Annotated in this window: 87 protein-coding genes, 1 pseudogene and 1 riboswitch (1 of these 89 running past the window's edge); of the genes and pseudogenes, 45 read left to right on the top strand and 43 right to left on the bottom strand. The window is 71.7% G+C overall.

Annotated features, from left to right (window positions below; genetic code table 11):
• Positions 1–465: 465 nt before the first annotated feature.
• The 3 genes from sepH to JMF97_RS27460 form a co-directional block, all read right to left on the bottom strand.
• Complete coding sequence (sepH, locus tag JMF97_RS27470) at positions 466–1,545, bottom strand: septation protein SepH (protein ID WP_203224156.1); 1,080 nt, start codon at positions 1,543–1,545, stop codon at positions 466–468.
• Positions 1,546–1,833: 288 nt separating this feature from the next.
• Positions 1,834–2,961 (bottom strand): phosphoserine transaminase, encoded by a 1,128-nt coding sequence (serC, locus tag JMF97_RS27465; RefSeq protein ID WP_203224155.1) that lies wholly within the window; start codon positions 2,959–2,961, stop codon positions 1,834–1,836.
• 354 nt (positions 2,962–3,315) lie between these two features.
• Positions 3,316–4,422 carry a citrate synthase 2 gene (locus JMF97_RS27460; RefSeq protein ID WP_203224154.1) on the bottom strand — a complete coding sequence of 369 codons (1,107 nt, stop codon included), beginning with the start codon at positions 4,420–4,422 and terminating at the stop codon, positions 3,316–3,318.
• 277 nt (positions 4,423–4,699) lie between these two features.
• Between JMF97_RS27460 and pdxH the strand changes: the two genes are divergently transcribed.
• The 6 genes from pdxH to JMF97_RS27430 all read left to right on the top strand — a co-directional run bounded on the left by pdxH (position 4,700) and on the right by JMF97_RS27430 (position 9,646).
• A complete protein-coding gene (gene pdxH / locus JMF97_RS27455; protein WP_203224171.1) occupies positions 4,700–5,326 on the top strand; it encodes a pyridoxamine 5'-phosphate oxidase in 627 nt (208 codons plus the stop codon).
• The gene (locus JMF97_RS27450) at positions 5,323–6,621 is read left to right on the top strand and encodes an MFS transporter (protein WP_203224153.1); all 1,299 of its coding nucleotides are present in this window, start codon (positions 5,323–5,325) and stop codon (positions 6,619–6,621) included. The genes pdxH and JMF97_RS27450 overlap by 4 nt, the downstream gene beginning before the upstream one ends.
• A 35-nt stretch (positions 6,622–6,656) precedes the next feature.
• On the top strand, positions 6,657–7,583 hold the full coding sequence (locus JMF97_RS27445) for an aldose 1-epimerase family protein (protein ID WP_203224152.1): 927 nt from the start codon (positions 6,657–6,659) through the stop codon (positions 7,581–7,583).
• Between the two features lie 45 nt (positions 7,584–7,628).
• A complete protein-coding gene (locus tag JMF97_RS27440) occupies positions 7,629–8,231 on the top strand; it encodes a nitroreductase family protein (RefSeq protein ID WP_013731127.1) in 603 nt (200 codons plus the stop codon).
• A 189-nt stretch (positions 8,232–8,420) separates the two neighbouring features.
• Positions 8,421–8,726: a type II toxin-antitoxin system VapB family antitoxin gene (locus tag JMF97_RS27435; RefSeq protein ID WP_093404142.1), complete on the top strand. Its 306-nt coding sequence runs from the start codon at positions 8,421–8,423 to the stop codon at positions 8,724–8,726.
• Between the two features lie 176 nt (positions 8,727–8,902).
• A complete protein-coding gene (locus tag JMF97_RS27430) occupies positions 8,903–9,646 on the top strand; it encodes a DUF4230 domain-containing protein (protein ID WP_203224151.1) in 744 nt (247 codons plus the stop codon).
• Positions 9,647–9,902: 256 nt separating this feature from the next.
• Here the strand turns inward: JMF97_RS27430 and JMF97_RS27425 are convergent, their stop codons facing one another.
• Positions 9,903–10,109: a PspC domain-containing protein gene (locus JMF97_RS27425; protein WP_043719459.1), complete on the bottom strand. Its 207-nt coding sequence runs from the start codon at positions 10,107–10,109 to the stop codon at positions 9,903–9,905.
• A gap of 429 nt (positions 10,110–10,538) precedes the next feature.
• On the opposite strand from JMF97_RS27425, the pseudogene JMF97_RS32415 reads away from it, so the two are divergent.
• The 9 genes and pseudogenes from JMF97_RS32415 to JMF97_RS27385 all read left to right on the top strand — a co-directional run.
• Positions 10,539–10,994, top strand: a pseudogene (locus tag JMF97_RS32415) (serine dehydratase beta chain); the annotation flags it as partial.
• A 90-nt stretch (positions 10,995–11,084) separates the two neighbouring features.
• Entirely contained in the window at positions 11,085–12,086 is a 1,002-nt protein-coding gene (locus tag JMF97_RS32410) for an L-serine ammonia-lyase (RefSeq protein ID WP_438803781.1), read from the top strand.
• Between the two features lie 58 nt (positions 12,087–12,144).
• Positions 12,145–12,972: an ABC transporter permease gene (locus JMF97_RS27415; protein WP_203224149.1), complete on the top strand. Its 828-nt coding sequence runs from the start codon at positions 12,145–12,147 to the stop codon at positions 12,970–12,972.
• Positions 12,972–13,718, top strand: a complete 747-nt coding sequence (locus tag JMF97_RS27410) for an ABC transporter ATP-binding protein (protein WP_013731133.1) — start codon at positions 12,972–12,974, stop codon at positions 13,716–13,718. The genes JMF97_RS27415 and JMF97_RS27410 overlap by 1 nt, the downstream gene beginning before the upstream one ends.
• Entirely contained in the window at positions 13,715–15,718 is a 2,004-nt protein-coding gene (locus JMF97_RS27405; protein ID WP_438803779.1) for a DUF5941 domain-containing protein, read from the top strand. The genes JMF97_RS27410 and JMF97_RS27405 overlap by 4 nt, the downstream gene beginning before the upstream one ends.
• 14 nt (positions 15,719–15,732) lie before the next feature.
• Positions 15,733–17,922: a bifunctional glycosyltransferase/CDP-glycerol:glycerophosphate glycerophosphotransferase gene (locus JMF97_RS27400; protein WP_203224148.1), complete on the top strand. Its 2,190-nt coding sequence runs from the start codon at positions 15,733–15,735 to the stop codon at positions 17,920–17,922.
• A 147-nt stretch (positions 17,923–18,069) separates the two neighbouring features.
• Positions 18,070–19,371, top strand: a complete 1,302-nt coding sequence (locus tag JMF97_RS27395) for an ABC transporter ATP-binding protein (RefSeq protein ID WP_203224147.1) — start codon at positions 18,070–18,072, stop codon at positions 19,369–19,371.
• Between the two features lie 70 nt (positions 19,372–19,441).
• Positions 19,442–20,194: an HAD family hydrolase gene (locus JMF97_RS27390; RefSeq protein WP_203224146.1), complete on the top strand. Its 753-nt coding sequence runs from the start codon at positions 19,442–19,444 to the stop codon at positions 20,192–20,194.
• The gene (locus JMF97_RS27385) at positions 20,191–22,581 is read left to right on the top strand and encodes a glycoside hydrolase family 65 protein (RefSeq protein WP_203224145.1); all 2,391 of its coding nucleotides are present in this window, start codon (positions 20,191–20,193) and stop codon (positions 22,579–22,581) included. Before JMF97_RS27390 ends, JMF97_RS27385 begins: the two co-directional genes overlap by 4 nt.
• Positions 22,582–22,644: 63 nt before the next feature.
• Here the strand turns inward: JMF97_RS27385 and JMF97_RS31570 are convergent, their stop codons facing one another.
• Positions 22,645–22,824, bottom strand: coding sequence for a hypothetical protein (locus JMF97_RS31570; protein ID WP_013731139.1), 180 nt, complete (start codon positions 22,822–22,824; stop codon positions 22,645–22,647).
• Between the two features lie 235 nt (positions 22,825–23,059).
• Here JMF97_RS31570 and JMF97_RS27380 point away from each other — a divergent pair, with 235 nt between their 5' ends.
• Positions 23,060–23,728, top strand: a complete 669-nt coding sequence (locus JMF97_RS27380; protein WP_203224169.1) for a dienelactone hydrolase family protein — start codon at positions 23,060–23,062, stop codon at positions 23,726–23,728.
• 247 nt (positions 23,729–23,975) lie between these two features.
• Here the strand turns inward: JMF97_RS27380 and JMF97_RS27375 are convergent, their stop codons facing one another.
• From JMF97_RS27375 to JMF97_RS27360, 4 genes are all read right to left on the bottom strand, one after another.
• Positions 23,976–25,157: an AI-2E family transporter gene (locus JMF97_RS27375; RefSeq protein WP_203224144.1), complete on the bottom strand. Its 1,182-nt coding sequence runs from the start codon at positions 25,155–25,157 to the stop codon at positions 23,976–23,978.
• 228 nt (positions 25,158–25,385) lie between these two features.
• Positions 25,386–26,186 (bottom strand): hypothetical protein, encoded by an 801-nt coding sequence (locus JMF97_RS27370; protein WP_238360245.1) that lies wholly within the window; start codon positions 26,184–26,186, stop codon positions 25,386–25,388.
• A 299-nt stretch (positions 26,187–26,485) separates the two neighbouring features.
• Positions 26,486–27,037 carry a hypothetical protein gene (locus JMF97_RS27365; protein WP_203224142.1) on the bottom strand — a complete coding sequence of 184 codons (552 nt, stop codon included), beginning with the start codon at positions 27,035–27,037 and terminating at the stop codon, positions 26,486–26,488.
• A gap of 102 nt (positions 27,038–27,139) precedes the next feature.
• Positions 27,140–27,472: a helix-turn-helix transcriptional regulator gene (locus JMF97_RS27360; protein WP_013731144.1), complete on the bottom strand. Its 333-nt coding sequence runs from the start codon at positions 27,470–27,472 to the stop codon at positions 27,140–27,142.
• Positions 27,473–27,772: 300 nt separating this feature from the next.
• On the opposite strand from JMF97_RS27360, the gene JMF97_RS27355 reads away from it, so the two are divergent.
• A complete protein-coding gene (locus JMF97_RS27355) occupies positions 27,773–28,375 on the top strand; it encodes a carbonic anhydrase (RefSeq protein ID WP_238360278.1) in 603 nt (200 codons plus the stop codon).
• Between the two features lie 94 nt (positions 28,376–28,469).
• On the opposite strand, the gene JMF97_RS27350 is transcribed toward JMF97_RS27355, so the two are convergent.
• From JMF97_RS27350 to JMF97_RS27335, 4 genes are all read right to left on the bottom strand, one after another.
• Positions 28,470–29,483, bottom strand: a complete 1,014-nt coding sequence (locus JMF97_RS27350) for a coiled-coil domain-containing protein (protein ID WP_203224140.1) — start codon at positions 29,481–29,483, stop codon at positions 28,470–28,472.
• A 4-nt stretch (positions 29,484–29,487) separates the two neighbouring features.
• Positions 29,488–29,618: riboswitch (cyclic di-AMP (ydaO/yuaA leader) on the bottom strand.
• 166 nt (positions 29,619–29,784) lie between these two features.
• Positions 29,785–31,146 carry a YibE/F family protein gene (locus tag JMF97_RS27345; RefSeq protein WP_203224139.1) on the bottom strand — a complete coding sequence of 454 codons (1,362 nt, stop codon included), beginning with the start codon at positions 31,144–31,146 and terminating at the stop codon, positions 29,785–29,787.
• A 23-nt stretch (positions 31,147–31,169) separates the two neighbouring features.
• Positions 31,170–31,373: a hypothetical protein gene (locus tag JMF97_RS27340; RefSeq protein ID WP_203224138.1), complete on the bottom strand. Its 204-nt coding sequence runs from the start codon at positions 31,371–31,373 to the stop codon at positions 31,170–31,172.
• Between the two features lie 104 nt (positions 31,374–31,477).
• A complete protein-coding gene (locus tag JMF97_RS27335; protein WP_203224137.1) occupies positions 31,478–31,774 on the bottom strand; it encodes a metal-sensitive transcriptional regulator in 297 nt (98 codons plus the stop codon).
• Between the two features lie 120 nt (positions 31,775–31,894).
• On the opposite strand from JMF97_RS27335, the gene JMF97_RS27330 reads away from it, so the two are divergent.
• From JMF97_RS27330 to JMF97_RS27315, 4 genes are all read left to right on the top strand, one after another.
• A complete protein-coding gene (locus JMF97_RS27330) occupies positions 31,895–32,104 on the top strand; it encodes a heavy-metal-associated domain-containing protein (protein WP_203224136.1) in 210 nt (69 codons plus the stop codon).
• Positions 32,105–32,136: 32 nt separating this feature from the next.
• The gene (locus JMF97_RS27325) at positions 32,137–33,096 is read left to right on the top strand and encodes a DUF8832 domain-containing protein (protein WP_203224135.1); all 960 of its coding nucleotides are present in this window, start codon (positions 32,137–32,139) and stop codon (positions 33,094–33,096) included.
• An 11-nt stretch (positions 33,097–33,107) separates the two neighbouring features.
• Positions 33,108–35,354 (top strand): heavy metal translocating P-type ATPase, encoded by a 2,247-nt coding sequence (locus JMF97_RS27320; protein ID WP_203224134.1) that lies wholly within the window; start codon positions 33,108–33,110, stop codon positions 35,352–35,354.
• A gap of 71 nt (positions 35,355–35,425) precedes the next feature.
• Positions 35,426–35,599 carry a CsbD family protein gene (locus JMF97_RS27315; protein WP_013731152.1) on the top strand — a complete coding sequence of 58 codons (174 nt, stop codon included), beginning with the start codon at positions 35,426–35,428 and terminating at the stop codon, positions 35,597–35,599.
• Here JMF97_RS27315 and JMF97_RS27310 read toward each other — a convergent pair.
• Together JMF97_RS27310 and JMF97_RS27305 are read right to left on the bottom strand one after the other, a co-directional pair.
• Positions 35,577–36,623: an anti-sigma factor RsbA family regulatory protein gene (locus JMF97_RS27310; RefSeq protein WP_203224133.1), complete on the bottom strand. Its 1,047-nt coding sequence runs from the start codon at positions 36,621–36,623 to the stop codon at positions 35,577–35,579. The genes JMF97_RS27315 and JMF97_RS27310 overlap by 23 nt on opposite strands.
• Positions 36,620–37,444 carry an MEDS domain-containing protein gene (locus JMF97_RS27305; RefSeq protein ID WP_203224132.1) on the bottom strand — a complete coding sequence of 275 codons (825 nt, stop codon included), beginning with the start codon at positions 37,442–37,444 and terminating at the stop codon, positions 36,620–36,622. Before JMF97_RS27305 ends, JMF97_RS27310 begins: the two co-directional genes overlap by 4 nt.
• Positions 37,445–37,548: 104 nt before the next feature.
• Between JMF97_RS27305 and JMF97_RS27300 the strand changes: the two genes are divergently transcribed.
• Positions 37,549–38,127 carry a sigma-70 family RNA polymerase sigma factor gene (locus JMF97_RS27300; protein WP_203224131.1) on the top strand — a complete coding sequence of 193 codons (579 nt, stop codon included), beginning with the start codon at positions 37,549–37,551 and terminating at the stop codon, positions 38,125–38,127.
• 267 nt (positions 38,128–38,394) lie between these two features.
• On the opposite strand, the gene JMF97_RS27295 is transcribed toward JMF97_RS27300, so the two are convergent.
• Positions 38,395–39,213, bottom strand: a complete 819-nt coding sequence (locus tag JMF97_RS27295) for a zf-HC2 domain-containing protein (protein WP_203224130.1) — start codon at positions 39,211–39,213, stop codon at positions 38,395–38,397.
• 58 nt (positions 39,214–39,271) lie between these two features.
• Positions 39,272–41,071: a glycoside hydrolase family 15 protein gene (locus JMF97_RS27290; RefSeq protein ID WP_203224129.1), complete on the bottom strand. Its 1,800-nt coding sequence runs from the start codon at positions 41,069–41,071 to the stop codon at positions 39,272–39,274.
• Between the two features lie 90 nt (positions 41,072–41,161).
• Here JMF97_RS27290 and JMF97_RS32100 point away from each other — a divergent pair, with 90 nt between their 5' ends.
• Both JMF97_RS32100 and JMF97_RS27280 read left to right on the top strand, forming a co-directional pair.
• Complete coding sequence (locus JMF97_RS32100; RefSeq protein ID WP_203224128.1) at positions 41,162–42,379, top strand: D-arabinono-1,4-lactone oxidase; 1,218 nt, start codon at positions 41,162–41,164, stop codon at positions 42,377–42,379.
• On the top strand, positions 42,379–42,756 hold the full coding sequence (locus JMF97_RS27280) for a sensory rhodopsin transducer (RefSeq protein WP_203224127.1): 378 nt from the start codon (positions 42,379–42,381) through the stop codon (positions 42,754–42,756). The genes JMF97_RS32100 and JMF97_RS27280 overlap by 1 nt, the downstream gene beginning before the upstream one ends.
• Here the strand turns inward: JMF97_RS27280 and JMF97_RS27275 are convergent.
• The 3 genes from JMF97_RS27275 to crcB (JMF97_RS27265) form a co-directional block, all read right to left on the bottom strand.
• A complete protein-coding gene (locus JMF97_RS27275; protein WP_203224126.1) occupies positions 42,753–45,443 on the bottom strand; it encodes a cation-translocating P-type ATPase in 2,691 nt (896 codons plus the stop codon). The genes JMF97_RS27280 and JMF97_RS27275 overlap by 4 nt on opposite strands.
• A gap of 66 nt (positions 45,444–45,509) precedes the next feature.
• Positions 45,510–45,884, bottom strand: coding sequence for a fluoride efflux transporter CrcB (gene crcB, locus JMF97_RS27270; RefSeq protein ID WP_203224125.1), 375 nt, complete (start codon positions 45,882–45,884; stop codon positions 45,510–45,512).
• A complete protein-coding gene (gene crcB / locus JMF97_RS27265) occupies positions 45,881–46,369 on the bottom strand; it encodes a fluoride efflux transporter CrcB (protein WP_203224124.1) in 489 nt (162 codons plus the stop codon). The genes crcB (JMF97_RS27270) and crcB (JMF97_RS27265) overlap by 4 nt, the downstream gene beginning before the upstream one ends.
• Before the next feature lie 74 nt (positions 46,370–46,443).
• On the opposite strand from crcB (JMF97_RS27265), the gene JMF97_RS27260 reads away from it, so the two are divergent.
• The 4 genes from JMF97_RS27260 (at position 46,444) to JMF97_RS27245 (ending at position 49,328) form a co-directional block, all read left to right on the top strand.
• On the top strand, positions 46,444–46,779 hold the full coding sequence (locus JMF97_RS27260; RefSeq protein WP_203224123.1) for a YnfA family protein: 336 nt from the start codon (positions 46,444–46,446) through the stop codon (positions 46,777–46,779).
• A gap of 120 nt (positions 46,780–46,899) precedes the next feature.
• Positions 46,900–47,628 carry a DUF998 domain-containing protein gene (locus tag JMF97_RS27255; RefSeq protein ID WP_238360241.1) on the top strand — a complete coding sequence of 243 codons (729 nt, stop codon included), beginning with the start codon at positions 46,900–46,902 and terminating at the stop codon, positions 47,626–47,628.
• A gap of 23 nt (positions 47,629–47,651) precedes the next feature.
• Positions 47,652–48,023: a YciI family protein gene (locus tag JMF97_RS27250; RefSeq protein WP_043722716.1), complete on the top strand. Its 372-nt coding sequence runs from the start codon at positions 47,652–47,654 to the stop codon at positions 48,021–48,023.
• A 21-nt stretch (positions 48,024–48,044) separates the two neighbouring features.
• Positions 48,045–49,328: an RNA polymerase sigma factor gene (locus JMF97_RS27245; RefSeq protein WP_203224122.1), complete on the top strand. Its 1,284-nt coding sequence runs from the start codon at positions 48,045–48,047 to the stop codon at positions 49,326–49,328.
• A 51-nt stretch (positions 49,329–49,379) separates the two neighbouring features.
• On the opposite strand, the gene JMF97_RS27240 is transcribed toward JMF97_RS27245, so the two are convergent.
• The 4 genes from JMF97_RS27240 to JMF97_RS27225 all read right to left on the bottom strand — a co-directional run bounded on the left by JMF97_RS27240 (position 49,380) and on the right by JMF97_RS27225 (position 52,290).
• Positions 49,380–50,015, bottom strand: coding sequence for a copper resistance CopC family protein (locus JMF97_RS27240; protein ID WP_203224121.1), 636 nt, complete (start codon positions 50,013–50,015; stop codon positions 49,380–49,382).
• Positions 50,016–50,032: 17 nt separating this feature from the next.
• Complete coding sequence (locus tag JMF97_RS27235) at positions 50,033–51,253, bottom strand: Dyp-type peroxidase (RefSeq protein ID WP_203224120.1); 1,221 nt, start codon at positions 51,251–51,253, stop codon at positions 50,033–50,035.
• Entirely contained in the window at positions 51,250–51,873 is a 624-nt protein-coding gene (locus JMF97_RS27230; RefSeq protein ID WP_203224119.1) for a copper chaperone PCu(A)C, read from the bottom strand. The genes JMF97_RS27235 and JMF97_RS27230 overlap by 4 nt, the downstream gene beginning before the upstream one ends.
• Before the next feature lie 141 nt (positions 51,874–52,014).
• The gene (locus tag JMF97_RS27225) at positions 52,015–52,290 is read right to left on the bottom strand and encodes a hypothetical protein (RefSeq protein WP_203224118.1); all 276 of its coding nucleotides are present in this window, start codon (positions 52,288–52,290) and stop codon (positions 52,015–52,017) included.
• 498 nt (positions 52,291–52,788) lie between these two features.
• Here JMF97_RS27225 and JMF97_RS27220 point away from each other — a divergent pair, with 498 nt between their 5' ends.
• From JMF97_RS27220 to JMF97_RS27200, 5 genes are all read left to right on the top strand, one after another.
• Positions 52,789–52,977 (top strand): hypothetical protein, encoded by a 189-nt coding sequence (locus tag JMF97_RS27220; RefSeq protein ID WP_203224117.1) that lies wholly within the window; start codon positions 52,789–52,791, stop codon positions 52,975–52,977.
• A 187-nt stretch (positions 52,978–53,164) separates the two neighbouring features.
• On the top strand, positions 53,165–53,926 hold the full coding sequence (gene modA, locus JMF97_RS27215; RefSeq protein WP_438803780.1) for a molybdate ABC transporter substrate-binding protein: 762 nt from the start codon (positions 53,165–53,167) through the stop codon (positions 53,924–53,926).
• 3 nt (positions 53,927–53,929) lie between these two features.
• Positions 53,930–54,730 (top strand): ABC transporter permease, encoded by an 801-nt coding sequence (locus JMF97_RS27210; protein WP_203224115.1) that lies wholly within the window; start codon positions 53,930–53,932, stop codon positions 54,728–54,730.
• Entirely contained in the window at positions 54,727–55,812 is a 1,086-nt protein-coding gene (locus JMF97_RS27205; RefSeq protein WP_203224167.1) for an ABC transporter ATP-binding protein, read from the top strand. Before JMF97_RS27210 ends, JMF97_RS27205 begins: the two co-directional genes overlap by 4 nt.
• Positions 55,812–56,627 (top strand): helix-turn-helix transcriptional regulator, encoded by an 816-nt coding sequence (locus JMF97_RS27200; RefSeq protein WP_203224114.1) that lies wholly within the window; start codon positions 55,812–55,814, stop codon positions 56,625–56,627. Before JMF97_RS27205 ends, JMF97_RS27200 begins: the two co-directional genes overlap by 1 nt.
• On the opposite strand, the gene JMF97_RS27195 is transcribed toward JMF97_RS27200, so the two are convergent.
• The 4 genes from JMF97_RS27195 to JMF97_RS27180 form a co-directional block, all read right to left on the bottom strand.
• Positions 56,602–57,033 (bottom strand): DUF2000 domain-containing protein, encoded by a 432-nt coding sequence (locus JMF97_RS27195; RefSeq protein ID WP_203224113.1) that lies wholly within the window; start codon positions 57,031–57,033, stop codon positions 56,602–56,604. The genes JMF97_RS27200 and JMF97_RS27195 overlap by 26 nt on opposite strands.
• A gap of 88 nt (positions 57,034–57,121) precedes the next feature.
• Positions 57,122–59,482 carry an HAD-IC family P-type ATPase gene (locus JMF97_RS27190; RefSeq protein WP_238360240.1) on the bottom strand — a complete coding sequence of 787 codons (2,361 nt, stop codon included), beginning with the start codon at positions 59,480–59,482 and terminating at the stop codon, positions 57,122–57,124.
• Between the two features lie 117 nt (positions 59,483–59,599).
• Positions 59,600–60,409 (bottom strand): hypothetical protein, encoded by an 810-nt coding sequence (locus JMF97_RS27185; RefSeq protein ID WP_203224112.1) that lies wholly within the window; start codon positions 60,407–60,409, stop codon positions 59,600–59,602.
• Positions 60,410–60,411: 2 nt separating this feature from the next.
• Entirely contained in the window at positions 60,412–60,915 is a 504-nt protein-coding gene (locus JMF97_RS27180; RefSeq protein ID WP_203224111.1) for a SigE family RNA polymerase sigma factor, read from the bottom strand.
• A gap of 294 nt (positions 60,916–61,209) precedes the next feature.
• Between JMF97_RS27180 and JMF97_RS27175 the strand changes: the two genes are divergently transcribed.
• A complete protein-coding gene (locus JMF97_RS27175; RefSeq protein ID WP_203224110.1) occupies positions 61,210–61,785 on the top strand; it encodes a DUF6596 domain-containing protein in 576 nt (191 codons plus the stop codon).
• Between the two features lie 23 nt (positions 61,786–61,808).
• Here the strand turns inward: JMF97_RS27175 and JMF97_RS27170 are convergent, their stop codons facing one another.
• A complete protein-coding gene (locus JMF97_RS27170; protein WP_203224109.1) occupies positions 61,809–62,165 on the bottom strand; it encodes a YciI family protein in 357 nt (118 codons plus the stop codon).
• Between the two features lie 111 nt (positions 62,166–62,276).
• Entirely contained in the window at positions 62,277–63,059 is a 783-nt protein-coding gene (locus tag JMF97_RS27165; protein WP_203224108.1) for a DUF427 domain-containing protein, read from the bottom strand.
• 164 nt (positions 63,060–63,223) lie between these two features.
• Here JMF97_RS27165 and JMF97_RS27160 point away from each other — a divergent pair, with 164 nt between their 5' ends.
• Positions 63,224–63,757, top strand: coding sequence for a DUF4188 domain-containing protein (locus tag JMF97_RS27160; protein WP_203224107.1), 534 nt, complete (start codon positions 63,224–63,226; stop codon positions 63,755–63,757).
• A 123-nt stretch (positions 63,758–63,880) separates the two neighbouring features.
• Here the strand turns inward: JMF97_RS27160 and JMF97_RS27155 are convergent, their stop codons facing one another.
• On the bottom strand, positions 63,881–65,575 hold the full coding sequence (locus JMF97_RS27155) for an MFS transporter (RefSeq protein WP_203224106.1): 1,695 nt from the start codon (positions 65,573–65,575) through the stop codon (positions 63,881–63,883).
• Positions 65,576–65,791: 216 nt separating this feature from the next.
• On the opposite strand from JMF97_RS27155, the gene JMF97_RS27150 reads away from it, so the two are divergent.
• Both JMF97_RS27150 and JMF97_RS27145 read left to right on the top strand, forming a co-directional pair.
• On the top strand, positions 65,792–67,255 hold the full coding sequence (locus JMF97_RS27150; RefSeq protein ID WP_203224105.1) for an aldehyde dehydrogenase family protein: 1,464 nt from the start codon (positions 65,792–65,794) through the stop codon (positions 67,253–67,255).
• 297 nt (positions 67,256–67,552) lie between these two features.
• The gene (locus tag JMF97_RS27145) at positions 67,553–67,984 is read left to right on the top strand and encodes a hypothetical protein (RefSeq protein WP_307817122.1); all 432 of its coding nucleotides are present in this window, start codon (positions 67,553–67,555) and stop codon (positions 67,982–67,984) included.
• Positions 67,985–68,000: 16 nt separating this feature from the next.
• Here JMF97_RS27145 and JMF97_RS27140 read toward each other — a convergent pair whose 3' ends face one another.
• Complete coding sequence (locus JMF97_RS27140; RefSeq protein WP_203224103.1) at positions 68,001–69,137, bottom strand: acyl-CoA dehydrogenase family protein; 1,137 nt, start codon at positions 69,135–69,137, stop codon at positions 68,001–68,003.
• A gap of 185 nt (positions 69,138–69,322) precedes the next feature.
• On the opposite strand from JMF97_RS27140, the gene JMF97_RS27135 reads away from it, so the two are divergent.
• Positions 69,323–70,411 (top strand): class I SAM-dependent methyltransferase, encoded by a 1,089-nt coding sequence (locus tag JMF97_RS27135; RefSeq protein WP_203224102.1) that lies wholly within the window; start codon positions 69,323–69,325, stop codon positions 70,409–70,411.
• Between the two features lie 100 nt (positions 70,412–70,511).
• On the opposite strand, the gene JMF97_RS27130 is transcribed toward JMF97_RS27135, so the two are convergent.
• The 4 genes from JMF97_RS27130 to JMF97_RS27115 all read right to left on the bottom strand — a co-directional run bounded on the left by JMF97_RS27130 (position 70,512) and on the right by JMF97_RS27115 (position 74,069).
• Positions 70,512–70,799: a phosphopantetheine-binding protein gene (locus tag JMF97_RS27130; protein ID WP_203224101.1), complete on the bottom strand. Its 288-nt coding sequence runs from the start codon at positions 70,797–70,799 to the stop codon at positions 70,512–70,514.
• A 45-nt stretch (positions 70,800–70,844) separates the two neighbouring features.
• Positions 70,845–71,459, bottom strand: a complete 615-nt coding sequence (locus tag JMF97_RS27125) for an NADPH-dependent FMN reductase (protein WP_203224100.1) — start codon at positions 71,457–71,459, stop codon at positions 70,845–70,847.
• Positions 71,456–72,556 carry an LLM class flavin-dependent oxidoreductase gene (locus tag JMF97_RS27120; RefSeq protein WP_203224099.1) on the bottom strand — a complete coding sequence of 367 codons (1,101 nt, stop codon included), beginning with the start codon at positions 72,554–72,556 and terminating at the stop codon, positions 71,456–71,458. The genes JMF97_RS27125 and JMF97_RS27120 overlap by 4 nt, the downstream gene beginning before the upstream one ends.
• A 157-nt stretch (positions 72,557–72,713) precedes the next feature.
• Positions 72,714–74,069, bottom strand: a complete 1,356-nt coding sequence (locus tag JMF97_RS27115; protein WP_307817121.1) for a condensation domain-containing protein — start codon at positions 74,067–74,069, stop codon at positions 72,714–72,716.
• A gap of 60 nt (positions 74,070–74,129) precedes the next feature.
• Between JMF97_RS27115 and JMF97_RS27110 the strand changes: the two genes are divergently transcribed.
• Together JMF97_RS27110 and JMF97_RS27105 are read left to right on the top strand one after the other, a co-directional pair.
• Positions 74,130–75,086 (top strand): ferritin-like domain-containing protein, encoded by a 957-nt coding sequence (locus JMF97_RS27110; RefSeq protein WP_203224098.1) that lies wholly within the window; start codon positions 74,130–74,132, stop codon positions 75,084–75,086.
• Positions 75,087–75,114: 28 nt separating this feature from the next.
• Entirely contained in the window at positions 75,115–76,110 is a 996-nt protein-coding gene (locus tag JMF97_RS27105) for a methyltransferase (protein ID WP_203224164.1), read from the top strand.
• Between the two features lie 83 nt (positions 76,111–76,193).
• On the opposite strand, the gene JMF97_RS27100 is transcribed toward JMF97_RS27105, so the two are convergent.
• From JMF97_RS27100 to JMF97_RS27090, 3 genes are all read right to left on the bottom strand, one after another.
• Positions 76,194–77,399, bottom strand: a complete 1,206-nt coding sequence (locus JMF97_RS27100; RefSeq protein ID WP_203224097.1) for a cytochrome P450 — start codon at positions 77,397–77,399, stop codon at positions 76,194–76,196.
• Between the two features lie 63 nt (positions 77,400–77,462).
• Positions 77,463–77,888, bottom strand: a complete 426-nt coding sequence (locus tag JMF97_RS27095) for a VOC family protein (protein WP_013731197.1) — start codon at positions 77,886–77,888, stop codon at positions 77,463–77,465.
• A 45-nt stretch (positions 77,889–77,933) separates the two neighbouring features.
• Positions 77,934–78,662, bottom strand: coding sequence for a 4'-phosphopantetheinyl transferase family protein (locus JMF97_RS27090; RefSeq protein ID WP_203224096.1), 729 nt, complete (start codon positions 78,660–78,662; stop codon positions 77,934–77,936).
• Positions 78,663–78,815: 153 nt separating this feature from the next.
• Between JMF97_RS27090 and JMF97_RS27085 the strand changes: the two genes are divergently transcribed.
• From JMF97_RS27085 to JMF97_RS27065, 5 genes are all read left to right on the top strand, one after another.
• Positions 78,816–85,304 carry a non-ribosomal peptide synthetase gene (locus tag JMF97_RS27085; RefSeq protein ID WP_438803778.1) on the top strand — a complete coding sequence of 2,163 codons (6,489 nt, stop codon included), beginning with the start codon at positions 78,816–78,818 and terminating at the stop codon, positions 85,302–85,304.
• The gene (locus JMF97_RS27080) at positions 85,301–90,406 is read left to right on the top strand and encodes a non-ribosomal peptide synthetase (protein WP_203224095.1); all 5,106 of its coding nucleotides are present in this window, start codon (positions 85,301–85,303) and stop codon (positions 90,404–90,406) included. The genes JMF97_RS27085 and JMF97_RS27080 overlap by 4 nt, the downstream gene beginning before the upstream one ends.
• A 61-nt stretch (positions 90,407–90,467) precedes the next feature.
• Entirely contained in the window at positions 90,468–91,595 is a 1,128-nt protein-coding gene (locus JMF97_RS27075) for a saccharopine dehydrogenase NADP-binding domain-containing protein (RefSeq protein ID WP_307817120.1), read from the top strand.
• A complete protein-coding gene (locus tag JMF97_RS27070) occupies positions 91,592–92,725 on the top strand; it encodes a Gfo/Idh/MocA family oxidoreductase (RefSeq protein WP_203224094.1) in 1,134 nt (377 codons plus the stop codon). The genes JMF97_RS27075 and JMF97_RS27070 overlap by 4 nt, the downstream gene beginning before the upstream one ends.
• Complete coding sequence (locus tag JMF97_RS27065) at positions 92,722–93,489, top strand: thioesterase II family protein (protein ID WP_307817119.1); 768 nt, start codon at positions 92,722–92,724, stop codon at positions 93,487–93,489. The genes JMF97_RS27070 and JMF97_RS27065 overlap by 4 nt, the downstream gene beginning before the upstream one ends.
• 58 nt (positions 93,490–93,547) lie before the next feature.
• Here the strand turns inward: JMF97_RS27065 and JMF97_RS27060 are convergent, their stop codons facing one another.
• The 4 genes from JMF97_RS27060 to JMF97_RS27045 form a co-directional block, all read right to left on the bottom strand.
• A complete protein-coding gene (locus JMF97_RS27060) occupies positions 93,548–95,161 on the bottom strand; it encodes an AMP-binding protein (RefSeq protein ID WP_203224093.1) in 1,614 nt (537 codons plus the stop codon).
• Positions 95,158–96,174 carry a methyltransferase gene (locus JMF97_RS27055; RefSeq protein WP_203224092.1) on the bottom strand — a complete coding sequence of 339 codons (1,017 nt, stop codon included), beginning with the start codon at positions 96,172–96,174 and terminating at the stop codon, positions 95,158–95,160. Before JMF97_RS27055 ends, JMF97_RS27060 begins: the two co-directional genes overlap by 4 nt.
• A gap of 66 nt (positions 96,175–96,240) precedes the next feature.
• Positions 96,241–96,585: an MmcQ/YjbR family DNA-binding protein gene (locus JMF97_RS27050; protein WP_013731206.1), complete on the bottom strand. Its 345-nt coding sequence runs from the start codon at positions 96,583–96,585 to the stop codon at positions 96,241–96,243.
• Between the two features lie 35 nt (positions 96,586–96,620).
• Positions 96,621–97,282, bottom strand: partial view of an acyl-CoA dehydrogenase family protein gene (locus JMF97_RS27045; RefSeq protein WP_203224091.1) — the 3' portion only. The gene runs 406 nt beyond the window's last position; 662 of the gene's 1,068 nt are visible here — the last part of the coding sequence; its start codon lies beyond the right edge, outside the window — the gene reads right to left on this strand; it ends in the stop codon at positions 96,621–96,623.

The raw sequence follows: 97,282 nt of genomic DNA, 5'->3' as shown, positions 1-97,282 counted from the left end.
TCCAGGTGGCCCTGCTCCAGGTGGCCCTGGTCGCCGCGATCGGCTGGTACGGGCTGCGCGCCGCCACGGACCGCGAGGCGCGGGACACCGCCCCGCCGGCGGCCGACGATCGCTCCACCGCCGCCCCACACCCCAAAACCCCGCACCCCCGCGCCCTCACACCCCACCCCCACACCCCGCGCCGATCTTGCACTTCTGGTCGCAGAAATGCCCGAGATTGCCGTGTTTGCCCCGACAGGAAGTGCAAGATCGTGCAGAAAGGGCGAGGCGCGCGGGACGGCGTGGGGTAGGGCAGGGCGCGCCAGGCCGGGGCGCGCAGGGCAGGGCGTGGCGCGCGTGGCAGGGCGGGGCGCGCAGGGCAGGGCGGGGCGCGCAGGGCAGGGTGCGCGGGCGGGGCGGCCAAGGCGTGGCGCGGGGCAGGGTGGGGCGCGGGGTGTGGTGGGTGCGGGGTGACGCGCGCGGGGGTTAGGAGGATTCGCGGGCGGCGGGGCCGGTGCCGAAGAGGACGTCGTCCCAGCTGGGCAGGCGCTTGCGGGGCTTGCTGCCAGGCTCGGTGGAGTCGGCGGCTGCGGCCGGCGTGTTGGTGCGGCGAGGGCGTAGCACCGCCAGCGACGGTACGGCCGGCACCTCCTTCGGCGCGTCCGCGTCGTCGTCAAAGGCCGAGCCCTGACCACCGCCGAGCAGCGCCGCAGCGCCGCCGGAGACCGCCCGCTGCCGGGGTGAATCCGGCGGTCCGGCGAGTGCGGCCGGGGTCCGCGGTTCGAGACCACGGCCCGACGTCGAGCCGAGCGGCCGATCGAGCGAGGCGAGCAGGGCGTCCCGGCCGGCCCGGATCGGGTCACGGCCAGTACGGCCCGACTCGGCCGGCGTCGGCAGCCCGTGGCCACCCCGACTCGGCTCGCCGCGCGACGGACCGGGCAGCGCGTGGCCGCCCCGCTCCGGTGCCGGCTCCTGGCCGAGGATCGGCGTGGGGCGTTCGGCGCAGAGGTACTGCGCCATGTCGTCGTGCGGCGTCACCGACTGACGGGTCTTGTCCAGATCCCAGACCGCCTGCGCGGTGGCCTTGCCGGACGGCCAGGTGGCGACGATCCGCCAGGTGCCGTCGTCGCGACGCCACGCGTCCCAGGAGATCTTCTCGGTGTCGATGCCGTGCTGGGCGAGTCGCCCGTTGACCACCTCGGCCAGCGGGGTCGGCTTCTCGGCACCCTTGAGCCGGGTACGCCGAGCGTGCTGGGCGAGCATCGCCCGCTCCTGCAGCACCGGGCCGGCGTAGCGGAGCACCCGGTCGACCGGAACTCCGGCGATGCGGGCGACGTCTTCAGCGGACTCACCGGAACGGATCCGGGCCTGAATGTCCCGAGGGGACAGCGACGGCACCGGGTCGGCGGTGGTCGGTGCCACCGCGAGCGTCGGTGCACCCGGCTCGGCGTGCAGCACTCCGGCGACGCGCTCGTCGATGGGCAGGGCGAGCAGCCGCCCGACCTCGTCGGCGAGCACCAGGGCCTGGCCGTCCTCGGAGAGGGCGACGAAGCGTACTGGGCGCATCGCGTTGCCTCCGTCCCGCTTCGCTGGCCGTACGCCACGAGCCGGCCACCCGGGGCGTTGAGGACCACGGTACGCCCATCCGGGTCCAGGTGGGAGACGCCACGCCCGGACAACTCGTGCTGAGCAGCCTTCTTCGGTGCTGGTGAGAGCTGTGTGGCCGGTCAGTCGCCGGCCGCCGACCGCAACGGTACGACAGTGCACGGCACTGCCGCAGCCCGGCCGGTCCGCTCAGCGTAATGGGCCCGGCGACCCCACGGGGTCGACCGGGCCCATTGGCCCAACGTTAGGTCAGAGCCGCTCGACCACGTAGTCGATGGACGCGGTCAGCGCCTCCACGTCGGCCGGCTCGACGGCCGGGAAGAGCGCGATGCGCAGCTGGTTGCGGCCCAGCTTGCGGTACGGCTCGGTGTCCACGATGCCGTTGGCGCGCAGCGCCTTGGCGATCGCGGTGGCGTCCACCCCGTCGGCGAAGTCGATGGTGGCGACCACGTTGGAGCGCAGCGCCGGGTCGGCGACGAACGGGGTGGCGACGGCGGAACGCTCGGCCCAGCCGTACACGATGCCGGCGCTCTCGGCCGTGCGCTTGGCCGCCCAGGCCAGCCCACCCTGGGAGTTCATCCAGTCGGTCTGCTCGGCGGCCAGGAAGATGGTGGCCAGCGCCGGGGTGTTGTAGGTCTGCTCCAGCCGCGAGTTGTCGATCGCGGTGACCAGGTCCAAAAAGGCGGGGATGTACCGGCCGGAGGCCTTGACCTCGGCGGCCCGCTCCAGCGCGGCCGGCGACATCAGGGCCAGCCACAGGCCACCGTCGGAGCCGAAGCACTTCTGCGGCGCGAAGTAGTAGACGTCGGTCTCGCCGACGTTGACCTCCAGGCCACCGGCGCCGGAGGTGGCGTCGACCAGCAGCAGCGAGCCCGGGTCGGCACCGGCCACCCGGCTGATCGGCACCGCGACACCGGTCGAGGTCTCGTTGTGCGGGGTGGCGTAGACGTCCACGCCGGCCTCGGCGACCAGGGTCGGCGCGCTGCCCGCGTCCGACTTGCGGATCGTGGGCTCACCGAGGAACGGGGCGTCCTTGACGGCCTTGGCGAACTTCGCGCCGAACTCGCCGAAGTTGGCGAACTGCGCCCTGTCGCGGATCAGGCCGAAGGTCGCCACCTCCCAGAACGCGGTGGTGCCACCGTTGCCGATGATCACCTCGTAGCCCTCGGGCAGGGAGAAGAACTCGGCGATGCCGGAGCGCAGCCGGGCCACCTGGTCGCGGACGGTCTTCTGCCGGTGCGAGGTGCCCAGGTAGCTGGTGGCCACCTCGGCGAGCGCGGAGACCGCCGCCGGACGGACCTTGGACGGCCCGCAGCCGAATCGGCCGTCGGCGGGCTTGATCTCGTCGGGAATCCGGATGGTCGGAGCGTCAGCCACGGTTTTCAAGATCCTTCCGCATGGGTCGGGGCCCGGTTGAGCAGGTGGGAGTGGACCGATCGGCGTGCGCGTGGGGGTGCGTGATCGCACCCTCCGGCGGCACTGCCGCCTTCATCCTCGCACCCGTCGGTACCCCTCCGGGTGCTCGTCCCACCCCGAACCGTGAGTCGTCCGCCACAGCCCGTGGCCTGGCCCACACGGTGTCGGCCACGGGCGTACGCCGACTATCCGCCCGCCCACGACCCGCCCGCCCACGACCCGGACGGCCTCTGCGGCGCCACAAGCCGGGAACGGGGTGTTAAGAGGGGGCCCCTCCTCTACCGAAGACGTTAAGAAGGGGCCCTTCCTTACACCTCAGACGCCGTGCGGGACGGCGTCCCAGCCGTCGACCTCGTGCGGCTTGCGCGGGCCTGGCCCGACGTAGCGGGCGGAGGGGCGGACCAGGCGCTGGAGCTTCTTCTGCTCCAGGATGTGCGCGCTCCAACCGCCCATCCGGGCGCAGGTGAACATGGAGGTGAACATGTGGGCCGGTACCTCGGCGAAGTCGAGGACGACCGCGGACCAGAACTCGACGTTGGTGGCGAGCACCCGGTCCGGCCGGCGGGCCTGCAACTCGGTCAACGCCGCCTTCTCCAGCGCCTCGGCGACCTCGAACCGGGGAGCACCCAGCTCCTTGGCGGTACGCCGCAGCACCCGGGCGCGCGGGTCCTCGGCCCGGTACACCCGGTGGCCGAAGCCCATCAGCCGCTCGCCCCGGTCGAGGACGCCCTTGACGTAGCTCTCGGCGTCACCGCTGCGCTCGACCGCCTCCAGCATGCTGAGCACCCGCGACGGCGCGCCGCCGTGCAGCGGGCCGGAGAGCGCGCCGATGCCCGAGGAGATGCAGGCGGCGGCGTCCGCGCCGGTGGAGGCGACGATCCGGGCGGTGAAGGTGGAGGCGTTCAGGCCGTGCTCGGCGGCCGAGATGAAGTACGCGTCGACGGCCTTGACGTGCCGGGGGTCGGGCTCGCCACGCCACCGCTTCATGAAGCGCTCGACCACCGTCGAGGCCTTGTCGATCTCCTTCTGCGGCACCGCGGGCAGGCCGAGACCCCGGGCGGACTGGGCGACGAAGGACAGCGCGGTGACCGAGACCCGGGCGAGGTCCTCACGGGCCTGCTCGTCGGAGATGTCGAGCATCTGCTGCAGACCCCAGTACGGGGCGAGCATCGCCACGGCGGACTGCACGTCGACCCGGATGTCGCCGGAGTGCACCGGCACCGGGAACGGCTCGGCCGGCGGCAGGCCGGGCCCGAACCGGCCGTCGACCAGCAGGGCCCAGACGTTGCCGAAGGAGACCTGGCCGATCAGATCCTCGATGTCGACCCCGCGATAGCGCAGCGCACCGCCCTCACGGTCAGGTTCGGCGATCTGGGTTTCGAACGCTACGACGCCTTCGAGTCCGGGTTTGAAATCGGCCATCTCACTACTCCTGGTGTGTGGTCGGTGCGCCCGCCCAGGCTCGGTGCCCGGCCTGGCCGGGTGAGCGCCCTAGGCGACCCTCTCCGGATGTGTTCGTGACATCTTGCCTGCTGGTAACCGGGTGTGCGACCCACTGTCGATGTGCTGCACACGACATCCCCGGATGAGCCGCCCGTCGTCGATTCGGCGAGACTTGACCGTACGGGCTGGTCGGGGGCGGATCCGCCGGACGGACAGGGGAGGACACGTGACGGGGGACACACCACCGCCATCGGGTATGCGCCACGAGTACGACGCCGGATCGGGGCTGGTCGAAGCCGACCTGGCCGGTGACTGGTGCAGCCAGTTCGATCGCTGGTTCGCCGAGGCGGTGGCCGCCGGGCTGCCGGAGCCGAACGCCATGGTGGTGGGCACCGCCGACGCCGCCGGTCGGCCGAGCGCCCGCACCGTGCTGCTGAAGGGGTACGACCAGCAGGGCTTCGTCTTCTTCACCAACTACCGGTCCCGCAAGGGCACCGAGGTGGCTGTGAACGCGTACGCCAGTCTGGTGTTTCCCTGGTTTCCGATGCAGCGGCAGGTGATCGTGACCGGGTCGGTGGAGCGGATCGACCGGGCCACGACCGAGGAGTACTTCGCCAGCCGACCGCGCGGCTCGCAGCTCGGCGCGTGGGCCAGCACCCAGTCGTCGGTGCTGCCGGACCGGGCCGCGCTCGACGACTCCTACCGGTCGGCGGCGCAGCGCTTCGCCGAGGTGGCGCCGATCCCCGCCCCGGAACACTGGGGTGGCCTGCGGGTACGCCCCGACGCGGTGGAGTTCTGGCAGGGGCGGGCCAGCCGGCTGCACGACCGGCTGCGGTTCCGCCGTACCGACAGCGACTGGGTTGTGGAGCGGCTGGCCCCGTGACCTCGAAAGACACCTCCCGGCCGCGTGAGCAGCGCCGCTGGGCGATCGACCTGCGCCCGTTGCGGGTGCTGGCGTACCGGCGGCTGTGGGTCGGCAACGCCATCGCGATGTTCGGGTTCCAGTTCACCGCGGTCGCCGTACCGGTGGAGATGTACGCGCTGACCGAGGACTCGCTCTGGGTCGGGCTGCTCGGCGTGGCTGCCTTCGTACCGTTGCTGGTCTTCGGGTTGTGGGGCGGCGCGGTGGCCGACGCCCTCGACCGACGCCGGGTGCTGCTGGGCGGGTCGGTGCTGCTCTGGGTGTCCGTCCTGGGGTTGTTGGCGCAGGCCCTGCTGGATGTCGGCAGCCCGGTGCTGCTGCTGGCGTTGGTGGCACTGAGTTCGGTGTCGTTCGCGATCGCCGGGCCGGCCCGCGCCGCGCTGGTTGGCCGGCTGGTACCGGTCGAGTTGGTGCCCGCCGCCACCACGCTGAACTTCACCACGGCGATGGCCACCTCGGTACTCGGCCCGCTGGCCGCGGGTCTGATCCTCGCCGTCTTCGAGCTCGGGATCGCGCTGCCCGTCGCGTACGGCCTGGATGCCACGCTGCTCGTCGCGCTGGTCTGGGCGGCGCTGCGGCTGCCCGCGATGCCGCCCGAACCGGACCCGGACGGCGGTCCCCGGCAGGCCGGGCTGCGCAGCATCGTCGACGGCGTCCGTTACCTGGCCGGCGCACCGGTGCTGCTGCTCTCCTTTGCGATCGACCTGATCGCGATGGTGTTCGCCTTTCCCCGGGCGCTCTTTCCCGAGGTGGCGACCGAGCGGTTCGGTGGCGGCGCGGCGGTGGGCTGGCTGTACAGCTCGATCGCCATCGGGTCGCTGCTCGCCGGCCTGCTCTCCGGCTGGATCGGTCGGGTCCGCCGGCAGGGGCTGGTGCTGGTGCTGGCGGTTGTCGGCTGGGGCGTCGCGGTGGCGATGGCCGGGCTGGCCCGCCAGCTCTGGCTGGTCGTCGCGCTGCTGGTGCTGGCCGGCGCGGCCGACCTGGTCAGTTCGGTGGTACGACAGTCGATGCTGATCGTGTACGCCCCGGACCGCATGCGTGGGCGCCTGCAAGGGGTCAACACCGTCGTGGTGGCCGGCGGGCCGCGCCTGGGTGACCTGCGGGCGGGAGCCATGGCGGCCGGTTTCGGCAGCGGTGTGGCCTGGGTGGGCGGTGGTCTGGCGGCGGCGGTGCTGGCGGTACTGCTCGCCGTGGCGTTCCCGGCGCTCACCCGCTACCGGGCGGCGATCCAGACCGGTGACCGCCGACCGCAGTGAGCGCAGAGCCGACCTGGAAGCTAGGGTCTGGCGACATGGATAGCCCTGAGCCGCGTCCCCTCTCCGGGGCACAGTGGACCATTGCCGCCGCCGGTCACGAGGCGGTCATCGTCGAGGTGGGTGGCGGGCTGCGCACCTACCGCCAGGACGGCGTCGAGCACGTCGACGGGTACGCCACCGACGAGATCTGCCCCGGTTCGGCCGGTCAGGTGCTCGCGCCCTGGCCCAACCGGATCCGGGACGGGGTCTACACCTTCGACGGGCAGTCGTTGCAGCTCAACATCACCGAGCCGGAGCGGAACACCGCCATCCACGGCCTGGTCAACTGGTCGTCCTGGCACCTGATCGAGCAGCGGCCGGACGAGGTCACGATCGGCTTCGACCTGCCGCCGCAGCCGGGATACCCGTGGCCGCTGCGACTGCGTACCCGCTGGAGCGTCGGGGCCGACGGGCTGCGCGGCGAGCACGAGGTGACCAACACCGGGGTCGAGCCGGTGCCGTTCGGCTTCTCGGTGCATCCGTACCTACGCCTGCCCGGCGTACCGGTGGAGGAGATCGCGTTGCAGGTGCCCGGACGGAGCCGGATGCTGGTGGACGGGCGGTTGCTGCCGGTCGGCGTGACCCCGGTGGCCGGCACCGAGTACGACTACACCGAGCCGCGGCGCATCGGCGATGCGGTGCTGGACCTCGCCTTCGGGGAGGTGACCCGCGACGACGACGGTTCGGCGGTGACGCTGCGCGGCCCGGACGGGTCCAGCGGGCTGAGCATCTGGGCGGACGCCCAGTTCGGCTGGTGGCAGGTCTACACGGGCGACACACTGACCGGTGAGCGGTTCCGGCGGTCGGTGGCGGTGGAGCCGATGACCTGCCCGCCGGACGCGTTCCGGTCCGGTCGGGATCTGATCGTCCTGGCACCCGGCGAGACCTGGCAAGGTGCCTGGGGAATCCGGCCCGGAGTCTGATCGGACGTCGACCGGCCGCCCCGGCCCAGCATCGAGGAGAGACAGGTGGAGTTCGCGGACGTCGTCCGGCGACGCCGAATGGTGCGTAACTACGACCCGGACCGTCCGGTCCCGCCGGAAGTCGTGGAACGGTTGCTGGACCACGCGGTGCGGGCCCCGTCCGCCGGGTTCTCCCAGGGCTGGGGGTTCCTGGTGCTGGAGGAACCGGCGGACCGGGAGCGGTTCTGGGCCGCCACCACCCCGGAAGGCGGCGGTACGGGCCGGTGGCTGGCCGGGATGCGCCGCGCTCCGCTGATCGTGGTGCCGCACGCCAACCGCTCGGTCTACCTCGATCGGTACGCCGAAGCGGACAAGGGCTGGGCGGACCGCTCGACGGACCGTTGGCCGGTGCCGTACTGGTACATCGACACCGGTTTCGCCGCTCTGCTGATGATGCTGACGGCGGTCGACGAGGGACTGGGTTCCTGCTTCTTCGGGATTCCGCCGCAGCGGCTGGAGCCCTACCGGGAGGCGTTCGGTGTGCCGGAGGAGTACCACCCGATCGGGGCTGTCACTGTCGGTTATCGCGCACCCGACCATCGGTCACCCTCACTGCGTCGAGGGCGTCGTCCGGTGGACGAAGTGGTCCGCCGAGGACGGTGGAGCTGACCCGAACGGGTGGTTTCGTCCTGTTGAGAACCGGACTACCGGTAGCGAAACTGGCACCAGGGAGCAGAACGTGAGGTGCGGGGGGCCGCTACGCTGGCACCGACATCGGTGCCGCGGGGCGCGGCACCGTGCCGCGACCCGCGTCGGCGTCGTGGTACGACCCGGACAGGGGGAGGGGAGCGTGCCGTCGTGATCTTCAGAGCGGTCCGGGACGGGCGGCCCTACCCGGAACACAACCTGACACTCAAGCAATGGGCCGAGATCCCGCCCCGCCCGCTGCGCCTCGACCAGCTCATCACCACCAAGCGCGAGTTGGCGCTGGACAAGCTCCTCGCCGAGGACTCGACCTTCTACGGTGACCTGTTCCCGCACGTGGTGCAGTGGAACGGTGGTCTCTACCTGGAGGACGGCCTGCACCGCGCGCTGCGCGCCGCGTTGCAACAGCGCAACCAGATCCACGCCCGGGTGTTCGTACTCGCCGAAGCGGTCGAGTGACTTCCGTCGGGCGCTGAGTGCGTCGCTCCGGGCGGCGCTGAGCGTGTCGCTCCGGTTCGGTGACAACATGCGGTTTGAACTGCTGAAACACGCGATCGGGTGACTCGGCGAGCGGCTGTCGTACAGGGGGCTTACCGTCATCACAGACAACGCGTCTGACAAGGACGGTGAGGGCGATGGCACGCGACGGCGACATCAACGAGCCCACCAGCAGGTTCCCCGACACTGACCTGCACCCGGACGACCGGTCCGATGTTCCGCCCCCGCCGCCATCGGGCGGCGGTGCCGCACGGGCCCTGCTCTGGGTGCTCGGCGCGGCGGCGCTCGCCGTGGTGGTGCTGCTCGGCGTGCAGACCACCGGGATCCTGCCCGAGTTCCGCAATCCCTTCAGCAAGGAGCAGACCGACCGCAGTCAGCCGGCGCTGCTGGAGTCGATGCAGGATCTCAGCCGTTACGTGGCCGCCGAGGGCAACTTTCAGGTCGTCGTCGACCTGCAGAACGACCGCCGGAACGTGCCGGACTGGCTGCTCAACCAGCGCACGCTCTTCGTCGGATCAGGCAGCGTCGAGGCGTACGTCGACTTCGGCACCCTCACCGAGGGGGCGATCGTGCAGTCGGCCGACGGCAAGTCCGTCGAGATCAAGCTGCCGGCCCCGCAGCTCGCCGAGACCAACCTCGACCTGGACAAGAGCTACGTCTTCGCGGAGGAGCGGGGCCTGCTCAACCGGGTCGGTGACCTGGTCAACGGTGACCCGAACCGGCAGCAGCAGGTCTACCAGCTCGCCGAGGACCGGATCACCGCCGCAGCGCGGGACAGCGGGCTGATTGCCCGCGCCGAGGAAAACACCCGCAAGATGCTGGTCGGCCTGCTCGCCTCCCTCGGCTTCGAGCACGTCACCGTCACCTACATAGCCCCCTGACCCGCCGCCCCACCGCCGGACCCATCCGGTAGGTGGGGCAACTTCGGGGAAGTTGCTGCCTCCGGCCCCCGTTTGGCAGCACTTTCCCCGAAGTTGCCTGCGCCCCACGGGTGGGTGCCCAGCGGGTGGGCGTCTCGCGTGCGGGCACCTCGCGGGCAGGTGCCCTGCGGGTGAGCGCCTCGTGTGCGGGTGTCTCGTGTGCGGGTGCCTCGCGGGGTGGGCGCCCTGCCGGTGAGAGCCCGGCGTGGGGGGAGGGTCAGCGGGCGGTTGCCAGGTAGCGGTCCTCGTTGGGCATGATGATCCACAGTGCCAGGTAGATGATGACCTGGGTGCCGGGCAGCAGCAGCGACAGCAGGAACAGCAGCCGGACCATCCCGGCCGACATGCCGAAACGCTGGGCCAGGCCGGCGCAGACACCGGCGAACATGCGCCCCTGCCGGGGCCGTACAAGCTTGCGACTCATCGTGGTAGTTCCCCTCTGCGGCGATCCGCCGCTCTTGACATCAACGCTAGGGCCAGGACCTGCCCCCGCCCTCCGTCCCGAGAACGAACCTTCCCCAGCCCACCCGTAGGTACATACCCGCGCCCTCCTCCCTATCCACACCCCATGCCCGCGCGCCCGCGGCCGCCCGCCCCTGCGCGCGCCCCGCTCCCTGCCTCGTCGATCATGGAGTTTTGGTCGGGGCATAACGGGCGTATCAGGTGCAATAGGCGACCGTAAGTGCAAGATCGGCGGGGGAAGTGGGGTGGGGGGAGGGAGGGTGGGTGGGGGTTAGGCTCGGAGGGTTGGGCGTCCGTATCGGGGCGCTGGTGCCGGCCTTGGTGACGGGGGCGGTGGCGATCTTCATCGTCTGTTGACCGGTGATCCCGGCGCAGGGCGAGGGGTGTGGGCATGATCAGTGTGTTCGACCTGTTCAGTGTGGGCATCGGGCCGTCCAGCTCGCACACGGTGGGGCCGATGCGGGCGGCGCGTACGTTCGTTCACGGGCTCAAGGCCGATGGTCGGCTCAGCGAGGTGAGTCGGGTACGGGCCGAGTTGTTCGGGTCGCTCGGCGCCACCGGGCACGGCCACGGCAGTGACCGTGCGGTGCTGCTCGGCCTGGCCGGTGAGGTGCCCGAGACGGTGGAGACCGACGCTGTCGACGCTCGGGTGACGGAGATTCGGTCGCGGCGGCGGCTGGCGCTGCTCGGCACGCACGAGATCGACTTCGACCCGGATCGGGATCTGCTGCTGCATCGTCGCCGGTCACTGCCGTACCACCCGAACGGGATGATCTTTTCGGCGTACGACGGCAGCGGGGCCGAGGTCAGGACGCGCACCTACTACTCGGTTGGTGGTGGGTTCGTCGTCGACGAGGCGGCGGCGGGTGCCGACCGGATCAAGCCGGACAGCACCGAGGTCCGCCATCCCTTCTTCACCGGGGCGCAACTGCTGGATGTGACCGCCTCGACCGGGCTGTCCATCAGCGAGGTGATGCTCGCCAACGAGTTGTCCTGGCGGTCCGAGGCGGATGTGCGGGCCGGGCTGTTGGACATCTGGCGGGTGATGCAGGAGTGCGTCGAGCGCGGCTGCTCCCGCGACGGCACGCTGCCGGGCGGATTGAAGGTCCGCCGCCGCGCCGCCGAACTACGCCGCAGCCTGGAAGCAGACGTCGCCACCCCGCACCCAGGCACCCCGCACCAAGCCGCCGCGCACCTAGCGACCCCGCAGCCAGCCGCCGCGGACCCAGCGAACCCGCACCCGGCCACGCCGCACCCGGCCGCCGTGCAACCAGCCACCGGGCAGCCAGTCGCCGATTGTCCAGCCAACCCGCAGGCGGGGGCGGCAGCGCGGGTGGTGGATCCGCTGCACGTGATGGACTGGGTGACCCTGTTCGCCTTGGCGGTCAACGAGGAGAACGCGGCTGGTGGGCGGGTGGTGACCGCGCCGACCAATGGTGCGGCGGGGATCATTCCGGCGGTGCTGCACTACTACACGCGGTTCGTGCCGGGGGCCAGCGCCGACGGGGTGGTGCGGTTCCTGCTCGCGGCCGGCGCGATCGGGGTGTTGTTCAAGGAGAATGCCTCGATCTCCGGCGCGGAGGTGGGCTGCCAGGGCGAGGTCGGCTCGGCCTGCTCGATGGCTGCCGCCGGGTTGGCCGAGGCGTTGGGTGGCACGCCGGCGCAGGTGGAGAACGCCGCGGAGATCGGCATGGAACACAATCTCGGGTTGACCTGCGACCCGGTGGGCGGCCTGGTGCAGATACCGTGCATCGAACGTAATGCGGTGGCTAGCATCAAGGCGATCACCGCCGCCCGGCTGGCTCTGCGCGGTGACGGGGTGCACGCCGTATCGCTCGACAAGGTCATCAAGACCATGCGGGAGACCGGCGCCGACATGAAGGTCAAGTACAAGGAGACGGCGCGCGGCGGTCTCGCGGTCAACGTGATCGAGTGCTGAACGGACGAAGTTCACCGACTGCTAACCTGTCGTCCGTTCAGTAGGCGGGAGAACGACGGTGACCTCTGGCGTGGGGGCGTTGTGGTCGCACCGCAACTCGCTGCGCATCCTGGTCCGGCGTGATCTCGCGGTCAAGTACCAGCAGTCGGTGCTGGGCTACTTCTGGTCGTTGATCGAGCCCCTGGGAATGGGCGCGATCTACTGGTTCGTTTTCGGCGTGCTGTACTCCCGGGACACCAACCGACACCTGGGCGAGGCCGCCGGGTCGTACCCGCTGTTCTTGATCACCGGGATCTTCGCCTGGATGTGGACCAGCTCGGCGTTGAGCGAGGCGACCAACGCGCTGACCGGCCAGTCCCGGCTGATCACCACGATGAACGTGCCCCGGCAGGTGTTTCCGATCGGCCGGGTGGTCGGTCGGTTCGCCGAGTACGCCGCCGGCCTGCCGATCCTGGCCGGCATCGCGATCTGGTACGCCGCCGAGGGCAAGATCGATCCGGGTTGGTCGCTGCTGGCCCTGCCACTGGCCGTGCTGGTGCAGGCCACCCTGCTGATCGGGGTGGCGCTGCTGCTGTCCGCGTGGAACGTGCTGATGCGTGACGTGGAGCGGTTCATGCGGCTGGTCATCCGGGTGCTGTTCTACGCCACCCCGATCATCTATCCGCTGAGCCTGGTCCAGGGCTCCGGCCTCCCCGGCTGGCTCAAGCTGGGCTACGAACTCAACCCGCTGGTCGGCATCTTCCAACTGCACCACTCGGTGTGGTACCCGGACGAGTTCCCGTCAGCCCGCATGCTCGCCACCACCGTCGGCATCAGTCTGCTGCTGCTCGTCGCCGGCTGGTGGTCGTTCCGCCGGCTCGAACCCGCCGTGCTCAAGGAACTCTGATGGGCGAATCGATCATCGAGGCGGAGGGTCTCGGCATCCGGTTCGTCCGCAACCGTCGGCGGCAGCTGCGGCTGCGCGAACTGCTCATCCACCGGGGGCGGCGCAGCGCGAGCGACGGCCAGTTCTGGCCGCTGCGCGACCTGACCTTCTCGATCGCGCCCGGCGAGACCGTCGGCGTGATCGGCCGCAACGGCACCGGCAAGAGCACCCTGTTGCGCCTGATCGCCGGGGTGCTCATTCCCGACGAGGGGCGGATCAGGGTTTCCGGCGACGTCGCGCCGCTGCTGGAACTCTCCGCCGGCTTCTCCAACGACCTCACCGGGCGGGAGAACCTGTATCTGGTGGGCGGGCTGCACGGGCTGTCTTCGGGCTACCTGAAACGGCACTTCGACGAGATCGTCTCGTTCGCCGGTGAGCAGGTGGAACGGGCTATCGACACCTCGGTGCGGCACTACTCGTCCGGAATGAAGGTCCGGCTGGGTTTCGCCATCATCTCCCACCTGCCGCACCCGATCCTGCTGATGGACGAGGTGACGGCGGTCGGGGACGCCGAGTTCCGCGCGAAGTGCTACACGACCATCGATCGTCTGCTCGGGGAGGGGCGCACTCTGGTGCTGGTGTCACACAACGAAAAGGACCTGACCCGGTTCTGCCGTCGAGGATTGTTCCTCGACGCGGGCCGGCTGAGCGTCGACGGCACGATCGCCGAGGCGCTGGCCGCGTACCACGACGCGGTTCCCCGGTGACGCTCGCGATCGTGCTCGCCGCCGGTTCGCCGGCCGCGAGCCTGCCGGCGGGCGATGGTACGGCGCTGGCGGATCGGCTGGCCGCGCAGTGGCGGTCGGCCGGCGTCACCGACGTGCGGTTCGCGGCCGACCTGGACGAGTTGGCCGACCTGGTCGGCGGGTCGACCGGCCCGGTGGTGGTCAGCGGTGCCGACCTGGTCGCGCACACCGCCGTACTGCGGCATCTGGTGACCAGCCCGGTCGGGCCGACGGTGGCGTTGGTGCTCACCGACCCGCCCGCCGGTGGTCGCACGACGGTCCGCGAGGAGCGCGGCCAGGTGGTCGACGCGGGGCCGGCGCACCGGCTCGACGGCGAGGCCACCGGGATCTTCGGTGGCGCGGTGCGGGTCGGCCGGGACGACCTGCCGGCGCTGGTGGCCGCGGCCCGGGCCGCCGCCACCGGTCGGCTGGCCGACGTGGCCGCCGGGCACGGGGACGGTGGTCCGCGCGTCGAGCCGCCGGGGCCCGCCGTGGACCAGGTCTTCACCGGGCTCACCGCCCAGGGTGTGCTGGTCTTCGCCCAGCGGGTACGCCTGCTGGTGGCGCACCGGGTCGACGACGAGAGCGGGCTGTCCGGGGCGCGGGCCGCGGTTGCCGAGGTGGACGAGGACCGGGCCGAGTTGCGGCTGTCGGTCAAGGAGAAGGACGACTTCTTCACCACGTACTTCGTCAGCACCTGGTCCCCGTACGTCACCAAGGCGGCGGCCCGGTTGGGGTTGAGCCCGACCGGGGTGACGATGCTGTCGGTGGCGTTCGCGGTGGCCGCGGCGGCGTTGTTCGCCAGCGGCGGCCGGCTCGCCCTGGTCACCGGCGGGGTGCTGCTCTACCTGGGGTTCGTGCTGGACTGCGTGGACGGCCAGTTGGCCCGCTACACCCGCAACTTCAGCGCCTGGGGCGGCTGGCTGGACACCATGGCCGACCGGGCCAAGGAGTACGTGGTCTACGCCGGCCTCGGCTGGGGCGCCACGGCGGCCGGGGTCCGGTACGGCTGGGCCCTGGCGATCGCCGCGATGACGTTGCAGACCGTACGACACATGACCGACGCGTGGTACGGCGTCCTGCACGACGAGGCGGCCCGGCGGCCGAAGGCGGTCGGCACCGGCGGTGGTGGTGGCATCGGTGACCGGCTCAACGCCGCGTCCACGAAGGTGCAGGCCGACACCGGGTCGCTGTCGTACTGGCTCAAGCGCACGGTGGTCTTCCCGATCGGGGAACGGTGGGCGCTGATCGCGGTGGCCGCCGCGCTGTTCAACCAGCGGATCGCGCTGCTGGCCGTACTGACCTGGGGTGTGCTGGCGTTCGCGTACACCGGGGCGCTGCGTACGCTGCGGGCCCGGTGGATGTGGGTGCCGGTGCTGGACACGCTCGACGCGACCCTGCACCGTGACGACGGCCCGCTGGCCGCCCGGCTGCCGGTGTTGCGTCGTCCGGGTCCGTTGGTGCTCGCGGTGCTCGCCGCGTTCGGCGCGGGTGCGCTGCTGGTCACGGCGCTGCTGGTGGGTGCCGACGCGGGTTGGTTGCGCTGGGCGGTGCCGGTGGCGTTGCTGATGCTGCTGCTCGGTGCGGCCGGTGCCGGCGCGGCGCACAACGGGCCGCTGGACTGGCTGGTGCCGGCGGCGCTGCGGGCTGCGGAGTACGTGTTCGCCATCGCCGTCGGGGTGATCGGTCAGGCGCCCGCCTGGCTGATCTTCGGGTACGTCTTCGTGCTGACCCTGCACCACTACGACTTGGTGGCCCGGCTGGAGAAGCGGCAACCGGCACCGCCGCTGCACGCGGCGACCCTCGGTTGGGAGGGGCGGTCGGTGCTACTCGCGGTGGTGGCGATAGCCGGAATTGTGAGTATTGGTCTGGCTACACTCGGTATCTACCTGTTGGTGCTCTTCGTGGCAAGTGTGGTGCTGGCCTGGTTCGTCCGGCCGGCACGGGTGCCGGCGGGTGCCGGGAGGAGCACGACAATCTGACGGAGGCCGGGACGATGACGCTTATCAGCTTCGTCGTCCCGGCCTACCGCGTCCAGGGCTACCTGCGGGAATGCTTGGACTCGATCCTCGCCCAGCCGGTCACCGACATCGAGGTGATCGGCGTCGACGACTGCTCGCCCGACGCCAGCGGCGACATCCTCGACGAGTACGCGGCTCGCGACGACCGGGTACGCGCCGTCCGGCTGGACCGCAACCTCGGGCTCGGCCCGGCCCGCAACGCCGGGCTGGACCGGGCCGTCGGCGAGTACGTCTGGTTCGTCGACGGCGACGACTGGCTGGTGCCCGACTGCCTGGTCGAGGTGGCCGAGCGGCTGCACACCACCCGGCCCGACGTGCTGCTGGTCGACCACGTTCGCGCGCACTGGGACGACATGGTCACCGGCAGCGCGATGGCCGAGGTGTTCCCGGAGCCGACCGGGCCGGTCACCTTCCGGCTGCGGGAACGACCGGAGACCCTGGAACTGCTGCACACCGCCTGGAACCGGCTGGTCCGGCGGCAGTTCCTGGCCGAGGTCGGGCTGCGCTTCGCCCCCGGCTGGTACGAGGACGTCTCGTTCAGCTATCCGGTGCTGCTGGCCGCCGACCGGATCGGCGTGCTCGACACGGTCTGTGTGAACTACCGGCAGCGGCGGGCGGGGGCGATCACGAAGACCCAGGGCGAGCGGCATTTCGAGGTCTTCGAGCAGTGGCACCGGGTGTTCCGGGAGGCCGACCGGTTCGACGCCGGGCAACTGCGGGCGGCGCTGTTCGAACGGATGATGTGGCACTACCTGACGGTGCTCGGCAACGAGGACCGCATCCCGGCGGAACTGCGGCCGACCTTCTTCGCCCGGGTGACGATCGACCACGCCCGCTTCCGGCCGCCGGGCGGCCACCGGATTCCCGCCGGGGTGGAAGGGCTCAAGCACCGGCTGGTGGCGGCCGGGCAGTGGCGGACGTACTCGGCGTTGCGCGCCACCAGCCGGACCGGGGAGAAGGCCCGCCGGACCGCCGGGCGGGTCAGACGCCGGGTGGTGCCGCCGGCCAAGGCCACCGTACGGGCCGCTCGGGACGTCGCGCTGTACGGCTACCACCGCGCCGAACTGCGTCGCCCGTTGGACGAGAACCTCGCCGTCTATGCGGCCTACTGGTACCGCGGCTACGCGTGCAACCCGGCGGCGATCTACGAGGCGGCCCGGCAGTCGGCACCGGAGATCCGAGGTGTGTGGATCGTCCGGCGGGACCGGGTGCACACGTTGCCCGAGGGCATCGAGTACGTGGTGGCCGGGACCCCCGCGTACCACCGGGTGCTGGCCCGGGCGAAGTGGCTGATCAACAACGTCAACTTCCCGGACTCGGTGCGTAAACGGCCGGGTTCGGTGCACGTACAGACGCACCACGGCACGCCGGTCAAGGTGATGGGCCTGGACCAGCAGCGTTACCCGTTGGGCGCGGTCGGGATGGACTTCGCCGGCCTGCTGCGCCGGGTGGACCGCTGGGACTACAGCATCACCGCGAACAGCTTCTCCACCCAGATGTGGGAGCGGGCCTATCCGGCCGCGTACACCACATTGGAGGTGGGTTATCCGCGCAACGACCGGTTGGTCACCGCGACCACCGAGGAGGTGCTGCGGCTGCGCGCGGCACTCGGCGCGGGCCTGGGCGAGCAGGTCGTGCTGTACGCCCCGACGCACCGGGAGCACCTGCCCGGCTATCGGCCGCCGTTCGACCCGGAACGGGTGCTCGACGCGATCGGCCCGTCCGGGCTGCTGCTGATGCGCAGCCACTACTTCCACGACCGCAATCGTCGAGCGTGGCCGCCGGCGGGCCGGGACCGCATCATCGACGTCAGCGCCCACCCCCAGGTCGAGGAGCTTTATCTGGCGGCCGACGTGCTGGTCACCGACTATTCCTCGGCGATGTTCGACTACGCGGTGCTGGACCGGCCGATCGTCATCTACGCGCCGGACTGGGACGCGTACCGGCTGACCCGTGGGGTCTACTTCGACCTGCTCGCCGAGCCGCCCGGCCCGGTGGCACGCACCTTCCCGGAGTTGCTGGACGTGTTGCGCGCAGGGCTGTCGGACTCCGTCGCGGCCGACCACACCCGGGCGCGGTTCCGGGAGCGTTTCTGTGCGTTGGAGGACGGGCAGGCCGCACAGCGGGTGGTTCGTCGGGTTTTTCTCGGTGACATCTCCGGCTGAGTCCGGAGGATTCAGCCGATAGTCGCCACTCGATGGAACGTAATACGTCTGTCACGACCGGAACATGACACGTTTACCCGATGTGCGACCGCCATGATCCTGGTCACAGTCATTGCCGGGTTCGGCAGACGAGGTGGGGGGGAGACGGTGAGCACCGTCGCGCTCAAGGATGTCACGAAGGTCTTCCGAGACGGCACGGTCGCGGTGGACAGCATCAATCTCGACGTCAACGACGGCGAGTTCATGGTGCTGCTCGGGCCGTCCGGCTGTGGCAAATCGACGGTGCTGCGCATGGTCGCCGGGTTGGAGGAGCCGACCTCGGGGGCGGTGATGCTCGACGGGGAGGTGGCCAACGACCTGCCGCCCCGGGAGCGCGGGATCGCGATGGTCTTCCAGGACTTCGCGCTCTACCCGCACATGAGCGTCGGTGACAACATCGCCTTCCCGCTCAAGCTGGCCGGCGTCGAACCGGCCCCGCGTGGCGAGCGGGTCACCGACGTGGCAAGCGCCCTCGGCATCGGTGACGTGCTGGCACGACGCCCGAGCCAACTCTCCGGCGGGCAGCGGCAGCGGGTCGCGATGGGCCGGGCCATCGTGCGCCGTCCGAAGCTGTTCCTGATGGACGAACCACTGTCCAACCTCGACAGCGGGCTGCGAGCGGAGTTGCGGGCCGAGATCTCCGGCCTGACCCGCGAGCTGGGGGTCACCACCATCTATGTGACGCACGACCAGGCCGAGGCGCTGACCATGGCCGACCGGGTCGCCATCATGCGCAAGGGCGTCCTCCAGGACGTGGGCACACCGACCCAGGTGTACGGCCGCCCGGCCACCCTCTACGTCGCCGCCTTCTTGGGCAGCCCGCGGATGAACCTGCTGGAGGCGTCGGTCTACGTCCACCTCGACCGGTACGTCACCCTCACCCTCGGCGAGCAGGCGCTCTACCTGCCGTGGGACGACATCCGCAGCCGTGCGGTGGCGCACTACCACGGTGAGCGGATCGTGGTCGGGATGCGGGCCGAGGCGCTCACCCCGGTCGCCCCGGACGCACCGGGCGACGTCCTGCAGGGCCGGATCCGCTACCTGGAACACCACGGGCACGAGTCGTTGGCCTTCCTCGACATCGGCGCCACCGCGATCGTGGTGGACGAGGTCGGCGCGGCACCGGACAGCGACACCCCGCTCGGCCAGCGCGGCCTGCGCCGCTTCGGTCAGGTGATGCAGCGGTTCACCGGCCGGGCCGCGGTGCCGCAGGCGAACCCGAACAGCGGCAGCCAGGCCAGCGTGCTGGCCGACCCCGGCCGTCATCACCGCCGTCCGGCCGAACTGGCGGTCCGGCTCGCGCCGTACCCCGCCGTCTCCGCCGGTCACCCGCTGGCCATCAAGGTACGCATGGATGCCCTGCACTTCTTCGACGAACGCGGCGACCGCATCGACGTCGGCTGGCGCTGACGCCCCGGTCCGGCGCGCCGGGTTGGGCGAAGTGCGTTTGCCGGACGGCGACCGTGGATAGATTGGTGCGGTGCTCGGCCTGCCGGATCACGTGACCGCGTGTCTCTTCGACCTGGACGGTGTGCTCACGCAGACCGCCCGGGTGCACAACGCCGCGTGGACCGAGACGTTCGACGACTTCCTCCGCCGACACGCGGATGCCGGCGGTACGGCGTACCAGCCCTTCGATCCGGGCGCGGACTACCACCGCTACGTGGACGGACGACCCCGGCTCGACGGCGTCCGCACCTTTCTCGCCTCGCGGAACATCACTCTGCCCGAGGGGACGGCCGAGGACCCGCCGGGAACGCAGACCGTGCACGGGATCGGCAACCAGAAGAACGCCCTGGTGTTGGAGCGGATCCGCAGTATCGGTGTGGACGTCTACCCCGGTTCGGTGGCGTACCTGAAGGCGGTGGCCGCGGCCGGGCTGCGTCGCGCGGTCGTCACGGCCAGCGCCAACGGCCGGGAGGTCATCGCCGCCGCCGGGCTCGAACCGCTGCTGGAGGAACGGGTGGACGGACTCACCGCACGCGCCGAGGGGTTGCGCGGCAAGCCGCATCCGGACACCTTCCTCGCCGGGGCGAAGCTGCTCGGCGTCCAGCCGGAGCAGGCGGCCGTCTTCGAGGACGCGCTCGCCGGAGTCGAGGCCGGGCGGGCCGGCGGCTTCGGGTACGTCATCGGGGTCGACCGGGCCGGGCAGGCCGACGCGCTGCGCGCCCACGGCGCCGACGTGGTCGTCACCGACCTGGCCGAACTGCTCGAAGCCGGACGGCCCGAGTGATCCGGGAGCGGGCCTACCCGGTCGAGCCGTGGCACGTCCGGGAGACCCAGCTCGACGTGGACGTGCTCGCCCAGTCCGAGTCGGTCTTCGCGCTCTCCAACGGGCACGTCGGGCTGCGCGGCAACCTTGACGAGGGAGAGCCGCACGGACTGCCCGGCACGTACCTCAACTCGTTCTACGAGCTGCGTCCCCTGCCGTACGCGGAGGCGGGTTTCGGTTTTCCCGAGTCCGGTCAGACCATCGTCAACGTGACCAACGGCAAGCTGATCCGGCTGCTGGTCGACGACGAGCCGCTGGACGTGCGCTACGGCGAGCTGCTCGCCCACGAACGGGTCCTCGACCTGCGGGCCGGCACCTTGCACCGGACCCTGCACTGGCGTTCGCCGGCCGGCCGGGAGGTGCGGGTGCACAGCACCCGACTGGTCTCCTTCCGGCAGCGGTCAGTGGCCGCCATGCGCTACGAGGTGGAGGTCGCCGACGACAAGCCGCTGCGGCTGATCGTCCAATCGGAACTGGTGGCCAACGAGGCCCTGCCGCCGCAGAGCCGAGACCCCCGGGTCGCCGCCGTGCTGGAGTCGCCCCTGCAGGCCGAGGAGGAACTGACCACCTCCGACGGCGGGCTGCTGCTGCACCGCACCAAGGTCTCCGGGCTACGGGTCGCCGCGGCGATGGGGCACGAGGTCGACTCACCGTCGCGCACCACCATCGAGTCCGAGGGGTACGAGGACTGGGTGCGGACCACCGTCGGCTGCGTACTGGAGCCGGGCCAGCGGCTGCGCGTGGTGAAGTACCTGACCTACGGCTGGTCCAGCCGGCGCTCGCTGCCCGCCCTGCGCGACCAGGTGGGTGCCGCCCTGGCCGCCGCGAAACTCGACGGCTGGGACGGGCTGGTCCGCGAGCAGCGGGAGTACCTGGACGAGTTCTGGGACGCCTCCGACGTGGAGATCGACGGCGATCCGGAGGTCCAGCAGGCCGTCCGGTTCGGGCTGTTCCACGTGCTCCAGGCCGGTGCCCGCGCGGAACGCCGGCCCATCGCCGCCAAGGGTCTCACCGGCCCGGGGTACGACGGACACGCGTTCTGGGACACCGAGATGTTCGTGCTGCCGGTGCTGACGTACACCCATCCGGCGGCGGTACGCGACGCGCTGTACTGGCGATTCTCGACCCTGGAACAGGCGCACGAGCGGGCCCGCACACTCAACCTGGCCGGGGCCGCCTTTCCCTGGCGGACCATCGAAGGTCCCGAGTCGTCGGGCTACTGGCCGGCCGGCACGGCTGCCTTCCACGTCGCGTCCGGCATCGCCGACGCGCTGCGGCGCTACGTGCTGATCAGCGGCGACCAGCAGCTGGAACGCGAGATCGGGTTGACCCTGCTGGTGGAGACCGCCCGGTTGTGGCGCTCCCTCGGGCACCACGACCGCAACGGCCAGTTCCACATCGACGGGGTGACCGGCCCCGACGAGTACACGGCGGTCAAGAACGACAACATCTACACCAACCTGATGGCGCAGCGGAATCTGCGCGCCGCCGCAGAGGTGGCGATGCGCTACCGCGACGAGGCCTTCCACCTCGGGGTCACCGACGAGGAGGCCGCCGCGTGGCGGGACGCCGCCGCGGCCATGCACATCCCGTACGACGACGAGATCGACGTGCACCAGCAGGTCGAGGGCTTCACCCGGTTGCAGGAATGGGACTTCGCGCACACCCCGCAGGACAAGTACCCGTTGCTGCTGCACTACCCGTACTTCGACCTGTACCGCAAGCAGGTGGTCAAGCAGGCCGACCTGGTGCTGGCCATGCACTGGCGGGGTGACGCGTTCACCGACGAGGAGAAGCTGCGCAACTTCCTCTACTACGAGCGGCGTACGGTGCGGGATTCGTCGCTGTCGGCCTGCACCCAGTCAGTGCTGGCGGCCGAGGTCGGCTACCTGGAGCTGGCGCACAGTTATCTGCGCGAGGCAGCGCTGATGGACCTGCACGACCTGAACGAGAACACCCGCGACGGCGTGCACATGGCATCGCTGGCCGGCGCGTGGATCGCGTTGGTCGCCGGCTTCGGTGGGCTACGGGATCACGACGGCGTACCCTCGTTCGCCCCGCGCCTGCCCAGCCGGATCGGTCGGTTGGCGTTCTCGCTCCAGTGCCGGGGAATCCGGCTGCGAGTGACCGTACGACCGCACGAGACGACGTACGTCCTGCACCACCACACCGACCCGGACGCCACCATGGAGGTACGCCACCACGGCGAATCGGTGCAGGTCACCGCTGCGGAGCCGGTGACCCTACCGATTCCCCCACCGCCGGAGAACCTGCCCCCGGTGGAGCAGCCCCCCGGCCGCGCCCCGCTGCTCCGCCTGCCCGAGCACCTGCCTGAGCGCGTGCCCTGAGCCCCTGCCCCGAGCCCTTGCCCGGAGCGTGTGCTCTGAGCAGAGGGCCGTGGGTGCGGCCGGTCAGATCGGTTCGCCCTGTGAAGGGCGTCCGGTGGGGTCGTGGGGTGTTCGGGCCCGAGGATCGTCGGCCGACCGTGCCTGGGCAGCCTCGTCCGCCCAGTCCCGACCACGCGGGGCGTCCTGCTTCTGCCGCTCACGTTCGGCGGCCTGGTCGACGGGCTCACGGTGATGATGCGGCATGACGGTCCTCGCGATCTGGTCGCCGGTACCCGATGGCACCGGTCCGTCTGCGGTCCCGCGACGGCTACCCGACCCGATCCCCGGCAAACGCTCGCGAGCGTCGGCGTGGTGACCGCCGGGCGGGGTATGCCTGTCGTACGCGACATCGGCGCCTGCGGGGTGGGCCGGTCCCGGCGACGCCTGCGGGGATCGGCTCGGCGGTGGGGGCGGCTGGCCCGTGATCGGGAGGATGACGATGGACGTTCGGGGCAATGCGGTGACGATCCCCGCCGGTGGGGCTGATCTGCCGGCGGACCTGCTGATTCCGGCCCAGCCGGTGGGAGCGGTGCTGTTCGCGCACGGTAGCGGCAGTTCGCGGCACAGTCCGCGCAACCTCGCCGTGGCCAGGTCGCTGAGTGCGGGCGGGCTCGGCACCGTACTGGTCGACCTGCTCACCCCGGCGGAGGCCGAGGCGGACGCCGTCACCGCCGAACTACGCTTCGACATCGACCTGCTGTCCCGCCGCCTGGCCACGATCGTGGACTGGCTGGTCTCGGAGCAGCCCTTCGACACGGCCCGGATCGGCATCTTCGGCGCCAGTACGGGTGCCGCCGCCGCCCTCGTCGCGGCAGCCCGACGGCCCGAGCAGGTGTACGCCGTGGTGTCCCGAGGCGGTCGCCCCGACCTGGCCGGCACCGCCCTCGGCCAGGTGCGCGCCCCCACCCTGCTGCTCGTCGGCGGCCTCGACGAGCCGGTGATCTCGCTCAACCGGCACGCCCTGGACCAACTGACGGCCCCGGCCGACCTGCGGGTGATCCCCGGTGCGACACACCTCTTCGAGGAGCCCGGCACCCTGGAACAGGTAGCCGAGGCTGCGGCCGACTGGTTCCACGATCACCTGCACCCCCAGCTCACCCGGGCCTGACACCATCGCGCCCTCCCCCGTGCCCGTCGTCGACAGGCACCAGGTCCCACCTTGGCCCCTTTGCTCTGCTTCAACCCACGCACAGTTCCCGACCAGGATCCGTTGCGTGGGTTGAAGCAGAGCAAAGGGGTTGAGGCGGGGTAGATGGTCGGTCAGCGACGGGCGGGGTTACCAGGCCGGCGTCGTCGAGGGCGGACAGCGTGTAGCCCCACTTGACGCTTGCGCGGCGGGCCGGAGTGCCTGTACCTCAGCCGGGTGCGGGATTTGCGGTGGCCGGGGGTTCCTCGGGTGCCGCAGGTGCCGGTCGGGGTGCTGCGGCAGCCTGGCGTTGGCGCAGCACGCTGTCGATGACCCGCCAGGCGACGGCGGCGATCGGCACCGCGACAAAGGCACCGGCGATGCCGGCGATGAGGGTGCCGGCGGTGACCGCCAACAGGATCACTACCGGATGCAGCCGTACCTGTCGCTTCATCACCAGTGGTTCCAGCAGGTTCCCCTCGATCTGCTGCACGGCGATCACCGCAGCCAGGGTGAGTAGCGCCGTGGTGGGACCGTTGGCGGCCAGCGCCACCAGCACCGCGACCGCGCCGGCCACGGTCGCCCCGATGATCGGCACGAACCCGCCGATGAACGTGATCAAGGCCAGTGGGAAGGCCAACGGCACGCCGAGAAGCACCAGTGCCAGGCCGATGCCGATCGCGTCGATGGCCGCGATCAGCATGGTGCCTCGGGTGTACGACCCGAGCGTGCGCCAACCGACCCGCCCCGCCTCGGCGGCGACCTCCCGGTTCGGCCCGGTCATCCGGCGCAACGTCCAGTGCCACATCGCCCGGCCGTCCTTGAGCAGGAAGAACAGCAGCACCAGGGCGAGCAGGGCGGAGCCGAACACCTCGGTCACGGTGCGGGCGCTGGCGACCGGGTCGACCTCCTGCTCGGTGGCCGCCTTGCGTAGCTGGTCGATCAGACCGTCGAGCTGTTGGTCGGTCACGGGCAGAGTGGAGGTGATGAAATCCCGGGTGCGCCCGAGGCCCTGCTGTAGTTCGTCACCCAGTTCGCTGAACTGGTTGGCGGTCAGGTTCCACACCAGCACCCCGAGGCCACCCAGGATGCCGAGCAGCAGCAGGACGGTGAGCAGCGCGGCCAGCGAGGCAGGCAGCCGCAGCCGGCGGAGCGCGAGTTGTACCGGGTCGAGCAGCGCGGCAAGGAAGAAGGTGGCGGCCAGCGCGATGGCCAGCGGTGTGACCAGCAGCGTGATCCGCGCCAACAGGTAGAGCCCAGCGGCGATCACCACCAGGCAGGCGCTCCACACCACAGCGGTGCGCACCAGCCAGGGCAGGGCCGTCCACGTCTGCCGTGGCCCGGCTTCTGCCGCTGCCGCCCGGTGCGCCGCCTCATCGGGCTCGCGCCCGGCACCCCCCGCTGCGACCACGTCGCCCTCCTCGCGTCGGCGAGGTCCTACCCACCCACCCTCCCCCCGACACCCCCATCCCATCCCGCCCTCCGGCCTTGGTTTCGGCTCGCGGCACCGGTCCCTCGCGTTGATCAAGAGGTTTTGGTCGGAAATCGGGCTGAGGCAGACCAAAACGTCTTGATCAACGCGGGCTGGGGGTGGGTGGGGAGGGGGTTGGGTGTGTGGGAGGGGTGGGGAGGGGGTGGGTTAGTAGGCGGGGGCTGGGGGGCGGGCTATGGGGGTGGGGGGGATTTCGCGGGTCTGTTCGGGGTTGGCGTGTTCGGTGGTGGGTGGGGTGGGGTCGGTGAGGAGAGGGAGGAGGGAGTCTTGTTGGTCGGCGGCCAGGAGGGCGGTGGTGGTTTCGGCTCGCAGGTTGCGGGCGGCTGCGGCGGCGACCTCGGCGGCGTGCCAGGCTTCCTGCTCCCGCTCCCGGGCGACCCGCTGTCGGGCGAACAGGTGGTCACGTATCGCCCGGCGCAGCACCAACTCCTGCTGGACCGGGTGCAGGCGGGGATCCCAGCCGCGGTGCGCGAAGACATCGCTGAGCTGCTCCACCGACAGTTCCCGCCGCCAGTACGCGTCCAGCACCGCCCGGTGCAGCCAGCGCTCCCGGTCGGCGTACTCGGCGGGGGTGCGTGGGGTGTGCGGCAGCGGCATGCTCGCGGCTTCGGCCAACCGGCGTACGTCCGCCTCCGCAGTCTGGTACGCCTCCCACGCCTGCTCGGCCTCGTCCTGTGCGGCGAGCCATTCGTCGCGTCGGCGGCGAGCCGTTGCCTCGGCGCGGTCGGCGGCCACCATGACCTCTTCCGCCCAGCGATCTTCTTCCCGCTGCTCCGGCGGGGTCGGCAGGGCGGCTTCCCGGATCCGGGCACCCGCGTCGAACCGGAGTCGCCGGGGACGCAGCAGCAGGCCGGAGACGGCGAGTACGACGATGCCCAACAGGCTCAGCCAGATCACGGCGGCCCGGGACACGTCGGGCAGGACGGCGGAGAGAGCGATCTGCATCATCAGCACCTCGTAGCGGATGGGGTTCGTCGACTGTGCTGGAAAGGGAGGAACAGGGCTGGGCGGCGTCTCGCCGCGGCAGACTCCGACTGCGGCCCGGTGGCCGTGGCCTGCAACCCGTGCCGTGGTCCGCGACCGCGACTCGTGGCCGTCGGCTGCAACCTGTGACCGTGACTCGTGGTCGGGCGGGTCCTCACCGGCGGGTGGCGTGTGGGTGCCGATGCCGGTCAGGTGGTGCGAGCCCGACCCGACTCGGCCAGGTGAGGTTGCAAAGCCAGCCAGTGGTCGTGAGCCTGCCGAGGTCAGGCGGTCGGAGGGCCGCGCCGGGTCGGTTCACCGGGGCCGGCGGCGAGGCGTACGGCGGCAGGCCGGGCGCTGGCGCGGACGGCTCCGGCATCGGTGTGCTCGGAGTGCGGCACCACGGCTGCGGCATGCACAACGCTCACGGGCGAGACGAGCGCCGACTCGTCCCGGGAGAACAGCGCTGACGTGTTCCAGGACGAGAACAGCGCTGACGCGTTCCAGGACGAGGTGAGCGCTGACGCGTTCCAGGACGAGGTGAGCGTCGACTCGTCGTTGCGGGGCCGGGTGCGCGTTGACGCCAGGGTGAGTGTCGACTCGTTGTTGCCGGGCCAGAGGGCTCGGGCGGTCGCGGGGGCGTCCCCGGGGCGGTTGGGCAGTGCGGCGGCGGGCGGGGCGGCCGGGAGGTCTGCGGTGCCGTCGGGTAGGCCGGTGGCTGTGATGCCGCCGAGGCCGACGGCCAGGATGAGTGCCGTCAGCGCCAGGCGGGTCAGATCCGCCAGCGGGCAGCGCGTCACCGACCACAGTGGACGGGTGAACGCGAGACTCGGCACGCGGTCAAACCTATCGCCCTTGCGGGACAACCGCAGCGGCCCGTTCGTTCAGGGGTGGCGAAGGCCACCACGCGCGGGACGGATGTGCGGCAGGGATCCGGGCTACGACGTGGTGCCGGCCACTGGCTCCTCGGTGAATAGCGCCAGCAGGTCGCCGACCTGGCGATCGGCCTCGGCGGGGTGCCGGAATCGACCGGACGGGTTGAGGGTGTACTCGTTGCGTCGCCCGACGCGGGTGCGCTGGAGGTAACCCTCGGCCTCCAGGTCGGCGACGATGGCCTGAGCGGCCCGTTCGGTCACGCCCACCTCGTCGGCGACGTCGCGGAGCCGGGCGGTGGGGTTGCGTGCGATGGCGAGCAGTACGTGCCCGTGGTTGGTGAGAAAAGTCCAGTTACGGGCGTTCTCCCGCTCGCCTGTCGTTGCCATGTCGCCCATCGTATGGGCCTTTCAGCTTTTTCGGGCTATGCCGTCGGGCCCTGCACCCGCTCGGCCCGGAGCGCAAGCGTCCGGGGATACCTGAAATCCATATCACGCATTCCTTGACGCGGCTTGCGCTGCGTGTGACCGTTGGACCAGCCCGTGACCAGTGTCGGCCCGGGATGACCAGGCATCGCATGAGTAGCGAGGGGGCGCCGGATGAGTCGACCCGGACCGATCGGAACAGAGCTGCGGCCGGAGCGGGAACTGCTCACCGCGGATCTTCCGGGCGCGCCACAGCTGGCGCTTGCCGAACTGATGGCCGGTAATCGGCGGTTCGTCACCGATACGGCGTGGCATCCCAATCAGAACGCCGGACGTCGCGCTGCCGTCGCCGGCGAGCAGCATCCGTTCGCGGTGATCGTGGGCTGCTCCGACTCCCGGCTGGCCGCCGAGATCATCTTCGATCGCGGGCTGGGTGACCTCTTCGTGGTCCGTACCGCCGGGCACACCGTCGGCCCGGAGGTGCTGGGCAGCGTCGAGTACGCGGTGTCGGTGCTGCGTACGCCGCTGGTGGTGGTGCTCGGGCACGACTCCTGCGGTGCCGTGCAGGCGGCCCGGGCGGCGCTGGCCACCGGCACTGCCCCCACGGGTCACCTGGGTGCGGTGGTGGACGCCGTGGTGCCCAGCCTGCGCCAGGCGCAGGCCGCCGGGGTGAACGACCTGAACGAGATCGTCGACATTCACATCGCGCAGACCGTGACGGCGATGCTGGGATCGTCGGCGACGCTGGCCGCCGAGGTCTCCGCCGGGCGTTGCGCGGTGGTCGGCATGTCGTACCGGCTGGCCGCCGGCGAGGTCCGGGCGGTGGCTGCGGAACCGGCGGAGCTGGTCGCCGAGGTCGCGGCGCCCGTCGCCTGACGGCGAGCGCCGGGCCGCCGAGGGCGTCAGCAGACGAGCTGAGGGCCGCCCCACCGGACGGCGGGACGGCCCTCGAAGCGATGCTGGACGTGCGCTAGTACATCGAGACGTGCACGTGGTCTGTGTGGTTCGACGGGCCGCTGTAGGAACTCCAACCGGTCGCCGGGAACCAGATCTGCCGGTTCCAGATCACGTAGTAGACACCCAACCGGTCGGCGTTACGGACCAGGAACGCGGCCAGGTTGTTGCCGTAGATCCGGGTGTCGTCGTTGTACCAGGGGCGGAAACCGCTGTTCTGCAACGACCAGTCACATGCTCGGCCCTTGGGGTGTTCCCACTTGTCACCCGGTCGGTAGCAGCCGACGAACCGGTTGAAACCGGCGCGCTTGACCTCCTTGTACATGTGCAGGGTGCGTGCCGTGATGCAGCCGGACGTGGTCGGGTCGTTCTGGTTGCACGACTCGGACTTCCAGCCGCCGTCGGCTGCCCGGTTGGGGCCGGGTCGGGCGACCGGAGAGGTGGCGGCCACCAGGCCGCCGGTGAGACCGACGCCACCGACCAGGCGGAGCGACTTCTCCGCGTCGCTCTTCTTGCGGGCCATGTCGTTGGTCAGCTTCTGCTGCTCGCGTACCTCGGCGTCGAGCGCCAGCTTGGCCGTCTCGGCGCGGCGCTTGACCGCGTTGACCTCACCCAGCTTCTTGCTGTTGACCAGGTTCAACTCGTCGAGCGCGGCGGCGCGGTGGATGAACGAGTCGGGGGCGTTGCTCTGCAACAGCATGGCGATCGCGCCCACCCGGCCGGTCCGGTACGACTGGGTGGCGATCTCGGCGACCTGTGGGGCGAGGGCGTCCAGGTCGGCCTCGGCGCGGCGGACCTCGACGGCGAGCTTGAGCTGCTTCTTCTTGGACTTTTCCAGCTTGGACTTGGCCTTGGTGTAGTCCCGGTTCGTCGCCTCGATCAGCTCGTTGAGCATCGGCGGGTCGTCGTCATGGCCGGCCGGTTTGGGGGGCTTCGGCGCAGCCGTCGCCGGCAGCGGGCCGGCGAAGACGGCGAACGCGGCGAACACGGCCACCACGGGCGTCAACCAGCGGCGTAGGGGTGCCGTCACTGTCTTCCCTTCCATCGACCGCCGACCGGGTTAGCTGACGGGTTCGGGACGGAAGTGGCCCCTACCGCTGGTGCGGATTCACCCCACGTACCTGGGTTCCCGGCTCGCCTGGTGGCGATTGGGCGGTGGCACCGCAGGCGCCGGTGCGCGCCTTCGGCGGTGACCGGCAGTGAGGTTACCCGACGGTCGGTCTGGTCCTCTACGCGCCGAACCCGGCAAGATGTGTCATTTCGTAATCGCACTGGGTGACGAGTGACACGCTTGTCGATCCTTTCGGTCGGCGTGCTCACGTTGAGGAGTGTCACCATGGGGTGTCGGTGCTCCTGTCCGGTTCGGGCCACTCCGAACGGGTGGCGGGGGGCGTGTGACGGGGACGCGGTGTGCTGAGGGCCTGGAGCGTCTCGGCCCGGTCCGTCGCCGGTCGCGGCTGGGCGACGGCCACGTCGTCGGGTGCTCCGGGCGCGGCGTTCGCGCCGGTGCGGCGCCGTCCGGCGGTGGTCACCACCGTGGCCAGGGCGGTGGTCAGCGGTACGGCGGCGATCAGCCCGAGCGTGGCCACCACGCTGCGGACGATCTCCTGGGCGAGGAACTCGCTGGTCACGATCTGACCCAGCGCGCGGGAGTCGGCGGTGAGCAGGAGCAGCAGCGGCAGCGACGCGCCGGCGTACGCCAGGACGATGGTGTTCACCACCGAGGCGATGTGCGCGCGGCCCACCCGTGTCGCCGAGCGGTACAACTCGCGGCGGGACAGGTTCGGGTTGGCGTGCGCCAACTCGGTGACCGCCGCGGCCTGGGTGACCGTGACGTCGTCCAGGACGCCCAGTGACCCGATGATGATGCCGGCCAGCAGCAGGCCGTGCAGGTCGACGTCGCCCCGGAACATCGACAGGGTGGTGGCGTCCTCGCTGCCGAAGCCGGTCAGGTGGGTCGCGTTGGTGGCGGCTAGGCCGAGCAACCCGGTGAGTACGAGCGCGCCGAGGGTGCCGAGTACGGCGACCGAGGTCTGCGCGGACACCCCGTGCGTCAGGTACAGCACCACGAACATGATCAACGCGGCGCCGACGATGGCGACGATCAGCGGCGGCTGGCCGGCGCTGATGCCCGGCAGCACGAAGGTGAGCAGGATGGCGAAGCTGGCCGCGAGGCCGGCCAGGGCGGCCAGCCCACGCAGGCGTCCGAAGGCGACGATGGCGGCGGCGAAGAGCACCCCCAGCCAGATCAGTGGCATACCGCGCTGGTGCTCGGCGATGTTGTAGGTGCTGATCGCCGGGTCCTCCGGGTCGATCAACGAGACCAGGATGACGTCGTCGTCGACGCTGACCGAGGGTGCGCCCGGCCCGGCCGGGATGGGGGCGTCCACGTGCTGGCCGGCGTCCGGGCCGTCCTGCACCCGTACCGTGACGGTGCCGCACGGGCCACCGGCCGTCGTCGGGGTGCCCTCCGGCACCGCGGGGTTGGGCGGACAGGGTTCGGTCACCACCCGGGTGACCGTGCCGTGGTACCGGGGCAGGTCGTCGCCGGCCTCCGGGCGGGGGGCGTCGCGCGGCCAGAGCACCAGCGCGGCGACCAGCGTGGCGAGGAAGAGGGGGACCACCGTCACGATGAGGATCCGCCGCACCCCGGGTGGGGTGGGCGGAGCGGCACGGCTGTGATCGGCGCCCATTCGATAGTCTCCCAACGATTTCTTCAGCGGAGTACGTGTCGGCGGGCGAGTCGGTTCAGCCCGACCGTACGACTCTCGCGGTGGGCGGCCGAGGCGGCCGGAACGTGGCGGAACCGCTGCGTACGGTGAGTGTCGGGGCGGCCGTCGTCGTCGCCGGGCAGCGGCGGCGGTGCGGGTGCGCGTCCGGCGGCGCGGTGGGCCGGAAGGCGCGGATGTCGGCAGGCCATCGTGTGCGAATGGTAGCCAGCCCAGGAACGGATCGCAGGACGCGTGGGGTCCGTCGGCGGTTCGTGAGCCCGGGCGGTGGTCGACGGGTGGGCCGGAGAGTGGGTCAGCCGCGCTTCATCAGACGGCCGACGGCGGCCATCATCTCGGTGGCCATCTCGTCGGCGCGGCCCTCGGCGGCCCCGGTGTGCATGCAGTGCCGGGCGTGCCCGTCGAGCAGGCCGAGGGCGACCTTGTCGAGTGCGGCCTGGATGGCGGAGATCTGGGTGAGCACGTCGATGCAGTAGCGATCCTCGTCGACCATCTTCTCGACGCCGCGCACCTGGCCCTCGACGCGGCGCAGCCGGGCGAGCAGTTGGTCCTTGCTGGCGGTGTAGCCGCGGATCGGCGTCGGTGTGGTCATGAGCACGAGGATAGCCTACCCCCAGGGGGTATGCTACGGTCGCGTTGGGGATACCCCCCTCGGGTATGTTCGTGGCACCGGCCGCCCCTCGGCCGGGCCAGGCGGAAAAGGAGAAGCCCCATGGTCACCACGACCTACCAGGTGCAGGGCATGACCTGCGGACACTGCGTCAGCGCGGTCAGCGGCCAGGTCGGTGCGCTGCCCGGCGTGACCGACGTGACGGTCGACCTGCCCGCCGGTCGGGTCACCGTCACCAGCGAGCAGCCGCTCGACGAGAACGCGGTACGCGCGGCCGTCGACGAGGCCGGATACGAACTGCTCGGCGCCTGAGGCGACCGGCGGCGGAAAACCGAGGTGCAACGATGAACACAGCGACGAAGCTCACCGGCTTCGCGCTCGGCCTCGCGGCGATGTTCGGCGCGGCGTACGGGGTCGGCCAGGTGACCGGCTCCGCCGCCCCGGTCGTCGCCGACGGCCATGACACGGGCCCGCACGGCACCGCCGCACCCGGGCAGGAGGCGGGCGGGCACGACGCATCGGGAGCCGCCGGGCATCTGCCCGGCGGGCTGCTCGTCTCCGACCGGGGCTACACCCTGGTCCCGGTCGCCGCCGCCGAGGGAGAGTTCGCCTTCCGGGTCACCGGCCCCGACGGCAAGCCGGTGACCCGGTACGAGGTGACGCACGACAAGCCGATGCACCTGATCGTCGCCCGGCGTGACCTCTCCGGCTTTCAGCACGTACACCCGGAGATGGCCGCCGACGGCACCTGGCGGGTCGCCTCACCGGTGAGTTCGCCCGGGGTGTGGCGGGCCTTCGCCGACTTCACCCCGACCGGCGGCGAGCCGCTGACCCTCGGGGTCGACGTGACCGTGCCCGGCGAGTTGACCGAGCAGCCTCTGCCCGCCCCGGCCAGCAGCAGCACGGTCCACGGCTACACCGTCGACTTCCACGGGACACCCCAGCCGGGCGGCAACACCACCCTGACCTTCACCGTCAGCCGCGACGGGGTGCCGGTCCGCGATCTCGAACCGTACCTGGGGGCGTACGGCCACCTGGTCGCACTACGCCAGGGGGACCTGGCCTACCTGCACGTGCACCCCGAGGGCAGGCCGGGCGACGGGTCGACGGCACCCGGGCCACAGGTGCGCTTCGGCGCCGAGTTCCCCTCGGCCGGGGCGTACCGGCTCTATCTCGACTTCCGCCACGACGGGGTGGTACGCACCGCCGAGTTCACCGTGCACGTCGGTGACCCGGGCGCCATCCCCAGCCCGGAGGGCGTCATCGCCGACGAGCACGGCACCCCCGGACACGAGCACAACTGACGGGACCAGCGATGAACACCAGCAGACCGCTGCCCACCGCGACCGGCCGGATCGAACTGTCGATCAGCGGGATGACCTGTGCGTCCTGCGCCGCGCGCATCGAGAAGAAGTTGAACCGGCTGGACGGCGTGCAGGCCAGTGTCAACTACGCCACCGAGAAGGCGACCATCTCCTACGACGCGCCGGTCACCCCGGACGACCTGATCGCCACGGTGGAGCAGACCGGCTACCGGGCCAGCCTGCCCGCGCCGGCCACCGCACCGGCGACCACCGACGAGCCGGTGGACGAGTTGCGCAGCCTGCGGACCCGACTGTGGGTATCCGTGGCGCTGACCGTGCCGGTGATCGCGTTGGCCATGGTGCCGGCCTGGCAGTTCACCTACTGGCAGTGGCTGTCGCTGGTGCTGGCCGCCCCGGTCGTGGTCTACGGCGGGCTGCCGTTCCACCGGGCCGCCCTGGTGAACCTGCGGCACGGGGCCGCGACCATGGACACCCTGGTCTCGGTGGGCACCCTGGCCGCCTTCGGCTGGTCGGTGTGGGCGCTGTTCCTCGGCACCGCCGGCACGCCCGGCATGACCCACCCGTTCAGCTTCGACATCGGCCGCACCGACGGCGCCGGCAACATCTACCTGGAGGCGGCGGCCGGGGTGACCGCGTTCATCCTCGCCGGCCGGTACTTCGAGGCCCGGTCCAAGCGCACCGCCGGGGCGGCCCTACGTGCCCTGCTCGAACTCGGTGCCAAGGACGTCTCCGTGCTCCGCAACGGCGTGGAGACCCGCATCCCGGTCGAGCAACTCGCGGTGGGGGACCGGTTCGTGGTGCGGCCCGGCGAGAAGATCGCCACCGACGGGACGGTGGACGAGGGCTCCTCGGCGGTCGACGCCAGCCTGGTCACCGGTGAGTCGGTGCCGGTCGAGGTCGGGGTGGGTGACGCGGTGGTCGGCGGGTGCGTCAACGCTGGCGGCCGGCTGGTGGTCACCGCCACCCGGGTCGGTGCCGACACCCAACTGGCCCAGATGGCCCGACTGGTCGAGCAGGCGCAGTCCGGTAAGGCCGCCGCCCAGCGGCTCGCCGACCGCATCTCCGGGATCTTCGTACCGATCGTGCTGCTGCTGGCGGCCGGCACGCTGGGCTGGTGGCTGGGCTCCGGCGCCGGGCCGACCGCCGCGTTCACCGCCGCGGTGGCGGTGCTGATCATCGCCTGCCCGTGCGCCCTCGGCCTGGCCACGCCGACCGCGCTGCTGGTCGGTACGGGGCGCGGCGCGCAACTCGGCGTGCTGATCAAGGGGCCGGAGATGCTGGAGTCCACCAGGCGGGTGGACACCGTGGTGCTGGACAAGACCGGCACCGTCACCACCGGCCGGATGACCCTGCTGGAGGTGATCCCGGGCGCGGGCGAGCGGCGCGACGAGACCCTCCGGATGGCCGCTGCGTTGGAGGCCGGCTCGGAGCACCCGGTGGCCCGGGCGGTGGTGGCCGGTGCCGCCGAGGTCGGCGAGTTGCCGCCGGTCACCGGCTTCGCGAACGTCGCCGGGCTGGGCGTCAGCGGCACCGTCGACGGTCGTGACGTGCTGCTCGGCCGGCCTCGGCTGTTGCGTGAGCGCGGACTGGTCGTACCGGACGATCTGGCGCGGGCGGCGACCGACGCGCAGGCGGCGGGCCGTACGGCGGTGCTTGTCGGTTGGGCGGGCCGGGCCCGTGCCGTGCTCGCGGTGGCCGACCAGGTCAAACCGACCAGCCGGGAGGCGGTACGTCGACTGCGGGATCTCGGCCTGACCCCGGTGCTGCTCACCGGCGACAACGCCACCGTCGCCGCGGCGGTGGCCGCCGAGGTGGGCATCGACGAGGTGATCGCGGAGGTACTGCCGGCGGAGAAGGTCGACGTGGTCTCCCGGCTCCAGGCCGAGGGCCGGGTGGTGGCGATGGTCGGTGACGGCGTCAACGACGCGGCAGCGCTCGCCCAGGCCGACCTCGGACTGGCCATGGGCACCGGCACGGACGCGGCGATCGAGGCGTCCGACCTGACCCTGGTCCGGGACGACCTGCTGGCCGCCGTGGACGCCATCCGGCTCGCCCGTCGCACCCTGGGCACCATCAAGGGCAACCTGTTCTGGGCCTTCGCGTACAACGTGGCGGCGCTGCCGCTGGCCGCCGCCGGCCTGCTCAACCCGATGATCGCCGGAGCGGCGATGGCCTTCTCGTCGGTCTTCGTGGTGGCCAACAGTCTGCGGCTACGACGGTTTCGTCCGGTTACCTGACTCGGTGATTCGCCGGGGCTCGGCTGGGTACTTGATGGACGTAGCTACCGAAACGAGCCACGGAGGCTGACATGGGTGTCGAGGACAAGTTCAACAACAGCGCCGAGAACACCACCGGCAAGGTCAAGGAGGGTGTCGGCCGGGCCACCGACAACGAGCAGTTGGAGGCCGAGGGCCGCGCCGATCAGACCCGCGCCAACATCAAGCAGGCCGGCGAGAAGATCAAGGACGCGTTCCGGAGCTGAGCTGCGGATCCCCCGAACCGCCGGGCCGGCGCTCGCCGCCCGGCGGTTCGCTCTGTGCAACGGCGGTCAGGCCAGGTGGCTGACCAGCGGTGAGCCGGAGGGTGAAGCCGTCGGCGTCACGGTGGTAGGTGACGTGGTTGCACGACTGGTAGGTGATCCACAGGCCCAACCCACCCGGCCTGCCGTCGGCGGGGGGCAGCAGACCCGCGTAGGGGTCGTCCGGCCCCTTGCCGGTGTCGCTGACGGTGGCCACGATGCGGTCCGGTGCCGTCCACAGGCGCAGCCGGACGGGAGGAGAGCCGTGCCGAAGCCCGTTGGTCACGGTTTCGCTGACCGCGATGACGAAGTCGTCGAAATCCTCCGCCGACAGCTGCCCCGGACCGGCCTGGTGCACCGCCGAGCGGGCCTGCGCGGCGGTCGGGTCGGTCAGTTCGAGCAACGGCGGGTACGCCTGGATCGGGTCGGGCGGCGCCGGCCGGTTCTGCCGCAGGAAGGACTCCGGGGCGAGGTAGTCCGGGCTGGGCAGATGCCGCTGCCCGGCGGTGGCGATGTGCGGGTGGGTGGCGGCGACATCGGCCAGCACGTCGGCCGGCGTGATCCGGGTGTCGTACGCACACATGCTCCACAACGGCCAGTCGTCGTACGCGCGGTTGATCGCCGCTTCGTACCGGGCCCACCAGTCCCAGGTCGACCCGAGTGAGGGCGGCGGCACCTCGCCGATGATCCGGATCTGATCCGCGCCGCCGGCCGTCAGGTCGGCGAGGAGTTTGCGGTACATCCGGATGGCCGAGGTCGGTCGGGCGTACACCCCGGCACCGGTGAGGAACTCCACCCCGCTGTCGGCCGGCAACGCCGAGCGGACCAGGCCGCCGGTGCGCTCGCCGAGCGCCACGAAGGTCGGTTCGCCGGCCGTGACCCCGTCGAGCAGGAACGGCACCGCGACCGCGAGCAGCTCCTCGTCGGAGGCGTAGTACAGGGCCTCGTGGAAGTAACCGGGTTCGGCGGCGGCGGGACCCGTCCTCACCGGGTCACCTCCACACTCAGGCCGGGCAGATCCAGCAGGGCGGCGAGCCGGACGGTGCCGGCGGAGCAGCCGCGCAACACCAGCCTCGCCTCCCGTTGCTGGGCGTACTCACTCAGGTGGACCAGCGTACGGTGATCGAGAAAGCGAAGCCCACTTGCATCCAGTATCAACTCATCGTCGACCGGCCGCAGCTCGGAATGTTCCAGCGCGGTGCGGAACAGATCATGGTTGGCCGGGTCGAGTTCCCCGACGAGCACGGCATGACCCGGGTGGGCTGTCGGCGCGTACAACCGGAACAGCAGGTCGGTGACGTTGTGCTCCGGGTGCAGGCAGGCCAGCTCGGCGACCGCCCGATCACCCAACGTCGGCCGGTGGTACCCGCACATGGCCCGGAACGCCTCGCCCCGCATCATCCGGTTGATCTGCTGCTCGTAGCGGGCGAACACCGCCCGCTGAGCGGGCGTACGGACCAGATCCGTGCAGGCCGCGGCCACCCGCAGGCCGCTGTACCCGGCGGCGAGCGCCGCCCGGATGGCCATCTGGTACGCCGACACCTGGCCGGCCGGGTCGATCACCTGCCCGCCGGAGTAGGCCGCGTCGAGGGTGAGCACCTCGGCGGCACCGGAGGACAACGCGTCGGCGAACAGATCCAGATCACGCCACCGGTCCCGGACCGGTCCGGGCGAGCCGGCGACGACGTACCAGACGCGCTCGCCGGCAGCGAGGCCGGAGCGCAGGAAGTCCTCCGCCCGGGTGGTGAAGCCGTCGGGATCGTCGTAGGCCCAGCACAGATGTCCGTACGGTAGGGCCTGCCCACTCACGTCACGCGCCTCATCGTCGCAGTGTACGGCTGCTCCGCCCAATCGACTGCGTCAATGTCGAACGGCCGGGAACCAACCCGCCGCGTCGAGCGACCAATACGGCGATGACAGCCGCGACCGACGAGATAACCGGGTACGCGTTCGCCGCGGGCCGGGGCGACCAAGCCGCCGCCGCGGCGTTCGTCCGCGCCACGCAACACGACGTACACCGGTTTCTGGCGCACCTGCCCGGGGTGCGCGACGTCGACGACCTGGTCCAGGAGACGTACCTGCGGGCCTGGCGCGCCCTGCCGTCGTTCGCCGGCCGGTCCACGGCACGGACCTGGCTGCTCGCCATCGCCCGCCGGGTCGCCGTCGACCAGGTGCGGGCCGCCGCCGCCCGCCCCCGCACCGCCAACCTCGCCGACTGGCAGGCCGCCGCCGAGGCGACCTCGGCCGGGGTACGGGCCGGAGTGGACGACGAGGTGGTGCTCTACCGAATGCTCGACGGCCTCACCTCCGACCGCCGGGAGGCGTTCGTCGCCACCCAACTGCTCGGACTGTCGTACGCCGAAGCCGCGCAGGTGTGCGACGTGCCGGTCGGCACCATCCGGTCGCGGGTGGCGCGGGCCCGGGAAGACCTGGTCGTGGCCATGCGCCCGGCCACCCGCCGGCGCGGCGCCCGCCCCGACGCCGTCGGCTGAGCCGCCGCCTGCCGGCCGCTGCCACACTTCCCGCACCGCACCGCACGGTCCTCAGCCGGGGAGCAGGTATGTGTCGTGGCCCCTTTGCTCTGCTTCAACCCACGCAACAACATCCGCTTGGATCCGTTGCGTGGGTTGAAGCAGAGCAAAGGGCGTCGGGTGAAGTGTCTGGCAGCGGCGCGAGCAGCTTGCGAGCGAAGCGGGCGCACGTTCGGCGACCGATGTGCCGGCGGGTCTCGACCGACTCGGTCCCCGTGGGCGGGCTGGTCAGGCGGCGTGGCGGGAGGCTTGCTGGGGGGCGTGGTGGGCCTGGGTCGGGTAGTGGGCCTGGGCTGAGTAGGGCGGCAGGAGGCGGAGGGTGGCGGGCTCGTCGGTCTCGTCGAGGCGGAGTCGCCAGCGGGACCGCTCCGGGCGCTGCCGGTCGTTCGGGTCGCCTGGTTGCCGCATGCTGCGCGCCAGGAGCACGGTGATCAGATAGCCGACCACCAGGAAGCCGTGGCTGACCAGGCGTTCCACGGCGACCTGGGAGGCGACGAGGTCGTTGATCGACAATAGGACGAGCGTCGCCACGAAGGCGCTGAGCATCGGCAGCAGGCCGGAGGGTCGGGTTCGGCGCAGTGCGACGAAGAGGAAGCCCGCCCCGACGGCCACGTTCCAGGCGGCGGACTCGTGCCACAGGTGTTGACCGTTGGCGTGCACGTGCTGGGCCACCTCGGCCCGGCCGACCTGGGCCAGTCCGAGGACCAGCTGCACCGCGCCGAGCAGGCCGAGTGCGGCCCGCAACGCGGTGACCGTGGTGATCCGTCCGGCGAGTGCGGCGAACCAGCGCTGACGCCGCAGGGCGGCGATCGGCGTACGGGCACGGCGGCGAGGCGGCGGCGCGGCGCTGAGTATGGCCTCGGTCAGATCCGGCAGCGCGGGCACCACCTGGGTACGCGCCCGCCGGGTCACGGTGGCGGCCCGGCTGTACCAGCCCTGGCAGGCCGTGCAGGTCTCCAGGTGTCCGTCGGCCGCACGCTCCTCGTCCGGCGTCGCCTCACCGTCCAACTGTGCCGACAGAATCTCCCGCCACTGCTCGCACCCCATGTACCGATAGTCGCTCGTCAGGTCGGCGTGGTTCCCGGCGGGGCGGCCCGGTGCCTGGTCAGCGGCCACCTCGGTCGGCCCACTCGTGCAGCGCGTCCCGGTCGCCCGCCGCGTCGAGGTTGAGCGCCGCCTCGATCAGGGCGAGATGCGTGAACGCCTGCGGGTAGTTGCCCAGGGCGGTGCCGTCGGCGGCGAGCTGCTCGGCGTACAGGCCCAGCGGGCCGGCGTACGCGCTGAGCTGGTCGAAGAGCTTGCGAGCCGCGTCCCGCTGACCGGCCAGGACCAGCGCCGAGACCAGCTCGAACGAGCAGAGCAGGAAGGCGCCCTCCTCCCCGGGCAGCCCGTCGTCGGCCCGGTAACGCCGCAGCAGCGCAGGGCCGATCTCCAACTCCTGCCGTACCCGGTCGATGGTGGCGAGCATCCGGGGGTCGTCGCCGGGCAGGAAACCGACAAGCGGAATCCGCAGCAACGAGGCGTCCAGCTCGGTCGACCCGTACGTCATCACGAAGCTGCCGACCTGCGGGTTGAAACCGCGTTCCAGGACCTCGGCGTGCACCGCGTCGCGGGCCGTGCGCCACCGCTGCACGTCGGCGGTCCGGTCGTCGAGCAATTCGGCCAGACGGATGCCCCGGTCCAGGCAGACCCAGGTCATCACCTTCGCGTTGACGTAGTGCCGGCGCGGGCCGCGTACTTCCCAGATGCCGTGATCGGGTTCGTGCCAGCGGTCGGCCATCACGTCGACGTGCTTGCGCAGCAACGCCCACTGCTCGCCGGTCAGGTCGCCGGTGAGCTGCTGGTACACCAGCGCGGCGTCCAGAATGTGACCGTACGTGTCGAACTGCACCTGTTCGGCGGCCTCGTTGCCGATCCGCACCGGCCGGGAGCCGGCGTACCCCTCCAGGTGGGGCAGCTCCTGCTCCTCCGCGGTGCTGCCGAGAATGTCGACGAGCGGGGTGAGCAGATCACCGGTGCAGACGGAGATCAGGAAGTGCAGGTACCGCTGGCCCTCCTCGGCGTGCCCGAGCCGGAACAGGGCGAGCAGCAGCAGTGCGGCGTCCCGATGCCAGGCGTACCGGTAGTCCCAGTTGCGGACCCCGCCGATCTCCTCCGGCAGGCTGGTGGTGGGCGCGGCGATCAGTGCCCCGGTCTCGTCGAAGGAGAGCCCCCGCAGCACCAGCGCACTGTGCCGGACGGCGTCGGAGCCGAAGCCGGTGTAGTCACTGCGCGCCGACCACGCCTGCCAGGTCCGGGAGGTACGCGCCAGCAACTCGTCCGGGTCGGCGACGTCGGTGGCATCGTCGTCGTAGCCGACCAGCAACGCCACAGTCGTACCGGCGGACAGCTCCGCCTCGATCCGCAGTTCCCCGCCGGCCGCCTCGGCGGGCAGGTCACCGCCGACCCACAGATCGGTGCCGACGGCCCGCCAGCGGCGGCCCACCCGCTCCCAGGCGACGTCGCGGGCGCCGTACCCGACCCGGGGCGCCACCCGCATGGCCAGCTGGATCGTGCCGTGCTCGACGGTCACCCGGCGCACCAGCACCTTGTCGGCGCGCAGCGGCTGGGCGCCCTCGCCGGGCGCCACCGCCAGGAAGTCCTGCACCACCGCCGACCCCTGCGGGGTCGACCAGCGACTCTCCAGCACGAGGGTGTCCGGCAGATATCGCCGGGTCGGCTCGGCGCAGCCGGCCACGGTCAGTTCGAGGACACCGCCGCGGTTGCGGTCCAGCAGGCGGGCGAAGACCGCGTCACCGGCGAAGTGCGGCACGCAGAACCATTCGACCGCGCCGTCGGCGGCGACCAGCGCGGCGGTGTGGGTGTCGGAGAGAAAGGCGTACGAGTCGATGGGGGGATAGGTCATCGCAGCTCCGGTGGGGACGTAGGTGCCTCTACGACTACCCCGCGAGGTGCGGGGTAAGCGCCTGCGCGCGTAGGTGAAGGGAGAGGTGAGGTGTCCCGTCCGTTCGTGAACTGGTCCGGCAGCCTCTCCTTCACCCCCGCCGAGCGCGTCGAACCGGCCGACGAGGACGAGGTGCGCGAGGTGATCCTGCGCGCCCGTGAGTCGGGCCGCACCGTGCGGCCGGTGGGTTCCGGACACTCGTCGAGCCCGCTGGTGCGTACCGACGGCATCCTGCTCAGCCTGGACGAGATGGTGGGGGTGGTCGACCAGGCCGGCGAGCGGGCCACCGTCCGGGGCGGTACCCGGCTCAAGGCGCTCGGCGAGGGTCTCTACGAGGCCGGGCTGGCGATGGACAACCTCGGCGACGTCGACTACCAGTCGATCGCCGGTGCCACCGCGACCGGCACCCACGGCACCGGTCTCGGCTTCGGCAACCTGTCCACCCAGGTGACCGAGGTCCGGCTGGTCACCGGCACCGGCGAGACGCTCGACATCTCGGCGAAGTCCAACCCCGACCTGCTGCCCGCCGCCCGGCTGTCGCTGGGCGCGCTGGGTGTGGTCACCCAGTTGACGCTCGACGTGCAGTCCCGCTACGAGTTGCACCGACGGGCCTGGTGCGCGCCGGTCGACTGGACCCTGGACCACCTGGCCGAGTTGCAGCACACCAACCGCAACATGGACTTCTACTGGTATCCGCGCAGCGACCTTACCCAGGTCCGGACCATGAACCGGGCCGACGAGGCGCCGGACGATCAGCGGTGGGCGACGCGGCAGATGTTGGAGGCCGGCCCGGAGGGTCAGCTGCGGGAGGTCGACGTGGGGCCGACCTACCAGACCATCCCGCAGAACCGGGAACTGCGCTTCGAGGAGATCGAGTACATGCTGCCCTCGGAGGCGTTCCCGGCCTGCTTCGCCGAGGTCCGGCGATGCATCCTGACCCGGCACCGCCGCTACGTGGGCTGGCGGGTGCTGGTCCGTACGATCGCCGCCGACGACATCTGGCTGAGCAACGCGTACGGCCGTCCCACCACCACCATCGCCTGCCTGCAGAACACCACCCTGCCGTACGAGGACTACTTCCGGGACATGGAATCGGTCTTCCGGCACTACGGTGGCCGGCCACACTGGGGCAAGAAGCACTGGATGACCGCGCGGGACCTGCGCCCGCTGCTGCCCCGGTGGGACGACTTCCAGGCGGTACGTCGTCGCCTCGACCCGGACGGCGTGTTCCTCACCCCCGATCTGGCCCGGCTGCTGGAGGAGACCTGATGACGCAGCTCGGGGCGCGGGTGTGGGTGGTGCCGGGCGGTCGCATCCCGTTCGGCGGCACCGGCCCGGAGCCCGAGTACACCAGCTTCGACCAGTTGTGCGTGCTCAACACCGGCGACGCCGAGGCGGACCTGCGGCTGGACTTCTACTACGAGGACACCGAGCCGGTCGGGCCGTACCGGCTGGTCGTCGGCGCGCGGCGGATCCGGCACGTACGGGTCAACGACCTGATCGACCCGGAGGCCGTCCGCCTCGACCGCCCGTACGGCTGTGTGCTCCGCTCCCCGGTGCCGGTGGTGGCGCAGTTCCTGCGGCAGGACACCCGCCGGCCCGGTGCGGTGGCACTCGCCACCACGATTGCCTACCCCGTCGACTAGCCCACCGCCGGGTGCGTCCGCCCCCGGATCAACCTGCGCCGCAGTTCGTCGGCCCCCCACACGACGACGGGGAAGACCAGTAGCAGCGCCAGGGCCGGTGCCGGTGGTGGCCGCGTACCGAAGACCTCCGGCAACGGCGGCAGGGCCACGATGACGGCGGCGACGGCGAGTTCGAAGGCGATGCCCCACAGCAGCAGGCGGTTGGAGAGCACACCGACGGCCCGCAACGGGGCGCGTTCGGTACGGGCCGCGAACGCGGTGCCGATCTGACAGGCCACGATGCCGAGGAAGGTCATCGTGGTGGCCTGGAGATAGGTCTCGTGCAGCGCGGTACCCGGCCCGGTCGGCGCGCCCGGGGTCCAGCCGCCGGCGAGCAGGACGGCGAAGAAGCCTGCCATCACCAGTACGGCGGAGACGAGCCCGAGGAACGCCCAGGCCCGCAGCAGCATCCGCCGGTCGATGACCCGTTCGGTACGCCGTCGGGGCGGGCGGTTCATCAATCCCGGCTCGGCCGGCTCCCGACCCAGCGCCAGGGCGGGCAGCGTCTCCGTGCCCAGGTCGATGGCGAGGATCTGGAGCACGGTCAACGGCAGCGGCACCGCCCCGGCGGAGAGCGCGAAGATCAGGAACGGAACGACCTCGGGCGTGGTGTGGGCGAGGATGTAGAGGATGAACTTGCGAACGTTGGCGTAGACCCGGCGACCGGCCCCGACGGCGGCCACGATGGTGGCGAAGTTGTCGTCGGTGAGCACCATCGTCGCGGCTTCCCGGGTCACGTCCGTTCCGGAACGTCCCATCGCCACACCGATGTCGGCTCGGCGCAGGGCCGGCGCGTCGTTGACCCCGTCGCCGGTCATCGCCACGATCTGGCCGTCGGCGCGCAGTGCCTCGGCGATGTGCAGCTTGGCCTCGGGCGACACCCGGGCGAAGATCACTTCGCGTTGCTCGGCGAGCAGGTCCCGCAGCGCCTGGGGAGTCATCCGGTCGAGATCCGCGCCGGTCAGCACGGTCGGATCGCCCCGGGTGATCCCGACCTGCCGGGCCACGGCGGTCGCGGTCAACCCGTGGTCGCCGGTGACCATGATGATCCGGATACCCGCGGTGTGGCACTTGGCCACCGCGTCCGGCACCGCCGCCCGGGGTGGATCCACCATGGCGACGAAGCCGAGGAAGGTCAGCTCCCGCTCGGTCGTGTCCCGATCCCCGGGCGGCCCGGTCAACCGGCGTCGTGCCAGGGCGAGGACGCGGCGGCCCTGCCGAGCCTGCCCGGTCACCGCTTCGGCCAGCTCGGCCCGCGCCTGCTCGGTCAGTGGCCGGTCGTCGCCGTCGGCACCGATGATCCGGGTGCAGCGGCGCAGCACCTCCTCCGGCGCACCCTTGGTGTGCAGCCACAGATCCGTCCCGACGGTGTCGACGGTGGACATCAGCCGCAGTCTCGGGTCGAAGTGGAACTGGCTCTGCCGCCTACTGCCGGCCGGCTGCTGGATCTTCGCGGCGAAGTGCAGCAGCGCGGTCTCGGTCGGGTCGCCCACGTCGGCGTCCGGGCGCAGTTCGGCGTTGTTGCAGGCGGCTGCCGTGGCGGCCAGAGCGGACAGCGCGGGACCGGGCGACGGCACCGGGTCGGGCAGCGGGTCCAGCAACTCGTCGGCGGCGCGTACGGCGGTCACCCGCATCCGGTTCTCGGTGATGGTGCCGGTCTTGTCAGTGCAGATGACGGTGGTGGAGCCGAGGGTCTCCACGGCGCTGAGCCGCTTGACCACCGCACCCAGCCGGGCGAGTCCGCGTACGCCGACGGCCAGCGCCAACGTGATGGTGGGCAGCAGCCCCTCGGGCACGTTTGCGACCAGCAACCCGATCGCGAAGGTGAACGCGTCGGAGATCGGCATACCGGCGGCCAGCACCCCGATCGGGAAGAAGACCACACCGGCACCGATCGCCACCGCTGCGATCAGCCAGGCCACCCGACGTACCTGCCGTTCGAGCGGGCTCTCCTCCCGACCGACCCGCTGGGACAGAGCGGCGATCCGGCCCAGCTCGGTACGCATCCCGGTCGCGTAGATCATCCCGCGTGCCTCGTCCGACAGGCAGGACGTACCGCTGAACACCAGGTTGCCGGCCTCGGTCAGGCTCTCGGCCGGACCTGTCGCGTCGGCGCTGCGGTAGGCGGGCTGCGACTCGCCGGTCAGGGCGGACAGGTCGACCTCGACACCGCCGTCGAGCAGCCGGGCGTCGGCGCTGATCCGATCTCCCTCGCCGATGGCGATGACGTCACCAGGAACCAGTTCCCCGGCGGGAACCTCCTGCCAGTTGCCGTCCCGCAAGGCCCGCGCCTGCTGGGGGAGGTACCGGGTCAGTGCCTCGACCGCCCGCTCGGCCTGCCGTTCCTGCACCGAGGCGAACACCGCGTTGACCGCGATGACCGCGAGGATCGCCGCGCCCAGCACGGCGGTACCGGCCACCCAGGCGAGGATCGCGGCCACCCACAACAGCAGGGCGAGGGGATGGATCAGCTGCCGCCCGAGTTCCCGCCACCAACGTCGTCTGCTGGTTCGGCGCAGCTCGTTGCGGCCGTACTCGGCGAGCCGTTGGCGGGCCTGGTCGGTGGTCAGCCCGTGTTCGCTCGCGTCGAGCCGGTGCAGCAGGTCGGGCAGCGGCGACTGAGGGTCCACGGCCAGCTCACCCCGCACCGGAGCCTCCTCGCCCAGCTCAGCGGGCCGCCGTCTACCCGCCTCCGGCCGGGGCAAACCAGGCGGTCAGGCCCAGAGCGCCTCGGCCAGGGTGACGCCGAGGAACGCGGCACCGAGCGCGGCGGCGACACTGACCACGGCGTTGGCCAGGGCGTACCGGCGGGCGCCCGTCTCGACGAGGCGGATCGTCTCGTAACCGAAGGTCGAGTAGGTGGTCAGCGCCCCGCACAGGCCGGTACCGAGCAGGGCGACCAGGGAACCGGGCACCGCACCGGCTCCCGCGCCACCGATCAGCACCCCGAGGATCAACGAGCCCAGCACGTTGACGGTGAGGGTGCCCCACGGGAACGCCGAGTCGTGCCGGGCCTGCACCGCCCGGTCGAGCAGGTAGCGCAGCGGTGCGCCGACGGCCGCGCCGAGCGCCACGAGCAGCACTGTCACCCCGTACTCCGCAGGCGTCGCATGCCGGTCGCCAGCCGGGTGAGCGTGAGGCCGACCCGGACGGCGGTGAGCGCGGCGACCAGGGTGCCGGCCAGGTACAGCAGCGCGGTGCGTGCCGCGCCGGCCGCCACCGCCTGCTGCACCTCCACCGCGTACGTGGAGAAGGTGGTGTATCCGCCGAGCACCCCGACGCCGAGGAAGGGTCGGACCAGTCGAGGCGCGGCCCGCACCTCGGTGATCAACACCATCAGTACGCCGATGAGCAGGCAGCCCGAGACGTTTACCGCGAAGGTGGCCCACGGAAAGCCGGTGGGGGAGTGTGGAAACGCCACTGTCAAGCCGTGCCGCAGGACGGCACCGATCATGCCGCCGAGGGCGATCGCCGCCAGCAGGCTGGCGGTGCCGCCGCGCAACTCGGCACGCTGGCGGGCAACGTGGAGGTCGACGTCCGGATCGACGGGTGGCTGCTCGGGCGGCACGGTCACCACCTCCTCAACGGGGGACGAGAATAGCTCCGGCAACTCATCGCCGCCCGGGCGACGCGCAGTAGGGTGCGCGGGTGACCGTGCTGCGTTCCGTCGTGCTGTTCGTGCTGGCCGCCATCGCCGAGATCGGTGGGGCGTGGCTGGTGTGGCAGGGCTGGCGTGAGCATCGCGGGTTGTGGTTCGTGGCTGCCGGGGTGCTCGCGCTCGGCGCGTACGGGTTCGTCGCCACCTTTCAGCCGGATCCCAACTTCGGGCGCATCCTGGCCGCGTACGGCGGGGTTTTCGTCGCCGGTTCGCTGGCCTGGGGGATGATCTTCGACGGCTTCCGCCCGGACCGATGGGACCTGACCGGAGCGGCGATCTGCCTGCTCGGCGTGGCCGTCATCATGTACGCCCCACGCGGCGCCTGACTCCCGCCGAGAAAATTCTCGAGAAAAGTTGGGCCGTGGTGTCGAATCCCGGTCTTCCCGTTCGAGCTTCCTGGTAGCGGGGCCGAACGGCGCGCCCCGGACAGCGAAGGGAGCCGGGAGATGTCCCGCACCAGCAACCCGGTCAGCACCGGACAGGCGACCGCAGCACCCCGCGAATCCGTCACCGGGACGGGCCCGCGACACCTTCCAGGAGCCGACCCGAGGGCACGGCTGCTGCTGATGCTCGGCCTGCTCGCCGGCCCCGGCTACGTGGTGGTGTCGCTGACCCAGGCGCTGACCCGGGAGGGGTTCGATCTCACCCGGCATGCCTGGAGCCTGCTCGCCAACGGTGACCTGGGCTGGATCCAGATGACCAACCTGATCATCACCGGCCTGCTCGTGATCGCGGGTGCGCTCGGCCTGCGGCGGATACTGCGACCCGGCATCGGCAGCACCTGGCCGCCCCGGCTCCTGGCCGGCTACGGCCTCAGCATGATCGCCGCAGGGATCTTCCGCGCCGATCCGGCCCTCGGTTTCCCCGTCGGCACACCGGCTGACGCCGCCACCATGAGCTGGCACGGACTGTTGCACTTCGGGGCGGGAGCGATCGGCTTCAGCTGCCTGGCCGCCGCCTGCTTCGGCCTGGCTCGCCGCTTCACCGCTGACCGGCGGCGCGGTTGGGCGGCCTTCTCGCGTACCACCGGGGTGTTGTTCCTGGCCGGGTTCGTCGCGATGGCCGCCGGCGGCGGGCACGTCGCCGCGAACCTGGCGTTCACCGCCGCCATGCTGCTGGCCTGGGCCTGGCTGTCGTCGACGATGTGGCACCACCGCAGCAGCACGACCCACTGAAGTCCGTCAAAGAGGAGATCGACATGCGGTACCTGGCACTGCTCAAGGCCATCCAGCCCGACACCCCGGCCCCACCGGAGCTGATGGCAGCGATCATGAAGCTCGGCGAGGAGGCCACCAGCGCCGGCGTCCTCCTCGACCAGGGCGGGCTGCTGCCGAGCGCAGCCGGCTGGCGGGTCGACGTCTCGGGCGGGAAGCTGGCCGTCACCGACGGGCCGTTCACCGAGGCCAAGGAGATCATCAGCTACGCGGTCTACGAGGTACGCGATCGGGAGGAGGCAGTGGAGTGGACGTCGCGGTTCATGAAGCTGCACCGGGACATGTGGCCCGGCTGGTCGGGTGAGACCGAGGTGCGCAAGGTGTTCGGGCCGGAGGACTTCCCGCCGGCAGCCTGACGGGATGGTGGAATCGGTACCGTGACGGCTACCGATTCCGCCATCGACGATGCGAGGCGAGCCACCCACCGGGCGGTCGAGGCGGTCTGGCGGATCGAGTCGGCCCGGCTGATCGCCCGCCTGGCCCGGCTCGTCTCCGACGTCGGGCTGGCCGAGGAGTTGGCCCAGGACGCGCTGGTCGTGGCCCTGGAACGCTGGCCGCAGACCGGGGTGCCGGAGAATCCCGGACCCTGGCTGCTGGCCACCGCCAAGCATCGGGCCATCGACCGGCTGCGCCGCCAGGAACGGTACGCGCGCAAGCTCGCCCTGATCACCCGGGACGTACAGATCCGGCAGGAGTACGCGGAGGCCGAGCGGGACGCCGAGTTGGACGACCACATCGGCGACGACCTGCTGCGGCTGGTCTTCACCGCCGCCCATCCGGTGCTCTCCGGCGAGACCAAGGTCGCGTTGACGTTGCGGCTGCTCGGCGGCCTGACCACCACGGAGATCGCCCGGGCGTTCCTGATCCCCGAATCCACCGCCGCCCAACGCATCGTCCGGGCGAAACGGACCCTGGCCGCGGCGAACGTGCAGTTCGAACTGCCCACCCGCGCCGAGCTGCCGGAGCGGCTCGCGGCGGTGCTGGAGGTCATCTACCTGATCTTCAACGAGGGGTACGCGGCGACCAGCGGCCCGGACTGGGCGCGTCCGGAGCTGTGCCACGAAGCGCTGCGGCTGGGGCGGCTGCTCGCCGGGCTGCTTCCCGCCGAGCCCGAGGTGCACGGCCTGCTGGCCCTGATGGAACTCCAGGCTTCCCGGCTGCGCGCCCGGGTCGACGCCGCCGGCCAGCCGGTGCCCCTGCTCGACCAGGACCGCCGGTCGTGGGACCGGCTGCTGATCCGGCGCGGACTGGACGGGCTGGCCTGCGCCGAGGCGCTGGGCATCGGCAGCTACACCCTCCAGGCCGCGATCGCGGCCTGCCATGCCCGGGCGACCCGCGCCGAGCAGACCGACTGGCCCCGCATCGTGGCCCTGTACGAGGTCCTCGCCCACCTCCAGCCGACCCCGGTGGTACTGCTCAACCGGGCCGCCGCGGTGGGTCTGGCGGGTGATCCGAAGCGGGGCCTGTCACTTGTCGACGAGTTGGCGCAGGAACGGTCCCTGCGTGACTACCCGCAACTGCCGGCGGTGCGCGGCGAACTGCTGGCCCGGCTGGGCCACGCCGGACCGGCCCGCGACGAGTTCCTCCGGGCCGCCGAACTCACCCGCAACGACGGCGAACGGGCGCTGTTCCGACGCCGCGCCGACGGGCTGGCCGGCTGATCGGTGCGCGGCACGCTCGGTGTGCTGGCACCGGTCACGCCGGTGTGCGCACTACGCCGCGCTGTCACCGGAGCGGCGGCGGCGCAGCAGGACGACCACCGCGCCGATCGCCAGGGCGGCCAGTACGGCGGCGCCGGTCAGCAGCGCGGCCGTACCCGCACCGCCACCGGAGGAGTCGCTCGCGGCGGGGCTGGCGGGCGCGACCGAGGTCTGCTCGGCGGTCGGGCTGGGGCTCTCCGTCGGCTCGGTCGCCTCCGGGCTGGGGCTCGGGCTGGGGCTCGGCTCGGCGGTGGCGCTCGGGTCGGCCACGGTGAACTTGTAGGAGCCCTGCACCGGGTGCCCGTCGTTGGAGACCACCCGGTACGCCACCGTGTAGACGCCGTTGGGCAGGGTCGAGTCGATGGTCACGGTGGCCTTCGTGCCGTCCACCTCCGGCTCGCTGGTGGCCACCGGCTGCTTGTCGGCATCGCTGAGCGTGACCGTGGTGAACGACGGGTTCAGCTTCTGGAGGAAGTCCAGGGTGACCTTGGTCGGTGCCTTGGTCAGCTCGGCGTCCTGCGCCGGCGTCGCCTTACGCAGCACGTTGTGCGCGTAGGCCGGGGAAGCCGGCGCGGCCAGCAGAGCGGTGGCGGCCAGCAGGGCGGCGGCCAGGCCCAGGGCGGACAGGTGGCGGAGTCGGGTGCGCATGATGACGATTCTCCTCCTCAGCCGAGCAGCTGCTGGCCGACCCAGCCGCCCTCGGGACAACCGGGCGGAATGGCGAAGACGGCGGAGCCGATCGGAGTGGTCCATTCGTTGAGCAGGTCCCGCTCGGCGAGCCGCTGCTGGATGGGCAGGAACTGTCGGGCGATGTCGGCCTGGTACGAGGCGAAGATCAACCCGCTGTCGGCGGTGCCGTCTGCCGCCGGCACCCCGTCGTAGTTGTAGGGACGGCGCAGGATCCGGAACCGGTCGTCGCTGACGTGGGCCCGGGTCAGGTGGGAGAAGTCCGGAATCACGGTCAGCCCGTCCGGGCCGACAGCGGCGAAGTCCGGCTCGTCGTGTTCGGCCGCGCCGGTCAGCGGGGCACCGGTGTCCAACCGCCGGCCGACACTGAACTCCCGGTCGGTGCGGCCGAGCAGGTCCCAGGTCTCCAGGTTCATGCTGATCCGCCGGAGAACCAGCGTGGTGCCGTCGCGCAGCCAGTCCGGCCCGTCGGGGATCCACACGGCCGTCTCCAGCGGCCCACCCGGCTTGGGGTTGGCGGTGCCGTCGAGTTGGCCGAAGAGGTTGCGCTGGGTCCGGCCCGGCTCCGCCCCGGCGGCTCGCCGGAAGCCCTGCTGCACCCACCGCACGGTGGCGAAGGGCCGGCTGTCCTTGACCAGGACCCGCTGGGCGTGGGCGACCGTGATCGGGTCGTCGGCACAGATCTGCACCAGCAGGTCCCCGCCGGACCAGCGCGGCTGCAACCGGTCGATCGAGAACGACGGCAGGTCGACCACCGACGGTGGCCGGCGCTCGTCGAGGCCGGCTGCGGCGAACAGGCCGGGACCGAAGCCGAACGTGACGGTCAGCCGGGCCGGCAGCAGGCCCAGCTCCGGTTCGGTGTCGGCGAGCGCCGGCCGCCCCTGGGTGAGGCGGGCGGCGTCGTCGGAGAGCAGGCGCATCATCCGGCCGAGCGCGGCGCGGTCGGTGCCGGGACGCAGGGTGAAGGCGACGAACGCCGCGTGCGCCTGCGGTTCGGTGGCGACACCGGACTGGCGTACGCCGTGGAACGGCTCAATCGCCTCGCCGACGGTCGCCACCGGCACCTGCGCGGGCGTTGCGGCGGTGTCCTCGCTGCGGTCGGCGGCGACCGCGACGGCACCGACAAGCGTGCCACCGGCGGCCAACGCGCCGCCGGTGAGCAGACCGCGCCGGCTCACCGGCGATTTCGCCGAGGTCATGGTGTCGGGCTGTGGCTGGCCGACGGGGCGTGCGACGGCTCACCGTGCGGTGCGTGCGAGGGCTCACCGTGACCGGGGGCGTAGCTCTCCTGAGCGCCGGTGAACGGCTTCGCCACGGCGATGAACGTCTGGGTCCGGCCGTCGGCGAAGGTGAGGGTGAGGGTGACCTCGTCACCGGCCCGTACCGGCTGGGCGAGGTTCATCAGCATCAGGTGGTCGCCGCCGGGCTCAAGGCGGTACTCGCTGCGCGCCTTGACCACCACGCCACCCTCCTTGGCCTGCATGACCATCTGCCCGTCGCGCATGGTCATCTCGTGCACCTCCATCGGCGAGACGGAGGAGGTGGCACCGGTGATGGTGACGTCGGCGTCGGTGCTGTTGACCAGGGTGACGAACGCCCCGGTCATCCCCGAGTCGGCCGCCTTGACCCACGGATCCTGGACGGTCAGCACGCCCTCCGCCGCTGCCGGGGTGGCGGAGGGGGCGGTGGTGGCCGACGGGGTGGGGGCCGTGGTCGAGTCGTCGTCGGAGGAGCTGCAGCCGGCGAACAGGCCGGCGAGAAGAACCCCGGTGAGGAGTACGGCCGGGCGGGTGGACCGACCCGAGGTGGCGCTGAACATAGGTTTCCTCTCAACGGGCGACGTCGTGAAGTTGGTCGCCCGCGATCAGCCAGTAGTTCCAGCGACTCCGCAACTGTGTTGATCGACGGTCCGAGGCGTTCTAAGCCGGTCCAGGGTGATTCGCACGCCCGTCGATACGACTCAGGTCGTCGCGCGCCGGCTGGGAACCTTCTTCCGCCTCGGTTGCCCGACCACCATGGGTGCCGGGGCGGTCCGCAGTCCGGCCTTCATCACGAAGATGGACCGCCGGTCCACCGCATCACCCCGGGAATCGAGCTGGTAACCGTCCAGCCATACCCACCCGTCGTAGGTGGTCCAGTCCAGCACCCGGATCACCCGGAACAAGATCGGTCGGAGGAACTGCACGCTGGCCTCGGGCCCCACCAGGAGTAGGTCACCGGCGCGGGGTGCGGTCATGGCAGCCAGCCGAGGAATCTCCGGTGCAGCAACGCCGCTGGCGCCCATCCCATGTCCTGGCTGGCAGCCACCATGCATGAGCCCATGTACAGCGCCAGGGAGACAGGGGCTTTGTCGTACTCGGCTTGCAACTCCTGACGACGGGTACGGCAAGGCCAGGGAGCGCCACACCCCGCGCACGTCCAGACCGGCAGAACAGGGCTGTGCGTCGTCATGACGCCTCCCCCGGCCAGTGGCCCCGGCTGATCGGCACCCGGTGCTGTACCCGACACGGGAGATCCCGTCCGCATCGGCAGGTCACCCGTTTGAGGATGTGGTTCCACGCCGGTCGGTGCCGTCGCCCGAGGGCCAGAGCAACGCCAGCCAGATACTCCCCGTACGAGACGAATCGCGTCACGTACCCATGGCATCACGAAGAGTTGCATGAAGGCAACCCCCATAGGCGTTGTCCCACGCAGTTCCCCCAGAGGCAATCCCCAGGGGTCATAGCGTCAGGTCGTGGATCTGCTCGGACTGGATGAGATCCGTGATCTGCTAGGCGGGATCAGCAAGCAGCGCGCCACGATCATCGTGGGCCGCAAAGGATTCCCTGACCCGGTCGTCACGTTGAAGATGGGCCGCGTCTGGGATGGCAAGGCCGTCCGGGCCTGGATCGCCGAGAACCGCCCCAACCCAACTGAGGACTGACCTGCAGGTACCACGCTGCCCCTTGACGCCCCTGGAGATGGCTCCCGAGGTCGGGTGGGGCGGGTAGGCCCCGGACAGGGCCCGTCAAGATAGCGGGGTGACCGCGCTCGTGGACTGGATCGCCCGCCGACCGACCCTCCGGCTCCCGAGCGCGACCGTCGTCAGCACCGCAAGGACCGGCACCCGGCTGCGTACCACCCTGGCCGCCGTCGGCGTGCTCGCGGTACTGCTCGTGACCGGCTGCGCCGACGACCGGGCCGAACCACCCGGCGACGGGATCGGTGGCGAGTTGACCGTGTTCGCGGCCGCCTCGCTGACGGAGTCGTTCACCCGGATCGGGGAGGACTTCGAGGCAGCCCAGGGGGTGAAGGTGGTTTTCAGCTTCGCCGGTAGCTCCGCCCTGGCCGCCCAGATCAACCAGGGTGCCCCGGCCGATGTCTTCGCCGCCGCCGCGCCGGCCCCCATGGCCACCGTCGTCGAGGCCGGCAACGCCGCTGATGAGCCGGTCACCTTCGTACGCAATCAGCTTGTCATCGCCGTACCCAAGGGCAACCCGGACGGGGTGACCAGCCTGCGCGATCTCACCGGGCCGGACCGGAAGGTGGCCCTCTGCGCCGAGCAGGTGCCCTGCGGGGCGGCGGCCCGCGCGGCGCTGGAGGCCGCCGGGGTCGCCCTGACCCCGGTCACCCTGACCCAGGACGTCAAGGCGGCCATGGCCCAGGTACGACTGGGTGAGGTCGACGCCGCCCTGGTCTACCGCACGGACGCCCGGGCCGCTGCTGAGGTCGAGGGGGTCGAGTTCCCGGAGTCGGCCGGGGCGATCAACGACTACCCGGTCGTGGTGTTGACCGACGCGGCCAACCCGGCCGCCGCCCGCGCCTTTGTCGAGCACCTCCGCTCCGAGGCGGGTCGCGCGGTGTTCACCGCCGCCGGATTCCAGGTGCCGTAGCCGGTGCGTCGACCCGAGAGCCGCCCCCGCCGGGTTCCGGTCGCACTGCTGCTGCCCGCCGCGATCGGCCTGCTGTTCCTCCTGCTGCCGCTGGTCGGGTTGCTGGCCCGTACGCCCTGGGCCACCCTGCCGCAGCGGCTCACCGAGCCGGGCGTACTCACCGCGTTGCGGCTGTCGGTGCAGACCGCCACCCTCGCCACCCTGCTCTGCCTGGTCCTCGGCGTGCCCCTGGCCTGGCTGCTGGCCCGGGTGCCGTTCCCCGGCCGCCGGTTGGTGCGCGCCCTGGTCACCGTCCCGCTGGTGCTGCCACCCGTGGTCGGCGGCGTGGCGCTGCTGCTGGTCTTCGGCCGTCGTGGACTCGTCGGTGCCTGGCTGGACGAGACGTTCGGGATCACCGTGCCGTTCAGCACCACCGCGGTCGTGCTGGCGCAGACGTTCGTCGCCATGCCGTTCCTGATCCTCGCGGTGGAGGGGGCGCTGCGCGGTGCCGACACCCGGTACGAGGAGGCCGCAGCCACCCTGGGTGCCGGCCGCTGGGTCACCTTCACGCACGTCACGCTGCCGATGGTTGCGCCCGGGGTGGCCGCCGGGGCGGTGCTGGGCTGGGCCCGTGCGCTCGGCGAGTTCGGCGCGACCATCACCTTCGCCGGCAACTATCCCGGCCGTACGCAGACCATGCCGGTGGCCGTCTACCTCGCCCTGGAGACCGACCTGGAGGCGGCCATCGTGCTGAGCCTCGTCCTGCTCACCGTCTCCGTGGTGATCCTGGCCAGCCTGCGGGACCGGTGGGTGAGCGCACCATGACCCGGCTGCTGGACGCGCATCTGGTGGTCGACCGGGGTGGCTTCCGGCTCGACCTGCCGCTGACCATCGCCCCCGGGGAGGTGGTGGCCCTGCTCGGGCCCAACGGCGCCGGCAAGACCACCGCCCTGCGGGCCCTCGCCGGTCTGCACCCGCTGCACGCCGGGCACCTCACCCTCGCCGGCCGCGACCTGGACCGCCCCGGACACCGGGCCTGGGTGCCCACCGAACGGCGACCGATCGGTGTGGTCTTCCAGGACTACCTGCTCTTTCCCCACCTCAGCGCGCTGGACAACGTCGCCTTCGGGCCGCGTCGGCACGGCCTGGACCGGCAGCACGCCCGGCAGCGGGCGGCCGGTTGGCTGGCCCGGATGGGCCTGACCGAACAGGCCCGCCGCAAGCCCCGCGAACTCTCCGGTGGGCAGGCCCAACGGGTCGCGCTGGCCCGCGCCCTGGCCGTCGACCCGGCGCTGCTGCTGCTCGACGAGCCGCTGGCCGCCCTCGACGCCCGTACCCGACTCGACACCCGAGCCCAGCTGCACCAGCATCTTGCCGCCCACCCGGGAGCCACCCTGCTGGTCACCCACGATCCGTTGGACGCCCTGGTGCTCGCCGACCGGCTGGTGATCATCGAGGACGGCCGGGTGGTCCAGGAAGGCGATGCCGCCACCATCACGGCCGAACCCCGTACCGACTATGTGGCCCGCCTGGTGGGGCTGAACCTCTACCGGGGACACGCCACCGGTCACCAGGTGCGGCTCGCCGACGGGCACGTGCTGACCATCGGCGACCGGTACGACGGGGAGGTTTTCGTGGCCTTCGCACCGGCGGCCGTGGCGCTGTACCCGCACCGGCCGGACGGCAGCCCTCGCAACACCTGGCCGGCGACCATCACCGGCATTCAGCGGCACGGCGACAATCTGCGGATCCAACTGACCGGCCCGATCGAGGTCGCCGCCGACGTCACTCCGGCCGCCGCCGCCCACCTCAAGCTGGTTCCGGGCCAACCGGTCTGGGCCGCTGTCAAGGCCACCGAGACCCGCGCCTACCCTGCCGCGGCCGGAGCGGGCGTTACCGTCGACTGATGTCCACCGGGCAGCAGATACGGGTCTGGTCGCCGCCGGTCAGCGGGATAACCGAGGTGCTGCACGCCCGGTTCACCGAGCACGCGTACCCCATGCACACCCACGGCAGCTGGACGTTGCTGGTGGTCGACGACGGGATCGTCCGCTACGACCTCGACCGTCACGAACACGGCGCGTTCCGGCAGGTGGTCACCCTGCTGCCGCCGGGGGTAGCCCACAACGGCAGCCCGGCCACCCCGGGCGGATTCCGTAAACGGGTCCTCTACCTCGACCCCGAGCAGCTCGGCGACCGGCTGGTGGGCCGCGCCGTGGACCAGCCCTCGTTCGACGACACGGCGCTGCGGCGGCGGATCGACCTGCTGCATGCGCTGGTGGCGGCACCCGGTGACGAGTTCGCCGCCGAGGTGCAACTCGCCGTCGTCCGCGAACGGCTCCGGGCCCACCTCACCCGACGTACGCCGCAGGCACCGGCGGTGCGTGACACGCGGATCGCGCGTCGGCTGCGCGAACTGCTCGACGAACACGTCGTCACCGGGCTGAGCCTGCGGGACGCCGCCGGGGCCCTGCACGCCCACCCCACCTATCTGGTGCGCGCCTTCTCCACCGCGTACGGACTCGGACCACACCAGTACGTGATCTCACGTCGGGTGGACCTGGCCCGACAGTTGCTCCGGGAGGGTCGGCCCGCCGTCGAGGTCGCGGTCGCGGCCGGCTTCTACGACCAGGCACACCTGAGTCGGCACTTCAAACGGATCCTCGGTTACCCGCCCGGCCGGTACCGCTCCTGTGCTACGGGTGCATCCGGGCACCCTTGATGACCTTGTCCACCCCGTTGCGGGGGCCGTACACCGCCAGGCCGGTCAGGTCCAGGTCGGCGCGGCCGACCGCGCGTACCGCCGCCCGGTTGTCCCGGTCGTTCCCGGTGCCGAACAGGTCCGAGGTGAAGACCGCCAGCGGCAGGTTCCGCCCGACGGCACGCTGGTGGGCGGTGGTCAGCACCTCCTTCGACCCGGCGAAGACCAGCACCGGCTGCCGGAACATCGGCAGGTAGGGCGTGTCGTCGGCGTCGGCGTACGGCTCGCCGATCACCTCGGGCGCTGCCCGGGAGATGCCGCTGACCAGGAACGCCGTCATGTTCAGCCGCTGCCAGACCGGCAGGTCGTCGCGGAGCAGCACCGCGATCTTGGTGTCGAAGCGTACGGGCTCGGTGCCGGTTTCCATGGCGTCGAGTGTGCTCGCCGTATCCGGGCCGGGTCTTGTACGAATCTTCCCTCTGCGGTGGCGGCAGCACGGGCTCCGCGACGTGGCGTCAGTCCGGTGGGCGTAGCCGGACCCGGCGCAGCAACTGGGCGTTGAGCGCCACCACGATCGTCGAGGCGGACATCAACACCGCCGCGACCGCCGGGCTGAGCGCCACCCCGGCCCAGGCCAGACCCCCGGCGGCCAGCGGCAGCGCGACCACGTTGTAGCCCGCCGCCCAGGCCAGATTCTGGACCATCTTCCGGTACGCGGCCCGCGACAGCCGGATCACTCCGGTCACCCCACGCGGGTCGGAGGAGGCGAGCACCACCCCGGCCGACTCGATCGCCACGTCGGTGCCGGCCCCGATCGCGATGCCGACGTTCGCGCGGGCCAGCGCCGGGGCGTCGTTGACCCCGTCCCCCACCATCGCCACCCGCAGACCCCGGCGTTGCAGGTCGACCACCGCGTCGTCCTTGTCCGCCGGCAGCACCTCCGCGAACACCTCGTCCTCACCGGCCCGGAACCCGAGGTCGGCGGCGACGGCCTCGGCGACCGGACGAGCATCCCCGGTGATCATGACGATCTTCCGGATGCCCTGCCCGCGCAGGTCGGCGATGGCCTGCCGCGCCTCCGGCCGCACCTCATCCTCCAGGGCAAGCGCACCGAGCACCTCCGCCCGCCCGCCCGTCGCCCGGCTGTCGGATGCCCGGCCCTCGGATGCCTGACTGTCGGGTGCCTGGCTGTCGGAGGTCTGGCCGTCGGACAGGCGCAGCAGGTGCAGTACGGCCGCGCCCCGGTGGGACCACTGCTCCTGCCGTCGGGCCAGTCCTTCGGGGACGGTGACGCCGAACTCCCGCAGCAGCGCCGGCCCGCCCACGGCGTAGCTGACCCCGTCGACCACGGCGCGTACGCCCCGACCGGTCAGCGCCTGGAAGCCCGTCGCCGTCCGCCGGAGCCCCTGCGCCTCGGCGGCTGCCACGATCGCCCGGGCCAGCGGATGCTCGCTGTCGGCCTCCACCGCCGCCGCGATCGCCAGCACCTCCCGCTGCCCGGCCGTCTCCTGCCCGTTGTCGTCCTGGGCTGGTGGGTCACCGGTGTCGTTCCGGCGCGGTACGGCGGCGGCGCCGGTGTCGGCCTGGCCGGGTGTGCCCTCGGTGGCACCGGTGTCGTTCCGGGCCGGTGGGTCGGTGGTGGCGGCGATGGCGGTGACGGTGTGCGCGCCTCGGGTCAACGTTCCGGTCTTGTCGAACAGCACCGTGTCGACGGTGCGCATCCGCTCCAACGCCAGCCGGTCCTTGACCAGGATTCCGCCCTTCGCGGCAACCGCCGTGGACAGGGCGATCACCAGGGGGATGGCCAGGCCGAGCGCGTGCGGGCAGGCGATGACCAGCACGGTGACCGTACGCACCACCGCTTCGCCGAGGTTGCCGAGCACGGTCCACACCAGCAGGGTGACCAGGGCGGTGGCGGTGGCGATGTAGAACAACCAGGCGGCGAAACGGTCGGCCAGCACCTGCGCCCGACCACTGGACTGTTGTGCCTGCGCCACCAGTCGTTGGATGCCGGCGAGCGCGGTGTCGTCGCCGAGCGCGTCGACGCGTACCCGAAGGGATGCGTCGGTGGCGACGGTGCCGGCCACCACCCGATCACCGGACGCCCGCGCCACCGGCCGGGACTCGCCGGTGATCATCGACTCGTCCATCTCGGCCTGGCCGTCGAGGACCTGACCGTCCGCCGGCACCCGTGCGCCGGGCCGTACCAGCACGGTGTCGCCCACGCGTAGGTCGGCCACCGACACCCGCTCGGTCCGACCGTCGTGGATGAGCCGTTCCGCGTCGTCGGGCAGCAACGCGGCAAGCGCCGACAGGGCACCCTGCGCCTGGCCGATCGCCTTCATCTCCTGCCAGTGGCCGAGCAGCATGATGGTGACCAGCGCCGCCAGTTCCCACCAGAAGTCCAGGTCGAACGCGCCGAGCGCGGTGGCCAGCGACGCCAGGTAGGCGACGGAGATCGCCATCGCGATCAGCAGCATCATGCCGGGGGCCCGGTCGCGGATCTCGCGCACCGCCCCTTGGAGAAAGGGCCAGCCGCCGTACGCGAACACCACCGTGCCCAGCACCGGCCCCACCAGGTCGATCCCGGGGAAGTCCAGTTCGTAGCCGAACCAGTCCATCACCATGTGGCTGGTGACCACGATCGGGACGGTCAGCGCCAGGCTCAGCCAGAACTTGCGCCGGAACGCCTCCGGATCGTGCCCCGCATGCTTGTCATGCCCCCCGCGCCCACCATGCCCCCCATGCCGCCCACCGTGCTCGCCGCCCCCGCGCTCGCCGCCCCCGTGCTCGCCGCCCCCGTGCTCGCTGTGCCCACCGTGCGGCCCGGCAGGCTCGTCCCCGTGTCCACCGTGGCGGCGTTCATCCCGCACCATCCCACCCCTCCACTCTCGCCCACCATATACCCCCAAGGGGTATAACCGATGGCAGATCTTGGTACGAACACGCCCCTATAAGGGCGGGTACGTACCAAGATCTCTGACGAGATTGGGCTATTGGAGGTGGAATCGTTTGTTGGTGGCCAGGGATGCCAGTTGCGGTACGGAGAACGGCAGCTCGGTACGGCTCTGAAGGGTGCTGTCGTGGTCGGTGGCCTGCGCGACGAAGACCACCACGCCGTCCGGGTGCCGGAAGGCGGCCCACTGGTCGAAACGGTCGTCGTCGCCGGGGTTGACGACCACGCCCACCTGTGCGGCTGCGACGGTGACCACTTCGCAGTCGCCCTGCATGCCCCAGAACTGGCGGGTCAGCGCGCACGGTTCGGTCGGCAGTTGATTGCCTGCGGTGTGAACCTCGACCAGTAGGTGCCCCGTCCACTCGCCCTTGGCGAGGCTGACCTCCGACGAGTAGCTCCACACTTCGACTCCGTCGACCGTCTGCTCGTACTGTGCCTGGTGGGACGGGCCCTCTGGGGACTCCGGGACGGTGTAGCCGGCCGGCACGACGGCGCGGAGCTGGTCGAGAAGTTCGGCGCCGCGGTCGTACCTGGTGCCGGCCCGGGCGGTGCGATCCTGCTGGGGGAGACCGTCCGGCCCGGTCGGCCACGGGGAGGCGGTGTCGTCCTCGGACGAGGGCGCCCCGATCATCGCGGGGCTCCATCCGCCGGCACCCGGGACGGCGAAGGTTCCGAAGAAGGCCACGGCCACCACCACCGCCGCCGATCCGACGCAGGCCCGGACGGTACGACGCCGGTTGCGGGCCCGGCGGGCGCTGCCCAGCATGGTCTGCGTGTCCAGCGGCGGTGGCGAGGAGACGCTCGCCATCTCGTCGCGCAATGCCTCGCGCAACTGCTGTCCGTCCATCGTTACCCTCTCTCGGTGCCGCTGTACGTGGGTGACAGGAGACCGCGCAGCGTGTCCAGGCCGCGGGCGGCCTGACTCTTCACCGTCCCCGGTGAGCAGCGCAGTAGGTGGGCGACCTCGTCGACCGGCAGGTCCTCCCAGTAGCGCAGGACCAGCACGGCCCGCTGGCGGGGCGGTACGGCGGCCAGGGCCTGGAGCATCACCAGCCGGTTCTCCGGTGCGTCGATGGGTGCCGGCTGCTCAGGGTCGGCATCGTCCAACTGCTCCCGCCGCCACCAGCCGCGCCGCCGCTCGTCGAGGAAGGTGCGGACGATGATCTGGCGTAGGTAGGCGTCGAGCACCTCGTGCCGGGAGACCCGGTGCCAGGCCAGGTACAGCTTGGTGAAGGCGGTCTGGACCAGGTCCTCCGCCCGGTGCCAGTCGCCGCAGAGCAGGTACGCCGTGCCGCGCATCGCGCTGGACCTCGCCGCGAAGTATTCCGCGAACGCCGTGTCGCGATCGCCCATTCAGGCCTCCGATCCCCGATTCGAGTTAGTCACGCCAGGTGCGGCTCGCGGGGTTGCATCACATGGTGGGTCGGGCCACGTCGACGTCGACGTACTCCGGGTGTTGCACCCTGGTCGGGTGGGTGACGTGGCGGAACTGGTGGAGCGGATCTGGCGGACGGACGCGGCCGGCATGCTCGGGGTGCTCAGCCGTCGGCTCGGCGATCTCGACCGGGCCGAGGAGGTGTTGTTGACGTTGTCCGCCGCCAGCGGCCTGAGCACGGCGGAGATCGCTGCCGCGTTCATCGTGCCGGTTTGGCCGGGTTGCTGCCCGGCGAGCCGGAGGTGGCCGGTCTGGCGGCGTTGCTGGAGTTGCACCAGGCCCGCGCCGCCGCGCGGTTCGACTCGTGGGGCCGCATCGTGCTGCTCGACCAGCAGGATCGCCGGTTGTGGGACAGGGCGGCGATCGAACGGGCGGCGCTGCGGCTACGCGCGGCGGTGCGCCTGGGCCGGACCGGGCCGGGCCAGTTGCAGGCCGGCATCGCCGCGCTCCATGCCCTCGCCCCCTCGTACGCGGACACCGACTGGACCGACGTGCGGGCCTTGTACGACCTGCTGTACGCGGTGGACCCGTCGCCGGTGGTCCTGCTGAACCGGGCGGTGGCCACCCGGTTCGCGCTGGGCCCCGCACCGGCGTTGGCCGAGGTCGACGCGGTCGGTGACCGGCTCGCCGGCTACCACCTGTGGCACGCGGCCCGGGCCGATCTGCTGGCCGCGCTGGACCGCCCGGCCGAGGCGCTGACGGCGGCCGAACGGGCACTGGAGTTGGCGACGAATCCGGCCGAGCGGGAGCTGATGTCGCGTCGGGTGGGTGAGTTGAGGCGCCGGTGAGCCGCCCTTCGGCGTCGCCGCGGTCAGCTGCCGATCACCGGGCGGACCTCCACCGCGCTCATGCCGGGCGACAGCGGCCAGGTGGTCGCGATCCGGGTGGCCTCGTCGATGTCGTCGCACTCCAGCCGGACGATGCCGCCGATGACCTCCTTGAGTTCCAGGTACGGGCCGTCGGTGACGACCGGCTGGCCGTCCGCGCCGGCGCGAACGGTTCTTGCCGTGTCGCGGGGCTCCAGCTCGGCCCCGCCGGTGACGACCTTGCCGGTCGGCTGCCACCGCTCGAACCACTCGGAGATCTGCGTCATCACCTCCTGCTCGTCGGCCGGCGACATCGTGGTCCACTCGCGGTCGTCACCGAAGATCAGCATCGCGTACTGCATGGGTGCTCCTCGTGATGGAAGGCTGCGTCCTCCCTGTGACGAACGGCCGGCATCGGTCCTCGACACGATCGACCGAATTTCTGCCGAGGCGGTCGGCGGAGGCGGCGTGGTCTACCGGTGTGGCGTGGGCGGGCTGACCGACTCGCCGTCCACCAGGATCGTCACCCGCTCTGGATAGAACGCGGTCAACCCGGCGATGTTGGCGACGCTGGGCAGCGGGTCGGGGTAGTACCAGGCGATGTTCCGCCCGGCGGCTCCGGGCACCTGCCTCAGCGACCAGTACGAGGCGACCCCCTTGTACGGGCAGCGGGTGTGGTGCTCGGACGGCAGCAGCAACTCCTGGACCAGGTCGTCGGCGGGGATGTAGTAGCGGGTGGGCAGCCCGGTCTCGAAGAGCAGCACCGGTCGTCGGGTGTCGGCGAGCACGACTCCCTCGTGGGTCACCACCACGTGCCGTGTGCTGGGCAGCGAGTCGACGCGGGAGAACGGGTCACGTGGGTGTACGAATACTTCCTCGTCTTCCTCGTACCATCGCTCGACGCCCTGGCCGAACCACTCCCGCCAGGCGAGGCACACGGTCTGCGCGAAGACGTCGCCGGGGTAGGTCCAGGCGGCGTTGGGCAGGGTGACCCCGTCGACGGTCAGGTCGTGGAAGCTGCTGCCGGCCCGGCTGCCGGGCTCCGGTGGCTGTTCGGCGGGCCGCAGGGTGCCGCCGACCAGGTCGGCCAGCGGGAAGACGTAGAACGGCACGGGCAGTCCGGGTTCCCAGACCAGCAGCGGTCGGCGGCTGTCCACGACGACGGTGTCACCGATGCGACCACGGACCCACCGTTCGCTGTGGTGGTAGGTGAGTCGGTCCTCCGGCGGGGCGAAACGCGGTGCGGGCGCGAGCATGGGCAACCCCCTCGGCAACACGTGTTGTCTGACGTGTTCCACAGTCAATGCTTGTATTTCCTAGTCTCTACTGCTCTCTTGGAATCCTACATACGTGTGCTGTTCGCTGGCACCGGACGAGGGAGTGACCCGGTATGGGCAATGAGCCGAAGCAGCGGCCCCGGATGACCGCTGAGATCGAAGGTGACTTCGCTGTCTTCATCACCGGCATGCGGATCAACCGGTACTGGAAGATCCACAGGTGGTACCCGAACTTCCGCGACATGCGCAAGATCCTCATGGCGCTGTTCAGCGACCCGGACAACGGTGCACTCTGCGCCCACCACGCCTGGACTCCCCGGGGGCCGATCCTGATCGGCTACTTCCGTAGCGTCGAGCAACTGGAGCGGTTCGCCAACGACCCGCAGCAGCCGCACGCGGAGGTCTGGGCGCGGTACTTCAAGCGGATGAAGAACAACGGCGACGTCGGGGTCTGGCACGAGACGTTCGTGGTCCGGTCCGGCGAGTACGAGGCCGTCTACGACTACATGCCGTCGCCCACCGGCCTGGCGATGGGTACGTCCCACGTACCGGTCGAGCGCCGCGGTGATCTCGCCGTGGACCGTCGCGCCACGGGTGCCCGACTGGCGAAGGAGCGGACGGCCGCGCAGACGGCCGGGGACGGGAAGGCCGCCGCCGGTCGTACGCCCTCGGAGTGAGGCCGTACGACCGACGACGGCGTTCTGGTTCGACCCTCGTCGAGGGTTGCCACAGGGTTACCTGACGCCCGTCGGGTCCGCCGGCTGGCGGCGGACCCGACTCGGGCACCGGACGAGCGCGGCTCAGCCCTGATGCTCGACGCGGCGGGGGAGCAGGAAGCTGGCGGCGATGGCCAGCGTGAACACGACGATCTGGTAGACCAGTGCCCGTACGGTGGTCTGCTGGTAGGCGGTGCGGTTCGCGATGAACTGCAACTCGTCGTGCCGGTCCGCGACGTCCGCGCCGGACTGCGACGCCACGGCGCGGCAGGCAGCCACATCGGCTTCCGGGTTGGCGGCCTTGATCCGCTCGTCGAAGCAGGCGCGGGCGCTGTCAGCAGCGGCGTCGACAGCCGCCACCGGTACGCCACGGGCGCTCAGTTCCTCCTTGACCGTGTTCCGGAGGTCGTCGCCGACGGCGGGCGACTGCACGGCCAGGGCGATGAAGAAGACCATGCTGCTCAGCGCGATGCCGATGGCGGCGCCCATCTGTTGCACGGTGTTGAACACCCCGGAGGCGGCACCCGCGCTGTCCAGTGGCACGTCGTTGAGCGTGTAGGTGAGCAGCGGGGCGAAGGTCATGCCCATGCCCGCGCCACCGAGGATCAGCCCGGGGGCGAGCGCCCAGGGGGTGATCGTGTCGAACTGGTGGATCACGGTGATCAGGATGACCATCGCCGCGATCAGCATGACCAACCCGAGTTGCAGGCCGAGCCGCCCGAGCTTCGGCGTGATGTGGCGGGCGGAGATGGCGGTGAACAGCGGAACCGCGAAGCCCCACAGGACGCCGATCAAGCCGGCCTTGATCACCGAGAAGCCCTGCCCGAACTGCAGGTAGAGGGTGTTGACCAGGAAGAACGGCATGACGCCGCTCATGAACAGCAGGGAGACGGCGAGACCACCGCGGAAGGAGCGGTGGGAGAACAGCGAGATCGGGATCAGCGGCGACTCCGTCTGGCGGCGCTGTACCGCGACAAGTGCGGCGAAGGCCAGCAACGAGGCGACCAGGCTGACCAGGGTCCACGCCGGCCAGCCCTGCTCGGGTCCCTGGATGAGCGGGAAGACCAGCAGCAGCATGCCGAGACCCACCAGGATGGCGCCCTTGACGTCCAGTCGTTGGGCCGACTCGCCCTTGGACTCGGGCACCAGCTTCACGGTGATGAAGAGACACACCGCAGCGATGGGCAGGTTCACCAGGAAGATCGTGCGCCAGGTGAGGCCTGCGATGTCCACGGCGGTGAGCAGGGCACCCACGATGGGACCGGCCACCGTACCGACGGCGAAGACGACGCTCAGCGCGGAGAAGGCGCGGCCCCGTTCCTGCGGCGGGTACATGACCTGGAGGATCGACAGCACCTGCGGGACCATGAGCGCGCCCATGCCGCCCTGCACGAAGCGGGCCACGATCAGCTGTTCCGGGTTCGCCGCGATCCCGGCGACGAGCGAGGCGGCGGCGAAGCCGACCATGCCGATGATGAAGATCTTCTTGCGCCCGTAGATGTCGCCGAGTCGGCCACCGGTCACCAGCATGGTGGCGAAGGCGAGGGTGTACCCGCCCACCATCCACTGCATGTCGGAGCTGGTGGCGCCGATCTCCTCCTGGATCGTCGGCAGCGCGACGTTGACGATCACGATGTCGAGCAGGTCGAGCAGCAGGCCGACCAGAACGGCGACGAGGGCGATGGTGCGCGCCCGGCCGGCGATCGGTGCCGGCTTCGCGGGTGGATCCGCAGGCGTCTCCGCAGGGCTGGGGGACGGTCGCGTCCTCGATGGTGTCATTCGCGTACCTTCCATGATCGTTTTTACGCGTCTCTGCCGGCTGGGAAGGCGGTACGACCAGCGCGGACACCGCTGCTGCTTCGGATGCTGCAAGACAGGCTATCTACGGTGTGTGAGAGTGTCTATCAAAGATGCCTCTGGTTTCCTACGAGGCTTTGATGGGATTCTGAAAAGACGCGTACGACCGGTTACCCGCCCCGACGTGAGGAGCGCGCGATGGGAATGAGCCAGCCACCCACGCACCTGTTGCCCGAGCCTGCGCTGTGGATCGGCGAGGAGCGGGTGGTGGACTCCTCCGGCGGGCGGACGGACCACGTCTACGCCGCGACCGGGCGGCCGACGACGCAGGTGGTGCTCGCCGGCCCGGCCGAGATCGACCGGGCCGTGACGCTGGCACGGGAGAGCCTGCCCCGGTGGCGGGACAGCTCGGCCGAGGTCCGGCGCGACGCGTTGCTGCGGCTGGCGGACCTGTTGCTGGTGCACGCCGAATCCCTCGCCGCGCTGCAGAGCCTGGAGATCGGCCTGCCGATCCAACTCGCCCGGCGGCTACCGGCGCTGGCGGCCGACCACCTGCGGTACTACGCCGGGTGGTGCGACAAGATCGGCGGCGAGGTGCTGCCCACCTGGCCCGGGCGCAGCCTGGACTACACCCTCGACGAGCCGTACGGCGTGGTGGCCGGGATCATCCCGTGGAACGGCTCGCTGATGTCGATGGCGCAACTGCTCGGTCCGGCGCTCGCGGCCGGCAACGCCGTCGTGGTCAAGCCGTCGGAGCTGGCACCCTTCGTCGGCCCGCGCTTCGCCGAGCTGGCGGTGGAGGCGGGGGTGCCGCAGGGTGTGGTGGTGGTCGTGCCCGGTGGGCCGTCGGCCGGCGCGGCCCTGGCCGGGCACCCCGGCGTCGACAAGGTCCATTTCACCGGCAGCGGGGCGACCGGTCGGCAGGTGCTCGCCGAGGCGGCCCGGAACCTGACACCGGTGGCGTTGGAACTGGGTGGCAAGTCCCCGCACCTCATCTTCGACGACGCCGACCTGCGGTCGGCGGCCCGGTACGCGATGAGCGGAGTGGTGGCCCTGTCGGGGCAGGGCTGCGCGAACGGCACCCGCCTGCTGGTCCACTCCGCGGTCCGGGACCAGGTGCTCCAGACGTTGACCGCACGACTGCGCCGGGTGCGGGTGGGCGACCCAGCCGACGAGAGCACCGTGATGGGTCCGGTGGTCTCCGGGCAGGCGTGCGACCGGATCATCGGGGTGATCGAACGGGCCCGTGCGGCCGGCGCGCAGCTGCTGGTGGGCGGTGGTCGTTGCGGTGGCGACCTCGCCGACGGCTTCTTCGTCGAACCCACTGTCTTCGTCGACGCCGACCGCGACACCGAACTCGTGCAGGAGGAGATCTTCGGCCCGGTGCTGGCGGTGTCGAGCTTCGACACCGAGGACGAGGCGGTGGAGTTGGCCAACGCCACCCGATACGGCCTTGGGGCGTACCTGCACACCAACGACCTGCGCCGGGCTCACCGGGTCAGCCGGGCGGTCGCCGCCGGCAGTGTGTGGGTCAACGGCGCACCGGGTCTGATGCCGTCGGCACCGTTCGGCGGGGTGAAACAGAGTGGTTCCGCGCGTATCGGCGGCCTTGCCGGTCTGCGCGAGTTCCTCCGGCCGAAGAACGTGTGGATACCGGTCTGAGCACCCACCGCCCACAGGTGATCTTGCTAACACCAGGAGGCTTCGAGGTGCTCTTCTCGCGTTTGTTTAATACGCGAAGTGGTCTTTCGGCAACCATGGGCGTCGATGGTATACCGCAGGGTGGCTTTCCGTTATGCTGACGTCACTCAGGGGTATCGAGGGTCTGCTGGATGCGTCCGGAAGGGCCAGCCAAATCTACGCAACGTATGAGATTGTGTCCTGGCGTCTCGCGGGCACCGGCTGTCGGTAGGAAGAAGGGCAGAGACAATGGCTCAATACATCGTCACGATCACACCGGTGCTCGGTGAGAAAGACGCGGGAGAAGAGTCCTCGCGCACCACCATGCGCGTGTTCGCCGAGGACGGCCAGGTCTACATCAAGGAGTTGACCGTCCGCGTCGCGGAAGACGTCAAACTCGGTGCCGCCGACCTGCTCCAGGTCGACCTGGACCTGCTCATGCAGGCATTCGCCGCGAAGCGTCCGGCGGCCGCCGCGGCAACCACCGAAAGCTCGGACGCGGCCCGGCCCTACCGCGCCGTGACGCCGAGCCGGGTGGCGAAGTCGGACCGCGCCTACCGGCGTATGCCGGACCCGAGCGAGCTGAAGGACATCTACCTCAAGAACCGCACCGTCACCGGTGTCGCCAAACACTACGGTGTGCCCACCCACACCGCTCAGGGGTGGATCACCCGGCTGCGACGCAAGGGTGTCATCCCCAGCGCGAAGTGACATCGGGGCCCGCCGGTCACAGTGGGCCGCCGTCACCGCCCTCGCCGACCAGGTGCGCACCGAAGGCCGTGTACGAGTTGCGGCTGGCCACGAAGTGCTGTCGCGCGGTGTTGGCGTCGCGCAGTCGTCGGGACAGGGGAGACGAGTCGTACACCGCCGTCCCGCCGGCCAGTTCGAAGGCCGCGTCGGTCGCCCGGACCGCCAACGCGGTCGCCTGCGCGGACGCGGCGCGGACCTGCGCTCGCCGCAGCGCCGCATCCGGACCCGAGAACCCGCCCCACTCGTCGCCGGCCTGGTCGTAGAGCAGCGCCCGACCTGCCTGCACCACCATCCGAGCCTCGCCCAGCCGCTCCTGGAAGGCGGTGGAGGAGGCCAGCCGGGTCGCGCTCAGCGCCGGTCGCTTGCCACCCGCCGCCAGCTCGACGACGTCCCGTAGGGCCGCCTCGGCGATGCCCAGCGCCGCCGCCGCGATGATGAGGCTGGACTGCGCGATGCTCATCGCCGCCCGGGCCGCCTCCGCCGATCCGGGCACCAGCTCCACGGCCCGCTCGGCGGGGCAGTAGCGGCCGGAGACGGCCAGGTCGTGGCTGCCCGTGCCGCGCAGGCCCAGGGTGTGCCAGGTGTCGACCACTGTGACGTCGGCAGCGGGCAGCAGCATGATCCGGGTGGCGGGCCGGCCCTCGGCCAGGGCGACCGTGCGACCGCGTACCAGGACGCAGTTGAGGTAGACCCAGGCGGCGCGTTCGCAGCCGGTGACGAACGGCCACTGGCCGGAGATCCGCCATCCCCCGTCCACCTCGGTGGCCCGGCCCTTGGGCGCCACCGCGCCGGCGGCGTAGACGTCCGGACCGTCGGCGAAGATCTCCGCGACGGTCTCCTTCGGCGCGCAGCCGATGATGAGCTGGGAGAGCGCGACCTGGCCGACCAGCCAGGCCACCGAGGCGTCCGCCGTACCCAGCGTCTCGACGACGCGCAGCGTCTCCGGCACGTTCAGGCCGGTGCCGCCGTACGCCACGGGGGCGAGCATGCGCAGGCAGCCTGCGGCCCGCAGTCCGTCGAGCAGATGCTCCGGGAGGCCCCGGCCCCGCTCGACCTCGTCAGCGTTCTTGGCGATCTCCGGAAGGAGATCACGGACCAGTTGCAGAGTCGTCATGCCGATCCTCGCCCTCCGGTCTGGCGTGCCGGTCCGAGTGCCGGGCCGCGCCTGCTGCAACACCACAGGCGGCTCGGAAACGACCGATGACCATCCTACTGTCTACATGTATCGTGCAACAGGCAAGTGAGTGTTGTGGGTAAACACTCTGCAAGCACAGTTGGGCTGCCCCGGGGAGGTGTCTCATGACGGCGTCTGACGCGCAGACACACGTGTTCGCGATGAGAATGTGGAAGTCTCTTCTCGCCACGCAGGAGCTGCTGTCGGCGTACCTGGGGGTCAAGCTCGGGTTGTACGAGGCGCTGGCGGCCGCACCGGGACCGATGCGCCCCGACGAGCTGGCCCGGGCCGCCGGCGTCGCCCCCCGGTACGCCCGGGAATGGCTGGAGCACCAGGCCGTCTGCGGCATCGTCGAAACCGATGACGTACGCCTGCCGGCCGAACACCGCGCGTACCGGCTTCCCGCCGGGCACGCCGCCGTCCTGACGGTGTCGGACGACCCGATGTCGCTGGCTTCCCTCGCCGTACTCCCGCTCGGTGGCATCGCCGCCGCCCTGCCGGAGCTGGTGGCGGCCTACCGCAGCGGTGCGGGCGTGCCCGACGACGTGTTCGGCGTGGACTGGCGGGACGGGCACTCGGGCGCCAACCGGGCCCTCTTCGCCCACCAGCTCGCCGGCTGGATCGCCCAGCAGCTGCCCGACGTGCACGCCCGCCTCGACGCTCCCGGGCGGCGCATCGCCGACGTCGCCTGCGGGACCGGCTGGTCGAGCATCGCGTTGGCGCGGGCGTACCCGCAGGCCGAAGTGACCGGCCTGGACCTCGACGGGGCGGCCCTGCGGCAGGCCGAGCGGAACGCCGCCGAGGCGGGCGTCGCCGACCGGGTCCGCTTCGCCTGTCGCGACGCCGCCGACCCGCAGCTGGCGGGCGAGTACGACCTGGTGTGCCTCTTCGACGCGCTGCACGAGGTGTCCCAACCGGTCGCCGTGCTCCAGGCGTGCCGGCAGTTGCGTGCCGCCGACGGCGCAGTGCTGCTGATGGACGCGAAGGTCGCGCCGGCCTTCACCGCACCGGGCGACGACGTCGAGCGGTTCCAGTACGGCACGAGCGTGCTGCACTGCCTGCCGGCGAGTCTCACCGGGACGGACTCGACGGGCACCGGCACGGTGTTGCGTCCCGGAAAGGTGCGCGAGCTGGCGGTGCAGGCCGGCTTCTCGGGCATGACGATCCTGGCCGTCAACGACCGCTTCCACCGGCTCTACCGGCTGACCGGCTGACGGGCTCATGGGCTGACGGGCTCACGAGTTGACCGGCCCGCGCGGGTCGGTGCGGGCGCACGAAAACGGGTCCGGGTAGCCCCCGGACCCGGATCCGTACTCAGGCGCCGTCACGCTCCGCGAGGCGCTGGACCACCAGGTCCTGCACGGCGCCGACCGTGGTGATCTTGCGGGCGGTGTCCTCGTCGATGGGGTCGAGGTCGAACTCGTCCTCGATGGCGAACGCCACCTCCATCAGGGCCAGCGAGTGGTAGCCCAGGTCCTTGATGAGGTGGGACTCCGCCGTCACTTCGACGCCGTCCTTCGGCGCCATGTCGGAGATGACCGCCGCCACGGTAGCGCGGATCTCCTCCTCGGTACGGCGGGCGGGAGCGGTCTGCTCGGTCATGGTCGATCTCCTCTGTGCTGCTGGCGTGACGGTGGGATGGGTCGCTCAGGAGGCCCGAGCGCCGGTCAGCGGGGGGACACGGGGGGCGGAGAAGCAGTGGCGCTGATGGCGTACCACCGCCCCGAGCGTGGGCGCCCAGCGGCGCGACCACGTCGCGACGACCTCTGGCACGTCCTCGAACTCGTCTTCGAGGATCGACAGGCACGGCACCGGTGCAATCGCGCCGAGTTCGGTGAGCAGCGGGCGCAGGTACTGGTCCCCGGCGCCGCGGTGCTTGGCCCAGCCGGCGGTCATCGCGCCGACGGCGACGCAGTCGGCCAGCCCGTCCATCGGAAGCATGTCCAGGAACAGCTTCAACAGGCCGGTGTAGGTGCCCTTGAAGGTGGGGCTGACCACCACCAGCAGGCCGGGACGGCGCACCAGGTCCAGCGCCCGTTCGATCTCCGGCCCCAACGGCACGCTGCGGCTGGCCCGCTGCGGCAGCGCGGCGCCGATGTCGGCGAGGTCGACGATGTCCGGTCCGGCGGTCTCCACGCCCTCGGTGCCGAGGGCGAGCGCCAGCTCCTCCATCAGCCGCAGGGCGATACCGCTGGTCCGGGAGCCCGCGCGGGGACTGCCCAGCAACAGTGTCGTCTCCACAAGGGAACCGCGGTCCGTCACGACGCCTCCTGCCCGAGCAGCCCCTGGCGCCGCAGCAGCGGCAGCACACCCTCGGCGAAGTTGTACGCCTCCTCCAGGTGGGGCTGCCCGGAGAGGATGAGATGGTTCATGCCCAGCGCGTGGTACTCCGCGATCCGCTCGGCCACCTGCTCGTGGCTGCCGACCAGTGCGGCACCGGCACCCGGGCGGACCAGGCCGTAACCCGCCCACACGTTCGGATACACCTCCAGGTCGTCGGTACGCCCGCCGTGCAGGGCGGCCATCCGGCGTTGCCCCTCCGACTCGGTGCGGCGGAACCGTCGCTGGGCGTCGGCGATGCGGCTGGCGTCCATGCCGTCGAGCAGCCGGCGGGTCACCGCCCAGGCCTCCTGCGCGGTGTCCCGGCTGATGACGTGGAACCGGGTACCGAACTCGATGCTGCGGCCCCGCTCGGCGGCGAGTTCACCGACCCGGCTGGTGAGGCTGGTCAGCCCGTCCGGACGCTCGCCCCAGGCCAGGTAGACGTCGGCGTGCGCGGCGGCCACCCGCTGCGCCGCCGCGGACGAGCCACCCAGCAGGATCGTCGGCCGCACGTCGTGCGGTCGGCTCAGCAACCCGGCCTTGATCTGGTAGTGCTTGCCGTGGAAGTCGAAGGGTTCGCCGCGCCAGGCCTGGTGGAAGACGTCGAGGAACTCCTCGGTGCGGGCGTACCGCTCGTCGTGGTCGAGCCAGTCGCCGTAGCGCCGCTGCTCGTCGGCGTCCCCGCCGGTGACGATGTTGAGCATCAGCCGGCTGCCCGAGAGCCGCTGGAACGTGGCGGCCGACTGGGCGCACACCATCGGCGGCAGCGAACTGGGCCGGCAGGCGATCATGAAGTGCATGTTGCGGGTCTGCTGGGACAACGCTGCGGACACCAGCCAGGGGTCCTCACAGAACAGACCGGTCGGCACCAGCGCGCCGGCGAAACCGAGGCCGTCGACGGCCTGGGCGACCTGACCGAGGTAGTTCAACTCCGGCTCACGCCGGATGTTCCTGGCCTCGGCCACCCCGTCCGCGCTCTTGGCCACCTCGCGGCCGTCACCGTGCAATGGCAGGAACCAGTGCAGTCGCAGTGTCATCAACGGTCCCTTCCGCCTCGGGCCGGTCGACCGGCCCCGGATTGACCTGCCATCCCCGTGCGCACTCGTCTTTCCTGCTATCCACGTGCATTTACGAGTATGTGCTGGAAGGTTCTCAGGATGCCTGTGACGCTGTCAATACCGTTGCCCTGACCCGTCACTGTCCCGGCCTCGGCAGCGCCGCCTCCGGACGGTGCGCCACCGTCGCCGCGACATCGAGGTAACCGGCCAGGAAGTCCTGCCCGAGCGCGGGGTCGGCCCAACCGCCGGCCCGGAACAACACCGCCTGCACCCGGTGCTCACCCACCGGGGCCAGGGCCAGCTCGAACGGGAAACGGCTGCCGATCTCGGTGGGAACCACAAGCTCGAAGCGGGCGCCGCCACCGGTCAGGTCATGCCGCATCGGCGACATCACGTTGAACATCACGTCGTCGGCCCGGCCGCCGCCGGTGTCGACCAGGCCCGTCGGCAGCAGGTGAAAGGGCAGATCCTGGTACGCGAACGCGCTGATCACCGCGCCGTGCACGTGGCGTACCAGGTCGGCGAAGCTGGGTTGACGGGCGACCTGGGCGCGCAGCAGCACCATGCCGGCGAGCAGGCCGACGGTGTCGCGTACCTCGGGTCGGGACCGGTTGGCGAACATCGAGGCGACCGCCAGGTCCGGTTGCCCGGTCAGGCGGTACAGCTGGGCGTGGAAGGCGGCCAGCAGCACCGTGAACAGGGTGGTCTTCTCCCGCCTCGCCAGCTCCCGCAACCCGGCCACCGTCGCCGCCGGAAGCTCCGCCGCGACGGACCGCACCGCCTGGGCCGCCTGGACCGCCTGGGTCGCCGTCCCGGTCGCTGCTGCTTCGGTGCCGTCGGTGGCTGCGACGTCGGTGGTGTCCGCGGCCGGGTAGAGCGCGTCGAGTCGGGGGATCTGGCTGCCCTCCAGCTGGCGTCGCCAGTACCGCTGGTAGCGGGCGAGTCGGTCCGAGGCCAGCAGTTCCTGCTGTGCCTCGGCGAAGCGGGACGACTGCCAGCCGGTGGGTGCTTCGACGCCGGGGCCACCGCAGGCGGCGGCGTAGCAGGCGACCAGGTCACGCAGCAGGATGCCGGTGGACCACGCGTCGGTCACCAGGTGGTGCAGGTTGAGGCAGAACAGGTGCTCGGTGGGCCCGACCCGCCAGACGCCGGCCCGCGCCGGCCACTGCTCCGGGTCGATCGGCGTCTGGAGCTCCCGGGCCAGAGCCGTCTGCGGTGACTCGTCCTTCGGCACGTCGGCCCAGGTCAGCGGCAGTGATCGCGGAGGGTGTACGCGCTGCACGAGGCGTGCTCCCCGACCGTGGAAGGTGGTCCGCAGCGCCTCGTGCCGGACCACCAGATGGTCGACCGCCGCCTGCAACGCCCGCTCGTCCAGGTCCCCCACGATGCGGCAGACGACCGGGCAGTTCAACGCGCCGAAATCCGACCGGTAGTGCTTGATCATCCACAGTAGTCGCTGGGAGACCGAGGCTGGTGTGTCGCGTGCTTCCACAGACAGCAGGATAGCTTTTGTCGTTGGCTTTGCGTGTCTGGCGAACTAGTCTTTGCTGCTATGAGCGAGTTGGTGGTGCGTTCGACGCAGGACGCTCGACTCAACTGGGACTACGAGTCTTCCGACACCCGTACGGAATCGCTCTACCAGCGTGCCAAGCAGGCGCAGTGGAGCGTCGACGAGATCGACTGGCATCTCGACGTACCCTTCGGGGCGCCGTTGCCCGACGACTCCGCCTTCGCCATGGCCGGGTTCGCCGCCTCCCCGCTGGCCGCGCGGGGCCGCCCGGCCTGGGACGAGTTCCGCTGGGAACTCCAGGCCTGGATGGTCAGCCAGTTCCTGCACGGCGAACAGGCGGCCATGGTGGTCGCGGCCCGGCTGGTGGAGATCGTCTCGGGGCTGGACAGCAAGCTGTACGCCACGACCCAGGCGGTGGACGAGGCGCGGCACGTGGAGGTCTTCTCCCGCTACCTGGGCGAGAAGATCCAGCAGCCGTACCCGATCTCCGAACCGCTGGAACTGCTGCTGACCGACATCCTCGAGGACAACCGCTGGGACGTCATCTCGCTGGGCATGCAGATCATGGTCGAGGCGCTGGCGATGGCCGCGTTCCGGTTGGCGCACAGCACCTTCCACGACCCGCTGATCAAGCAGATCACCGGCCTGGTGGCGCGGGACGAGGCCCGGCACGTGTCGTTCGGTGTGCTGTCCCTGCGCGGCCTGTACGACCAGATGACCTCCCGCGAGCGCACCGAGCGGGAGGAACTGGTGCTGGAGTCCGCGGCCCTGATCCGCCGCCGGTTCCTGCTGGGCGACATCTGGGAACGCATGGAGGTCCCGATGGCCGACGGACTCGACTTCGCCGCCCGCAACGAGCTGATGGTCGCCTACCGGCAGGCCATCTTCTCCCGGGTGGGCCGGGCACTGGACCAGATCGGACTGATGACCCCCCGGGTACGGGACGGGCTGGTCGGGCTGGACCTGATCCAATTCGTGGAGGGTAGGCGCGGTGGCTGAGCGAACGGGCGTCCGGCAACGGCCGCAGATGGACCTGGCGTCGGTGATGCGGCTGGCGGAGCTGACCGATCTGATCGTGCCGATGACCGTCCGGGCGGTGAGCGACCTGGGCGTCGCCGATCTGCTCGTCGACGGGCCCCGGCCGGTGGCCGAACTCGCCGCCGAGGTCGGTGCGCACGAGCGGTCGCTGTGCCGGGCGCTGCGGGCGTTGGCGGCCAAGGGCATCTTCACGGAGCCGGAGCCGGAGGTGTTCGCGCTGACTCCGCTGGCCCAGCCGCTGCGCAGCGACCATCCGATGTCGATGCGGTCCGTATACACCCTGCTCGCCTCCGACGTGCAGGCGTGGGCGATGCTGCCGCACAGCCTGCGTACCGGCGAGGCCGCCTTCGACCACGCGCACGGCACGGACTACTGGAGCCACCTGGCCGCCAACCCGGACGAGAGCCGGCGGGTGGACCGCTGGATGCACGCGATCACCCGACTGCACCTGCGTACCGTGCTGCCCTGCCATCCGTGGGGGGAGCTGGCGCACGTGGTCGACGTCGGGGGCGGCGACGGAGGCTTCCTCGCCGGCCTGCTCGCGCGGTATCCCGCGATGCGCGGCACGCTGCTGGACCTGCCGCACGTCGTCGCGGCGGCGGAGGGGGTGCTCACCGAGGCCGGGGTACGCGACCGGTGCGAGATCGTGCCCGGCAGCTTCTTCGACGCGCTGCCCGCCGGTGCGGACGCGTACCTGCTCAAGACGGTGTTGCCCGGGTTCGGCGACGACCAGGTGGTGGCGGTGCTGCGCCGGGTCCGTGAGGCGATGCGGCCGGACAGCCGCCTGCTGCTGTTGGAAGCGGTCCTGCCGCCCGGGGACACCTTCGACGTGGCGAAGCTGTACGACGTGCACACGCTGGTGCTCACCGGCGGCACCCACCGCACGGCCGAGGAGACCGCAGCCCTGCTCGACCGGGCCGGGCTGCGCCTGGACACCGTCCGACCCACGGCCACCCTGACCATCCTGACCGCGACCCCGGCCTGACCCACTCCCGCCGGCCTGCCGCCGGTCCCGGCCTGATTCCGGGTCCCGCCGGCGGGGTTCGGCCGGCGGGACCGTGGTGCGGGTCAGGCGGGCTTGATGGCCAGTGGCACGTGGGCGAAGGCGCGGAACGGGGTGTCGCTCTCCCGGACCAGGTCGCCCGCCTGCTCCACCGAGCGGGTGCGGCGCAGCACCCAGTCGAAGACGACCTGCGCCTCCGTACGGGCCAGGAAGGCGCCCAGGCACAGGTGACCGCCGCCGCCGAAGGTGACGTGCGGGTTCGGGTTGCGGGTGACGTCGAGCGTGCCGGGGTCGTGGAAGACCGCCTCGTCGTGGTTGGCCGAGCCGAGCATCAGCACCAGCACCCGCCCGGCCCGTACGGTGCGCGAGCCGATCGTCACCGGTTCCCGTACCAGCCGGGCGGTGCCCTGGATGGGTGCCTCGAAACGAAGGAACTCCTCCACCGCGCCGGGCACCAGGCCGGGATCGGCCCGCAGGAGGGCGAACTGGTCCGGTGCCCGCAGCAGCGCGGCGAACCCGTTGGTGATCAGGTGCACGGTCGTCTCGAAACCGGCGAAGAACGAGAAGACGGTGTTGTCCACGATCTCGTCGTGGCTGAGCCGGTCCCCGTCGTCCTCGGCCTGCAACAGGGTGGAGAGCAGGTCGTCCCCGGGCGCCTTGCGGCGCTCGTCGAGCAGACCGCCGATGTACCCGCGCAGCCATTCCACGGACTCGTGTGCCGCGCCTCGGGCGTCGGCGGGGACGATGGCGCTGAACGCGCGTCCCAGTCGCATGGCGTGCAGCCGGACATCGTCGTGGGCCTCGGGCGGGATGCCCATCAGGGTGGACACCACGAGCACCGGCAACGGGTACGCCAACTCGCGCACCACGTCGCAGCTGCCGCTCTCCAGCGCCGGGGCGAGCAGGTCGTCCACGGTCTGCTCGATGTAGCCGCGCATCCGCCGCACCACGGCCGGGGTGAACGCGCCGCTCATCAGCCGCCGCAGCCGGACATGATCCGGCGGGTCGCGGTAGAGCATGATGCGCTGAAAGAAGTGGCTGGCCGGTCCCGCGCCCACCGACAGATGGTGGTACGCCTCGGGGAACTCGCTGCCGAGCCGGGGGTCGCGCTGCAACGCCACGACATCGGCGTGGCGGGTGACGCCCCAGCTGCCGGGGCCGAACCGGCACAGCGGTCCGGCCGCACGCAGCCGGGCGTAGGTGGGATAGGGATCTTCCAGGACGGCGGGGTCGAGCGCGTCGAACCTGGGCGGCAGACCGGAGGCATCCATGTCTGCCAGTGTTGGCCCGAACCCGCCGCCTGGGCAAGTGTTTACACGTGTTTGTGGAAAACCCTATGCGGAGGCTTCACGAGGCAGGTAGCTGCCGAAGCTCCAGACGTGACCCTCCAGGTCGTACGCCCCGTAGTCGCGCGAGCCGTACGAGGTGTCGTGCAGCTCGTAGACGAGCTTGGCGCCGGCCTGCACGGTCCGCTCGTAGTGCTTGTCGACGTCCGCCGCGTCACCGACGCAGATGTAGATGCCGCCGCTGGTGGCGGGCAGTTCACGCGGGCTGACCATGCCCAGCGTGTCGTGCGGTCCGCCGCCGCCGAGCTGGATCGTGGAGTTGCCCCAGCTCAACTCGGCGTGCACCACCTTGCCGTCAACCTCGGTGACGTCGAAGCGCTCCAGACCGAAGGTGTTGACGAGCCAGTCGACGGCAGCCGTCGGGTCCTGGTAGCGGAGGAAGGGGATGACCGGAGAGAACGATCGTTCCGACATGAAGCCTCTTCTCGCGTATGGGGCAGATCCGTGCGGTATTGCTCATCATAGGTGACTCGCCTCTGCAAGAGGGTCAACGTCTCGCTCGACAATCGACAGTGGGCGACCGAGAGTGGCAAGTGCGGCCCGGTAGTCGTCGCCGACGGCCAGGTCGCTCAGATGCACGCTGACGTGCGGCGGCGGCCGATTTTCCCAGCTCAACAGGCATGCGGAGGCATCCGGGGCGCTGACCGTGAGGTCGGCCGGCGACAGCACCAGGCCGTCCCCGGTGGCCTTGAGGATCGCCTCCTTGCGGGCCCAGTACCTGATGAACGCGGCGAGTCGCCGCGGCTGCGGCAGGTCGGCCAGCACCCGACGCTCGACTGGCGAGAGCGCCGATACGGGAATCCGGTCGCCGCGCAGGGCCACCCGTTCGATGTCCACCCCGCAGACGGTGTCCCGGGCGATCGCCACCAGGATCCGCTCGGCCGAGTGCGACACCGACAGGTGCAGCACCCCGGCACCGGTGTGCACCTCCAGCCGTCCGTGCGGGCCGGTGCAGTGTCGGCACGTCGAGGTAAAGACGACCTGGCGGGGCGTGGTGTCGGCGTACCGGGCGGCCAGCAGCCGGGCCATCACGCGGCCGGTCACGAAGCGGGTGCGAGCGGCGTCGTGACCCAGGTTCCGTGCCCGCGCCTGTTCGGCGTCGTCGAGTAGGGCGTGCAGCGGCGCGGGGAGTGGTCCGGCGGGGCAGCGCCAGACCAGGCACTCGCCGCTTCCGAGCCGCTCGCCCACGCCGCTCTCCTCGTCCGCCGGCGCTTTTTGCTCGCCTTCGTGGCGAGCCTTTCCGAGTATTACCGACTATCTCTAGACCCGAGTCGTGAGTCGCTGATAGCTTAGCGCCAGCCGACCGGAGACGTGGTAAAGGCTTACTGAGGAGACGCGACATTGGACGTTGCCGTCGACACCGATCCGACCCTGACCCTCGACCGGATGCGGGAGGACGTCGCGGAGGCCCTCGGCTGCCCGCCGTCGTTGGTGGGGGACGACGACGATCTGCTGATGCTCGGCCTCGACTCGATCGCACTCATGCGGTTGGCCAGCCGCTGGCACAGTCAGGGCGTCCCGGTCACCTTCAGTGAGCTCATCGAGTGGCGCACACTCGCGCAGTGGTGGACGCTGATCGAGCAGCGCCACGCCGAGGCCCGCCCGGCACCACTACCGCCGGTGGAGGTGGACGAGTCCGCGCCGTTCGGCCTGGCCACCATGCAGCACGCGTACTGGATCGGTCGCGCCGACGGGCAGCCCCTCGGTGGTGTGGGCGCCCACTTCTACAACGAATTCGACGGCTCCGGCGTCGACCCGGAGCGGCTCGACGCCGCCGTCCGCGCGGTGCTGCGCCGCCACGGCATGCTCCGCGCCGAGTTCCACGCCGACGGCACCCAGCAGATCCGGCCGGAGAGCCCGTGGCCGGGCCTGACCGTGCACGACCTGCGCGACCTGCCCCCGCAGCGGTGCGAGGAGGAGTTGGCGGCGCTGCGGCACCGGTTGTCCCACCGGCGGCTGCGGGTGGAGGAGGCGGAGACCTTCGACATCCAACTGTCCCTGCTGCCCGGCGGCGCCACCCGGGTGCACGTACACGTCGAGATGCTGGTCGCCGACGCGCACAGCTTCCGGCTCATCCTGTCCGACCTGGCGGCCTGCTACCGGGACCCGGACCGGCAGTTGCCCCCCGTGAACCTCAGCTACCCCGCCTACCTGGCCACCGTCGCCGCCCGCCCGGACGAGGCCCGCGACCGGGCCCGTGAGTACTGGCGCGAACGGCTGGACACCCTGCCCGGCCCGCCGCAGCTGCCCACCGCCGTGGACCCGGCCACTGTCGCCGGTCACCAGGTGGTCCGGCGCTACCACTGGCTGACCCCGCAGCAGCAGGCGGAGCTGGAGCGGCGCTCGGCGGCGGCCGGAGTCACCCTGTCGATGGTGTTCCTCGCCGCCTTCGCCGAGGTGCTGGCCGCGTGGAGCAGCAGCGGCCGATTCGTGCTGAACCTGCCGATGTACGACCGCCGCCCCGTCCACCCCGAGGTCGGCGAGGTCGTCGGCGACTTCACCAACCTGATCCTGCTGGAGCTCGACACCACCGGGCCGGTCGGCTTCGTCGACCTGGTCCGCCGGCATCAGGACCGGCTGCGCAGCGACGCCGCCAACGCCGCGTACAGCGGGGTCGACGTGCTGCGCGACCTGTCCCGCGCCCGCAGCGGCCAACCCGTCGGCGCGCCCGTCGTCTTCACCAGCGCGTTGAGCCTGGGCGAACTGTTCGACGCCGAGGTCCGCAACTGCTTCGGTCGGCCCGGCTGGACCATGTCCCAGACCCCGCAGGTGTGGCTGGACTACCAGATCACCGAGCGCGAGGACGGGCTCTACCTCAACTGGGACGTCGTGGACGAACTGTTCCCCGACGGATTCGTCGACGACATGTTCGCCGCCTACCTGGGCATCGTCGACTGGCTGCTCGACCCGGCCACGGACTGGTCCGGGCGTGCCCCGATCGCGCTGCCCGAACGCACCCGGGCCGCGCGGGCGGCAGCCAACGACACCGCCGGCCCGGTCGACGATCGGCCGCTGCACCACGACGTGTTCGCCCGCGCGGTCCGCGAGCCGGACCGCCCGGCGGTGCTGTCCGGCACCGGCGTGCTCACGTACGCCGAACTGGCGGGCCGGGCGCAGGCGCTGGCCGACGAGCTGACCGCCCGCGGCCTGACCCCCGGCGGGGCCGTCGCCGTCACCCTGCCCAAGGGCCCCGACCAGATCGTCGCGGTGCTCGGCGTGCTGCGGGCCGGCGGGGTGTACGTGCCGATCGGCGTCGACCAGCCCCAGGCCCGGCGTGACCTGATCCGGGCCACCGCCGACGCCCGCTTCACCGTCACCACCGCCGACGCCGCGCACGACCCGACCACGCTGACCGTCCCCACCACCGCCGTGCCGGTACGCGCCGACGCCCCGACGGTCGACTGCGAGCAGGACGCGTACCTGCTGTTCACCTCCGGCTCGACCGGTACGCCGAAGGGGGTGCGGGTGCCCCACCGGGCGGCCCGCAACACCCTCGACGACCTGGTCGAGCGCTTCGACATCGGCCCGGACGACCGGGTCCTGGCGGTCTCGGCGCTCGACTTCGACCTGTCGGTGTTCGACATGTTCGCCCTGCTCGGCACGGGTGGCGCCGTCGTCACCGTCGACGAGGACACCCGCCGCGACCCGGCCGCCTGGCTGCGTCTGGTGCACGAGCACCGGGTGACGATCTGGCAGTCCGTACCGGCCCTGCTCGACCTGCTGTTGACCCAGGCCGAGGCGGCGGGCGACCGCTCGGTGCCGCTGCGACTCGCCGTGCTCGGCGGCGACCGGGTCGGCCTCGACCTGGCCGGTCGGCTGGCCCGGCTGGCCCCGGACAGCCGGCTGTACGGCCTCGGCGGCACCACCGAGACGGCGATCCACTCCACCGTGCAGCCCGCCCCGGTCGACCCGCCGCCGCACTGGCGGTCGGTGCCCTACGGCGTGCCGTTGCGCAACCAGCTCATGCGGGTCGTCGACGAGCACGGCCGGGACCGGCCGGACTGGGTGCCTGGTGAGCTGTGGATCGGTGGCCGGTCGGTGGCCGCCGGCTACGCGGGTGACCCGCAGCGGACCGCCGACCGGTTCGTCGAGCACGAGGGGCAGCGCTGGTACCGCACCGGCGACCTGGCCCGGTACTGGCCCGACGGCACTGTGGACTTCCTGGGGCGTACCGACTTCCAGGTCAAGATCCGGGGACACCGGATCGAGCTCGGCGAGATCGAGGCCGCGTTGGAGCGCGACCCGGATGTCTCCCGCGCGGTGGCCCAGGTGGTCGACGGCAACAGCCTCGCCGCCGCCGTCACCGTCACCCGGGCCGACGCCGACCCGCAGGCGATCCGGCAGCGCGCCGCCGAACACCTGCCGCCGTACATGGTGCCGGCCGTGGTGGTGGTCCTCGACGCGTTCCCGCTCTCGGCGAACGGCAAGATCGACCGTGCCCGGCTGCCCGAACTGGTCGCCACCCGGCCCACCGTCGCGGGCACCCCGCCACGCGGCGAGGTCGAGATCGCGGTGGCCGCCCTCTGGTCGGAACTGCTCGGCGTGCCCGAGGTGCACCGGGAGGACAACTTCTTCGCCCTCGGCGGCGACAGCCTGGTCGCCACCCGGCTGCTGGCCCGGCTGCGCGAGACCGGCATCACCGGCGCCGAACTGCGTCACCTGTTCCACGCCCGCGACCTGGCCGGCTTCGCGGTACGGCTGCGCAGCGAGGGATCGACCGCGCAGCGGAGCGAGCTGAGCGCCGACCTGGCACACCGGCACGACCCGTTCCCGCCGACCGACGTGCAGCGCGCCTACTGGATGGGGCGTACCGACGACTTCGCGCTCGGCGGGGTCGGCTCCCACTGGTACTGGGAGTTCGACGGCGGGGATGTCGACCTCGACCGGCTGAACCGGGCCGTCAACATGCTCATCGCCCGGCACGAAATGCTCCGCGCTGTCTTCGACGACAACGGCGACCAGCGGATCCTGCCCGAGGTGCCGCCGTTCACCATCACCGTCCACGAGGGACCGGAGCACCTGGAGACGCTGCGCGAGCAGCTGTCCCACCGCATCCCGGACCCGTCCCGGTGGCCGCTGATCGACATCCAGGCCGTCCGGCACCCCGGCGGCACCCGCGTCGCGTTCAGCTTCGACTACATCGTGCTTGACGCGCTGAGCATCGTGATCTTCTTCTCCGAGCTGTCCACCCTCTACCGCGATCCGGCCGCCGAGCTGCGTCCGCTGGGGGTGTCGTTCCGCGACTACGTGCTCGGCGCGACACCGCCACCGGAGGCGATCGAGCGGGCGGGAGCGTACTGGCGTGGGCGGCTGGACGAGATCGCGCCGGCCCCGGCGCTGCCGCTGGCCGTCGACCCGGAAACCCTGGTCGCCCCGAGGTTCGTCCGCCGCGAGCGCAGTCTCACCCCGCAGCAGTGGACGGCGATCACCCACCGGGCCCGCGAGCACCGGCTCACCCCGGCCGCCGTGCTCGCCACCGCGTACGCCGAGGTGCTCAGTGCGTACAGCGGGCAGGACGCGCTGACGCTGAACCTGACCATGTTCCAGCGCCACGACGTGCACCCGGACATCGGCGCGATCCTCGGCGACTTCACCTCGCTGGTGCTGGTCGGCTACCGGGGCGCGGCGCAGCAGCCGTGGCGGGAGACCGCGCAGCTGCTCCAGCAGGACATGTGGGACGGGCTGGAGCACAACGACGTCTCCGCGCTGTGGGTGCTGCGGGAGTTGGCGCGCCGCCGCAACAGCGGCACGGTCAGCATGCCGATCGTGTTCACCAGCGCCCTCGGCGTGGCCGCCGACCTGGTCAACATGCGGTTCCCGTTCGGCGAGCTGACCTGGGGCATCTCGCAGACCCCGCAGGTGTGGCTGGACAACCAGGTGATGGAACGCGACGGCGGGCTGACCTTCAACTGGGACAGCGTCGACGAACTGTTCCCCGACGGACTGCTCGACGCCATGTTCGACGCGTACCACCGGTTGTTGTGCTGGCTCGCCGACGGCGAGTGGGACCGGCCGCTGCCGGACCTGCTGCCGCCGGGGCAGCGCGCGATCCGGGCCGCCGTCAACGCCACCGAGGCCCCCGCGCCCGACCACACCCTGCACGGCCCGTTCTTCGACCGGGCGGCCCGCGAACCCGACCGGCTCGCGGTCGCCCACGGCGAGACGTCGATCGGCTACGGCGAACTGGCCACCCAGGCGCTGCGGATCGCCGGTGCGTTGCTGCGTACCGGGGTGGAACCGGGTGACGCGGTCGCCGTCACCGTGCCACGCGGCCCGGACCAGGTCGCCGCGGTGCTCGGCGTGCTGGCCGCCGGCGCGTCGTACGTGCCGGTCAGCGTCGACCAGCCCGCCGCCCGCCGGGACCGGATCTACGCCAAGGCGCAGGTGACCGCCGTGGTCGGCCAACCAGGCGCGCACCACCTGCCGACGGTCGCCGCCGACGTGGACACCCCGCCGCTGCGGGGACCGGTGACGGTCGGCGCGGATGCGCTGGCGTACACGATCTTCACCTCCGGCTCGACCGGCGAGCCCAAGGGAGTGGAGATCACCCACCGGGCCGCCGTCAACACGGTGACCGACATCAACTCCCGGTACGACGTCGGGCCGGACGACCGGGTGCTGGCAGTCTCCGCGCTCGACTTCGACCTCTCCGTCTACGACATCTTCGGGCTGCTGACCGCTGGTGGGGCGCTTGTCGTGCTGGCCGAGGAGGAGCGCCGGGAGGCCCGCCGCTGGGCGCAACTGGCCCACCGCTGGGGCGTGACGGTCTGGAACTCGGTACCCGCGCTGCTGGACATGCTGCTGGTGGCGGCGGGTGACCACCCGCCGGCGAGCCTGCGACTGGCCCTGCTCTCCGGTGACTGGATCGGGCTGGACCTGCCGGGTCGACTGGCCCAGGTCGCCCCGCACGCCCGGTTCGTCGCCCTCGGCGGCGCCACCGAGGCCGCGATCTGGTCGAACGCCTGCGAGGTAGCGGCGGTGCCGGAGCACTGGCGTTCCATCCCGTACGGCCGTCCGCTGCGCAACCAGCGCTACCGGGTGACCGACCCGCGGGGCCGGGACTGCCCGGACTGGGTGCCCGGGGAACTGCGGATCGGCGGTGCCGGAGTGGCGCTGGGCTACCGCAACGCCCCCGACCTGACCGCCCGGCAGTTCCTCGTCGACGACGAGGGCTGCCGCTGGTACCGCACCGGGGACCTGGGCCGGTACTGGCCGGACGGGACGCTGGAGTTCCTCGGCCGGGTCGACTTCCAGGTCAAGGTGCGCGGACACCGCATCGAGCTGGGCGAGATCGAGGCCGCCGCCGAAGCCCACCCGCAGGTCGGGCGGGCGGTGGCGATGGTTGTCGGCCAGGCGCCGAGCCAGCACATCGGCCTCGCCGTCGTACCCGCCACCGGGGAACCGGACCTGGCCGGCTGGCTGGCCGAGCGGCTGCCCGCGTACATGGTGCCCGAGTACGTCGTGACGGTGGACCATCTGCCGTTGACCGCCAACGGCAAGGTCGACCGGCAACGGCTCGGGACGCTGCTGCGCGCCGATCCGCTCGACGACGCGGTCGAGCCGCCCAAGGGACCCACCGAGGAGAACCTCGCCGCGCTCTGGTCGCAGCTGCTCGACCAGCCGGTGGCCGACCGTCGACACAGCTTCTTCGCCCTGGGCGGGGACAGCCTGCTGGCCACCCGCCTGCTGGAGGCGCTGCGCCAACGGTTCGGCGTGGACATGACATTGCGACAACTGTTCGCCGTACCCGTGCTCGCCCAGCTCGCGGCCGCTGTCGACGAGCAGCTCCGCGCGTCGGCCGACGACGACGTCGAGGAAGGTGTCATATGAGCAACGACCCCCGCATCCCCGTCGAGCGGCTGGTCACCGACCTCGAACAGGCCGGACTGCGGCTGTGGGCCGAGGACGGTGCGTTGAAGTTCCGCGCGCCGGCCGGCTTCATGACCGATGAGCGGCGCGCCCTGCTGCGGGCCCGCCGGGACGAGATCCTCGACCACCTGGCCAACGGCCGGATGCCGCGCGTGGTGCCGGACGCCGAACACCGCCACGACCCGTTCCCGGTGACCGAGGTGCAGTCGGCGTACCTGCTGGGTCGTGGTTCCACCTTCGCCTACGGCGGCGTCGCCTGCCACGGCTACGGCGAGCTGCACTACCCGGACCTGGACCCGGAGCGGATGACCCGCGCCTGGCAGACGCTGATCGCCCGGCACGACATGCTCCGCGCGGTGATCGACATCGACGGCTCGCAGCGGGTGCTGCCGCAGGTCGAGGAGTACCAGGTCGGGGTACGCGACGTGCGCGGGCAGGACCGCGACGGGTTCGACCGGGCGGTGGCGCAGGTACGCGCCGAGATGGACCACCGGGTGTTCCGCCCCGACGTCTGGCCGCTGTTCGAGGCGCGGGTGACCCGTGGTGACGACGAGGCCGTGCTGCACGTCTCGGTGGACTTCCTCATCGCCGACTTCGTCAGCATCCAGATCATCCTCAACGAGCTGCACCACCTCTACCACGACGCCGGGCCGCTGCCCGAGCTGGAGATCGGCTTCCGGGACTACCTGCTGGCCGAGCGGAACTGGTCGGCGGGCCGCCGGGAGGCCGACCGCGACTACTGGCTGCGCCGGGTGGACGAGCTGCCGCCCGGCCCGGAGCTGCCGCTGACCAGCCGCGCCCGGCAGACCGAGGGCCGGTTCCGTCGACTGGCCACCACCCTGGAACCCGAGCTGTGGGAAGGGCTGCGCAAGCACGCCGGCCAGCACGACGTCAGCCCGTCCGGCGCGGTGCTCGCCGCGTACGCGCACGTCATCGCCGCGTGGAGCCGCCGCCCCACGTTCACTCTGAACGTCACACTGCTCAACCGGCTGCCGCTGCACCCGCAGGTGCCCGCCGTGGTCGGTGACTTCACCGGCGTGGAACTGCTCGCCGTCGACCAGAGCGGGGCGGACACCTTCGACCGCTGGGCGCGCGGCGTGCAGGCCCAGCTCTGGCAGGACATGGACCACCGGGCGTTCTCCGGCATCGAGGTGATGCGGGAGATCACCCGCCGACGCGGTGCCGACGCGGCGCTGTTCCCGGTCGTCTTCACCAGCGCGATCGGCCTCGGCGAGGCCGGTGCCACCGAGTCGACGTCGCAGGGGCGGCTCGGTTACGGGATCAGCCAGACCCCGCAGGTCGTCATCGACTGCCAGAACTCCGAGCGCGACGGTGGGCTGTCGACCAACTGGGACGTCCGCGAGGGCGTACTGCCCGACGGGGTGGCCGACGACATGTTCGCCGCCTTCGAGGAGCTGCTGCGGGAACTCGCCACCGACGACCAGGCGTGGCAGCGGCCCCCGTCGAGCCTGCTGCCGCAGCGGCAGCGCGAACGCCGCGAGCAGGTCAACGCCACCGACGCCCCGCTGACCCGGGCCCGGCTGCACGACGCGGTCTTCGCCCAGGCCCGGCGTACCCCGGACGCTCCGGCCGTCGTCCACGGCACCACCACGCTCAGCTACGCCGACCTGGCCGCCCGCGCCACCGGCGTCGCCAACCGGCTCGTCGAGTCCGGCTGCGCGCCCGGCGACCTCGTCGGGGTGACCCTGGAACGCGGCCCGGAGCAGGTCGTGGCCGTCCTCGGCGCGCTGCTGGCAGGCGCGGTGTACGTGCCGGTGGACACCGGGCAACCCGCCGCCCGCCGCGAGACGATCCTCACCGGTGCGGGTGTCCGGCACGTGCTGACCTCCCGGGAGTTGGCCGCCGGGTCCTGGCCGTCCGAGGTGGTGGCCGTGGCGTTGGACGAGGTGCCGCCGGCCGATCCGCCCGCCGAACCGGGCGGGGCGCGGCCCGAGGACCTGGCGTACGTCATCCACACCTCCGGCTCCACCGGCACGCCGAAGGGCGTGATGATCACTCACGAGGCGGCGTTGAACACCGTCCTCGACATCAACTCCCGGTTCGCCGTCGGCGCGCAGGACCGGGTGCTGGGCCTGTCCCAGCTCGGCTTCGACCTGTCGGTGTACGACATCTTCGGCCCGCTCTCCGTCGGCGGCGCCCTGGTCATCCCGGACGCCGAGCGGCGCGCGGACCCGTCGCACTGGGCCGACCTGGTCGCCGCCCACGGGGTGACGGTGTGGAACTCCGTCCCGGCCCAGCTCCAGATGCTCTCCGGTTACCTCGGGGTGGCCGGCACCGCGCTGCCCACCCTGCGGTTGGCGATGCTCTCCGGCGACTGGATCCCGGTGGCCCTGCCCGATCAGATCCGCGCCCAGGTGCCCGGCCTGCACGTGGTGAGCCTCGGTGGGGCGACCGAGGCGTCCATCTGGTCGATCCACTACCCGATCGGGACGGTCGGCGAGGACTGGGCCAGCATCCCGTACGGTCGGCCGCTGGCCAACCAGACCTTCCACGTCCTCGACCCGCTGCTGCGGCCCTGCCCCGACTGGGTCACCGGCGAGCTGTACATCGGCGGGTTCGGCCTGGCGCGCGGCTACCTGCACGACCCGGAGCGCACGGCGGAACGGTTCATCGTGCACCCGGTCACCGGCGAGCGGCTCTACCGCACCGGCGACCTGGGCCGGTACCTGCCCGACGGCGACATCGAGTTCCTCGGCCGGGAGGACCACCAGGTCAAGATCCGTGGTCACCGGATCGAGCTGGCCGAGATCGAGACGGCCCTGCAGAGCCATCCCGACGTCGCCGCAGCGGCGGTGCTGGTCGCGGGCGACCAGCCGTTGGAGCGTACGCTCGTCGCCTTCGCGCAGCCCGCCACCGCGACGCCGCCCGCCGAGGACGTGGCCGAGCTGGCCACCGTCGCGGCCCGGGCCGGCGACGCCGCGCTCGACGGCGTCGACCCGGACCGCTACCTGGAGTACGCCCACCGCCTCGACCAGGTGGCCCTGCCGGCCATGGTGGACACCTTCCGCCGCGCGGGACTCTTCGCCACCCTCGACGACCGGCACACCGCCGCCGAGATCGTGGCCGCCACCGAGGCCGCGCCCCGGCACCACCGGCTGCTGCGTCGCTGGCTCGCCGCCCTGGTCACCGAGGGTCTGCTGGCCCTCGACGGCGACCACTACCGGCTGACCGCCGAGGTGGCACCGGACGCACTCGACGTGGCGTGGGCGGCCGTGGACGCGGCGGCGCTGCCCGGCGAGGAACGCCTGCTGGACTACTTCCGGGGCAGCATCCGCCACCTGCCCGCGCTGCTGCGCGGCGACGAGGACCCGCTGAAGCTGCTCTTCCCCGAGGGCCGGCTGGACGTCTCCCAGCAGCTCTACGAGGAGGCGGTCTTCAACCGCTGGGCCAACCGGGCCGCCGGTGCCGTGGTGGCCGAACTCGGCACCCGACGCCGGCACCCCGGTCCGCTGCGCGTGCTGGAGGTCGGCGCGGGTGGCGGCGGCACCACCGCGGCGGTGCTGGACGCGCTCGCCGGGCAGGAGATCGACTACCTCTGCACCGACCTGTCGCCCTACTTCGCCGGGCAGGCGCAGGCCCGCTTCGCCGAGGTGCCCGGCGTCCGGTTCGGCCTGTACGACCTGGACGCCGACCCGACCGAGCAGGGCCTCGCGCCCAACTCCTTCGACCTGGTCGTCGCCGGGGACGTGCTGCACGCCACCGCCGACGTCGACCGGGTCCTGGAGCGGCTGCGCGGGCTGCTCGCCCCCGGTGGCTGGCTGGTGGCCCTGGAGATGACCCGGGACCACTACCAGATCATGACCTCGCTGGAGCTGCTGGTCCGGCTCGACGACGCCACCGGCGACTTCACCGACGACCGCGCCGGAACCGGGACCGTCTTCCTCGCCCGAGACCGGTGGCGGGACATCCTCGACCGGGCGGGCGCCGACCTCAACGTCTGCCTGCCGGCCGAGGACACCTTCGTCGGGCGGATGGGCATGTGCGTGCTCGCCGCCCGGTTCAAGGCCGACCGCGCGCCCGCACACCCCCGGGCGCTCACCGATCACCTGCGCGCCCGGCTGCCCGAGTACATGGTGCCGGGCACCCTGGAGATCCTCGACGAGCTGCCGGTCACCGACAACGGCAAGATCGACCGTCGGTCCCTCGCCGGGCGGCTGGGCCGTCGGCAGAGCGGGACGCAGGCCGGGCTGCCCGGTGCGGCACCCGAGACCGAACTCGAACGGGATCTCGTCGCGATGTGGAGCGAGGCCCTGGGCACGCCCGTCGGCCGCGACGGCAACCTCTTCGAGCTGGGTGGGGACTCGCTGGTCGCCGCCCAACTGGCCGGGCGGATCATCGAGGAACTGCCGCTGGCCCGTACGCTCTTCTTCGACGAGGTACTGCGTAACCTGCTCGAACTGGCCACCGTCGCCCGGCTCGCGCAGTGGCTGACCACCGCCGCCGAGACAGGGGAGCAGTTGCCCGAGGCGGGCCGGCAGGGGCCGACCGAGCTGCTCGTCGCCGTACACGCCGAGGGTGCCGGTGTGCCCCGGATCTTCCTGCCCGACGAGTCGGGATCGACCGGCGGGGTGGCCTCGCTCGCGTCGGCGCTGCGGCCCGCCGCACCCGGCTGGGCGTTCACCGGCGCAGGGCTGGCACTGCTGCCCTCGGTGGACAACGCCGCCGCCGCGTACGCCCAGGCGGTCGTCGACGCCGACCTGGCCCAGGTGGAACTGCTCGCCCACGGCGCGATGGCGGTCCTCGCCGTCGAGGTGGCCCGCAACCTCACCGAACGCGGGGTACTCGTCGAGGGGCTGCGACTGCTCGCCGGTCACCGGCCCGTACCCGGCGACGATCCGGTGCGCGACGCCCTGGCCCGGCACGAGCCGTCCATCTACGCCGGGGACATCACGCTCGTGCAGCCGGCGCAGGACGCGGAGATCGAGTTCTGGGAGGACCTCTGCCTCGGCAGCCTCGACGTCGTCGACACGGACCTGTCGGCTGACCAACTGCGCTGGTCGGCCGAGCCCGCTGCTCTGACCGCTGTGCTGGGTTCGGCGTGATGAGCTGCCCGATCCGGTCCGGCCCGGGGCGAGTCCGGGCCGGGTCGCCGGAGGTCTCCCGGTGACCGGGACGCCGCCGGTGGTGGGGGTCGTCGGCGCGGCCGGGGCGGTCGGTTCCGTTGCGGTGACCGAGTTGCACCGGCGGGGCCGGCACACGCTGCGCCTCGCCGGTCGCCGCCGCGCACCCCTCGACGCGTTGTCCGACGGGCTCACCGCCACCGGATCCGCGCCCGCCGACGGATCGTGGCCCACCGTCGAGGTGGTCGACCTCGACGACGCCGACGCGTTGCAGCGCTTCTGTGCCGGCTGCGACGTCGTGCTCAACTGCGCCGGCCCGGCGTACCTGGTCGAGGACCGGGTGGCGCGGGCGGCGCTCGCCGCCGGTGCCGACTACGTCGACGCCGCCGGTGACGACGTGCTGTGGGAGCAGGTGCGGGCTCTGTTGGCGGGAGCGCCGGAGCGGACCGCGGTGATCTCCGCCGGCATGATGCCCGGCCTGAGCGCCCTGCTTCCCCGGCATCTCGCCGCCGCCCTGCCGCAGCCGCCGCGCGCCCTGCTGGGCTACCTCGGTGGTCGGGACCGGTTCACCGCCACCGCCGCAGCCGACTACCTGCGGGTGGGGGAGGGCTTCGGTCAGGCCGGGGCGGCGCTGACCGCAGGCGTACGACAGTCGCTGCCCACCCGTACCGACGTGGAGTTGCCGTTCTTCCCGGAACCGGCGACGGCGGTGCCGTACCTGAGCACCGAACTGGAACGGGTGGCCCGGGACCTGGGCGTCACCGACGCCACCTGGCACTCCGTCTTCGCCGGCCCGCACGTGGCGCAGGTGCTGCGGCAGCCCCCGACCGGCGGGGACGCCGCCGAGGCGCTGCGCCGCGCCGCCGAGCTGGACGCCTTCGGGCAGGCGACCTACCAGCTGTTCGTGGTGGAGCTGACCACCGCCGCCGGTGACGCCCGGACCCTCGTGCTGCGCGGTGCCAGCGCCAGCGCGCTCACCGGCGCGTTCGCGGCCGTCGCCGTGGCCGCGCTCACCGGGGGGAACCTGGCTGCCGGCCTGCACCTCGCGGGGGAGGCGCTCGACCCGCAGCTCGCCGTGGACCTGCTCGCCGGCTCGGCCGCCGTGAGCGACCTGAGCGTGTTCGACGGTGAAGCCGCCCACGTCGGCGGCCACGTGGAGGAGGCAGTGTGAGGCAACGTCCCCGGGTCGTCGTCTGTGGCGCCCGATTCGGTCAGGTCTACCTGGAGGCGTTCCGCAACCCGGAACTGCCCTTCGAGTTGGCCGGTGTGATCGCTGCCGGCAGCGAACGCTCCCGCGCCTGCGCCCGCCGTTACGACGCGCCGCTGTACACCGACCCGGACCAGCTGCCCGACGACATCGACATGGCGTGTGTGGTGATCCGGGGCGGCCTGCTCGGCGGGCGGGGCTCGGAGCTGGCCCGCGCGCTGATGGCCCGGGGCATCCACGTGCTCCAGGAGCACCCCCTGCACCACGACGAGCTGGCGGAGAACCTGCGTACCGCCCGCCGGCACGGCGTCGTCTACCACCTGAACCCGTTCTACACGCACGTCGCCCCGGTACGCCGGTTCGTCGCGGCGGCGCAGGAGCTGTTGCGGCGGCAGCGCCCGCTCTACATCGACGCGGCGGCCGGGTTCCAGCTGGCGTACTCGCTGCTGGACATCCTCGGGCAGTCCCTCGGCGGGGTACGGCCGTTCGCCTTCGGTGACCTGCCCGCGACGATGCCCACGGTGGCCGCCGCGACCAGACTGGACATCCCCTTCCGCAGCCTCGACGGGGTGCTGGCCGGGGTGCCCACCACGCTGCGGATCCAGAACCAGATGGACCCCGCCGACCCGGACAACTACGCCCACCTGATGCACCGCATCAGCATCGGCACCGAGGCCGGGAACCTGACCCTGGTCAACACCCACGGGCCGGTGGTCTGGTCGGCCCGCCCCGACTTCCCCCGCGAGGTCGCCGACCCGAACGCCGACCCCCACTACGCCACCATGCCGGACGACGCGCAGGCGCCCAGCGCCGTCGTGCTCGGCCCGGCCACCGTGCCGTCGTACCGGCACATCTTCCGCAGCCTGTGGCCGGCCGGCATCGCGCACGCCCTCACCGAGCTGCACCAGGCCGCCGAGGAACAGCAGGATCCGTTGCGCCGGGGCCAGTACCACCTGTCGCTGTGCAAGCTGTGGCAGGACCTGACCCTGCGGCTCGGCCCGCCGGAGCTGCTCTCCTCCACCCCGCCCGAGCCGTTGACCGACGACGACCTCAAGGCCATCGCCGCCGCCGGTGACGAGGCGGCCCGACCGTGAGGACGACCGCGCAGGCCACGTCCTGGTTGCGCCGCTACCGGCCCCGTCCGGCCGCGACCTGGCGCCTGGTCTGCTTCCCGTACGCCAGCGGCAACGCGACCTTCTACCGGCAGTGGGCCGTACGGCTGCCCGCCGAGGTGGAGGTCGTGGCGGTGCAGTACCCCGGTCGGCTGGACCGCATCCACGAGCCGTGCGTACGGGACATGGCCGCCATGGTCGACGAGATCGTCGCCGCGCTGCAACCGTTGCTGCACACCGACTTCGCGCTGTTCGGGCACAGTATGGGTGCCGCCGTCGCGTACGAGGTGGCGCACCGGCTCGAACACGGTCTCGGTGCTCCGCCGCGCCGGCTGATCGTCTCCGGTCGGCCGGCCCCGCAGCACCACCGGCCGGGCGTCAAGCACCTCGGCAGCGACGAGGAACTCTGGGACGAGCTGCGCCGCCTCGGCGGCACCACCGACGAGGCGCTGGCCCATCCGGAGCTGCGCAGCGCGTTGATGCCCACGCTGCGGGCCGATTACCGGCTCGTCGAGACGTACCGGCCCACCTTCGGCGCGCCGCTGTCGGTGCCGGTCACCGCGATCACCGGCGACGACGACCCGGAGGCACACGTGCCCGAGGTCGCCGACTGGCGGCGCTGCACCACCGGGGACTTCCAGCTCCGGGTGCTGCCCGGGCACCACTTCTACCTGATCGACCGGCAGGCCGAGGTGCTTGACCACCTCCGCGAGGCGCTCGGCCTGCCCGCCGGTCAGCCGTACTGACCGTCGATCGCCGACGGCCCGCCGCAGTGTCGGGCCGGCTCCGGCCCGCAGCGGGCGGTCAGGGTGTTGTGGGCGGTCCGGCCGGTACCGGCTCGGCGGAGCGGAGTCGGCCGGCCAGGTAGTCCTGCCACATCAGGCGGCGGCGGGGTTTGCCGCTGCTGGTGCGGGCCACCGCGCCGGCCGGTACCACCACCACCTCCACCGGCACCCCCTCCGCGGCGACCTCGGCCGCCGCGCACGCCGCCGACAGCCAGCCCGGCTCGGGTCGGACCAGCAGCAGGACCACCCGGGGTGCGTCACCGACCTGCCCGAGCAGGGCGGTGATCCGCCCGACCGGCGCGCCGCAGGCCGAGACCGCCGCCGCCTCGACGTCCTCGGCGAGCAGCATCCGGCCGCGTACCTTGACGCCGTCACCGAGGCGACCCAGCACGAACAGTTCCCCGTCGACGAGGAACCCCGCGTCACCGGTGTGCACCTCGCCGTCGACCAGCCGGGTGCCGCTGGCTGTGCCGTCGGCGTTCGCCGGCAGATAACCCGCCGCCACGGACGGGCCACGCACCACGATCTCGCCGACCGTGCCGTCGTCGACGACCCGGCCGTCGTCGTCCACCACCGTCACCTGCGCACCGGCGAGTGGACGCCCGCAACCCACCACCTCACCCTGCTCGACGGTGGCGGTACGCCAGCCGGTGTCCAGCGGTACGCCGGTCACCGACAGCGTCGCCTCAGCCAGCCCGTACGCGGGCAGCAGCGCCTCACGGCGCAGCCCGTGCGGTGCGGCGAAGCGGGCGAACTCGGTCAACAGGGCGGGCTGGATCCGCTCCGCGCCGACGATCACCGCCCGCCACGCCGAGAAGTCCATGCCGACGAGGGCTTTGCGGGGCACCCGCCGGACGATGTGGTCCAGCCCGAAGGCCGGCATCGCGGTCAGCCGGGCACCGTGGCGGCCGAAGCACTCCAGGTAGCGCAGCGGCCGGCGGACGAAGTCGCCGGGCGACATCAGCCACAGGTCCGACCCGGTGGCCACCGGCGCCAGCAGGCAGCCCACCAGGCCCATGTCGTGGTGCACGGGCAGCCAGGAGGCGGTCGGGTCGTCGGGGGTCATCCGCAGCCACCCCTGGATGCCGGCGACGGTGGCGGCCAGCGCCGGACGGGGCACCCGGACCCCGCGCACCCGACCGCTGCTGCCCGAGGTGAACTGCACCAGCGCCAGCCCCTCCGGTGTCGGTGCCGCCGCCCAGCGGTCGTCGACGCCGGCGAGCAACCCCGCACCGTCGTACGCGGGCACGCCCGCCCGGGCGCAGACCTCGGCCACCAGGGGCAGCGCCGGGTCGTGCACGACCAGTCGGGGCGTACTGGCCCGCAGCACGCCACGCAGGTGCTCGGTCCAGCGTTCCCGGTCACCGAAGGGCGGGGGCGGTGCCACCGGCGAGGCGGCGGCACCGGCCAGCATGCTGCCGAACAGCAGCCCCACGAACCGTGGGCCGGTGGTCTCCACTATCGACACCACATCGCCCGCGTCCACCCCGGCGGCGTGCAGCGCCGCCGCGTACCGGCGTACCAGGTCGGCCAGGTCGGCGTACGACCAGAATCGCCACGATCCGTCGGGTTCGGCGAACCGGATGCCGCGCCGCTCGTCGGGCCGGTCCAGCCAGGCGAGCGGGCCGGTCACGCGGGCGCCGCCTCGATGATCGGGAACATCGGGGTGGAGATGCTGCGCACCAGCTCCAACCCGGCGCGGTTCAGCAGCTCGCGCTGCTGGTCGAGGGTCCGCGCGCCACCGGCGGTCAGGGTGTGCATGAGCAGGTCCATGCGGCGGGCCAGCGCCGGCACCTCGGCCTCCTGCCGTCCGGCCTCCATGATGAACAGCCGGCTGTGCGGCTTCATCGCGGCCCGGACCCGGCCCAGGATGCCCACCACCTCGTCGTCGCTCCAGCTGTACAGGATGCGCTTGAGCACGTACGCGTCGCCGCCGGGCGGGATCGGCCCCTCCAGGAAGCTGCCCGGCACCACCTCGACCCGGTCGGCGACCCCGGCGGCGGCCAGTACGGCGGGGGCGTTCGCCACCACACCCGGCAGGTCGAACAGCACCCCACTGGCACCGCGGACCCGACGCAGCAGGCTGGCCAGGAAGCCGCCGTTGCCGCCGCCGACGTCGACGATGCTGTCGAAGCGCTGCCAGTCACAGGCGCGCAGCACCGCCAGCAACTCCATGCTGGTGACCCCGCTCATCACCTTGTCGAACGCCTCGCCGTCCTCGGGCTGGGCGCGCAGGTGATCCCACATGGACCGGCCGTGCACCACGTCGAACGCGGGCCCACCGGTACGGATCGACTCGGGCAGCCCTTCCATCGCCCGGGTGCACGCCACCGGGGAGAGGAAGATGTCGCGGGCCGAGTAGGGGTGCTCCTCGCGCAGCAGATCCGACAGCGGGGTCAACGCCACGCTGTCCGGCTCCACCAGCTCGAACACCTCCCGGGTCGCGAGGTACTCCAGGGTCTTGCGGAGGGTGGGCTCGTGGGTCCCGGTCGCCTCGGCCAGCCGGGACATTGGCATCGGCCCGTCCACCAGGTGGTCGGCCACGCCGAGCAGGCAGACCGCCCGGATGGTGTACGGCAGGAGGTAGTCGCCGAGCTCAAGAAGCTTGAAGATCGAATCGGCGTCGATGGTGCGCCTGGTGCCCACGGGTGTCTCCGTCCCTTCGCGTGAGGCTCCGACGGCCGACGGCCGCCGGAGTCGCGTGGCGGGGCGTCAGGAATCGGCCTCGTCCAACTCGGCCTGCAACTTCCTGGACGCGAGCCGGCGCCACGCATCGGTGATCAGCTCTCGCAGCTGTGTCGGGTCGACCGTCGCCAGCTCGACGAAGGTCCACCCGCTCTGCCCGTACTTGTTGTTCGGCGCCGAGAAGGTCGCCGGGTCCTGGCTGATGAGCGCCGCCTGCTCGGCGACGTCGATCCGCAGCCCCATCACGCCGGGCCGGGGCAGGGTGCAGAAGATCTTGTTGCTGACCCGGAAGTCGGTCACGTCGAAGTGCGCCGACTGGTGCGCTCCGGGGAGCGACAGGGCGATGCTGCTGACGGTTTCGGGGCTGACCACTTCGGCCTCCTCGGTTGTCGACGGACGCCGTCACGCTAACGTCCGTCGGGTGCGGTCGGGGTGATCTCGTCCGGGTCGGCACGCCGCAGCAGCCGCTCGGCCACCCGGTCGTGCGGGTCGTCACCGAAGCCGGGGTAGGCCTCCAACCACAGCGCCCGGCGCAGCCACCGGTGCAGCGGGTACTCCCAGGTCACTCCCATTCCACCGGTGATCTGGATGGCCGTCTCGCAGGTGCGTACCGCCGCGCTGCGCGCCACCAGCACCGCCTCATCAACCGCCTGCGCGCACGCCTCGGTCTCGTGCTGCACCAGCCAGGCGGCGCGGTAGGCCAGCGACCGGGCCAACTCGGTGTCGACGTACGCCTCGGTCAGCTGGTGTGCCACGGCCTGGAAGCTGCCGATCGGCCGCCCGAACTGCTCCCGCTGGCGGGCGTGGGCCACGGCCATGTCCAGCGCACCCGCTGCGACCCCGACCGCCTCGGCGGCCAGCAGCACCCCGCCGCGCAACCGGGCGGTACGCGCCGCCTCCGCCGCGCGGTCCGGCTCGACGAGCAGCCGTGCCGGCGTGCCGTCGCACCGGACCCGGGCCATCCGGCGAAGGGTGTCCAGTGTCGACAGCTCCTCGACGACCAGTCCGGCGGAGCCGGTGTCGCAGGTGAACACGGCCGGTCCCTGGTCGGTGTCCGCGTGTACCACGA

It is taken from the genome of Micromonospora fiedleri (assembly GCF_016774385.1).
Classification (GTDB): domain Bacteria; phylum Actinomycetota; class Actinomycetes; order Mycobacteriales; family Micromonosporaceae; genus Micromonospora; species Micromonospora gifhornensis.
The sequence above is the reverse complement of the archived record's forward strand: the minus strand, read 5'-3'. Positions and strand labels throughout refer to the sequence as shown.

Bases quoted from the DNA above. Each gene is read 5' to 3' on its own strand.
- sepH (WP_203224156.1), bottom strand. From the start codon at position 1,545: ATGCGCCCAGTACGCTTCGTCGCCCTCTCCGAGGACGGCCAGGCCCTG.
- JMF97_RS27460 (WP_203224154.1), bottom strand. From the start codon at position 4,422: ATGGCCGATTTCAAACCCGGACTCGAAGGCGTCGTAGCGTTCGAAACC.
- pdxH (WP_203224171.1), top strand. From the start codon at position 4,700: ATGCGCCACGAGTACGACGCCGGATCGGGGCTGGTCGAAGCCGACCTG.
- JMF97_RS27445 (WP_203224152.1), top strand. From the start codon at position 6,657: ATGGATAGCCCTGAGCCGCGTCCCCTCTCCGGGGCACAGTGGACCATT.
- JMF97_RS27430 (WP_203224151.1), top strand. From the start codon at position 8,903: ATGGCACGCGACGGCGACATCAACGAGCCCACCAGCAGGTTCCCCGAC.
- JMF97_RS27425 (WP_043719459.1), bottom strand. From the start codon at position 10,109: ATGAGTCGCAAGCTTGTACGGCCCCGGCAGGGGCGCATGTTCGCCGGT.
- JMF97_RS27410 (WP_013731133.1), top strand. From the start codon at position 12,972: ATGGGCGAATCGATCATCGAGGCGGAGGGTCTCGGCATCCGGTTCGTC.
- JMF97_RS27400 (WP_203224148.1), top strand. From the start codon at position 15,733: ATGACGCTTATCAGCTTCGTCGTCCCGGCCTACCGCGTCCAGGGCTAC.
- JMF97_RS31570 (WP_013731139.1), bottom strand. From the start codon at position 22,824: ATGCCGCATCATCACCGTGAGCCCGTCGACCAGGCCGCCGAACGTGAG.
- JMF97_RS27380 (WP_203224169.1), top strand. From the start codon at position 23,060: ATGGACGTTCGGGGCAATGCGGTGACGATCCCCGCCGGTGGGGCTGAT.
- JMF97_RS27370 (WP_238360245.1), bottom strand. From the start codon at position 26,186: ATGATGCAGATCGCTCTCTCCGCCGTCCTGCCCGACGTGTCCCGGGCC.
- JMF97_RS27360 (WP_013731144.1), bottom strand. From the start codon at position 27,472: ATGGGCGACATGGCAACGACAGGCGAGCGGGAGAACGCCCGTAACTGG.
- JMF97_RS27355 (WP_238360278.1), top strand. From the start codon at position 27,773: ATGGCCGGTAATCGGCGGTTCGTCACCGATACGGCGTGGCATCCCAAT.
- JMF97_RS27345 (WP_203224139.1), bottom strand. From the start codon at position 31,146: ATGGGCGCCGATCACAGCCGTGCCGCTCCGCCCACCCCACCCGGGGTG.
- JMF97_RS27340 (WP_203224138.1), bottom strand. From the start codon at position 31,373: ATGGCCTGCCGACATCCGCGCCTTCCGGCCCACCGCGCCGCCGGACGC.
- JMF97_RS27335 (WP_203224137.1), bottom strand. From the start codon at position 31,774: ATGACCACACCGACGCCGATCCGCGGCTACACCGCCAGCAAGGACCAA.
- JMF97_RS27330 (WP_203224136.1), top strand. From the start codon at position 31,895: ATGGTCACCACGACCTACCAGGTGCAGGGCATGACCTGCGGACACTGC.
- JMF97_RS27325 (WP_203224135.1), top strand. From the start codon at position 32,137: ATGAACACAGCGACGAAGCTCACCGGCTTCGCGCTCGGCCTCGCGGCG.
- JMF97_RS27320 (WP_203224134.1), top strand. From the start codon at position 33,108: ATGAACACCAGCAGACCGCTGCCCACCGCGACCGGCCGGATCGAACTG.
- JMF97_RS27315 (WP_013731152.1), top strand. From the start codon at position 35,426: ATGGGTGTCGAGGACAAGTTCAACAACAGCGCCGAGAACACCACCGGC.
- JMF97_RS27300 (WP_203224131.1), top strand. From the start codon at position 37,549: ATGACAGCCGCGACCGACGAGATAACCGGGTACGCGTTCGCCGCGGGC.
- JMF97_RS27295 (WP_203224130.1), bottom strand. From the start codon at position 39,213: ATGGGGTGCGAGCAGTGGCGGGAGATTCTGTCGGCACAGTTGGACGGT.
- JMF97_RS27290 (WP_203224129.1), bottom strand. From the start codon at position 41,071: ATGACCTATCCCCCCATCGACTCGTACGCCTTTCTCTCCGACACCCAC.
- JMF97_RS27280 (WP_203224127.1), top strand. From the start codon at position 42,379: ATGACGCAGCTCGGGGCGCGGGTGTGGGTGGTGCCGGGCGGTCGCATC.
- JMF97_RS27255 (WP_238360241.1), top strand. From the start codon at position 46,900: ATGTCCCGCACCAGCAACCCGGTCAGCACCGGACAGGCGACCGCAGCA.
- JMF97_RS27250 (WP_043722716.1), top strand. From the start codon at position 47,652: ATGCGGTACCTGGCACTGCTCAAGGCCATCCAGCCCGACACCCCGGCC.
- JMF97_RS27240 (WP_203224121.1), bottom strand. From the start codon at position 50,015: ATGCGCACCCGACTCCGCCACCTGTCCGCCCTGGGCCTGGCCGCCGCC.
- JMF97_RS27235 (WP_203224120.1), bottom strand. From the start codon at position 51,253: ATGACCTCGGCGAAATCGCCGGTGAGCCGGCGCGGTCTGCTCACCGGC.
- JMF97_RS27230 (WP_203224119.1), bottom strand. From the start codon at position 51,873: ATGTTCAGCGCCACCTCGGGTCGGTCCACCCGCCCGGCCGTACTCCTC.
- JMF97_RS27225 (WP_203224118.1), bottom strand. From the start codon at position 52,290: ATGACCGCACCCCGCGCCGGTGACCTACTCCTGGTGGGGCCCGAGGCC.
- JMF97_RS27205 (WP_203224167.1), top strand. From the start codon at position 54,727: ATGACCCGGCTGCTGGACGCGCATCTGGTGGTCGACCGGGGTGGCTTC.
- JMF97_RS27200 (WP_203224114.1), top strand. From the start codon at position 55,812: ATGTCCACCGGGCAGCAGATACGGGTCTGGTCGCCGCCGGTCAGCGGG.
- JMF97_RS27195 (WP_203224113.1), bottom strand. From the start codon at position 57,033: ATGGAAACCGGCACCGAGCCCGTACGCTTCGACACCAAGATCGCGGTG.
- JMF97_RS27190 (WP_238360240.1), bottom strand. From the start codon at position 59,482: ATGGTGCGGGATGAACGCCGCCACGGTGGACACGGGGACGAGCCTGCC.
- JMF97_RS27185 (WP_203224112.1), bottom strand. From the start codon at position 60,409: ATGGACGGACAGCAGTTGCGCGAGGCATTGCGCGACGAGATGGCGAGC.
- JMF97_RS27180 (WP_203224111.1), bottom strand. From the start codon at position 60,915: ATGGGCGATCGCGACACGGCGTTCGCGGAATACTTCGCGGCGAGGTCC.
- JMF97_RS27170 (WP_203224109.1), bottom strand. From the start codon at position 62,165: ATGCAGTACGCGATGCTGATCTTCGGTGACGACCGCGAGTGGACCACG.
- JMF97_RS27165 (WP_203224108.1), bottom strand. From the start codon at position 63,059: ATGCTCGCGCCCGCACCGCGTTTCGCCCCGCCGGAGGACCGACTCACC.
- JMF97_RS27160 (WP_203224107.1), top strand. From the start codon at position 63,224: ATGACCGCTGAGATCGAAGGTGACTTCGCTGTCTTCATCACCGGCATG.
- JMF97_RS27155 (WP_203224106.1), bottom strand. From the start codon at position 65,575: ATGACACCATCGAGGACGCGACCGTCCCCCAGCCCTGCGGAGACGCCT.
- JMF97_RS27150 (WP_203224105.1), top strand. From the start codon at position 65,792: ATGGGAATGAGCCAGCCACCCACGCACCTGTTGCCCGAGCCTGCGCTG.
- JMF97_RS27140 (WP_203224103.1), bottom strand. From the start codon at position 69,137: ATGACGACTCTGCAACTGGTCCGTGATCTCCTTCCGGAGATCGCCAAG.
- JMF97_RS27135 (WP_203224102.1), top strand. From the start codon at position 69,323: ATGACGGCGTCTGACGCGCAGACACACGTGTTCGCGATGAGAATGTGG.
- JMF97_RS27130 (WP_203224101.1), bottom strand. From the start codon at position 70,799: ATGACCGAGCAGACCGCTCCCGCCCGCCGTACCGAGGAGGAGATCCGC.
- JMF97_RS27120 (WP_203224099.1), bottom strand. From the start codon at position 72,556: ATGACACTGCGACTGCACTGGTTCCTGCCATTGCACGGTGACGGCCGC.
- JMF97_RS27110 (WP_203224098.1), top strand. From the start codon at position 74,130: ATGAGCGAGTTGGTGGTGCGTTCGACGCAGGACGCTCGACTCAACTGG.
- JMF97_RS27105 (WP_203224164.1), top strand. From the start codon at position 75,115: ATGGACCTGGCGTCGGTGATGCGGCTGGCGGAGCTGACCGATCTGATC.
- JMF97_RS27100 (WP_203224097.1), bottom strand. From the start codon at position 77,399: ATGGATGCCTCCGGTCTGCCGCCCAGGTTCGACGCGCTCGACCCCGCC.
- JMF97_RS27095 (WP_013731197.1), bottom strand. From the start codon at position 77,888: ATGTCGGAACGATCGTTCTCTCCGGTCATCCCCTTCCTCCGCTACCAG.
- JMF97_RS27080 (WP_203224095.1), top strand. From the start codon at position 85,301: ATGAGCAACGACCCCCGCATCCCCGTCGAGCGGCTGGTCACCGACCTC.